98 protein-coding genes and 1 pseudogene (1 of these 99 only partly in view) are annotated in these 114,477 nt (G+C 72.5%); 66 read left to right on the forward strand and 33 right to left on the reverse strand.

What is annotated here, in order from left to right; translation table 11 throughout:
• Positions 1-493: DUF4232 domain-containing protein (locus tag ACH4EB_RS24430; RefSeq protein WP_398349725.1), on the reverse strand; the 493-nt coding region annotated here is incomplete at its 3' end.
• Between the two features lie 233 nt (positions 494-726).
• Here ACH4EB_RS24430 and ACH4EB_RS24435 point away from each other — a divergent pair.
• From ACH4EB_RS24435 to ACH4EB_RS24445, 3 genes are all read left to right on the forward strand, one after another.
• Positions 727-1,521: a class II aldolase/adducin family protein gene (locus ACH4EB_RS24435; RefSeq protein WP_398349726.1), complete on the forward strand. Its 795-nt coding sequence runs from the start codon at positions 727-729 to the stop codon at positions 1,519-1,521.
• 167 nt (positions 1,522-1,688) lie between these two features.
• Positions 1,689-3,044, forward strand: coding sequence for a hypothetical protein (locus ACH4EB_RS24440; RefSeq protein ID WP_398349727.1), 1,356 nt, complete (start codon positions 1,689-1,691; stop codon positions 3,042-3,044).
• A gap of 226 nt (positions 3,045-3,270) precedes the next feature.
• On the forward strand, positions 3,271-3,813 hold the full coding sequence (locus ACH4EB_RS24445; RefSeq protein WP_398349728.1) for a DoxX family protein: 543 nt from the start codon (positions 3,271-3,273) through the stop codon (positions 3,811-3,813).
• A 177-nt stretch (positions 3,814-3,990) separates the two neighbouring features.
• Here ACH4EB_RS24445 and ACH4EB_RS24450 read toward each other — a convergent pair whose 3' ends face one another.
• The 3 genes from ACH4EB_RS24450 to ACH4EB_RS24460 form a co-directional block, all read right to left on the reverse strand.
• Complete coding sequence (locus ACH4EB_RS24450; RefSeq protein WP_398349729.1) at positions 3,991-4,209, reverse strand: hypothetical protein; 219 nt, start codon at positions 4,207-4,209, stop codon at positions 3,991-3,993.
• Positions 4,206-5,600 (reverse strand): PspC domain-containing protein, encoded by a 1,395-nt coding sequence (locus ACH4EB_RS24455; protein WP_398349938.1) that lies wholly within the window; start codon positions 5,598-5,600, stop codon positions 4,206-4,208. Before ACH4EB_RS24455 ends, ACH4EB_RS24450 begins: the two co-directional genes overlap by 4 nt.
• A gap of 294 nt (positions 5,601-5,894) precedes the next feature.
• A complete protein-coding gene (locus tag ACH4EB_RS24460; RefSeq protein ID WP_398349730.1) occupies positions 5,895-6,746 on the reverse strand; it encodes a helix-turn-helix transcriptional regulator in 852 nt (283 codons plus the stop codon).
• A 190-nt stretch (positions 6,747-6,936) separates the two neighbouring features.
• Here ACH4EB_RS24460 and ACH4EB_RS24465 point away from each other — a divergent pair, with 190 nt between their 5' ends.
• The 9 genes from ACH4EB_RS24465 to ACH4EB_RS24505 all read left to right on the forward strand — a co-directional run bounded on the left by ACH4EB_RS24465 (position 6,937) and on the right by ACH4EB_RS24505 (position 18,334).
• On the forward strand, positions 6,937-8,088 hold the full coding sequence (locus tag ACH4EB_RS24465; protein WP_398349731.1) for a winged helix DNA-binding domain-containing protein: 1,152 nt from the start codon (positions 6,937-6,939) through the stop codon (positions 8,086-8,088).
• 154 nt (positions 8,089-8,242) lie between these two features.
• Positions 8,243-10,204: a protein kinase gene (locus ACH4EB_RS24470; RefSeq protein ID WP_398349733.1), complete on the forward strand. Its 1,962-nt coding sequence runs from the start codon at positions 8,243-8,245 to the stop codon at positions 10,202-10,204.
• A 411-nt stretch (positions 10,205-10,615) separates the two neighbouring features.
• A complete protein-coding gene (locus ACH4EB_RS24475) occupies positions 10,616-12,064 on the forward strand; it encodes an MFS transporter (protein ID WP_398349734.1) in 1,449 nt (482 codons plus the stop codon).
• A gap of 228 nt (positions 12,065-12,292) precedes the next feature.
• Complete coding sequence (locus ACH4EB_RS24480) at positions 12,293-12,898, forward strand: response regulator (protein ID WP_398349736.1); 606 nt, start codon at positions 12,293-12,295, stop codon at positions 12,896-12,898.
• A 401-nt stretch (positions 12,899-13,299) separates the two neighbouring features.
• Positions 13,300-13,524 (forward strand): 50S ribosomal protein L28, encoded by a 225-nt coding sequence (gene rpmB, locus ACH4EB_RS24485; protein ID WP_398349738.1) that lies wholly within the window; start codon positions 13,300-13,302, stop codon positions 13,522-13,524.
• Entirely contained in the window at positions 13,473-13,871 is a 399-nt protein-coding gene (locus tag ACH4EB_RS24490) for a hypothetical protein (protein WP_398349740.1), read from the forward strand. The genes rpmB and ACH4EB_RS24490 overlap by 52 nt, the downstream gene beginning before the upstream one ends.
• 420 nt (positions 13,872-14,291) lie before the next feature.
• Complete coding sequence (locus ACH4EB_RS24495; protein WP_398349741.1) at positions 14,292-15,740, forward strand: MFS transporter; 1,449 nt, start codon at positions 14,292-14,294, stop codon at positions 15,738-15,740.
• 292 nt (positions 15,741-16,032) lie between these two features.
• The gene (locus ACH4EB_RS24500; protein ID WP_398349742.1) at positions 16,033-17,355 is read left to right on the forward strand and encodes a PspC domain-containing protein; all 1,323 of its coding nucleotides are present in this window, start codon (positions 16,033-16,035) and stop codon (positions 17,353-17,355) included.
• 166 nt (positions 17,356-17,521) lie between these two features.
• Positions 17,522-18,334 (forward strand): LuxR C-terminal-related transcriptional regulator, encoded by an 813-nt coding sequence (locus ACH4EB_RS24505; RefSeq protein ID WP_398349940.1) that lies wholly within the window; start codon positions 17,522-17,524, stop codon positions 18,332-18,334.
• Positions 18,335-19,857: 1,523 nt separating this feature from the next.
• Here the strand turns inward: ACH4EB_RS24505 and ACH4EB_RS24510 are convergent.
• Together ACH4EB_RS24510 and ACH4EB_RS24515 are read right to left on the reverse strand one after the other, a co-directional pair.
• Positions 19,858-20,739: a hypothetical protein gene (locus ACH4EB_RS24510; protein WP_398349743.1), complete on the reverse strand. Its 882-nt coding sequence runs from the start codon at positions 20,737-20,739 to the stop codon at positions 19,858-19,860.
• Positions 20,740-21,137: 398 nt separating this feature from the next.
• Entirely contained in the window at positions 21,138-22,064 is a 927-nt protein-coding gene (locus ACH4EB_RS24515; RefSeq protein WP_398349744.1) for a serine hydrolase, read from the reverse strand.
• 201 nt (positions 22,065-22,265) lie between these two features.
• On the opposite strand from ACH4EB_RS24515, the gene ACH4EB_RS24520 reads away from it, so the two are divergent.
• Positions 22,266-22,436: a hypothetical protein gene (locus ACH4EB_RS24520; RefSeq protein ID WP_398349745.1), complete on the forward strand. Its 171-nt coding sequence runs from the start codon at positions 22,266-22,268 to the stop codon at positions 22,434-22,436.
• A 5-nt stretch (positions 22,437-22,441) separates the two neighbouring features.
• Here the strand turns inward: ACH4EB_RS24520 and ACH4EB_RS24525 are convergent, their stop codons facing one another.
• A complete protein-coding gene (locus ACH4EB_RS24525; RefSeq protein ID WP_398349746.1) occupies positions 22,442-23,011 on the reverse strand; it encodes a TetR family transcriptional regulator C-terminal domain-containing protein in 570 nt (189 codons plus the stop codon).
• A gap of 291 nt (positions 23,012-23,302) precedes the next feature.
• Complete coding sequence (locus ACH4EB_RS24530) at positions 23,303-24,538, reverse strand: serine hydrolase domain-containing protein (RefSeq protein WP_398349748.1); 1,236 nt, start codon at positions 24,536-24,538, stop codon at positions 23,303-23,305.
• 470 nt (positions 24,539-25,008) lie between these two features.
• Here ACH4EB_RS24530 and ACH4EB_RS24535 point away from each other — a divergent pair, with 470 nt between their 5' ends.
• Positions 25,009-26,133, forward strand: a complete 1,125-nt coding sequence (locus ACH4EB_RS24535; protein WP_398349942.1) for an alpha/beta hydrolase — start codon at positions 25,009-25,011, stop codon at positions 26,131-26,133.
• A 95-nt stretch (positions 26,134-26,228) separates the two neighbouring features.
• Here ACH4EB_RS24535 and ACH4EB_RS24540 read toward each other — a convergent pair whose 3' ends face one another.
• Entirely contained in the window at positions 26,229-26,999 is a 771-nt protein-coding gene (locus ACH4EB_RS24540) for a GNAT family N-acetyltransferase (RefSeq protein ID WP_398349749.1), read from the reverse strand.
• A 646-nt stretch (positions 27,000-27,645) separates the two neighbouring features.
• Here ACH4EB_RS24540 and ACH4EB_RS24545 point away from each other — a divergent pair.
• Positions 27,646-27,999 carry a hypothetical protein gene (locus tag ACH4EB_RS24545; protein WP_398349750.1) on the forward strand — a complete coding sequence of 118 codons (354 nt, stop codon included), beginning with the start codon at positions 27,646-27,648 and terminating at the stop codon, positions 27,997-27,999.
• Between the two features lie 122 nt (positions 28,000-28,121).
• On the opposite strand, the gene ACH4EB_RS24550 is transcribed toward ACH4EB_RS24545, so the two are convergent.
• Complete coding sequence (locus ACH4EB_RS24550; protein ID WP_398349752.1) at positions 28,122-29,306, reverse strand: NlpC/P60 family protein; 1,185 nt, start codon at positions 29,304-29,306, stop codon at positions 28,122-28,124.
• A gap of 664 nt (positions 29,307-29,970) precedes the next feature.
• Between ACH4EB_RS24550 and pcrA the strand changes: the two genes are divergently transcribed.
• Positions 29,971-32,448, forward strand: a complete 2,478-nt coding sequence (gene pcrA / locus ACH4EB_RS24555; RefSeq protein ID WP_398349754.1) for a DNA helicase PcrA — start codon at positions 29,971-29,973, stop codon at positions 32,446-32,448.
• Between the two features lie 251 nt (positions 32,449-32,699).
• Here pcrA and ACH4EB_RS24560 read toward each other — a convergent pair whose 3' ends face one another.
• Both ACH4EB_RS24560 and ACH4EB_RS24565 read right to left on the reverse strand, forming a co-directional pair.
• Positions 32,700-34,505 carry a peptidoglycan DD-metalloendopeptidase family protein gene (locus ACH4EB_RS24560; protein WP_398349756.1) on the reverse strand — a complete coding sequence of 602 codons (1,806 nt, stop codon included), beginning with the start codon at positions 34,503-34,505 and terminating at the stop codon, positions 32,700-32,702.
• 315 nt (positions 34,506-34,820) lie between these two features.
• The gene (locus ACH4EB_RS24565; RefSeq protein ID WP_398349758.1) at positions 34,821-35,870 is read right to left on the reverse strand and encodes an esterase/lipase family protein; all 1,050 of its coding nucleotides are present in this window, start codon (positions 35,868-35,870) and stop codon (positions 34,821-34,823) included.
• A gap of 427 nt (positions 35,871-36,297) precedes the next feature.
• On the opposite strand from ACH4EB_RS24565, the gene ACH4EB_RS24570 reads away from it, so the two are divergent.
• Positions 36,298-36,708, forward strand: a complete 411-nt coding sequence (locus tag ACH4EB_RS24570; RefSeq protein WP_398349759.1) for a cobalamin B12-binding domain-containing protein — start codon at positions 36,298-36,300, stop codon at positions 36,706-36,708.
• A gap of 146 nt (positions 36,709-36,854) precedes the next feature.
• On the opposite strand, the gene ACH4EB_RS24575 is transcribed toward ACH4EB_RS24570, so the two are convergent.
• A complete protein-coding gene (locus tag ACH4EB_RS24575) occupies positions 36,855-38,645 on the reverse strand; it encodes a DUF5691 domain-containing protein (RefSeq protein WP_398349760.1) in 1,791 nt (596 codons plus the stop codon).
• Between the two features lie 218 nt (positions 38,646-38,863).
• Positions 38,864-40,240 (reverse strand): SWIM zinc finger family protein, encoded by a 1,377-nt coding sequence (locus ACH4EB_RS24580; protein ID WP_398349761.1) that lies wholly within the window; start codon positions 40,238-40,240, stop codon positions 38,864-38,866.
• 261 nt (positions 40,241-40,501) lie between these two features.
• On the opposite strand from ACH4EB_RS24580, the gene ACH4EB_RS24585 reads away from it, so the two are divergent.
• The 7 genes from ACH4EB_RS24585 to sucD all read left to right on the forward strand — a co-directional run bounded on the left by ACH4EB_RS24585 (position 40,502) and on the right by sucD (position 51,180).
• Complete coding sequence (locus tag ACH4EB_RS24585; protein ID WP_398349762.1) at positions 40,502-41,635, forward strand: AAA family ATPase; 1,134 nt, start codon at positions 40,502-40,504, stop codon at positions 41,633-41,635.
• A complete protein-coding gene (locus ACH4EB_RS24590; protein ID WP_398349764.1) occupies positions 41,632-44,742 on the forward strand; it encodes a DUF5682 family protein in 3,111 nt (1,036 codons plus the stop codon). The genes ACH4EB_RS24585 and ACH4EB_RS24590 overlap by 4 nt, the downstream gene beginning before the upstream one ends.
• A complete protein-coding gene (locus ACH4EB_RS24595) occupies positions 44,739-45,899 on the forward strand; it encodes a VWA domain-containing protein (RefSeq protein WP_398349765.1) in 1,161 nt (386 codons plus the stop codon). Before ACH4EB_RS24590 ends, ACH4EB_RS24595 begins: the two co-directional genes overlap by 4 nt.
• A 247-nt stretch (positions 45,900-46,146) precedes the next feature.
• Positions 46,147-47,184, forward strand: coding sequence for a hypothetical protein (locus ACH4EB_RS24600; RefSeq protein ID WP_398349766.1), 1,038 nt, complete (start codon positions 46,147-46,149; stop codon positions 47,182-47,184).
• A gap of 129 nt (positions 47,185-47,313) precedes the next feature.
• Positions 47,314-48,363 carry a hypothetical protein gene (locus tag ACH4EB_RS24605; protein WP_398349767.1) on the forward strand — a complete coding sequence of 350 codons (1,050 nt, stop codon included), beginning with the start codon at positions 47,314-47,316 and terminating at the stop codon, positions 48,361-48,363.
• 727 nt (positions 48,364-49,090) lie between these two features.
• Positions 49,091-50,272 (forward strand): ADP-forming succinate--CoA ligase subunit beta, encoded by a 1,182-nt coding sequence (gene sucC / locus ACH4EB_RS24610; protein WP_398349768.1) that lies wholly within the window; start codon positions 49,091-49,093, stop codon positions 50,270-50,272.
• A gap of 23 nt (positions 50,273-50,295) precedes the next feature.
• The gene (sucD, locus tag ACH4EB_RS24615) at positions 50,296-51,180 is read left to right on the forward strand and encodes a succinate--CoA ligase subunit alpha (protein ID WP_360136458.1); all 885 of its coding nucleotides are present in this window, start codon (positions 50,296-50,298) and stop codon (positions 51,178-51,180) included.
• Between the two features lie 212 nt (positions 51,181-51,392).
• Here the strand turns inward: sucD and ACH4EB_RS24620 are convergent, their stop codons facing one another.
• A complete protein-coding gene (locus ACH4EB_RS24620; protein ID WP_398349769.1) occupies positions 51,393-52,382 on the reverse strand; it encodes a sigma factor-like helix-turn-helix DNA-binding protein in 990 nt (329 codons plus the stop codon).
• A 180-nt stretch (positions 52,383-52,562) separates the two neighbouring features.
• On the opposite strand from ACH4EB_RS24620, the gene ACH4EB_RS24625 reads away from it, so the two are divergent.
• Positions 52,563-54,860 (forward strand): DUF6350 family protein, encoded by a 2,298-nt coding sequence (locus ACH4EB_RS24625; RefSeq protein ID WP_398349771.1) that lies wholly within the window; start codon positions 52,563-52,565, stop codon positions 54,858-54,860.
• A gap of 37 nt (positions 54,861-54,897) precedes the next feature.
• Here ACH4EB_RS24625 and ACH4EB_RS24630 read toward each other — a convergent pair whose 3' ends face one another.
• Positions 54,898-55,929 carry a hypothetical protein gene (locus tag ACH4EB_RS24630; RefSeq protein WP_398349772.1) on the reverse strand — a complete coding sequence of 344 codons (1,032 nt, stop codon included), beginning with the start codon at positions 55,927-55,929 and terminating at the stop codon, positions 54,898-54,900.
• 264 nt (positions 55,930-56,193) lie between these two features.
• On the opposite strand from ACH4EB_RS24630, the gene purN reads away from it, so the two are divergent.
• Positions 56,194-56,847 (forward strand): phosphoribosylglycinamide formyltransferase, encoded by a 654-nt coding sequence (gene purN, locus ACH4EB_RS24635; protein ID WP_398349773.1) that lies wholly within the window; start codon positions 56,194-56,196, stop codon positions 56,845-56,847.
• Positions 56,844-58,403 (forward strand): bifunctional phosphoribosylaminoimidazolecarboxamide formyltransferase/IMP cyclohydrolase, encoded by a 1,560-nt coding sequence (purH, locus tag ACH4EB_RS24640; RefSeq protein ID WP_398349774.1) that lies wholly within the window; start codon positions 56,844-56,846, stop codon positions 58,401-58,403. Before purN ends, purH begins: the two co-directional genes overlap by 4 nt.
• Before the next feature lie 75 nt (positions 58,404-58,478).
• Here purH and ACH4EB_RS24645 read toward each other — a convergent pair whose 3' ends face one another.
• Positions 58,479-59,090: a hypothetical protein gene (locus tag ACH4EB_RS24645; RefSeq protein ID WP_398349775.1), complete on the reverse strand. Its 612-nt coding sequence runs from the start codon at positions 59,088-59,090 to the stop codon at positions 58,479-58,481.
• 154 nt (positions 59,091-59,244) lie between these two features.
• Positions 59,245-60,048, reverse strand: coding sequence for an RDD family protein (locus tag ACH4EB_RS24650; protein WP_398349776.1), 804 nt, complete (start codon positions 60,046-60,048; stop codon positions 59,245-59,247).
• 277 nt (positions 60,049-60,325) lie between these two features.
• On the opposite strand from ACH4EB_RS24650, the gene ACH4EB_RS24655 reads away from it, so the two are divergent.
• The 16 genes from ACH4EB_RS24655 (at position 60,326) to ACH4EB_RS24730 (ending at position 80,503) form a co-directional block, all read left to right on the forward strand.
• Positions 60,326-61,180, forward strand: a complete 855-nt coding sequence (locus ACH4EB_RS24655) for a bifunctional methylenetetrahydrofolate dehydrogenase/methenyltetrahydrofolate cyclohydrolase (protein ID WP_398349777.1) — start codon at positions 60,326-60,328, stop codon at positions 61,178-61,180.
• A gap of 47 nt (positions 61,181-61,227) precedes the next feature.
• Positions 61,228-61,656 (forward strand): DUF3017 domain-containing protein, encoded by a 429-nt coding sequence (locus tag ACH4EB_RS24660; protein WP_398349778.1) that lies wholly within the window; start codon positions 61,228-61,230, stop codon positions 61,654-61,656.
• A gap of 104 nt (positions 61,657-61,760) precedes the next feature.
• The gene (locus ACH4EB_RS24665) at positions 61,761-62,939 is read left to right on the forward strand and encodes an NADP-dependent isocitrate dehydrogenase (RefSeq protein WP_398349780.1); all 1,179 of its coding nucleotides are present in this window, start codon (positions 61,761-61,763) and stop codon (positions 62,937-62,939) included.
• A 335-nt stretch (positions 62,940-63,274) separates the two neighbouring features.
• Positions 63,275-64,690, forward strand: a complete 1,416-nt coding sequence (locus ACH4EB_RS24670; RefSeq protein ID WP_398349781.1) for a helix-turn-helix domain-containing protein — start codon at positions 63,275-63,277, stop codon at positions 64,688-64,690.
• Positions 64,691-65,226: 536 nt separating this feature from the next.
• A complete protein-coding gene (locus tag ACH4EB_RS24675; protein ID WP_398349782.1) occupies positions 65,227-66,216 on the forward strand; it encodes a malate dehydrogenase in 990 nt (329 codons plus the stop codon).
• Between the two features lie 219 nt (positions 66,217-66,435).
• Positions 66,436-68,367, forward strand: a complete 1,932-nt coding sequence (locus ACH4EB_RS24680; RefSeq protein ID WP_398349783.1) for a hypothetical protein — start codon at positions 66,436-66,438, stop codon at positions 68,365-68,367.
• A 90-nt stretch (positions 68,368-68,457) separates the two neighbouring features.
• On the forward strand, positions 68,458-68,835 hold the full coding sequence (locus tag ACH4EB_RS24685) for a hypothetical protein (RefSeq protein WP_398349784.1): 378 nt from the start codon (positions 68,458-68,460) through the stop codon (positions 68,833-68,835).
• 2 nt (positions 68,836-68,837) lie between these two features.
• Positions 68,838-69,776, forward strand: coding sequence for a hypothetical protein (locus ACH4EB_RS24690; protein WP_398349785.1), 939 nt, complete (start codon positions 68,838-68,840; stop codon positions 69,774-69,776).
• 448 nt (positions 69,777-70,224) lie between these two features.
• Positions 70,225-71,733: an aldehyde dehydrogenase family protein gene (locus ACH4EB_RS24695; RefSeq protein ID WP_398349786.1), complete on the forward strand. Its 1,509-nt coding sequence runs from the start codon at positions 70,225-70,227 to the stop codon at positions 71,731-71,733.
• 58 nt (positions 71,734-71,791) lie between these two features.
• Positions 71,792-73,336 (forward strand): GMC family oxidoreductase, encoded by a 1,545-nt coding sequence (locus ACH4EB_RS24700; RefSeq protein ID WP_398349787.1) that lies wholly within the window; start codon positions 71,792-71,794, stop codon positions 73,334-73,336.
• Positions 73,333-74,457, forward strand: coding sequence for a glycine betaine/L-proline ABC transporter ATP-binding protein (locus ACH4EB_RS24705; RefSeq protein WP_398349788.1), 1,125 nt, complete (start codon positions 73,333-73,335; stop codon positions 74,455-74,457). Before ACH4EB_RS24700 ends, ACH4EB_RS24705 begins: the two co-directional genes overlap by 4 nt.
• Positions 74,457-74,714 carry a hypothetical protein gene (locus ACH4EB_RS24710; RefSeq protein WP_398349789.1) on the forward strand — a complete coding sequence of 86 codons (258 nt, stop codon included), beginning with the start codon at positions 74,457-74,459 and terminating at the stop codon, positions 74,712-74,714. The genes ACH4EB_RS24705 and ACH4EB_RS24710 overlap by 1 nt, the downstream gene beginning before the upstream one ends.
• The gene (locus ACH4EB_RS24715) at positions 74,711-76,702 is read left to right on the forward strand and encodes an ABC transporter permease (protein WP_398349790.1); all 1,992 of its coding nucleotides are present in this window, start codon (positions 74,711-74,713) and stop codon (positions 76,700-76,702) included. The genes ACH4EB_RS24710 and ACH4EB_RS24715 overlap by 4 nt, the downstream gene beginning before the upstream one ends.
• Positions 76,703-76,704: 2 nt before the next feature.
• A complete protein-coding gene (locus ACH4EB_RS24720) occupies positions 76,705-77,691 on the forward strand; it encodes an ABC transporter substrate-binding protein (RefSeq protein ID WP_398349791.1) in 987 nt (328 codons plus the stop codon).
• 123 nt (positions 77,692-77,814) lie between these two features.
• On the forward strand, positions 77,815-79,476 hold the full coding sequence (locus tag ACH4EB_RS24725) for a sensor histidine kinase (protein WP_398349792.1): 1,662 nt from the start codon (positions 77,815-77,817) through the stop codon (positions 79,474-79,476).
• A gap of 334 nt (positions 79,477-79,810) precedes the next feature.
• The gene (locus ACH4EB_RS24730; protein WP_398349793.1) at positions 79,811-80,503 is read left to right on the forward strand and encodes a response regulator; all 693 of its coding nucleotides are present in this window, start codon (positions 79,811-79,813) and stop codon (positions 80,501-80,503) included.
• 58 nt (positions 80,504-80,561) lie between these two features.
• On the opposite strand, the gene ACH4EB_RS24735 is transcribed toward ACH4EB_RS24730, so the two are convergent.
• Positions 80,562-81,128, reverse strand: coding sequence for a GNAT family N-acetyltransferase (locus ACH4EB_RS24735; protein ID WP_398349794.1), 567 nt, complete (start codon positions 81,126-81,128; stop codon positions 80,562-80,564).
• A 120-nt stretch (positions 81,129-81,248) separates the two neighbouring features.
• Between ACH4EB_RS24735 and ACH4EB_RS24740 the strand changes: the two genes are divergently transcribed.
• Positions 81,249-82,415 (forward strand): trypsin-like serine peptidase, encoded by a 1,167-nt coding sequence (locus ACH4EB_RS24740; RefSeq protein WP_398349795.1) that lies wholly within the window; start codon positions 81,249-81,251, stop codon positions 82,413-82,415.
• A 59-nt stretch (positions 82,416-82,474) separates the two neighbouring features.
• On the opposite strand, the gene ACH4EB_RS24745 is transcribed toward ACH4EB_RS24740, so the two are convergent.
• A complete protein-coding gene (locus ACH4EB_RS24745) occupies positions 82,475-82,675 on the reverse strand; it encodes a DUF397 domain-containing protein (RefSeq protein WP_398349796.1) in 201 nt (66 codons plus the stop codon).
• Entirely contained in the window at positions 82,672-83,499 is an 828-nt protein-coding gene (locus ACH4EB_RS24750; RefSeq protein ID WP_398349798.1) for a helix-turn-helix domain-containing protein, read from the reverse strand. Before ACH4EB_RS24750 ends, ACH4EB_RS24745 begins: the two co-directional genes overlap by 4 nt.
• A gap of 147 nt (positions 83,500-83,646) precedes the next feature.
• On the opposite strand from ACH4EB_RS24750, the gene ACH4EB_RS24755 reads away from it, so the two are divergent.
• On the forward strand, positions 83,647-83,988 hold the full coding sequence (locus tag ACH4EB_RS24755; RefSeq protein WP_398349799.1) for a hypothetical protein: 342 nt from the start codon (positions 83,647-83,649) through the stop codon (positions 83,986-83,988).
• A gap of 357 nt (positions 83,989-84,345) precedes the next feature.
• Entirely contained in the window at positions 84,346-85,140 is a 795-nt protein-coding gene (locus ACH4EB_RS24760; protein ID WP_398349800.1) for an SDR family NAD(P)-dependent oxidoreductase, read from the forward strand.
• 66 nt (positions 85,141-85,206) lie between these two features.
• Here ACH4EB_RS24760 and ACH4EB_RS24765 read toward each other — a convergent pair whose 3' ends face one another.
• Entirely contained in the window at positions 85,207-86,112 is a 906-nt protein-coding gene (locus tag ACH4EB_RS24765) for a LysR family transcriptional regulator (RefSeq protein ID WP_398349801.1), read from the reverse strand.
• 140 nt (positions 86,113-86,252) lie between these two features.
• Here ACH4EB_RS24765 and ACH4EB_RS24770 point away from each other — a divergent pair, with 140 nt between their 5' ends.
• From ACH4EB_RS24770 to ACH4EB_RS24800, 7 genes are all read left to right on the forward strand, one after another.
• Complete coding sequence (locus ACH4EB_RS24770; RefSeq protein WP_398349802.1) at positions 86,253-87,125, forward strand: DMT family transporter; 873 nt, start codon at positions 86,253-86,255, stop codon at positions 87,123-87,125.
• A gap of 106 nt (positions 87,126-87,231) precedes the next feature.
• A complete protein-coding gene (locus ACH4EB_RS24775) occupies positions 87,232-87,519 on the forward strand; it encodes a hypothetical protein (protein ID WP_398349803.1) in 288 nt (95 codons plus the stop codon).
• Between the two features lie 23 nt (positions 87,520-87,542).
• Positions 87,543-88,055: a hypothetical protein gene (locus ACH4EB_RS24780; protein WP_398349804.1), complete on the forward strand. Its 513-nt coding sequence runs from the start codon at positions 87,543-87,545 to the stop codon at positions 88,053-88,055.
• A 17-nt stretch (positions 88,056-88,072) separates the two neighbouring features.
• Positions 88,073-88,399 (forward strand): hypothetical protein, encoded by a 327-nt coding sequence (locus tag ACH4EB_RS24785; RefSeq protein ID WP_398349806.1) that lies wholly within the window; start codon positions 88,073-88,075, stop codon positions 88,397-88,399.
• Positions 88,386-89,891: a pyridoxal phosphate-dependent decarboxylase family protein gene (locus tag ACH4EB_RS24790; RefSeq protein ID WP_398349808.1), complete on the forward strand. Its 1,506-nt coding sequence runs from the start codon at positions 88,386-88,388 to the stop codon at positions 89,889-89,891. Before ACH4EB_RS24785 ends, ACH4EB_RS24790 begins: the two co-directional genes overlap by 14 nt.
• A complete protein-coding gene (locus tag ACH4EB_RS24795) occupies positions 89,888-90,949 on the forward strand; it encodes a cupin domain-containing protein (RefSeq protein ID WP_398349810.1) in 1,062 nt (353 codons plus the stop codon). The genes ACH4EB_RS24790 and ACH4EB_RS24795 overlap by 4 nt, the downstream gene beginning before the upstream one ends.
• Positions 90,950-91,013: 64 nt before the next feature.
• Positions 91,014-91,727 (forward strand): type 1 glutamine amidotransferase domain-containing protein, encoded by a 714-nt coding sequence (locus tag ACH4EB_RS24800; protein ID WP_398349811.1) that lies wholly within the window; start codon positions 91,014-91,016, stop codon positions 91,725-91,727.
• A 481-nt stretch (positions 91,728-92,208) separates the two neighbouring features.
• Here the strand turns inward: ACH4EB_RS24800 and ACH4EB_RS24805 are convergent, their stop codons facing one another.
• A complete protein-coding gene (locus ACH4EB_RS24805; RefSeq protein ID WP_398349812.1) occupies positions 92,209-93,699 on the reverse strand; it encodes a PLP-dependent aminotransferase family protein in 1,491 nt (496 codons plus the stop codon).
• Positions 93,700-93,727: 28 nt separating this feature from the next.
• Between ACH4EB_RS24805 and ACH4EB_RS24810 the strand changes: the two genes are divergently transcribed.
• Both ACH4EB_RS24810 and ACH4EB_RS24815 read left to right on the forward strand, forming a co-directional pair.
• Positions 93,728-94,600 carry a methyltransferase domain-containing protein gene (locus tag ACH4EB_RS24810; protein ID WP_398349813.1) on the forward strand — a complete coding sequence of 291 codons (873 nt, stop codon included), beginning with the start codon at positions 93,728-93,730 and terminating at the stop codon, positions 94,598-94,600.
• 88 nt (positions 94,601-94,688) lie between these two features.
• Positions 94,689-95,024: pseudogene (locus ACH4EB_RS24815) on the forward strand (protein kinase); the annotation flags it as partial.
• Between the two features lie 13 nt (positions 95,025-95,037).
• On the opposite strand, the gene ACH4EB_RS24820 reads toward ACH4EB_RS24815, so the two are convergent.
• Both ACH4EB_RS24820 and ACH4EB_RS24825 read right to left on the reverse strand, forming a co-directional pair.
• Positions 95,038-95,805, reverse strand: coding sequence for a hypothetical protein (locus ACH4EB_RS24820; protein ID WP_398349814.1), 768 nt, complete (start codon positions 95,803-95,805; stop codon positions 95,038-95,040).
• A 97-nt stretch (positions 95,806-95,902) separates the two neighbouring features.
• Positions 95,903-96,544 (reverse strand): TetR/AcrR family transcriptional regulator, encoded by a 642-nt coding sequence (locus ACH4EB_RS24825; RefSeq protein WP_398349815.1) that lies wholly within the window; start codon positions 96,542-96,544, stop codon positions 95,903-95,905.
• 89 nt (positions 96,545-96,633) lie between these two features.
• Here ACH4EB_RS24825 and ACH4EB_RS24830 point away from each other — a divergent pair, with 89 nt between their 5' ends.
• Positions 96,634-97,380, forward strand: a complete 747-nt coding sequence (locus tag ACH4EB_RS24830) for a Clp protease N-terminal domain-containing protein (protein ID WP_398349817.1) — start codon at positions 96,634-96,636, stop codon at positions 97,378-97,380.
• 88 nt (positions 97,381-97,468) lie between these two features.
• Here ACH4EB_RS24830 and ACH4EB_RS24835 read toward each other — a convergent pair whose 3' ends face one another.
• The 3 genes from ACH4EB_RS24835 to ACH4EB_RS24845 are packed head-to-tail and all read right to left on the reverse strand — an operon-like array spanning position 97,469 to position 99,155.
• Positions 97,469-98,212 (reverse strand): isocitrate lyase/phosphoenolpyruvate mutase family protein, encoded by a 744-nt coding sequence (locus tag ACH4EB_RS24835; RefSeq protein WP_398349818.1) that lies wholly within the window; start codon positions 98,210-98,212, stop codon positions 97,469-97,471.
• On the reverse strand, positions 98,209-98,673 hold the full coding sequence (locus tag ACH4EB_RS24840; protein ID WP_398349819.1) for a carboxymuconolactone decarboxylase family protein: 465 nt from the start codon (positions 98,671-98,673) through the stop codon (positions 98,209-98,211). The genes ACH4EB_RS24835 and ACH4EB_RS24840 overlap by 4 nt, the downstream gene beginning before the upstream one ends.
• The gene (locus ACH4EB_RS24845) at positions 98,673-99,155 is read right to left on the reverse strand and encodes a carboxymuconolactone decarboxylase family protein (protein WP_398349820.1); all 483 of its coding nucleotides are present in this window, start codon (positions 99,153-99,155) and stop codon (positions 98,673-98,675) included. The genes ACH4EB_RS24840 and ACH4EB_RS24845 overlap by 1 nt, the downstream gene beginning before the upstream one ends.
• A 47-nt stretch (positions 99,156-99,202) precedes the next feature.
• Between ACH4EB_RS24845 and ACH4EB_RS24850 the strand changes: the two genes are divergently transcribed.
• Positions 99,203-100,651 carry a PLP-dependent aminotransferase family protein gene (locus ACH4EB_RS24850; protein ID WP_398349821.1) on the forward strand — a complete coding sequence of 483 codons (1,449 nt, stop codon included), beginning with the start codon at positions 99,203-99,205 and terminating at the stop codon, positions 100,649-100,651.
• On the opposite strand, the gene ACH4EB_RS24855 is transcribed toward ACH4EB_RS24850, so the two are convergent.
• Positions 100,625-101,614: a hypothetical protein gene (locus tag ACH4EB_RS24855; RefSeq protein WP_398349943.1), complete on the reverse strand. Its 990-nt coding sequence runs from the start codon at positions 101,612-101,614 to the stop codon at positions 100,625-100,627. The two genes, ACH4EB_RS24850 and ACH4EB_RS24855, sit on opposite strands and share 27 nt — an antisense overlap.
• Positions 101,615-101,739: 125 nt before the next feature.
• Here ACH4EB_RS24855 and ACH4EB_RS24860 point away from each other — a divergent pair, with 125 nt between their 5' ends.
• Together ACH4EB_RS24860 and ACH4EB_RS24865 are read left to right on the forward strand one after the other, a co-directional pair.
• On the forward strand, positions 101,740-102,132 hold the full coding sequence (locus tag ACH4EB_RS24860; RefSeq protein ID WP_398349823.1) for a hypothetical protein: 393 nt from the start codon (positions 101,740-101,742) through the stop codon (positions 102,130-102,132).
• 67 nt (positions 102,133-102,199) lie between these two features.
• The gene (locus ACH4EB_RS24865) at positions 102,200-103,384 is read left to right on the forward strand and encodes a glutathionylspermidine synthase family protein (RefSeq protein WP_398349825.1); all 1,185 of its coding nucleotides are present in this window, start codon (positions 102,200-102,202) and stop codon (positions 103,382-103,384) included.
• 78 nt (positions 103,385-103,462) lie between these two features.
• Here ACH4EB_RS24865 and rocD read toward each other — a convergent pair whose 3' ends face one another.
• Complete coding sequence (rocD, locus tag ACH4EB_RS24870; protein ID WP_398349827.1) at positions 103,463-104,680, reverse strand: ornithine--oxo-acid transaminase; 1,218 nt, start codon at positions 104,678-104,680, stop codon at positions 103,463-103,465.
• 249 nt (positions 104,681-104,929) lie between these two features.
• Between rocD and glyA the strand changes: the two genes are divergently transcribed.
• Positions 104,930-106,207, forward strand: a complete 1,278-nt coding sequence (gene glyA / locus ACH4EB_RS24875) for a serine hydroxymethyltransferase (protein ID WP_398349829.1) — start codon at positions 104,930-104,932, stop codon at positions 106,205-106,207.
• A 73-nt stretch (positions 106,208-106,280) separates the two neighbouring features.
• Here the strand turns inward: glyA and ACH4EB_RS24880 are convergent, their stop codons facing one another.
• Entirely contained in the window at positions 106,281-107,633 is a 1,353-nt protein-coding gene (locus ACH4EB_RS24880) for a cytochrome P450 (RefSeq protein WP_398349830.1), read from the reverse strand.
• Between the two features lie 236 nt (positions 107,634-107,869).
• Between ACH4EB_RS24880 and trpS the strand changes: the two genes are divergently transcribed.
• Positions 107,870-108,883, forward strand: a complete 1,014-nt coding sequence (gene trpS, locus ACH4EB_RS24885; RefSeq protein ID WP_398349831.1) for a tryptophan--tRNA ligase — start codon at positions 107,870-107,872, stop codon at positions 108,881-108,883.
• 151 nt (positions 108,884-109,034) lie between these two features.
• Positions 109,035-109,616, forward strand: a complete 582-nt coding sequence (locus ACH4EB_RS24890; RefSeq protein ID WP_398349832.1) for a 2'-5' RNA ligase family protein — start codon at positions 109,035-109,037, stop codon at positions 109,614-109,616.
• A gap of 43 nt (positions 109,617-109,659) precedes the next feature.
• Here the strand turns inward: ACH4EB_RS24890 and ACH4EB_RS24895 are convergent, their stop codons facing one another.
• On the reverse strand, positions 109,660-110,415 hold the full coding sequence (locus ACH4EB_RS24895) for a decaprenylphospho-beta-D-erythro-pentofuranosid-2-ulose 2-reductase (protein ID WP_398349833.1): 756 nt from the start codon (positions 110,413-110,415) through the stop codon (positions 109,660-109,662).
• 117 nt (positions 110,416-110,532) lie between these two features.
• Positions 110,533-111,903: an FAD-binding protein gene (locus ACH4EB_RS24900; protein WP_398349835.1), complete on the reverse strand. Its 1,371-nt coding sequence runs from the start codon at positions 111,901-111,903 to the stop codon at positions 110,533-110,535.
• 254 nt (positions 111,904-112,157) lie between these two features.
• Between ACH4EB_RS24900 and ACH4EB_RS24905 the strand changes: the two genes are divergently transcribed.
• The 4 genes in view from ACH4EB_RS24905 to ACH4EB_RS24920 are tightly spaced (at most 20 nt apart) and all read left to right on the forward strand, a layout consistent with a single transcriptional unit that may run on beyond the window.
• On the forward strand, positions 112,158-112,667 hold the full coding sequence (locus ACH4EB_RS24905; protein ID WP_398349944.1) for a phosphatase PAP2 family protein: 510 nt from the start codon (positions 112,158-112,160) through the stop codon (positions 112,665-112,667).
• Positions 112,664-113,641, forward strand: coding sequence for a decaprenyl-phosphate phosphoribosyltransferase (locus ACH4EB_RS24910; protein WP_398349837.1), 978 nt, complete (start codon positions 112,664-112,666; stop codon positions 113,639-113,641). The genes ACH4EB_RS24905 and ACH4EB_RS24910 overlap by 4 nt, the downstream gene beginning before the upstream one ends.
• A 20-nt stretch (positions 113,642-113,661) precedes the next feature.
• Positions 113,662-114,207, forward strand: coding sequence for a GtrA family protein (locus ACH4EB_RS24915; protein WP_398349838.1), 546 nt, complete (start codon positions 113,662-113,664; stop codon positions 114,205-114,207).
• Between the two features lie 9 nt (positions 114,208-114,216).
• On the forward strand, positions 114,217-114,477 hold the beginning of the coding sequence (locus tag ACH4EB_RS24920; RefSeq protein WP_398349839.1) for a YihY/virulence factor BrkB family protein. 720 nt of this gene lie beyond the right edge of the window; only the first 261 of its 981 coding nucleotides appear in the window; its start codon is at positions 114,217-114,219; its stop codon lies off the right edge, out of view.

A 114,477-nucleotide genomic window follows, 5' to 3' on the forward strand; every position in this document is an offset into this window, starting at 1 on the left:
CGTCCGGCTTGAGGTCCACACCGGCGAAGCCGCCGATCTTGCAGGTGCGGCTGCTCTTGTTGGTCAGCACGATGCTGGTGGTCGTCCCGCCGCTCGCGTCCGGGTCCGGGGCCGCGTCCTCGCCGGTCGCGAAGGCCGCCTTCAGGTCGGCGGTGTGGCACCGCTGGCTGCCCGTGTTCGCCTTGCTCCCACCACCGCCGTGCGCCTTGCCCGACTGCTTGCCCGCGGCCCCCGCCTTGGTGTCGGCCTTCGTGCCGGCCTCGGCGTCGGAGCCCGCCTGCGGCTCGGAGCCCTGTCGGCCGGCGGCGGAGCCCGCGCCGCCGGGCGAGTCCGCGGCGGCCGCCTCGGTGTCCAGGTGGGCCGCGGCCTTGGTGCCGGTGGCGTCCGAGCCGGAGCAGGCGGTCAGGGTGAGGCCGGCGGCCGCGGTCAGGGCCGCGGCGGCGATGCGCAGGGTGCGGCGGCGGGTGGTGCGGACGGTGGTGTTGGAGCTCATTTCGGGTCCCCCCAGGGCGGCCGGTGTCGTTGTCTTCTCGGTACGTCACTCACTCTGTCCGGGGCCCTTAGCGTGCGGCTGCCACTCCGCTAACGCCCGGCTAACGCCCGCGCGGCCGGGCCGGGATGCGGCGGAAGAGACGCCGCCCCCTGTTCACCTCGACTACCGACAGGTAGCTTCCGCTTGGAGCCGTACCGCGTCCCACGTGTCCCGCGCGCAAGGAGGAAGCCGTCATGCCCGAGTCCACGCCGCCCGCACCGGTGCCCGCCGACCAGCTCCACTTCGCCATGCCGCCGCGGCACGCGACCGTCGAGGAGGAGCGCCGCCACCGCAAGGAACGCCTCGCGGCGGCGCTCCGGCTCTTCGGGCGGTTCGGGTTCGAGGAGGGGGTGGCGGGCCACATCACCGCCCGCGACCCGGAGTTCACCGACCACTTCTGGGTGAATCCGTTCGGTATGTCGTTCAAGCACATCACGGTCGGCGACCTGATCCTGGTCAACCACGAGGGGAAGGTCGTCCAGGGGCGCCACCACGTCAACCAGGCGGCGTTCGCGATCCACGCGCAGATCCACCGGGCCCGCCCGGACGTCGTCGCCGCCGCGCACAGCCACTCGGTGTACGGCCGCGCCCTCTCCACCCTCGGTGAGCTGCTGGACCCGATCACCCAGGACGTGTGTGCCTTCTACGAGGACCACGCCTTGTTCGACGACTACACGGGTGTCGTGGTGGACGAGGAGGAGGGACGGCGGATCGCGGTCGCGCTCGGGCCGCACAAGGCCGTGATCCTGCGCAACCACGGCCTGTTGACGGTGGGTGACTCGGTGGACGCGGCGGCCTGGTGGTTCATCACGATGGAACGTTCCTGCCAGGTGCAGCTCACCGCGCGGGCAGCCGGCAAGCCCGTACCGATCGACCATGAGAGCGCCGTGCACACACGGGAGCAACTGGGCAACGACCTGGTGGCGTGGATCAACTACCAGCCGCTGTACCAGCAGATCACCCGCAGTGAGCCGGACCTGCTCGACTGAACCCGCACCGGCCGAGGAGCGGCCGCCGGGGCCCGGCGTCAACACGCCGGTCTCCCCGTCACCGCCCGTAAACCTGGCCGCCCGGCTTTTCGGCCTCCCCACGTACGGCACAATTCCCTCTCAGTACGGTGAAGTTGGCGACGACTGGTGGCTGGGGCGGAGCGGACGTGTCGGTGGAGACGGCGGGCGGGACGACGGGGGCGTCCGGAACGCCCGGAGGGGCTGAGGGGTACGAGGGGTTCCCGGCGCCCGCGGCGACCGGGGCGTCCGGGGCCGGAGCGGGTGCTTACGGCGGTGACTGCACCTGCGGGAAGTGCCCGCGCGGGGCGCGCGAGGGGCACCGCAGAGCGGTCGCCGCGTTCGTGGCCCTGCGCGAGGAGTACGCCGCCGGCCGCGGTGTGCCGGCCGCGCTCGCGCACTCGGCGGGTGCGGCGCGGCAGTGGGTTTCGGACGAGCTGGCGCTGTCGGCCCGAGCGGTCGCCGAGCGCGCCGCCGCCGAGGGCACGGCCTGGCTGGACGCGGTGTGGCGGCGCACGCTGCTGGTGCTGTGGTCCGGGATCACCGTGCTGGTGCTCGTACAGGCCCTCACCGCGATCGGTACGGGCTGGACGGCCCCGCGGACGGCGGGGCTGGTCGCGGCGGTGGTCCTGGCGCTCGCCCTGACGGGTGCGGGGTGGCGGCACCGGGCGCGCGGCGGCCTGCTGGCGCCGCTGATCGGCGAGGACAACCGGCTCTCGACCTCGCGCGCGGTGGCGGCGGGCTGGCTGCTGCTGGTGGCGTACGCCGTCCTCGTACAGGCCGTTCATCTGGCCGTGGTGACGGACGCGGACGCCCGCCGGGTGCTGGTGGACGGCCTCGAACTCCCGCGCGGTGCCGGGCTGCTGACCGTCCTGGCGGTGACCTGCGCGGTGGCGGTGCTGGTCCGCCGGATCGTCGCCGTACGCATCCAGGGGCGGCGCCTCCAGAAGGTGCGCGCGGAACGGCCGCGCGCCGCCGACCTGCTCACGGACGACGCCGGGCGCGGCAGTCTCACCGACACCCAGTTCCTGCTGCTGAATGTGGCCGCCGTGTCCTTCGCCGTGGTCCGGCTGGCCCGCGACCCGTCCCGACTTCCGGACATCCCATGGGCGTTCACGGTCATCGTGGTCGTCGGCACGGTCATGTACCTGGCGGGCAAGTACGCGGAAGGCGGCCGTCCGGTCGTCCTGTCGGTCGTCCGGGCCCGGGAGCCGGGCGACCTGGCCGCGCCCATCCGTACCGGCGACGACATCGAGATCCGCGGCACCGGCTTCGTGCCGCCCGGCGCCCAGGGCGCGGACCTCCTGGCGCGTACCGTCGTACGGATCGGAACGGTGCACGTCCATGTACCACTGGTGCCGGTCGCCGGCGGCTTCGGCAACCCGTCGGACGGCGTGCTGACCGTCCCCGTCCCGGCGGACGTCGAGCCGGGCCGGGTGGAGGTCAGGGTCGTCACGGCGGCGGGCGCGGAGACGAACGCCTACACGATCGACGTCCAGGACTGACGTACGGTCCTGGCGTGCGGGCTCGATGTACGGGCTCGGCGTACGGGCTCGACGTACGGGTTTCACGGGCCGGGCCGGGGCGCGCGGGGACCGGGCCGCGCGGCCGGCGGTGACCCGGTGGCGCCGGGCTGAACGCCGGGTGCACAGGCGGCCGTACCCCTTGTGGAACACCAGGCCGCGGGCACACCATCGTCCGCGTCCGGCGGCGACGGAGAGGCGGGACGCCATGTCTCACGCGGATCGTGCGGTCGGCAGCGGGCTGGGCGGGGCCGGAGCGGGCGGGGGAGGCGGGCCGCGCCGGACGATGGCGCGGTACGCGCTGCTGCCGCTGCGGATCTTCCTCGGCGTGACCTTCGTGTACGCGGGCCTGGACAAGCTGACCGACCCGGCCTTCTTCGCCTCCGGCGGCTCGGGTTCGGTCGGCGAACTGATGCGGCAGGTACGGGACACCTCGGCCGTGCCCGCACTCGTGGACCTGGCTCTCAAGAACCCGGCGGGCTTCGGTTACGCCCTCGCCGCGGGGGAGCTGGCCGTCGGCATCGGCACACTCGCCGGCCTGTTCACGCGGGTCGCGGCGCTCGGCGGCGCGCTGATCTCGCTGAGCCTGTGGCTCACCGTGAGCTGGTCGGCCGAGCCGTACTACTACGGCAACGACCTGGCGTACCTCATGGCGTGGCTGCCGTTGGTGCTGGCGGGCGCGCCGACGCTGTCCCTGGACGCGGCCTTGGCGGCGCGGCGCAGCAGGCAGGGGCGGCAGTTGTTCGGGTAGCGGTGGTGCGTCCCCGGCGAGGCAGCGCTTTTCGGCTGGCCCCCGGCGAGGCAGCGCCTCTTCGGTGGCCCGCGCCCGCAGGTGTTGGGGCCCCGGCTGCCTTGCAGATGCAGGCCCTGCCAGGCCCTGCCAGGCCCAGGCCCAGTTCAGGCCCGGGCCCAGGTTCAGGCCCAGCCCCTAGTCCTGGGTCGATGCCGCTGCCGACCGATGGCGTCGTGCCGCGCTCCAGATGGCCGCCGTGATGCCGGACAGGCACAGGCCCGCCGGTACGGCCAGCATCGGCAGCGCGCCCGGCAGGTCCCAGGCCCCGGCCGCCTCGCCCGCGTAGGCGCCGCCCACGCCCAGCGCGGTCAGGCCGGTGAGGAGCCGGGCGGGCTCGAAGGTGTGGCGCTTCATTGCTGCACTCCTCGGGACGGGGCGATGGCCGGGGGCGCGTCGGAGCCGGCCGGGGGCGCTTCAGCGGCCGCCGGGGGCGGCTCGGCGCCGGGCGGGGCCGGGCTCGCTCCCGTCCGCGGCGCCGCACGCTCCACCGCCACCTGCCCCGCGCCCACCTTCAGGTCGAGATCCAGCGTCCCGTGCGGCTTCTCGCCCTTCTTCAGGCCCCTGGCGGGCAGGGTGACGGTCTGGTCCTGGTCGGCCGCGAGGCGGAAGTCCTCCGGCGTCTCGCCCGGCAGCCGGACATCGCCGAGGCCGACGTCGATGCGCAGTCGCGCGGTGACGCCGTCGGGCACGGTCACGCTGAGCTGTCCGGCGCCGACCGTGGCCCGGGTCCGTACGGTCTGCCCGTTCTTGAACGGTACGTGGCTCAGGTCCAGCTCCCCGCGCCCCGCCCCGAGTTCGTAACTCGGCTGTACGGAGGCGGCGTCCATCGGGAGCCAGACGCGGTCGCGCCAGTCGGCGGTGATGTCGTCCGGCAGCACCGCGGCGCCCGCGAGCAGCAGGGATGTCAGGATCACCATGAAGACCGTGCCGCCGCCGGTCCGCCCGAACCACGCGCTGATGACGAGTCCGAGGCCGAGGACGACGAGCGCGGTGGACAGCCCGGCGACGAGGACGGTGTTCAGCGGGTGCGCGGGCGCGGTGGCGGCCCCCGCCCCCAGGGCCGCGAGGAGCGCCAGCAGGAACGTCCAGCCGCCGATCGGGCGCCCCGTCCGGCGGCGCCGGGCCGGTGCGGCGGTCCGTGGCGCCCCGGGCCCGGCCCACGCGGTCGCGCCGGAGGGCCGGCCCGCCGCCCCGGCCGTCCCGGGAGCGGCGTACGTCTGCCCGTGCCCGTACGGAGTGTCGCTCGGTCCCCAGAGATAGCCCACGCCGGCCGTCCCTTCCTTGGAGAGCGGGTCCCGCCACCAGGACGGGGTGTTCCGTGTGGGCGGCGCCGTCGTCTCGGGCGGCGCGTCCACGGCGGCCTGCGCGGTCGCCGGGCCGGTGGCCCCCGCGCCGTCCGCCCCCTCCGCGCGGCGCTGCCGCGACCAGTACGCCGAACCGCCCACCGCCAGCGCGAGCATGACGGTGAAGGTCAGCACGCCGCGGTTGGCGAGGGAGGTCAGGAAGTAGCCGCAGCCGACCAGTGCGAACAGCAGCGCGGTCAGGGCCGTGCCCTCGACCCGGCCGGAGAGCAGCTTGCGCCCCTCGTTCTCGTCGTCGCCGTCCTGCGGGATCAGCAGCCAGGCGAAGCCGTACGCGATGAGGCCGATGCCGCCGGAGACCGCCAGCACGGCCAGCACGACCCGGAAGATCACCGGGTCCAGGCCCCAGTGCCGGCCCAGGCCCCCGCACACACCGGCGATCACCTTGTGCCGCCGGCTGCGGCGCAGGGCGGCCTGCGGCGCCGGGCGGCCCGGCGCGTCGGCGGGCGGCGGGGTGCCGGGCCGCCCGGCTCCGGTGGGGCCCGTCGTCTCCTCGGCGGGCGCGGCATCGTTCATGCGCCCATGGTGGCAAGCGCGGCGGGCGGGTGGCATCCGTGGGAACCCTGGTTGGTCCCTGAGATCGTCGGGGCCCGGCGGCAGCCGAGGCCGGTCCTGGCCTCGGGCGGGGTGGAACGGGGCGGGGCGGGGGGATCAGGCGGTACGGGCTGAAGGGGTGGTTCAGGCCGGTTCGGGCGGAGGGGTCGTCGCGCCGGTCGTGCCGACCGTACTGGCGGTATCGGATGTAACGGACGTATTGGATGTGTCGCCCGCACCGGGCGTATCGTGCGCGTCGGTCGTGCCGGTCGCGGCCTCGGCGTAACGGCGGGCCGGCCGTCCACAGGCCTCCTTCAGCCGGTCCGGCCCGACGATCTCCATGTCGGCGTCGAATCTGCCGAGGGCGGCGGCCGGGGCAGGCCATGACCAGGACCCCAGGACGAGCCGGCAGCGGTCGGGGCCCAGCTCCTCGACGATGCCGTCACGGGTGTACCGGGCCACGGCGGCAGCGGGCAGGGCGAGGATCGCCTCGCCCCGGCAGGGCCGGCCGCCCGAGCCGTCGGAACCCTGGAATCTGTCGGCGACGAAGCCGGCGACGTCCCCTCCGGGTACGTCGCGCGGGGTGAAGCGGGGGCCCGGCCGTTCGACGGCGGTGACCTGGAAGGTGTCGATCCGGCGGCGCAACCGTGCGGGCGTGACCTGCCGGACGGTGTGCAGGGCGCGCGCGGCGGCTTCCTCGACGCCCGCGCCGGTGGCGGTGGCGATCCGGAGTGCGACCGCGAGGGCGACGGCCTGTTCGTCGTCGAACAGCAGCGGGGGCAGTTCCGACCCGGCGTCGAGCCGGTACCCGCCGTCGGGTCCCTTGGTCGACGCGATCGGGTAGCCGAGTTCGCGCAGGCGGTCGACATCACGGCGTACGGTGCGCGGGCTGACCTCCAGCCGTTCGGCGAGCAGCGCCCCCGGCCAGTCCCGGCGCGCCTGGAGCAGCGAGAGCAAGGACAGCAGTCGCGCCGATGTCTCCTGCGTGGCTCCCATCCTGCCTCGGGTGGAGGACACAACCTGTCCTCCACGTCCGCCACCGTGGTCCCCAGGGGCGCGACATCGCGCTGACGCGAGGCGAAGGCGCGACGTCGCGAAGCCGCGGACTCCCGGAGCCGCGACCCCCCGGCCGAACCCCCGACCCCTCGAAGCCGCGAGATCCATGAAGGCAAGGACGCAGACGCAGATGACCGTTCTCGACCGCCGGACGCTCAACCGGGCCACTCTCGCCCGGCAGTTGCTCCTCGAACGTGCGGACATGCCGGCCCTCGACGCGGTGGCGCACCTGTGCGGCCTCCAGGCGCAGGAGCCGCAGGAACCGTTCGTCGGACTCTGGTCCCGGCTGCGCGCGTTCGCCCCGGCGGAGCTGTCGGACCTGTTGACCGGGCGGCACGTCGTACGCACCCACCTCATGCGCCGCACCGTTCACCTCGTCACCGCCGACGACGCCCTGGCCTGGCGCGGCCGCCATGACGCGATGCTGCGGCAGCGGGTCCTCGGGACCTACCGCCGCGAACTCGAAGGGGTGGATCTCGGTGAACTCGCGGCGGCGGGCCGCGCGGTGCTGGCCGACGGCGCGCCCCGCTCGATGTCCGAACTCGCCCGGGCGGTCGCCGGCCGCTGGCCCGACGCGGGGCCGCGGCCGCTGGGGGAGATGCTGGTCGCCGCGCTCATCCCGATGGTGCAGCTTCCCCCGCGCGGGCTGTGGCGTACGAAGGCAGGCGTACGGAACGTACCGCTCGCCTCCTGGCTGGGCCGCGACATCGCCCCGACGGAGCCGAACGGCCCCACCCCCGACACCCCCGATACCGCCGGCCCCTCTGGTAACCCCACCGCCCCAGACCCCGTGGGCGAAACCCTCGTACGCCGCTACCTGGCCGCCTTCGGCCCCGCCGCCTCCGCGGACCTGCGCGCCTGGTGCGGCCTCGCCGGGCTGCCGCGCGCGGTCGCCGCCGTACGCGAGGAACTGGTCACCTTCCGCGACGAGCGCGGCCGGGAACTCCTGGACCTCCCCGGCGCGCCGCGCCCCGACCCCGGCACGCCCGCCCCGGTGCGGTTCCTGTCCGCGTTCGACAACGCGATCCTCGGCTACCACGATCGCGGCCGGGTCATCGACGACGCCCACCGTGGCCTGTCCGTCGCCGGTGAGCGCGCCGTCCTGGTGGACGGCCGGGTCGCCGCGACCTGGACCAGCGAGGACGGCACCGTGCGGGTCACCCCGCTGCGCCGCTTCTCCCGGGCCGAGCGCACCGCCGTGACCGCGGAAGGGGAGGACCTCGCCGCGTTCCTCTCCGACGGCGGAACCCGTCGCGCGGTGATCGACGCGTCATCTGTGTGAGCACCGTCGCCGTCTGCATACGGTCGTCCGTCTGAGCACGAAGGTTGCCCTGATGGGTGCCCGATCATCGCGCCCCGCCCCTCTGCCGGCGGCCGGCGGACGACTATCGTTGCGTCGGACACGTGTACGGGGGGAACCGAAGGGGCGCGGCGCGGTGACGGAGGCGGCGGTGGACGACGGGCGGCTGGTCGCCGGGCGGTACCGCCTGGTGGAGGAGATAGGCCGGGGCGGTATGGGAACCGTCTGGCGGGCCCACGACGAACTGCTCGGCCGACAGGTCGCGGTCAAGCGGCTGCACGTCTCCCCGGAACTGGACGCCGACGAGCTGGCCCGCCGCAACGAGCGGACCCGCCGCGAGGCCCAGGCCGCCGCCCGTATCAACCACCCCAACGTGGTCAGCGTCCACGATGTTGTCGAGGACGACGGCCTGCCCTGCATCGTCATGGAGTACGTGCCGTCGGTGACGCTCGGCGACGTCATCAAGGAAGCCACGCTTTCGAACAGCTCGGTGCCGCCGGGCGAGGCGGCCCGGATCGGCCGCGGCATGATCAGCGCGCTGCGGGCAGCGCACTCCGCCGGTGTCCTGCACCGTGACGTGAAGCCCGGCAACGTACTCCTCGGCGAGGACGGCCGGATCGTCCTCACGGACTTCGGCATCGCGGTCGCCACCGGGACGTCCACCCTCACCAAGACCGGCGAGCTGGTCGGCTCCATCGACTACCTCGCCCCCGAACGGGTCCGCGGCGGCAAGCCCGGCCCGGCCGCCGACCTGTGGGCGCTGGGCGCCACGCTCTACCAGGCGATGGAGGGCCGTCCTCCGTTCCGCAAGCTGACGGCGGTCGAGACGGCGTACTCGATCGCCGTGGACCCGCTGGACCCGCCGCGCAACGCCGGTCCGCTGACCGCGCTGATCGAGGCCCTGCTGGCGAAGGAGCCCGCGGACCGCCCCTCGGCCGAGGCCGTGGAACAGGCCCTGCGCACACCGGCCGCGTACACGGACACCGCATGGCTGGGCGCATCAGGCCACCCGGGTGCCCCTGGTACCCCTGGCGCCCCTGATACCCCGAGCTACCCAGGCGCACCGGGCGCACCGAGCACCCCGGTCGAGCGGGGGACCGCCGGAGACGGCAGTGCCGCGCCCACGGGCGGCATGACCGCACCGGCCCACGAGCCCCGTACGGTTACGGGCCCCTCGGCCGCGACCCCGCACCCGACCGCACCCCCGCCCCAATTCCCGGCCCCGGCCTCACCCTCCGGCGCGTACCACCTGGCCCCACCGGCCACCGACAGCGCAGCCACCCCCGGCAGCAGACCCGCCTCCGGCAACCTGCCCACTGCCAACAGCACGGCCACCACCGGCAGCATGTCCACCACCGGTGGCGCCGCCGCCGCGGTTCCCGACGACGGCCCCACCTCCCCGGTCCACCGCACGACGGCCGACCCGGCCGCCGCCTCCGGCAAGAAGCGCGGCCGCACGCTCGTGCTGAGCGCCGTCGCCGTGGTCGCCGTACTGGCCCTGGCGGGCGGCACCCTGTACGCCCTCGGCTTCGGGCAGAACGGGGACGCGCAGGCGTCCGACGGCGGCACACCGCAGATCGAGGCGCCGTCGCCCTCCGCCTCGAAGCCCAGCGCGAAGCCCACCCCGCGGCCGGTCCCCGACGGGTACCGCCGGGTCAAGGACCCGGCGGCCGAGGTCACCTTCCCGCTGCCGGACGGCTGGACCCGCCAGAAGCAGGCGAACGGCAACGGCTCCACCTACCTCAACCCGAACCAGTTGGTCGGCCTGCGCATCGAGGTCCTCGACTTCGCGAGCGTGGACCCGCTCCGGCACTGGAAGGACAACGAGCGCAACGCCATCAACGAGGGCAAGTTCCCCGGCTACCAGCAACTGCGGATGCAGGGCACGGTCTTCCGCGACCGGCCGGCCGCGCTGTGGGAGTGGAAGTGGTCGGGGAGCAGACGGGACTTCCACGCCATCGACCTGGGCTTCGGCCGCCCCGGCGAGAAGGAGTACGCCGTGTACCTCTCCGCGCCGTCCGCCGAGTGGGACCGCTACAAGCAGGTCTTCGACGATGTCCTGGCCGGCCTGGAACTGCCCGAGGACCAGAAGCAGTAGGGGAGCAGCGGAAAAAGGAACCCACCGAGGACGAGGTGGGTGAACTGCTCCACGAAAAGATGGTGGGCGGCCGCCGAGCGGGAACATCCATTCTGACCTGGATATTCGGTTGCCGAGAATATTCGGTTGCCGAGCTGCCCCGGGCTTTCCTAACCTGTTGCAACTCTGTCGTGCCCGTTGGGGGCCGACGACGTGTTGTGAGGTGATGGCATATCTCCCAGGCCCTGTAGCCGCTCGTTCTGAGGCTTTTCCGGTGGTCCGCCGTGGCGGGCTGCTGACGTATGCCTCGGCGGCGGTGTACCCGATGGCCTGGGTGTTTCGTCACTTTTCGCTCCTGTCGCGCAGTAGGCGCACGGGCATGCCCAGGCCTGCCCTTTTCCCTCCTCTACGCGGACAGGACTCTTCGTTCCCGTGTCTACCGACACTTCTCCCTCCGTCCGGCCACGCCCCGCCGCCGGGCCCGGCCGGGCCCGCACCCTCACCTTGGCCGTGGTGCTGGCCGCCGAGCTGATGAACGCGCTCGACGGCTCGATCGTCTACACCGCGCTCCCGTCGATCCAGGCCGACACCGGCGCCTCCAGCGCCGCGGTCCAGTGGATCCACGCCGCCTACGCGCTGACCTTCGCCCTCGGACTGATCACCGGCGGGCGCCTGGGCGACCTCTACGGCCGCAAGCGGCTCTTCCTGCTGGGCACCGGCGCCTTCACCGCGGCCTCTGTGGTCTGCGGCCTCGCCGGCAGCCCGGCCCTGCTGATCGCGGCCCGCATCGTCCAGGGTGGCGCCGCGGCGGCGATGGTTCCGCAGGTCCTGGCGACCTTGCACGTCACCTTCGACGAAGGCTCCAGGGCCAGGGCTTTCGGCCTGTACGGCACGGTCATGTCGCTCGGCAGCGTCCTCGGGCCGGTCCTGGGAGGCGTCATCACCGGCGCCGATCTCTTCGGCCTCGGCTGGCGTCCGATCTTTCTGATCAACCTGCCCATCGGCCTGGCGGCCGTGCTCCTCGGCCTGCGTTGCATCCCCGAGTCCCGGGAGCGCGACGCCCGGCGCCTCGACCCCCTGGGCATGGCCCTGTCCAGCCTGGGCCTGCTGCTGATCGCCTATCCGCTGACGGTCGGCGCGGAACACCACTGGCCCGCCTGGAGCCTGTTCATGCCGGCAGCGGGCCTGGTGGTCCTGGCCGTCTTCGTGCTCCAGCAGAGGTCCAGGAGCGCGCGGGGCGCCGCCCCGCTGGTCGTGCCGGCCCTGTTCAGGGTCAGGGCCTTCTGCGGTGGTCTGGCCGCACAGCTCGTCTTCGGATTGCTGTCGGGGGTGTTCTTCCTGGGGTGGACCTTGTTCCTGCAGGACGGCCTCGCCCAGTCTCCCGGTCAGGCGGCGCTGGGCTTCGTGCTGGCCTCCCTGGGGGAAATGGCCGGTGCCTGGCTGGCGATGAGCCTCGCCGCCCGTCAGGGACGGCGCGCTCCGCAGGCCGGGGCGTTGCTGGCCGCTGCCACGCTCGGCGGCTACGCGTGGCTGATCGCGGACCAGAGCACCGGTCTGCCCTTGGCGTTGACCGTGGCTCCGATGCCGGCGGTCGGGCTCGGTCTCGGCCTGATCGGGGCGGCCCTGGCCGACATGACACTGGGGCAGGTCGACCACGGCTCGGCCGGCTCCGCGTCCGGGGTGTTCAACACCGCGACTCAGCTCGGGATCGCTCTGGGTACGGCACTGACGTCCGTGGTGTTCTTCGCCCGCTCTCCGGCCGGCAGCCGGGGAACCACCGTCACCACGGCGTTCACCGGAACCATCTGGTACGTCATCGGCGCCCTGCTGGTGATGTGGGCGCTCATGCTCCTGCTGCCCAGGCGCCGGCGAACAGGCTGAATCCGCTCCTGGGCCCGGCCCGGCCGTCCGGGCCCAGGACCTGCCGCGCGGCCGCACGGCCATCGGCGCGAGAGCCGCCCGCGCTCCAGCGCGCTATGAGCCGGTACCCCGCCCAAGCTCCCTTACGGACCTGGGAACCACGCCGAAGGCAGCGGGCAGGGCCCGGAGTTGACCGGTCCGGCCACCGCGCTTTCCGCTGTCAAGGTCCTTACCGAGGAACCACACCCCATGATTCGAGTGCTGATCGCCGATGGTCTGCGACTGACCCGCGAGGCGCTGTCCGCCGTCCTTGCGTCCGAACCCGGTGTGCTGGTGGTCGCGCAGGTGGCGCGGGGCGACGACGTCGTACCGAGCGCTCTGCGGACCGGCCCGAACGTGGCGCTGCTGGACGCCAAGCTGCCCGGACTGGACGGGATTTCGGCCGCGGCACAGCTCAAAGCCGCTCTGCCCGCCTGCCGCGTCATCATCGTGACTGCCCCTGACCGCACCGGTGTCCTGCGGACCGCCCTCATGACAGGGGTGGAGGGGTTCGTGAGCAAAGGCGCGTCCGTCAGAGAACTGGCCGACACCGTTCGGACCGCAGCCCGCGGCGAGCGGGTCCTGGACCCGCAAATCGTCGCCGACGCCCTGCGCGCCCCCGACAATCCGCTCAGCGAACGGGACATCACCATCCTCCGTCTGGCCGCGCAAGGACATACGCCGCAGGAAATCGCCGGGACGTTGCATCTCTCACCGGGAACGGTCCGCAACAATCTCGCCGCCATCAAACGCAAGACCGGGGCGCGTAACCGTATCGAGGCGATACGTACCGCCGTCGCGCATGGCTGGATCTGACGGAGGGCTCCGGCGGCCGGACGGAATGCCACGCGACCGAGGCGTGCAATCTGCACGAAGAACAGTGCACTTTGCCTTTCCTTAGGGCCCTAAGTGATGCTCTCGATACGCCCCATGTCCTCATAGTCGCAGGTCAGCGCGCTCCTGGCCGCAAAAACGGAACGCGAATCCGCGGAACTCGTTCCGGATGGCTCTGGAAGAATGTGAACTAGGCACGGGCCGCTGGACGGCCCGGCGCCCCAGCATGACCTTCTCTTGGTCAGTGCTGGAATGCCAGGAAGGCCAGCCCTTGACTCTGCGGCCGGCAATGCTTTGATGAGCGACCGTCAGGCCGGTTCCGAAGCGCGTGGTCAGTCAAGGGAGCAAAGGGCGACGGTATCCGTCGCAGACCGGGAGACACGATGTCCAGTCGATGTGATGTGTGCGGCAAGCAGCCCAGCTTCGGGAAGCGCGTCGCGCGTGCGGGGCTCCGCGCCCAAGTCCGCCACGTCAAGGGGCGGACGAGCCGCCGCTTCAACCCGAACATCCAACCGGTCAGGGCGGTCAAGGGCGGCACGCCCGTACGTATGAAGGTGTGCACGTCGTGCATCAAAAAGGGCAAGGTGGAGCGCCGGGTCTCGGCGTAAGCCTTTCGGGCCGTCACATCGACCACCGCAAGGACAGGATTCGCCTTCTTGACGCCGTTGCCGGCATGTGGCGTCGGCGCCTCGAACGGGATGAGTTTCCCTGTCATGATTGCGGGCTGCTGACCGCGCCCCTGGACGGGCCGGACGAGTGGTACACCGTGCTCGACAGCGTATGGGAGCGCGCCGGCGCCGACGAGGAAAGCGTCCTTTGCGTCGGCTGCCTCGAAGTGCGCCTCGATCGCCGGCTGCGGCCTACGGATTTCGTTACCGCGGCTCTCAATGACCCGGACTATGGGCGGCACAGTAAACGACTGCTCAGTCGTTTGCGGCCGCCAGGTCAGGGCTGATGCGATCCGGCGCCCTGCCTTCCCTTGCGCACTGCGTAAGCGGGCGGTAACGGCACTTCCATGATCGCGTCGACAGAGCGCCGGGCAGTGAAAAGCCGGGACGGAATGGTCACAAAAAATGGGTTTGCCCAGGATGAGGCGTCCCCTACTCTGGAAGGGATGGCGAAGCGCGCTCGCGCTTCATCTGTTCCGCGTTTCGAGGTGATGACGTATCTCCCAGGCCATGTAACCGCTCGCTGTGAGGCGCTGTTGCCGGATGTCCGCCGTTGGCGGCCGGCCCGGCGACGCCTCCACGGCGGTGTACCCGATGGCCTGGGTTTCGTCATGCCCTTTTCCGCACCTGTCGCGCTTGCAGGCGACACGGGCATGCCCAGGCCTGCCCGTGTCCCACCTTCAACACGAACAGGAATCTTCGTTTCCGTGTCCACCGACACCTCCACCCCCGTCCGGCCGCGCCCTGGCGCCGGGCCGGGCCGTACTGCCATGATCACGCTGATCGTGGTGCTGGTCGCCGAGCTGATGAACGCGCTCGACGGCTCGATCGTCTACACCGCGCTCCCGTCGATCCAGGCCGACACCGGCGCCTCCAGCGCCGCCGTGCAGTGGATCCCCGCCGCCTACACCCTCGCCTTCGCGCTGGCCCTGATCACCGGCGGGCGCCTGGGCGACCTCTACGGCCGCAAGCGGATCTTCCTCGCCGGGACCGCGGTGTTCACCCTGGCCTCGCTGTTGTGCGGCATCGCCACCGGCCCGGCCGTACTGATCGCCGCGCGGGCCCTCCAGGGTGCCGCGGCGGCGGCCATGGTGCCGCAGGTGCTGGCGACCATCCACGTCACCTTCGACGGGGAATCCCGCGCGAAGGCGTTCGGCCTGTACGGCATGATCATGTCGCTCGGCGGTGTACTCGGCCCCGTCCTGGGAGCCGTCCTGACCGCCGCCGACATCGCCGGGCTGGGCTGGCGGCCGATCTTCCTGATCAACCTGCCCATCGGCCTGGCCACGGCGCTGCTCGGCCTCCGGTTCATCGGTGAGTCCCGTGAGCGGCAGGCCAGGCGCCTGGACCCGCTGGGCATGGTGCTCTCCAGCGCCGGTGTGCTGCTGATCGCCTACCCGCTCACCGTGGGCGGCGAGCGGCACTGGCCGGCCTGGAGCTTCGCCATGCTGGTCGCGGGCGCCGTCGTGCTGGCCGTTTTCGTCGCACAGCAGCGGGCCAGGACCGCCAAGGGCGGCTCCGCGCTGGTGGCGCTCTCCCTGTTCCAGGGCAAGGCGTTCACCGGCGGGCTCGCCGCCCAGTTGGTCTTCGGCCTGGTCTCCGGCGTGTTCCTGCTGACGTGGACCCTGTTCATGCAGGACGGGCTCGGCCTGTCGCCGGGCCGGTTCGCCCCGGCCTCCGTCGCCATCTCGGTCGGCGGTATGGCCGGTGCCATGCTCGCTTCGAAGTGGGCCGCGCGCCATATGCGGCGGGTGCCCCAGGCGGGTGTCCTCCTGGTCGCCGTCACCCTGGCCTGCTACCAGTTGCTGGTGAGCGGACAGGGAACCGGTATGCCGTTCGCGGCCGCCGTCGCTCCGATGGTCCTGCTCGGATTCGGGTTCGGCATGATCGGCGCCGGCCTGGCGGGGCTCACCCTCAGCCAGGTCGACCACGAGGACGCGGGTTCCGCGGCGGGACTGTTCAACACCGCGATGCAGCTCGGCACCGCCTTGGGCATCGCGCTGGCCTCCGTGGTGTTCTTCGACCACGCCCCCGCAGGCAGCCACGGCACCACCGTGACCAGCGCCTTCGCGGGCAGCGTCTGGTACGTCATCGCGGCCCTCGCGGTGATGTGGGCTCTGATGTTCCGACTGCCCAAGCCGGCCCGGCACACCTGACCCACCACCGGCGGCCCTGCCCCCACACCGGCGGCCCCGCCCCCACCACCGGGGGCGGGGCCGCCGCCATCTTCAGCCCGGGCAGCCCGGACAGCCCCGGCACCCTCTCACCACCCCGACCTCCATTCCCCCCACCGGGCCGCATCGGGACTCGGCCTGTAGTCACCGAGCGCACCCGCGGAGTCGCATCGCACCGGACCCTCCACCCCCATCGGAAGTTACGCACCAGCTAGGGGGATCCTCAGGGTCCACCCTGATGCCTCACCCCTGCTCACGTGTGACGATCGGTGTCATGACCACCGCGCCGACCCGGCCCGAGGCGAGCTACGCCCCGGCGCCCGACCCCGACGACCCGCCCCCGCGCAGGCTCTACCGCAGCGCCGACGGCCGGATGCTCGGCGGCGTCGCGCGGGGGCTGGCCGGGCACCTGGGCCTGCCGGTCTCCTGGGTACGGGTCGTATTCGTCGCGCTGTTCATGGCCGAGGGCATGGGCGCGCTGCTGTACGCGGCCTTCTGGTTCGTCGTGCCACTGGGCGTCGGCGGCGTGGACGCGGCCCGGGCGAGTGCGTCCGGCACCGCCCCCGGCCGCCTGGCGTGGGGCCGCAAGGGCCGCGCGGCGGGTGGCCGCAAGGCCGACAAGGGTCAGTTCTTCGCGCTGCTCACGCTGCTCGGCGGCGCGGCCGTCGTCGCGTCCCGGTTCGAGCTGGGCCGGGCCAACGCCTACGTGTGGCCGGTCCTGCTGATAGGCGCGGGCGTCGCGCTGGTCTGGCGCCAGGCGGACAACGCGCGGCGCGCGCAGTGGCTGGAGATGGGCCGCCGCAAGGCCCTGCTGCCGGTCGTGCGGGGCGCGGCCGGTGTGGTCCTGGTCGGCGTCGGCGTGACCGGCATCGTGGTGCTCCAGGGTTCGGTGCGCCACCTCGGCTCGGTGCTCCAGGCCGCCCTCGCGGTCCTGGTCGGCATCGCGCTGCTCGCGGGCCCGTATCTCGTACGCATGACGCAGGACCTGTCCGAGGAGCGCCTGATGCGCATCCGCGCGCAGGAACGCGCCGAAGTCGCCGCCCACGTCCATGACTCCGTCCTGCACACCCTCACCCTGATCCAGCGCAACGCGGAGGACCCCCGCGAGGTGGCCCGCCTCGCCCGCGCCCAGGAGCGCGAACTGCGCGCCTGGCTCTACAAGCCGGAGGGCCGCGGCAAGGACGAGGAGCAGGAGCCGGACACCCTCGCCGAGGCCATACGCAAGTCAGCGGCCGAGGTCGAGGACCACCACGGCGTGCCGATCGAGGTCGTGGTCGTCGGTGACTGCCCGCTGGACGAGCGGCTGGGCGCGCAGATGCAGGCCGCGCGCGAGGCGATGGTCAACGCGGCCAAGTACGGTGGCGAGGGCGGCGCCGTGCAGGTGTATGCCGAGGTGGAGGGCCGTACGGTCTTCGTCTCCGTACGGGACCGGGGCCCCGGCTTCGACCTGGACGCGGTCCCCGACGACCGCATGGGCGTACGGGAATCCATCATCGGCCGGATGCAGCGCAACGGCGGCACGGCCCGGCTGCGCTCCGCGCCGGACGGCGGGACCGTGGTCGAGCTGGAGGCGGAGCGCCTGCCGGATGACGGATGATGAGATGGCGGCGCGCGCCGCCGACGGGCTGACACCAACGCCCGCCCCGGCGCCGAGGCCCGCACCGACACCAAGGCGAACGCCCCATGCGAACGCCAACGACAACGCCAATGACAACGCCAATGACAACGCCAATGACAACGCCAATGAGGGACGGACGGACGAGATGAGCAGCGACGCCGCACAGGGTGGCCGGACCAGCGGCCCGTCCGCCGGCCCGACCGGTGGCCAGGCCGGCGCCCCGACCGGTGGCCGGACCACTGGTGCGACCAATGACCAGGCCGCCGGCCAGGGCAGCGACGGGCCCGCCGGCCCGGCCCGCACGGTACGGGTCGTCCTCGTCGACGACCACCGCATGTTCCGTACGGGCGTTCAGGCCGAGATCGGCCGCACCGACGAGACCGGTGTGGAGGTCGTCGGCGAGGCCGCCGACGTCGACCAGGCCGTCACGGTCATCACCGCCACCCGCCCCGAGGTCGTCCTGCTGGACGTGCACCTGCCGGGCGGCGGCGGTGTCGAGGTGCTGCGCCGCTCCGCCACGATGATGGCCGACCCCGAACGCCCCGTGCGTTTCCTGGCGCTGTCCGTGTCGGATGCCGCCGAGGACGTCATCGGGGTCATCCGCGGCGGCGCCCGTGGCTACGTCACCAAGACGATCACCGGTACGGACCTGGTCGACGCGGTCTTCCGCGTCTCCGACGGCGACGCGGTCTTCTCCCCGCGCCTGGCCGGCTTCGTACTGGACGCCTTCGCCTCCACGGATGCCCCGCCGGTCGACGAGGACCTGGACCGCCTCACCCAGCGCGAGCGCGAGGTGCTGCGCCTGATCGCCCGTGGCTACGCCTACAAGGAGATCGCCAAGCAGCTCTTCATCTCCGTCAAGACGGTCGAGTCGCACGTCTCGGCGGTGCTGCGCAAGCTCCAGCTCTCCAACCGGCACGAGCTGACCCGGTGGGCCACGGCCCGGCGGTTGGTCTGACACCCACGGCGAGGAAGGCCGGGGCGCACTAGCCGGTCAGACCTGTCCGCCCGTTCAAAAAGCCCCGGCCGGCCCCCAACTCGCCCTCTCCCATTGCGCCTGGGCGGCCTTCGTCCCCATAGTCTCCGGGGCTTGAGCTTCGGGCCCCGGGGGGCGGGCGTCGAGCCCCTTATTCGAGGAACGGGTGGGTCGGCACAACCCACCCGCCCTCCCAACCCCCGCACACACCTGCGCGGATGACGTTCCGCGACCGGCTTGCAACCGGTCGTCGCCACCCTCTGGGTTCGCCGCAGCAAGCAGTGCTTGCCCAACAAACAACCCCGGCCGGTGCTACCAACACCGAACCGGGGCCTGACCTCCAAGATCGAAAAGAGCGATCTCGTGGCTGACACCAAACTTACTACGGCGCCCTGCGCGCCCGCCGCCTCCCCCCGGCCTCGCCCCCATCCCCGCGCCGCCGCCGGCTACGGCACACGCTCCGCCCCGGACCAGGCGCGCCCACGGCCAGGGGACTTCTCCGCCCTCCCCGAACGCGAAGCGTTCCTCGCCGCGTTCATCGACCGGCTTCCGGACGGCGCCGCCATGGACGTCAAGACTCTCGCCGCCGCCCAGCCCCGCTACGGCCAGCAAGCCGTCCGCTCCGCCCCCACCCAGCTCTCCACGGCAGGCCACCTGCGCCGAGTCCAGGAGACCGTCGGCAACGGCCGCTCCCAGTGGGTCTACCGCACGTACTTCACCCGCACCGCCCGCAGCGACACCTGGTGGCATCACTTCCTGGCAGGCGACACACCCCCACAACTTCAACCAGACGAGCGACCCCACTCCCTCCCGCCGGGCCCGCCCCTCTCGCCCGCCTCCCCCTCCCGGCCGCCAAGACCCCGCCCGCTCCCGGGCCGCCCCCACCTCCGGCCGCCCCCGGGACGCCGCCCCCACTGCCCGCCGCCCCGCCACGAGTCGCCGTACCCCCGGCCCGCCCGGAAGCCCGTACCGGCCCCCACCCGGCGCCCCCGGCAACCTCCCCCGCGTACGCGGCCCTCGCCGCCCTCGGCGCCGCCGACCCCCGCATGATCCTCTCCGCCGCCGAATGTGCCGCCCTCGAAGATTCCGCCGCCGAATGGCTGGCCCGACGCGTGCCGAGCGACCACCTCATCACCGCCCTCACCGCCGGCCTGCCACCCGAAGTCCACTCCCCGGGCGCCCTCGCCCGCACCCGCCTCACCGACAAACTCCCCCCGGCCCCGCCCCGACAGCCCCAAGCCGCCCCCGTCACCCGCATCCTGGAGTGCACCGAGTGCGGCGTACCGGGCCGCCCCGAAGCCCTCCCCGGCGACCTCTGCCGCCTCTGCCGAGGCGACACTCCGCCTCCGGGCCCCACCACCCCCCGTTCCCGAACCAAAGCCGACCGCACCCACCACTACGCCAGCCTCTGCCGAAAGCAGAGCAAGAAAGCAAGGCCGGCGACCAGTTGACCCTGTCGACCCTGCCGACCCTGACGACTCGGGATCAGCCTGTCTCGACAGTGGTCACACTTCCGCCGACGGCTGCTGAATCTCCCGCACCTGAGTGGCCCGCTCGTCCACGTCACCGCTGACAGCATCCACGTGAACCGGCTCGAACCGCATACGCGGATCATCGGCGACAAAGCCGACCACCCACTGCGTACGCCAGTGCCCGTCCCGCCGGGCGGCCGGCAGCTCGGTCTCGGCCGGGCGTACATGCGCCGCACCCTTGGACCGCTCGATGTGAGCGAGAGCCGTCCTCCCGGCGGTCTCCTTGTCGATCTCGCTCGGCGGCAGGGAGGCCGGGTCCGGGGTCGTGTTGATCAGCATCCGCGAGACGCGGCCCGCCACGTTGATCTGCACGTCCATCCGCATCGGCATCAGCACACCCGCCGGGCTGCGACGATGCCAGCCGACGACCCGGCCCCGCTCCGTCTTCTCACCCGTCGGCGTCACCCGGACATCGGCACCCCGCAGTTGGGCGGGACAGTGCTGCTGCACGTAGCCATCGGCGATGGTCTTGGCATCCCGACCGTTGCGCGGCCTTTCCGTGACCCCGGGGGCCGGGAAACTGTTCTCGGTGGTGACAGCCGAACTCTCGAAGGTGACATCGGGCTGGGACGTGTCCGGCCAGGACACCTGAGCGGAGCCCCGGTCCATGCTGATGAGCAGTTGGTCCGGCACGTCTTGCGTACCGGTCTGCCGCTGGACGTTCGCAATCGCATAGCGATCTCCGAAGACCTGCCGGATGACCTTGGTCGCGGCGGACTGTTCCTCGCTGCCGGTCATCTGCAAGCTGGTGGCGTCGACGGCAGTGGGAGTGGCCCAGGCGGACCACACCACCGCGGCGCACCTCAGACCGACGGCCTCACCGGTGGCGGTGTGGCGCGCGTAGGCCCCCGGCATGATCTTCCGGTGGCCGGTGAGGTGCAGGACGGCCCAGGCGGCCAGGGCAGCCCCGACGACTCCCGGGCCCGGCGCTCGGCAGGTACAGCGTCAGGGCGAGTTCGGCTGTGACCGAAGCGGCGAACGCCGCGCAGGACCAAGGTGACCGAGCGGCGCGCCGCCCGAGCACATACCCTGCGGCCGCTGCGATGAGGACGGCGATCAGCCCGCTGATGATGAAGCCAGCCTGATCCTGAAAGATTGCCGCGAGCACGGGCGGAGCACCAGTCCTGGGAAGGATTACCGGCGACCCGCCCGGAGCGGGCCGCCGGAAAACGGTCAGTTGGCACAGCGGGCGAGGGAAGCCTGGTGTGTCCGCTGGCCGGCCACGCCGCCCCGCCGACGTCAGGACGCCCCGGTTACCTGCCGGAGTTCTCGGGGACCAATGAACCGTCAGAGGCGGCAGGCAGACGTGCTTGGCTGTACAGGGCCCGGCCGTCGCCAGGGTCGGTGTTGCTGCCGGTGCTGGTCCCGGCTCCGGCTTCGCCTTCGGCCCCGGCCCCGGCCCCGGCCCCGGCCCCGGCCTCGCCTCCGGCCCCGGCCCCGGCCCCGGTGAGATTCGTGTGCACCTCGCGGGCGATGCCCTCGATCACGGCCACGCTGGCATCCATGCTGGGGTGGTCGGCGCTCAGGACCACGAGCCCGTAGTCGTATCCCCGACCGGTGAACGCGCCGACGCTGTGGACTCGCCACCCGCCCCCGGTGCGTTGCAGCCACCCGTTCTTGACGTGGACCGTCGCCCCGCGCGGCGCTCCGGCGGGCACGCCCCAGCGCTGGTCGGGAACGACTCGGTTCATCAAGTCGAGTGCGTACGCGCGGGAGTTGTCGTCGAGGACGGAGTTCGCGGCGGTGAGCAGGGCCATCAGCGTGAGCTGGTCGGAGGCGTTGATCTGGGTCAGCCCCCAGTAGCCGTCCGGGTCGGGAACGGTGTGCTTCATGCCTGCGAGGCTCAGGAACGCCTGGATACGGGGGAGCCCCAACCGCCTCCACAGGGCGGTCGTCGCGTCATTGTCCGAGACGGTGATCATCTTTGTCGCGAACGCGCTTTCGGTCGGGGTGAGTTCGCGGTGCTCGTCCTGGGCCTGGCGGAGGAGCGCGCCCAGAACGATGGTCTTGACCACACTCGCCGAGTCGTACTGCCGGTCCGCGTCGTAGGCGCACTTCGTGTCGGTCGTGCGGTCATAGAGGGCGACCGATGTGTGGCCCTTGGCGCCGGAGGGTTTCACCGCCGCCGTGATGTCCTTGGTCAGTCGGTCGGCGAGGCCGGCCTTTGCGGACGTGCACACCACGTGCGGGCCCGTCCGGCCATCCTCCGTTCCGGGGGCCGCACTTGCCGGGACGGCAGCGGCGAGGACGGAAGAGAGAGCTGCGGCGCCCACGGTGAACGCCGAAGCTCTGGAATGACGTCCGGGTATCGCGAAGATTTTCGGAAGCATGGTGCGCATCCTGTCCGACGCCCCACCCCCTCGCTTCGGGCAGGGTGCCGCATGGGCAAGATCGAACACCGCTCGCGAACGCCCTTACATCAGGCATTCGGCAAGCGCGGCCTGTCCGGGGCCGACCGCGTGTCTGCCTGGGCCGACGGCATCGACCTGCGTATCCGCCGGCCCTTCGAACGCGGCCACCGCGGCGAAAGGCCCGGGCTCGGCGTTGCGTAGCCACGTCAACTGATCTCCAGGTCTTGGCAGTGATCCGACCCGTTAGCCGAAGGGCCACTGAGCAAGATCAGGCGCAGGGAGGCAGCACAAGGGTGCTGAGGTCGGTGCGGCGAGCCCGGTTCAACGGGCGTCGACAGTTCGCCCAGGTGCGTGAGCAGTACATCGTTACAGGCCCGCGGGCTCAGGATCTCGGGGTGCAGGACGGCGCTGAGGCCGAGTCCGTCGAGGAGCGCGGCCAACCGTTCGGTCTCGATGTGGAGGTCGATGCCGGGGCCCAGGGCGACTGATGCGTCGAGCCGGTCGAGCACGCGCCGCACCAGGCGTCTCGTGCCTTCGGCGACCCGGCGCGACAGGTCGCCGAAGGCCGGGCTGGTGCGGGCGGCCACGTCGAAGTCCAAGAAGACGGTGACCTCGGCACGGCGGCGTTCGTCGAGGGGGCGGAGCTCGGCCAGGAGTCCGGCTGCGAGGCGGAGCTGTTCCGGGCGGGGGTGACTGCCCAGGTCTCCGATCCGCTCAAGGTGTTCGAGCAGTCGGCTCTCGACCCGGTCGAGCATCGACTGCATGGCAAAGCGCATCAGGGCATCCTGGCGCTCGGGATGACAGTGATCTGGCGGAAGGCCGGTCGCAGTAAGGGGCGACTCGACTGAGCCGATGACGCTCAAGCGATCCACGGATCCACGGATCCACGGATCCACGGATCCACGGATCCACGGATCCACGGATCCACGGATCCACGGATCCACGGATCCACGGACCCACGACTATGGGCAATGACGCGTCGTGTGACGGCCTCGTAGAAGTTGGTCAGTGGTCGTGAGGCCGGAGTACGGCCTGCCTCCCGGCTCGGGAATCGTCCACCTGACGCCTCAGGAGGTGGCTGTCCTCCAGGACGTGGAGCGGGTGGGCGGGGTGCCGCACAGGGCTTGGCTCAGGTGTGCGTACTGGGCGTAGTCGATCGGGCCCTGCTTCGGGGTGGTGCCGTCCGCCTCGATTCCGTAGTAGCGCACCAGGTTCGTACCGAGGGAGAGCTGGCGTCGGCCGTCCGGGCTGGAGAGGGACGTGGTCCCGGAGCCCGCGACCAGGCCGTCGTGGCCCCAGAACCGGCCACACGTCGAATCCAGCGAGAGCAGGCCCAGGCCGTAACGCACCTGTGGGGTTCCGGTCGGTACCGTGGTCTGCATCTCGCGCAGCTCGGCCTGGCCGATCAGCTTGCCGGTCAGCAGGGCCCGGAAGAACCGGTTGAGGTCGTCCATCGTCGAGACCAGCGAACCGGCCGTACCGGCCCAGGACATGTCGTAGACACTGAAGTCACGCGGCGGGTCGAACTCCCCGTACAAGCCCTCGTACATCTTGGAGTGCGGTCCGTGCAGTCGGGCCGAGCGCGGGAAGTAGGTGTGCCGCAGCCCGGCCTTGCGTATGACGTGGTCGGTGATGTACTTCTCCGGCGCTCGGCCGGTGACCTCGCGGAGCAGCAACCCGGCGATCACGTAATTGGTGTTGGCGTAGTGGTGGCCCTCGCCGGGCTTGCCCGTGGGGGGCATGTTCAGGCCCAGCCTCGCCAACTCGCGTGGCTCCCACCGGTGGAAGCGCAGCGTCTCGATGTCCTCCGGTTTCCGCCAGATCGCCGAGGCGTAGTCGGCGATGCCGCTGGTGTGGTTGAGCAGCATCCGTACGGTGATCGTGCGGCCGCGCTCACCGGCGACCAGGTCGGGCAGATAGCGGCCGATCGGCGCGTCGAGATCGATGCGGCCCTTGCCGGCCTGCTGGAGCACGGCGGTGGCGGTGAAAGTCTTGGTGATGCTGCCTGTGCGGTGCTGGAGCCACGGGGTCGTGGCGCGGCCGGTCCGCACGTCGGCGACGCCGGAGGCGCCCTGCCAGGACGCGGCACCGTTCCGTACGGCGGAGTAGGCGCCGTACATGCCTGCGTCGTGCAGTTCTTCCAGCGTCCGGTCCAGCGCGGCGCGGTCCAGGCCGGTGTGCGGGGCCGGGGCCGGGGCCGTCGCTGCGGGTGGGGCGGACGGGGTGACCGCCTCGGCCGCCGAGGCCGGCAGGGCCGGTGCCGCCAGGGCCAGGGCGATGGCCGTGGCGGCACCCAGTCTCACCAGTCTTAATCGGCGGCGGCGTCGGCTTGGCGGGGTCGTGAGGTGCTTCGGAGGAGTCAGTGGCACGGTGCGTCTCCGTCGGGTCGTGACCGGCGGGCTCCTGCGGGCCGGTGCCGGTCGTCGGTGCGGGCGATCTCTTCGCTCGACTGCGATTCTGCTGATCGCTGCGCTCCCGGGCATCAGCCTGAGGTACGACTTCGATCACACGTTCGAGTGACGTTTGTCAGGGTTGCCCGGCGCACCCGCCGGCCATCGGCCACACCGCCGGTCGACGGCTGTGACCCGGACCACGATGTCCGTACGCGACGAAGGGTCCGGCCGAAGAAGACGAAGGTCACGGTCGAAGAAGGTGCCCAGGGCCGCAACCGAGACATGTCGGATGACCATCTAATCTTGCGGAGAGGCTCGCTGCCGACGGCAGGGCCAGAACCATGCCCACGCCGCACGAAGCCCTGGAAGCGAGATCCCCGATGAGCCTGACGGGCACGCCCTTCTTCCTCACTGCGATCGCGCTGCTGGTCATCGCGGTCGTGCTGCCGTTCGCGCTGTGGAGCCGTATCCGCGGCCCTCGGATCGTGCGCGCGCTGGCACGCCTGGGCATGCTGCTGTTCGCGCAGGCCACCGCGATCACCCTCGTGTTCGTGGCCGTCAACAACGCCAACAGCCTCTACGACAACTGGGACGACCTGCTCGGCACCTCCGACCACGTCGAAGCCGCCAAGGACCTCGGGCCGGACGGCCTGGGCGGGCTGAAGCTGAAGGACGAGCCCAAGCAACGGGTGAATTTCGGGCCGCCGAAGGACTCCGTGGTCGGGCCCGGCGTCCAGGAGGGCGAGTTCAAGGGGCGGATCTCGGGTGTGAGCGGCGAGGTGTACGTGTGGCTGCCGCCGCAGTACGACGACCCGGCGTACCGGAACAAGAAGTTCCCCGTCGTGCAGATGCTGCCCGGGTTCCCCGGCTCCGCCAAGTCCTGGATGGGTACGCTGAAGGCGCCCGAGCAGCTCAAGCCGCTGATGGAGCGGGGCAAGATCAAGCCCTTCATCCTCGTCGCGCCGCGCACCACCCTCCTGGGCAGCGCGGACACCGGCTGCGTCAACATCCCGGGGAAGGCGAACGCCGACAGTTGGCTGAGCGTCGACGTACGTCAGATGGTGATCGACAACTTCCGGGCCGAGGACAAGGCGGAATCCTGGGCGCTGGCGGGCTACTCGGCGGGCGCGCACTGCGCCGCCAAGCTGGCCCTGGCCCACCCGGACCGCTACCGCGCCGCCGTCAGCCTCTCCGGCTTCAACGACCCGAAGCTGGAGCCCGCCTCGCTCGCCGGCAAGGACCCCAAGCTCCGTGTCGAGAGCAACCCGGTCAACATCCTCAAGTCCGCCAACAAGGCGGGCAAGCCGCCGCGTACCGCGCTCTTCGTCTCCGGCGCGTCCGGTGACGGCTACGAGGCCGGGCTCGCCCTCAAGCAGCTCGCCATGAAGCCGACCACGGTCAAGGTGAAGCTGATACCGCCGGGCGCGGGCGGCCACGGCACGGCCGTGTGGAAGAACCAGATCCCGGAGGTCTTCCGGTGGCTGAGCGGCGTGGTCACGTCCTGAGGGGCGGGGAGGCCGGGGCGGGTCCGGGGTGCGTGGCCACGTCCTGAGGGGTGGGGCGTCGGGCTGCGTCCGGGCTGCGGAATCAAACTGCGGGATCACGTCCCGACGGTCGGGGGCGCCTGGCCGCGTCCGGGCGGCGTGGAGCCGGGCGCGGGAACCGGCGGCGTGGAGTCGGGACCGGGCGGCGTGGAGCCGGGGCCGGGGACCGGTGGTGTGGGGTGGGGCCCGGGGGCCGGTGGCGCGGGGATGCGGGCGGCCGTGACGGGGGCGTGTGACTGCCAGCCCAGGGAGCGGTAGAGATTCTGCCCCGCTGGGCTGGCCACCAGGATGCCCTGGGTGGCGCCCAGTTCGACTGCGTGCGCGGAGAGCGCGTTCATGACGAGGGTGCCCAGACCGCGTCTGCGGTGCTCGACGCTGGTGTTGATCATGTCGTAGATCACTGCGGGTGGCGTGGCGGTGTCGGTGACCGCGGCCCGGCCCCGGGCGGCGAGGCCGCCGGTCGCGGCGTCCTGGACGCGGCAGTCGATGATGCCGGTGCCGTCCCTGTCCACCGTCTCCACCGTGTAGCCGGCCGGGGCCCGGAGGCAGCGGGCCGGGCGCTCGGCCAGTGCGGTCGACATCAGGAACTGCGGCTCGGCGAACTCCCAGCCGGACGGCAGTACGGGGGCGATCACCGCACGCGGGGCGCAGACCTTGATCCACAGGTTGGGGACGGTGATCGAGGCGACGAGACCGCGCAGGACGTTCAGGTCGGCGGTGGGGAAGACATAGCGGCCCGGCTGGTCCGGGAGGCCGATCTCGATGTGGAAGCCGCCGTGTGCGGGGACGGGGGCGGTGGTGCCGCGGCAGCGCGCCCAGCCGTGCACCCAGGTGCGGACGAGGCCCGGGGGAAGGGACTGGAGGGGCGTGAGGGACGGGGGAGGGGAAAGGGGGGATGGGGAAGAACGGGGAGGAGGAGAGGGGAGGGAAGGAGTCGAACCGGCCGTCTCTATAGGGGGGTTGTCTATAGGGAGGTTCATGCGGCCGATCTTAGGCCGGGACTCTGCGCGGGGGCTCGTACCGGACGGACCGGGTGAGCTGAGCGGGCCGGGCGGACCACCTGTACAGGGCCTCGTACCGGACGGCCCGGATGTGACCGTGTGCGGGGCCTCCTACCGGACGGGCGGCCGACCGAGCCGCCCCTCGCCCACAGGCGCCTCCTGGTTGGGTCAGGCGGCGGCCCGTAACAGGGGGAGCGGGCCGCCGCCCTTCCTCTCGGCGGGGACGGCCGACGACCGCCGGGGCGGAATCCGGCGGCGGTGGGGAGTCGGCCGCCTGAGAAAGGACGCTAAACCTCGGCGGTGCGGAAAGGCGGCCGGTTGCCCGGTATTGCTCGGTTCCGGCCCGGTGGCGGCCGCGGGCGCCCGTGTCCGTACGCCTCGGAGACGCGCTGAGCACGGGTTTTGACCGGAGCGCCGGGATAGGCAGACCTGAGTGAGAAGCGATGATATGCGAGGGCTACGATCCCCCACTATGGACGTAGTAACCAAGGTCTTCGTGGGCCTGCACATCATCGGCATCGCCTCGCTGCTCGGTGGCTTCCTGACCCAGATGAAGCCGATGAGCGCGGGCACCGCCCGCTTCACGCCGGCCATGCTGCACGGTGCGCTGACGATGCTGGTGACCGGCGTCGCCCTGGTCGGCCTCAACCAGGCCCAGGACCATTCGCTCGACAACGTCAAGCTCGGCGTCAAGCTCGCCGTACTGGTGGTGATCCTGGGCCTGGTCTACGTGAAGCGCGACGAGGAGAAGGTGGACAAGCCCCTCTTCCTGGCCGTCGGACTGCTGACGGTGGTCAACATCTTCATCGCCCTGCTGTGGACGTGAGCGGCGGAGCCTGTTGAGCGGCGGAACCTGACGCGTGGCGGACCTGACGCGCGGCAGAACCCGACGAAGGCCGCGGGGCCCGTGCCCCGCGGCCCTCGTCTCATGTCGGCGACGGCCTGCGCCTACGCGGGCCGCACGCTCCCGTAGATCGGCATGTAGTAGATCGACTCGACCCGCACGCTCGCGCCGGGCTTCGGCGCGTGGATCATCTTGCCGCCGCCGATGTACATGCCGACATGGCTGATGTCGTTGTAGAAGAACACCAGGTCACCCGGCTTCAGATCATCGGTCGCCACCCGGTCGCCGGTCTTCACCTGATCCCATGTGGTGCGCGGCAGCGAGACACCCGCCGCCTTCCAGGCCGCCTGCGTCAGGCCGGAGCAGTCGTACGAGTTCGGGCCGGTCGCGCCCCAGACGTACGGTTTGCCCATCTGCGCGCGGGCGAACGCGAGCGCCTTGGCGGCCTTGGTCGCGTACGAACCGTCGTCGGCCGTCCCGCCACCGGAGCTGCCGCCGGAGCCACCGTCCGGTGACCCCGAACCGGTGCCCTGTCCCGGAGTGTCGTGCTGCTTGCGGTCCTCCCGCTCCTTGCGCTCCTTCTCGGCCTGCTTGCGCGCCAGCTCCTCGGCCTTGCGCTGGGCTTCGGCCTCCTTCTTGCGCTCCAGTTCCGCCAGCCGCGCCTTCTCCTGGGCGGTCAGCCGCGACAGCAGTTGCCGGGCCTCGGTCAGCTTGTCCTGGACGTCCTTCTTGGACTCCTTCAGGGACGCCTGCGTCTCGGTGAGCCGCTCCAGGCTCCGCGTCGCCTCGGCGCGCTGCCGTACGGCCTTGGCCTGCTGCTCCTGGTAGTCCGTGACGACCTGCTGCTGCCGGCCGGAGAGTCGGTCCATGAGGTGGCTGCGGTCGACGAACTGCTGCGGGTCCTGGGCCAGGAGGAGCTGCGCGGTCGGGCTGATGCCACCGCCCCGGTACTGCGCCGAGGCATAGGTGCCCAGCTCACGCCGGGCGTCGTTCATCTTCTGGGTGCGCCGGGCGGTGTCGTCCAGGAGGCGGTCGACGGTGCTGCGTCGCTCGTCGGCCTGCTCCTTGGCGGCGTTGTACTGCTGTGTCGCCGCCTCGGCCTGGCGGTAGAGGTCGTCGACCTTCTGCTTGACCTCTTCGATGCTCTGCCGGGGCTGGCGCGGCGCGGCCTCGGCGGTCTGGGAGAGCAGGGTGACGGAGGCGAGGGCGGCGGTGGTGAGCCCGGCGGCCGTACGGCGGCTTCCGGGGGAGGCGAGTATGCGGGTGCGCGGCTTGCGATGCGACGTCAAGGCCGGCGACTCCTTCCGTGGACCGCCTACGGGGTGAGCGGTGGGGCCCTCCCGGGCCGCTCGGGCACTGGGGTGGGCCTCGCCCAGGCTGTTCAGGCACTGGGCGAGGGTTCGGGTGCGTAACGGAAGGCTTGCCCTACGGCCCGTACGGTCGCGGGAGAGGCCCTGGAGGCGGTGCCCCGAGGTGCCTCTCGCCGTGTGCCGTACCGGCCGATTCACCCCGGTGGTACGTGTGGGTCCCCGGCTCCGGCTGCCTGGTGGCAGGGCCGGACTCGGCGGGGGCGGCCCGTGCGGACGCTGTCGACCGCGGGGACGCGGGCTGCCCGAGCGAGCACGGTAGCCAACCCGTGTGGCCCCTGTGAAGGCTGATGTTCGATTTGCCCGAAACCTTTTCGTTATCTGACCGCGTCCTCGGCGTGTCCGGGGTGTGGTGTGGCCCACTTCTGTCCGTACGGGGTCGATTCGGGAGACGTACGGGATGTACGGGATGTACGGGGGCGTACGGGTGCGGAAGCCCACCGTGCTTGCTGGGCGTGCGGGCACGGAACCCGTCCCCGCATGCCGGGCGCACGGGCCCGGAAGCCCGCCGCGCGTGCTAGGTCACACGATCGGTTTTCCCGGTACGGGGCGGGCTGTCAGTGCGGCGGCCTAGACTCGGTGGGCGATGAGCAGCCTCTTTGACGACAGCTTCCTGGCGGACCTCGAACCCACCGGCGAGGGGCCCCCGCCCCCTCCCGAGGACGCGGACGGCCCGCCTCAGGAGGAGATCCCGGCCGACCTGTTCGGCGGGCGCTTCGACGTGCCCGGCGGCATCCCGCACGCCGTGGGCCCGGGCCGCGATCCGTACTACCGCGACGGCGCCCCCCGCCCCGCGGTGGATCCGGCCGCCCTCCTGGAGGGGCTCAACGACCAGCAGAAGGCCGCCGTGGCGCACACCGGCGGCCCGCTGCTCATCGTCGCCGGCGCCGGCTCCGGCAAGACCCGCGTCCTGACGCACCGCATCGCGCATCTGCTCGGCGCGCGCCGTGTGCACCCGGGCGAGATCCTCGCGATCACCTTCACCAACAAGGCCGCGGGCGAGATGAAGGAGCGCGTCGAGGAGCTGGTCGGCCCGCGGGCCAACGCGATGTGGGTCTCCACCTTCCACAGCGCGTGCGTGCGCATCCTGCGCCGCGAGTCCAAGAAGCTGGGCTTCACGTCGTCCTTCTCGATCTACGACGCGGCCGACTCCAAGCGTCTGATGGCCCTGGTCTGCCGGGACCTGGACCTCGACCCCAAGCGGTTCCCGCCCAAGTCCTTCAGCGCCAAGGTCTCCAACCTCAAGAACGAGCTCATCGACGAGGAGACCTTCGCCCAGCAGGCCGCCGACGGTTTCGAGAAGTCGGTCGCCGAGGCGTACACGATGTACCAGGCCCGGCTGCGCGAGGCCAACGCCCTGGACTTCGACGACATCATCATGACCACGGTCAAACTCCTCCAGGCGTTCCCGGATGTCGCCGACCACTACCGCCGCCGCTTCCGGCACGTCCTCGTGGACGAGTACCAGGACACCAACCACGCCCAGTACACCCTGGTGCGGGAGCTGGTGGGACCGGCCGAGACGGCCGGTGAGCTGTGCGTGGTCGGTGACGCCGACCAGTCGATCTACGCGTTCCGCGGCGCCACGATCCGTAACATCCTCCAGTTCGAGGAGGACTATCCGGACGCCACGACGATCATGCTGGAGCAGAACTACCGCTCCTCCCAGACCATCCTCAGCGCCGCCAACGCCGTCATCGAGCGCAACGAGAACCGCCGCCCCAAGAACCTGTGGACGGACGCCGGCGAAGGCCCCCGCATCACCGGCTACGTCGCCGACACCGAGCACGACGAGGCGCAGTTCGTCGCCGACGAGATCGACCGGCTGACGGACGCGGGCGACGCCAAGGCGGGCGATGTCGCGGTCTTCTACCGCACCAACGCCCAGTCCCGTGTCTTCGAAGAGATCTTCATCCGGGTCGGCCTGCCCTACAAGGTCGTCGGCGGCGTGCGGTTCTACGAGCGCAAGGAGGTCCGCGACGTCCTCGCGTACCTGCGCGTCCTGGCCAACCCCGAGGACACCGTCCCGCTGCGCCGCATCCTGAACGTGCCCAAGCGCGGCATCGGCGACCGCGCCGAGGCCATGATCGACGCACTCTCCGCCCGCGAGAAGATCACCTTCCCGCAGGCGCTGCGCCGGGTCGACGAGGCGTACGGCATGGCCGCCCGCTCCGCCAACGCCGTCAAGCGCTTCAACACGCTCATGGAGGAGCTGCGGACCATCGTCGAGTCCGGCGCGGGCCCCGCCACCGTCCTGGAAGCGGTGCTGGAGCGCACGGGCTACCTCGCCGAGCTACAGGCCTCCACCGACCCGCAGGACGAGACCCGCATCGAGAACCTCCAGGAACTGGCCGCCGTCGCCCTCGAATTCGAGCAGGACCGCGGCGAGGAGAATCCGGGCACCCTCAGCGACTTCCTGGAGCAGGTCGCGCTGGTCGCCGACTCCGACCAGATCCCCGACGAGGAAGAGGACGGTTCCGGCGTCATCACGCTCATGACGCTGCACACCGCCAAGGGCCTGGAGTTCCCCACCGTCTTCCTGACCGGCATGGAGGACGGCGTCTTCCCGCACCTGCGCGCGCTCGGCCAGACCAAGGAGCTGGAGGAGGAGCGGCGCCTGGCGTACGTCGGCATCACCCGCGCCCGCGAACGGCTCTACGTCACCCGCTCGACCATGCGCAGCGCCTGGGGCCAGCCGTCGTACAACCCGCCGTCCCGCTTCCTGGAGGAAATTCCGGAGCAGTACGTCGACTGGCGGCGCACCGGCCCCGCGACGCCCTCCGCGTCGATGGGCGCGATGTCGGGCACGGGCGGCGGGGGCTTCGGCTCCGGCCTGTCCTCGTCGCGTGCGAAGGCGGGGCCGAGCGGCTTCGCGACCCGGCGTGCCAAGGACCGCGAGGTGGTCTCGCTGGCGGTCGGCGACCGCGTCACGCACGACAGCTTCGGGCTGGGCTCGGTCGTCGCGGTCAAGGGCAGTGGCGACAACGCGGAGGCGACGATCGACTTCGGCGGCGAGAAGCCGAAGCGGCTGCTGCTGAGGTACGCGCCGGTCGAGAAGCTCTGACGGGGCTGGTTCGACGCCTCGTGGGGGCCGTTCGGCGCCTGCGGGGCCGTGCGGTGGCCGCGGGGCCGTGCGGTGCCTGCCGACCTGTGCGGTGCCTGTGGGGCCGCCCGGTGTTGTGGGACGTCCGGTGCCTGTGGGGCCGTGTCGTGGGGCCGCTTGGTGCCCGTGGGGCCGTCCGGTGTCCGTGGGGCGCCGGACGGTCTGCTGGTTGTGGGTCGTCGGCTGGTCGTCGGCCGCTTGCTGCCGGCCGGTCAGGTCGGGTTGAGGCCGTGGCTGCGCAGCCACGGCAGCGGGTCGATGGCCGAGCCGCCGGCGGGCCGTACCTCGAAGTGCAGGTGTGGCCCGGTGGAGTTGCCGGAGCTGCCCGAGTAGGCGATCTGGTCGCCGGCCTTGACCTTCCCCGACCGGATCTTGGTGCTGCTGAGGTGGCAGTACCAGGTCTCGGTGCCGTCGGGAGCGGTCACGATCGCCATGTTTCCGTAGGCCGGGTTCCGCTGGGTACGGACGGTGCCGTCCGTGGCGGCCATGACGGGCGTGCCGTAGCCGACCGGGAAGTCGATGCCGGTGTGCACGGACATCCAGTTGACGCCCGCCTGCCCGTACAGGGCGCTCAGCCCGTGCTGCGCGACCGGCAGCGCGAACTTCGGTCGCAGGGCCTCCTTGCGCGCCGCCTCCTCGATCTTGCGCTTCTTCTCCGCGATCTGCCGGGCCTTGAGGTCGATGCGTTCCTGCGTACGGCTCGCCCGGTCGGCGAAGTCGTCGGCGCCCGCGCTCAGGCTGGCGAGCTGGGTGTCGAGCTTGTTGTTGGCCATGGCCGGCTGCACGATCCCGGGGTCCCCGGCGGCCTGCGTCGTCGTACCGTCCTTGGCGCCGTTCTCGGCACCGCTGGTGACGGAGGCGGCGGCCACCGCGCACACGCCCATCGCTGCGACCGACGGCACCGCGACGGTCAGCAGCGCGGAGCGCTTCGCGGTACGGCGGCGGCCGCGGCCGGACGAACCGCCGCCCTGGGCGGCCCGGCGTGAGCGGGAGGCGCGTGCGCCGGGCGCGGAACCGGTGGCGGCGCTGCCGCCGGGAGTGATGTCGGCGGTGTCCGCGGGAGCGCCGTCGTGACCGTCGAAGTCGGCGGCGCCGTCATGGCCGTCAGAGCCGTCGTGTCCTCCGTGTGCCCCATGCTCCCCGTGCCCGTCGTGGCCGGGGAAGCCGACGCCGTCGAAGTCGGGGCCGATGGCCGGGGTGGTCTGGGTGAGGGCCTCGGCGATGGCGGTGGCGCCGAACGGGTCGGCGTGCCGATCCTCGGGGTCGTGCGCGAGCTGGGCGTCGTGCGCGGCGAATCGGTTGTCCGCCGTATCCGGACCCGAAAACGCCTCGTACCCGCCGTAAGCGGACTCGTATTGATCGTTTGTGGTCGGGTACGGGGCGGAATCGTAAGGCTGCCCGGTTCCCGGTGACGGCGCGTACGAGTCGCTCCCGTACTGCCCCAGGCCCGGGATGCCCGGACCGGCCCAAGTCATGGTTTCCCACTGGGAGCTGGCGTCGGCGCCGTAGGGGTGACCCGCCTCCGGAGGACCGGCCTGCGCGGGGATGCCGGTGATCAGGCCCTGCCCGACGGCTCCCCAGACCGCGGTGGTCTCGTAGGCGTCCGGAGCGGCCGGGGCGTCGGCTTCGTAGCCGCCGGTGTCGTACGCGGTGTGGGGGTACGGGTCATAGGCCGCGTCCGGCTGGGCGCCGGTGCCGTGGGCGCCGGAGTCGAACGGCCCGGTGTCATAGGCGCCCCCGGGGTGGGTACCCGGGTCGTAGCCGCCGTCCTGAGCACCGGCGTACGCGGCGTACGCGTCGGTGCCGTACGCGGTGGTGTCGTACGGCGTGGTGTCGTGCGCGCCGGTGGCCTGGTGGCCGGGGAGCGCGCCGAAGTACGGGTCGCCACCGCCGTATGCGGCATGGCCGACCTGGGTGTCCTGATGTCCGTAGGACCCGTAGGCCGGGTAGTGCGCATACGAGGCGTCGGGAGAGGGGACAGCCGGAGCGGGGGACTCCGGTGAGTGACGGTCGTTCACCACCACTTCTCTTTCGCCTCGGCAGCAGGAGAATTAGCGGCGACTGTACCCGGCAGTACGTGACGGCGACAATCTTCGGCAGGTTTCGGGCTTCTCGACAACGGGCATTTGGCCGCCTTTCGGCGGACAGTATGCGCGTTCTTGGCGCCGCGTTCGAAGCGCGTTCGAGGCGGTACGGGGGTACGGAAGTGCGCGCCCGAAGATCGAATGGGCAGGCACGACCTTGGAAAGTGCCCGCGGTGGAGATCGGCCGAGGGGAGGCGGGCGGGGGCAGGGCCCCGAGGTGGAAGCGGGGTGGGGGCGGCCCGGTGGAGGTCAGGCCACCGACGTGGCGGCCGCGCTGCCCTCCGTCTCCTCCTCGGCGCCGAGCGCCTCCCGTATTCCGGCCGCGACCGCGCCGTTGACCGGCAGCGCGAGATGCCCGACACCGGATACCCGAACGCTGCGGGTGATCAAATCCCGGTGATCGATACGCGCGGTCTCGACCGGGACCATCAGTTGGTCCAAGTCGCTCCAGAAGCAGACGAAATGCGTCCGGCAATTCGGTGCGGGCCGCGCCAACTCCGCGATCACGTCGGAATGCGGGCGCATCTGCCGTACGAGCGGGTGGGCCGACATCAACGGCGCGACCCGGGTACCGCCGTGCGGGGTGCCGAGGGTGACCAGGGTGCGCACGCGGAGATCGCCGCCCAGGCGCTGGGCGTAGTAACGGGCGATCAGACCGCCGAGGCTGTGCCCCACCAGGTCGACCCTGGTGTGGCCGGTGCGCTCGCAGATCTGCTCGATGTGGCGGCCCAGCAGCTCGGCCGCCTTGCGCAGGTCGCAGGTGAGCGGGGAGTAGTTGAGCGCCTCCACGTGGCGCCAGCCGTGCCGCAGCAGCGAGCGGCGCAGCAGCACGAAGACGGAGCGGTTGTCGATGAAGCCGTGCAGCAGGAGCACCGGCGGGCGGGCGCGGCCCTGTGTGGGCAGCAGCGTGGGCCGGGCGGAGTGGGTGGGGGTGGTGACGGTGGGCGTGCTGCCTGCGCCGGGGGCGGTTCCGGTGCCCGTACGGCCGCCACCTGGGCCGGCGCCCGTGGTGGGGCCGCCCTCGGTGTCCGTACCGGTGGCGGTTCCGGTGGGGAGGCGGTCATCGGTGAGGCCTCTGTCGGAGAGGCGGTCGTCGGTGAGGCCGCCGATGGTGTCCGGGCCGGTGCCTGCTCCGGGTTCCGGGCCGGCGGGCGTGCCGTGAAGGGCTCTGTGCTGTTCCTGCTGGATGCCCGTCGGATACAGCAGTAGGTGCCCGACGAGGATGGCCAGCTCGACCACCGTCGCACGCAGCAGCGCGGTGGGGCGGGCCAGACAACAGAGAAAGGGCAGGGCCTTCATGGCCGACCTCCCGAATGGCACGCGGGAGACGACTCTGTCCCCCGTGTGCCCTCATGGGCAGCCGTTTCCGGCAACGTACAAGTACGTGAACGAGCTGCTGCACGGACGTACGGATACGAAAGCGGATGCGTTCAACGGCCGGACCTCCGTGCCGCGCGGCTGACGGCGCGGAGGCTCGGCGACCTCACTGCGGCTCCCCGTGCGTCCGTCCCGCCGCATGGAGCGACGCGGAACGCAACGCGTAGCGAACGTGTCCCAACGTGTGATTTCCCCCTCCCTCAGTGTTACGAAACGGCCGGGTACGGGATGCTGGCGATAACGTTCGTTCACGCATGGGGCGGCCGGCGCGGCCGCCATTCGGATGTCGGCCCGGCGGCCCTGCCCCGTGCAGGTGCCGTGTCGTGCCGTGCAGGGCTGGGAGGCAGTGATGGGTGTGCAGGGTCCGATCCGCGTGGTGGTGGCCAAGCCGGGGCTGGACGGCCACGACCGAGGGGCCAAGGTCATCGCGCGGGCGCTGCGCGACGCCGGCATGGAGGTCATCTACACAGGGCTGCACCAGACCCCGGAGCAGGTCGTGGGCACCGCGATCCAGGAAGACGCCGACGCGATCGGCCTGTCCATCCTGTCCGGTGCACACAACACCTTGTTCGCCAAGGTCATAGAACTGCTCAAGGAGCGGGACGCGGCGGACATCAAGGTGTTCGGCGGCGGCATCATCCCGGAGGCGGACATCGCGCCTCTCAAGGAGCTGGGTGTCGCGGAGATCTTCACTCCCGGGGCGACGACCACGTCGATCGTGGAGTGGGTCCGCGCCAACGTCCGGCAGTTGGCGGCCTGAGGCCATACGGGCCATACGGGCCATACGGGCCATACGGGGCAGAGGCGGCGGAAGGGGCCTGGGACCGGCGGCGGGGCCGGATGCGGCCTCGGTCCGGCTGGTGGGGCCGGTCCGGTTTGCGGGGCCGGCTCCGCCCGGGGTCCTGGTCATGGCGCCAGCTCCGCTCGCATCGTGGCGCGCAGCCGTAGCGTGCTCACCAGGCGCTGGAACGCCTCGGACCAGTACCCGACCGCGCCGGGCGAGCCGTCCACCGGCTCGTCCGTCGTCGCCGTGAGCATGGCGAGCCGGTCGGCCGCGTCCGGATCCAGGCACCGCTCGGCCAGGCCCATCACGCCGCTGAAGCTCCACGGGTAACTGCCCGCCTCCCGGGCGATGTCCAGTGCGTCGACCACCGCACGCCCCAGCGGCTCGGACCACGGCACCGCACACACCCCGAGCATCCGGAACGCGTCGGACAGACCGTGGACCGCTATGAATTCCGCGACCCACTGTGCACGTTCGTCCCCGGGCAACACCGTCAGAAGCCGCGCCGGGTCGCGCGACGAACCGGCGGGGGCGCCTGCGGGGGCGGGCGGGGAGGCGGATGTGGGTGTGGATGTGGCGGTGGATGTGGGCGCGGGGGTGATTGGGGTGGCCGGGCCGGTGGCGTCATGCGCGCCGGCGCCTTGCGCGGCGGCTCCCGGGGAGCCGAGCAGGGCCCGTGTCCAGGCCACGTCGCGCTGGCGTACGGCGGCGCGGCACCAGGCGTCGTGCAGCTCGGTACGCCAGCCGTCGGCCACCGGCAGGGCGACGATCTCGGCCGGCTCCCGGCCGCCCAGCCACCCGCTCCAGCACGTCAACGGGGCGGCCTCCAGAAGCTGGCTCAGCCACCACGCGCACTCGCCACGGCCGGTCGGCGGCCTGGGCACCACGCCGTCGCGCTGCATCGCCGCGTCACACTCGCGCGGGGCCTCGACGGCGAGCCCCCAGGCGCCCGTACCGGAGGCGTCCGTACCGGAGGCGTCTGTACCGGAGGCGTCTGTACCGCTCTCCGTGCGGACGAGGGTGACGCAGGCGCGCGCCCGGGCCGCCATCCGCGCGGCCAGCGCGGTGCCGGGCAGGGACGACAGCAACTCGGCGGCCGTACTGCGGACATTGCGGCTGCGGTCGGACAGCGCCTGCTCCAGGAACACCTCGTCGGCCATCGACAGCCCCTCCCGCAGCGAGTCGAGGAACATCAGCCGGTCCTCGGCGCGCTCGCTCGGCCAAGTGGCGGCCAGCAGCGCCAGCCCGGCCGCCGGGTCGCGGCGGCGCAGCGCCGCCAGCAAGGAGACCCGCTCCGCGAACAAACCCTCCTCCCACAAGGCGCGTACGGCCTCCGGCTCGTCGGGTCCGGGCAGCGCGGCCGTGCTCCCGACGCCGCGCAGCGCGAACTTCCACTCGTCGTTGAGCCGCGCCAGCCACAGTGCCCGCGGGCCGGCGAAACCGAGTGCGGCCGCGCGCAGGTCCGTCCGCGCGCGGGCCGCGTCGAGCAGCGCGGGCAGCAGCGCCTCGGGAGCGCGGTAGCCGTGCTGGGCGGCGGCAGCCAGCCATTGCGGCAGCAGCTCGGTCAGGTCGGGGACAGTGCCACGTCGGTGGCCGCCGCCGGTCCCGGCCCGGTCGGCGAGCAGCAGCGCGAGCCGGCGCCGCGCGGCCGGCGGCAGCGGCGGGCGCGGGTCGGCCGGGGCCGGTCCGGGCCGTTCGCGGGCGGGTGCCGGGCGCAGTGCGGCCCGGCGCCGGACCGTGCGCACGGCGGCCGCGTCCAGAAGTGCGGCCGCGGCGCTTCGGCCCTCGCGGGCGGCTACCGGCGGTGTACGGCGTTCCGTACCCAGGAGTGCCGAACTCACCAGCTCCTCCCAGGAGGGCTCGGGCGCGGCAGCGGGGCCGCGGTGGCTTCCGGTGCTGCGTGCTTCGGTCATGGTCTTCCCCCGGATGGTGAATCGGTCATCGGCCTTGGTGCTTGGGCTTGAGGCATGGGCGATTGGGCGATTGGCCGGGCGGCCGGGTTGGCGGACGGTGGTGAGCCTGGCCGGGGCCGGAACTCCGGGCCGGGTGCAGAGGTGGGGCCGGGCCGGAACAACGGCCGGGTCCGGGTCCGGGACCAGGGCGCGACAGTGGCCAGGGCCGGGCGCCGGGTTCACAGAGCGACCGGGTCCGGATCCCACACGGTCAGGGGCATGAAACCGCGGTGCCCGCATTCGCCGAAGACCGTGACCGGTTCGCCGCCGGATATCGCGGTCAGGCGCCACAGCCCCGACCGCTCCGCGCAGCGCGGATCCACGGGAAGCGCCGATTCCCCGTCCGCGTCGGCAAGTTGCCACGGCGCGCCGCCCTGACCCGGTATGGGTACGACATCGGTCAGGACCACGGGCCAGGTGTCCAGCCAGGGGTCGTCGCGCAGCGCGTCACCGTACGCGGCCAGCGCGGCGTCGGTGCCGCCGCCCGGCGGTGGGCTCGTGGCCGGGACCGGATCGGCGTGCCGCGCGCCCAGGACAACGCGCAGCGGACGCGCGCCCGGGTAGTAGGCGAGGTCGGCATCCAGGAGCAGCCCTCTCGGCAGGGAGACGTCCAGGGCCCGGTCAGGCCCGCTGAAGGAGAGGTGGAGCGCCATCCGCCCGGTCCGCTCCCCGCGCAGCCATACCCGGTGGCTGGTCAGCACCCCCTCTTCGGCGTCCCGTTGGGCGAGAACCAGCCAGCGGTCGCGCACGGTGGTGGTGTCCGGGCCGGTGAGTACGTCCGCAGCGTCGGTGGTCAGCCCGACCCGGGTGCGCACCGTCGAGGCCAGTGCGGGCGGCAGGCGGTCGATGCGCAGGAACGCCTGGCCGAGAAGGTGGATCAGGGCGCATTCCGCGAGCAGCCGGGACGGCCAGTCCGGCCCGGAGGCCACGGTCGAGCCCAACTCCCGTACGCGCGCGGCCAGCCCGGGAGCCTGGGCATCGACCATGCGGGCCGCGGTCTCCTCCCAGGTGCCGGATCCCGCGCGGTCGGCGGAGGCCAGGCCGGAGCGCAGCAGATCCTCCAGGCGCTGTTCCAGCTCGGCGGCGCCGTCGGCGATCCGCCGGGCGCGCAGCGCCGCCCGGCGCCGTGCGGCCTCCGGTCCGCATGACGGGGACGAACCTGGTGGCCCCGAGGGGGCCTTGGCGCCCCCCGATGTCTTCTTCTCGCGCTGCCGACGAGCGGTGAGCCACTCCTCCACCCAGGCGGGAGGCGCGCCGTCGGTAACGGCAGCTTCCTCGCTCGCCCACATGAGCAGCAGACCCAGTGCGTGCTTGCACGGGAACTTGCGGCTCGGGCAACTGCACTTGAAGTCCGGCCCGGCCGTGTCGACGACGGTGCGGTACGGCGTGCTGCCGCCGGCGCCGCCCTTGCACAGGCCCCACACCGCGCCGTCGCGTGTGCCGGTCTCCGGCCACGAGCCCGGCGTCGCGAGTCTGCTGCCCGCCTCGCGTGACGGTGCGTCGGACGCGAGCGCGAGCACGTGATCCGACGTCCAGCGTTCCCCCTGCGGATTCATGTTCCACACGCTACGAGCCCCCACTGACAATCGCCCTGACCGGCACGAATCCCCATGTCATGACCTCGCATTCACTCGCGTGGCCGCGGCCTGCGCGGCCGTCTCGAAACCTTCGAGGCGCGAGGCCGCCCCGCCCAATCGCTGAAGTAGCAGGTCAGAGCCGGTTTTCCGGTGATTGTCAGTGGTGTGGTGCAGGGTTGTTCACGCAAGCGGTCGGTGGAGGCGGGGTGCCGGCCGCAGACCTTGCGACGAGGGGGAACCATGCCCGAGAAGAACACCGAAGGGGGCGCCGGAGGCACCGGCGCCGACGGCTCCGCGCAGGCTCTGCGGCCGCATGCGGAGGACACGTTCGCGGATGAGCTGAAGGCGCTGGCGGCGGCCGACGACCGGCCGCGCCCCGAGCGCTGGCAGCTCTCGCCGTGGGCGGTGGCGACGTATCTGCTCGGCGGCAGCCTGCCGGACGGCACGGTCATCACACCGAAGTACGTGGGCCCGCGGCGGCTCATCGAGGTCGCGGTGACGACCCTCGCGACCGACCGGGCGCTGCTGCTGCTCGGCGTGCCCGGCACCGCCAAGACATGGGTGTCCGAGCATCTCGCGGCGGCCGTCAGCGGCGACTCGACCCTGCTCGTGCAGGGCACGGCCGGCACCCCGGAAGAAGCCATCCGCTACGGCTGGAACTACGCACAGCTCATCGCCCACGGCCCGAGCCGGGACGCGCTGGTCCCGAGCCCGGTCATGCGGGCCATGGCCCAGGGCATGACCGCGCGCGTGGAGGAGCTGACCCGCATTCCGGCCGACGTGCAGGACACGCTCATCACGGTCCTGTCGGAGAAGACGCTGCCGATCCCGGAGCTGGGCCAGGAGGTCCAGGCCGTGCGCGGCTTCAACCTGATCGCCACGGCCAACGACCGTGACCGCGGGGTGAACGAACTCTCCAGCGCCCTGCGCCGCCGCTTCAACACGGTCGTCCTGCCGTTGCCCGCGACGCCCGAGGAGGAGGTCGACATCGTCTCCCGGCGCGTCGGCCAGATCGGCCGCTCGCTGGACCTGCCGCCCGCCCCCGAGGGGACGGACGAGATCCGTCGCGTCGTCACGGTCTTCCGGGAGCTGCGCGACGGCGTCACCGCCGACGGACGCACCAAGATCAAGTCCCCGTCGGGCACGCTCTCCACGGCCGAGGCCATCTCCGTGGTGACCAGCGGCCTGGCCCTGGCCGCGCACTTCGGTGACGGCGTGCTGCGCTCGGGCGACATGGCCTCGGGCATCCTCGGCGCCGTGATACGCGATCCGGCGGCCGACCGGGTCGTGTGGCAGGAGTATCTGGAAACCGTGGTGCGCGAGCGCGACGGCTGGAAGGACTTCTACCGCGCCTGCCGCGAGGCCGGCGCGTGAACACCCGGGCGGACCGGCCGCTGCTGCTGGGGGTGCGGCACCACGGACCGGGCTCGGCGCGGGCGGTCCGGGCGGTCCTGGAGCGCCACGAGCCCCGCGCCCTGCTGATCGAAGGGCCGCCGGAGGCTGATGCGTTGGTGGCCCTGGCCGCCGACGAGGCGATGCGGCCGCCGGTCGCGCTGCTGGCCCACGTACCGGCCGAACCTGGGCGGGCGGCGTTCTGGCCGCTGGCGGAGTTCTCTCCCGAGTGGGTGGCGATCCGGTGGGCGCTGGCCCATGACGTACCGGTGCGCTTCATCGACCTGCCCGCGGCGCACTCCCTGGCCTTCGGCGCGGACGGCGAGGACCCGGCGGCTCCTTGCCGACCGGCGCTCCCCGACGGCGCGACGGAAACCGATGGCGACGGCGCGACGGATGCCGAGGACGGTGGCGCTGACTCCGACGATGGTGCTGACGGTGGCCACGCCGGCGGCTCCCGGGACGCGGACCGGGCGGCGGAGGCACGGATCGATCCGGTGGCGGTGCTCGCCGAAACCGCCGGATACGACGACCCGGAGCGCTGGTGGGAGGACGTGATCGAGCACCGCGCCCACAGAAGGGGGAACGGGGTGGGGAGCGGCCGCGGGCATGGGGCCGGGGCGGATACGAGGAGCGGGGTCGGTGCCGGGGCCGGGACTAGGAGCGGGCACGGAAACGGGGGAGGGGGCGGATACGAGGACGGGGACGGGCCCCAGGACGGGCCTGGGAATGGGGGCGGGCACGGAAACGGGAGTGGGCACGGGGGCGGGGACGGAGGCGAGGGGGCGGCGGGCAGCGATCCGCTCGCGCCGTTCGAGGCGCTGGCCGAGGCGATGGAGGCGCTGCGGGAGGCGTACGGCACCGGCGGGCACGACCGCGACCTCGTGCGCGAGGCCCATATGCGGCTCCGGCTGCGGGAGGCACGCCGGGAGTTCGGGGACGGCATCGCCGTGGTGTGCGGCGCGTGGCACGTACCGGCGCTGACCCGGCGCACGACCGTGACCGCCGACCGTCAACTGCTCAAGGGGCTGGCGAGGGTGAAGCCCGAGGTGACGTGGGTCCCATGGACCCACCGCAGACTTTCCCGGCGCAGCGGCTACGGCGCGGGCATCTCCTCACCCGGCTGGTACGGCCACCTCTTCAGCGCGCCCGACCGCCCCGTCGAACGGTGGATGACCAAGGCCGCCGGACTGCTGCGTGAGGAGGACTACGCCGTCTCCTCCGCCCACGTCATCGAAGCCGTACGGCTCGCCGAAGCGCTGGCCGCTCTGCGCGGCCGCCCGCTGGCAGGGCTCGCCGAGGCCGGTGACGCGGTGCGCGCGGTCTTCGGCGACGGGTCCGATGTGCCGTCCGCGCTGATCCACGACCGCCTGGTGGTGGGGGACGTACTGGGCGAGGTGCCGGACAGCGCACCGGCGGTACCGCTTCAGCGGGACATCACCCGTAGCCAGCGGTCGCTGCGCCTCAAACCGGAGGCGTCGGACCGGGAGCTGGACCTCGACCTGCGCAAGGAGACGGACACCGGACGGAGCCGGCTGCTGCACCGGCTACGGCTGCTCGGCGTGCCGTGGGGCGAGCCCGTACGGACCCGTGCGAGCACCGGTACGTTCCGGGAGAGCTGGCGGCTCCGGTGGGAACCCGAACTGTCCGTGCGGGCCGCCGAAGCCGGCATCTGGGGCACGACGGTGGAAGCGGCCGCGACCGCCAAGGCGGAGTCCGCCGCCCTGGGCACCACCGCCCTCGCGGACGTCACGGCATTGGCCGAACGCTGCCTGCTCGCCGCCCTCCCGGACGCACTGCCCGTGGTCATGCGGGTGCTCACGGACCGGGCCGCACTGGACGCGGACGTGGGACACCTCGCCCAGGCGCTGCCCGCGCTGGTCCGCTCGGTCCGGTACGGCGACGTACGCGGCACGGACGCCGTCGCACTCGGCGAGGTCGCCACCGGGCTGGCCGAGCGGATCTTCGTCGGCCTGCCCCCGGCTTGTACGGGCCTGGACGCGGACGGCGCCGCCGACATGCGCCGCCACCTGGACGCGACCCACCACGCGGTGGGCCTCCTGGACGAGGGCTCGACGAGCGGTCCGAAGGCCCCGGCAGGGACTGCGTCCGGAAACGTGGTCGAGGCGGAGGCCGTCGGCGGACGTGCAGTCGGCCTTGGGGCCGGGGCTGAGGCCGTACTCGCGACCGGGGCCGCGCCCGGATCCGGGACAGAGGCCGGTTCGGGGGACCGGGGCGGTGGTGGGCTTCGGGAGCGCTGGGCGGTGGTGCTGTGGAAGTTGGCCGAACGGGAGTCGGTGCCTGGCCTGCTGCGAGGGCGCGCGGTCCGGTTGCTGCTCGACGACGGGCGGCTGGGCACCGGGGACGCGGAACGGCTGATGGGGCTGGCTCTGTCACCCGGGACCCCGCCGGCCGGGGCGGCGGGCTGGATCGAGGGGTTCGCCGGCGGTGACGCCGGAGGGCTGCTGCTGGTGCATGACGAACGGCTGCTCGCCCTGGTGGACGACTGGCTGTCACACGTACCGGCGGACGCCTTCACGGTCGTCCTGCCGCTGCTCCGCCGGACGTTCGCGGAGTTCGACGCCGGAGCGCGGCGCATGCTGGGCGAGTTGATACGCCGCGGCCCGGCCAGGCCCAACGGGCCGTACCCCGGTCAGGATGCGGGGCGAGCCGACCAGGAAGCGGCCGTACCGGGCTTCGGCCCCGGCCTGGACCGCGACCGGGCAGCAGCCGTTCTGCCAACCCTGCGCTTCCTGCTGGGCCTCACGGAGGGGATGCCCCTGGTCGGCACCGGCGACGGTCCCGGTGACGGAGACGGCACCGGGGCCGTGTACCGCGTGGGCGATAGGGCCAACGCCGACGTCAGGAACAACACCGATGTCAGGAACAACGCCGACCACCTGGGCAGTGCCGACTACCGGGACAGTGCTGACCGCTGGGACGGCGCCGACCGCCGGGACAGTGCCGACGCCTTGGACAACGCCGACCGCCGGGGCGGCGTAGGCAACGGGGATGGCACGGGGAGTGTGGGTGGCGTGGATCAGCGTGGTTCGGGAGATGGGGAGCGAGTGTCGGGGGTGCGGGAATGAGTGCGGCGCAGGAGCGGCTGCGGCGGTGGCGGCTGGTGCTGGGCGGGGACGCCGACGGGACCGGATGCGAGTTGCGGGGGCGGGACGCCGCCATGGACGGAGCGCTCAGCGCGCTGTACGGGGCCCGTCGGCCGGACGGGACGGGCGGCGGGAGTGCACGCAGGGCGGGCCTGGGTGTCTCGGCGCCGAACGTGGCCCGGTGGCTGGGGGACATCCGTACGTACTTCCCCACCTCCGTCGTCCAAGTCATGCAGCGCGACGCGATCGAACGGCTCGGCCTGTCCACGCTGCTGCTGGAGCCGGAGATGCTGGAGGCCGTCGAGGCCGACGTGCACCTGGTGGGGACGCTGCTCTCGCTCAACAAGGTCATGCCGGAGACGACCAAGGAGACCGCGCGGGCCGTGGTGCGCAAGGTCGTCGAGCAGTTGGAGAAACGGCTGGCGACCCGCACCCGCGCCACGCTGGACGGGGCCCTGGACCGGTCGGCGCGCATCAGCCGTCCCCGGCACCGGGACATCGACTGGGACCGTACGATCCGCGCGAACCTCAAGAATTACCTGCCGGAACACCGCACGGTCGTCCCCGAGCGGCTGATCGGTTATGGGCGGGCCGCGCGGTCGGTGAAGAAGGACGTCGTGCTGTGCATCGACCAGTCCGGATCGATGGCGGCCTCCGTCGTCCACGCCTCCGTGTTCGGCGCGGTACTGGCGTCCATGCGGGCCATCGCGACCCGGCTGGTCGTCTTCGACACCGCGGTGGTCGACCTGACGGACGAACTCGACGATCCGGTGGACGTGCTCTTCGGCACCCAGTTGGGCGGCGGTACGGACATCAACCGCGCGCTCGCGTACTGCCAGTCGCAGATCACCCGGCCCGCCGACACCGTCGTCGTACTGATCAGCGACCTCTACGAAGGCGGCATACGCGACGAGATGCTCAAACGTGTCGCGGCGATGAAGGCGTCCGGGGTGCAGTTCGTGGCGCTGCTCGCGCTGTCGGACGAGGGGGCGCCCGTGTACGACCGGGAGCACGCGGCGGCGCTCGCGGCCCTCGGCGCACCGGCGTTCGCCTGTACGCCGGACCTGTTCCCGGAGGTGATGGCGGCCGCGATCGAGAAGCGGCCGCTGCCGATACCGGACATGCCGGAGCAACGGTAACGAGAGCCTCAGGGGGCTTGCGTGGCCCCGGGCCTGTCGTGCAAGGATCAGGACACCGCTCGATCACCGCGAAGCGCGTGACGCCGGTTCCCCCAGGCCGTGTACGGCCCCGGAGCCGTGCCTCCGCGCCCGAGTCACCGTTGCCGGTCGACCGCGTGTTCGTGTTCGTTCGTCCGCTCGTCCGTTGATCCGTTGGTCCGCTCCCGTCGGGGCCCGTGCCCCTTCACCCGTCGCGAAGGATTCGCCCGTGTCCGCTGTGTCGGCCCCGTTCGCCGCTGTGCGCCTTCCGCGCGCCGTGGCGGTGCGCCGTGCGCTGCTGGCGGGGCTGTTCCTGGCGGGATTCGTGGCGCTGGGGTTCGCGTTCGGTGGCGGTGCGCATGCGGCCGGCGGCTCGGTGGACGGCCCGGCGGGCGTGGCCCCACGGCTCGGATCGGCGGCTCCGAAATTCTCTGAGGTATCAGGTGTTTCGGAGGCGACAGAGGCGACAGAGGCGACAGAGGTGTCGCGGGCCGCGGATGAGTCGGCCACCGCTCCGGCCGGCGCTCCGGCCACGGTCTCGGCGACCGGTGTCGGTCGGGAACTGAAGCGTGGCGGCAGGTCGGCCATGGGCACGGTGGCCGGTACGCCGGTCGGCAAGGCCGTGCGGCCCGTTGCCGAGCGGACCGCGCCGGCCGCGGAACGGGCCGCCGAGCCGGTCACCGCGCCCGTGCGGGACGTGGTGCGCGAGGTGCGCCAGGTGGCCGACGCGGGCCCGTTCCCCGTAGAGCTGCCGGGCCGGTTCCCCGGTGTCGACGGCGACGGCGACGATGGCGGGGACAGCGGACGTGGTGACGGGCGTGGCGAGCAGCCGGGCCACGGGTCCGGGCCGCAGCGCGGCGCCGCTTCGCAGCACGCCGGAGGGGAAGGCGACCGGCAGCCCGCCGTGAGCGCCAACGCCGGTGCGTGTACGACTGGTTCGTCGCTTACGGGTGAGGTGCGCGACGCGTCGTCGCAGGCCGTACAGCGCGCCGGTTCGGCGTCGGAGCGGCAGCCGGGCCAGGGCCAGGGTCAGGGTCAGGGTCAGGACCACGGCGGTTTCCCCGGCCTGCCCGGGCAGTTCCCGCAGGGGCCCGCGTCGTCGGCCTCGCACACCGCCGGTGACGGTCACGGCCCCCGTGGCGGGGACCAGTTCGCCGCCGTACCGGTGCATCCCGCGCACTTCGGGCTGGTGTCCGGAGGCGTCCTCGCGGCGGCCGAGCCGCCGACGCGGCAGCGTGCCGCCGACATCCTCGAATTCCCGGGCTAGGGCAGGCCTTCAGACGCCCGGCGTCTGAACTCCCCGTCCGCAGACGACGCGTCTGCACAGGACCTGCCGCGCGGGGGCGGGACAGGTCTGCCCGTCGAACCCCCTGAATTCGAAGGACTTTTCACCATCATGCGTACGCACATCCGTCGTTCCATCGTCGTAGCCGCCGCCGCTTCCGGTCTGTGGGCCCTCGGCTCCGTCGCCGCCAACGCGGCCGACCTGCCCGGCACCGCCGACCTGCCCGCCGGCGCGGTCACGGACACCGTCACCGACACGGTGCGGAACAAGCTGCCGGTCGGCGACGTGGCCGGTACCGCCAAGAAGACCGTGGACGGCGTGGCCGGTCGGGTCACCGGGGTCACCGGCGGGGACGTCCACACCCAGGACCTGCCCGCCACACCGAAGCTGCCCACCACGCCCGCCACGCCCGCCACGCCCGCCACGCCCGCCACGCCCGCAACGGGCGACCTGGACAAGGCCACCGGTCTCGGCACGGCCACCGGTCTCGGCAAGACCACCGGCCTCGGCAAGGCTGCGCGCCTGGGCAAGGCCACTGACCTGAGCAAGGTCACTGACCTCGGCAAGGCTGCCGACCTCGGCAAGGTCACCGACCTGAGCAGGATCACCGACCTCGGCAAGACCACCAACCCCCTCCCCGCCAACCTCAGCGCCCTCCCCACCACCACCCTCCCCACCCCTCTCCCCACCAATGAGGTGCCCGGTGTGGGGGGCCGCCCCGAGCAGGTGACCGGTGCTGTGCAGGGTGCCCTGGGCACCGCACGCCCGGTTGTCGACAACACCACCGCCGACGTCCTGCCGCCTGTCGCCCAGCGTGTGGTCGGCAAGGTCGTGCCGGTCGCCCAGGGGGCCGTCGGCGGTGTCGGTCAGCTCGCCGGTGACGTGACGGGCCAGGCGACGCCGTTCGTGCAGGGGGTCGCGGGTGGCGCGCGGATCTTCGCGCAGGGCGTGGCGACGGACGCCACCCCGTTCGCGCGAGGCCTGGTCGGCACCGTCCAGAACGACGCGGCGGGCATCGCCGGCGGCGCCACCGCAGGCGTACGGGGCGTGCTCCCGGGCCGGGCCGTGCCCGCGGTGCCCGCCGACCTGACCGACGCTGCCAACATCCCGGCGCTGCCGGCCCTCCCGGGCGCCACGACCCTGCCGGTCCAGAACATCTGACCGGCAGCACTGCCGGTGCTGTCGGTACGGCCGGTACCGGCTGAGTAGGTGGCCAGGGCGTACGCACAGGGTGGTGTGCCGTACGCCCGTACCACCGGTCTGCCCCACCGCTTTCCGCTACAACCAGGGCGCGGGCACTGATCGAGCAACGCTGCCGGGTGGCCCCCTTTGGGGAGGGAGCCACCCGGCCGCGTGCTACGCCTGCGTGCTGCGCCTGCGCACTGACACCTGCGCGCCGACACCTGCGGGTCGAAACCCGTCCGCTGCACCTACGCACTGCACGACGGCCCGGCCGACCGACCCGCCCTCCCCGCCAGCCCGTCGCCCCCCTGGCCAGCCCGTGCCCCCCCGCCAGCCCGTGGCCCCGCCACCCACCACCCCCGCAGCCTCACCACCCCGTCACCCCCTCACCCCGTCACCCCCTCACCCCGTCACCCCCTCACCCCCTCACCCCGTCACCCCCTCATCCCCCTCGCGGACACCCGCCGGTACCCCTGTGCGATCCGTGACCGTTGTCTCTGTGACTGTTATCACCGCCGCAGTGTGATCTGCGATTTAGGGAGCCCGGTCCTGCGGGGATAACCTGCGAGACGGACATGCCGCGTACCGGTCACCGTGTACGCCTCCCTCAGTGACAGCGCAGTCACGTTGCCCTTCGCGGCACGCCCATGCAGACAACGAACCGCGATCACTACGGCGATTCTGAGTAGACAAGGGACGGACGCGCGTGGACCTGTTCGAGTACCAGGCGAGGGACCTCTTCGCCAAGCACGGTGTACCGGTGCTGGCCGGTGAAGTCATCGACACGCCTGAGGCGGCACGCGCGGCGACCGAGCGCCTCGGCGGCAAGTCCGTCGTCAAGGCGCAGGTGAAGGTCGGCGGCCGCGGCAAGGCCGGCGGCGTGAAGCTGGCCGCGACCCCGGACGAGGCCGTCGCCCGCGCGACGGACATCCTCGGCATGGACATCAAGGGCCACACGGTCCACAAGGTGATGATCGCCGAGCTGTCCCCGGAGATCGAGGCGGAGTACTACGTCTCGTACCTCCTCGACCGCACCAACCGCACCTTCCTGGCCATGGCCTCGGTGCAGGGCGGCATGGACATCGAGGAGGTCGCGGAGAAGACCCCCGAGGCCCTCGCGAAGGTCCCGGTCAACGCCGTCGAAGGCGTGGACATCGAGAAGGCCCGCGAGATCGTGGCCCAGGCGAAGTTCCCGGCCGAGGTGGCCGAGGGTGTCGCCGAGGCCATGGTGACCCTGTGGGAGACCTTCGTCGCCGAGGACGCGCTCCTCGTCGAGGTCAACCCGCTGGTGAAGACCAAGGACGGCCGCATCCTGGCCCTGGACGGCAAGGTCTCGCTCGACGAGAACGCCGACTTCCGCCAGCCGGAGCACGAGGCCCTGGAGGACAAGGCCGCGGCGAACCCGCTGGAGGCCGCCGCCAAGGCCAAGGGCCTGAACTACGTCAAGCTCGACGGTCAGGTCGGCATCATCGGCAACGGCGCGGGTCTCGTCATGAGCACCCTGGACGTCGTCGCGTACGCCGGTGAGAAGCACGACAACGTCAAGCCCGCCAACTTCCTCGACATCGGCGGCGGCGCCTCCGCCGAGGTCATGGCGAACGGCCTGGAGATCATCCTCGGCGACCCGGACGTCAAGTCCGTCTTCGTCAACGTCTTCGGCGGCATCACCGCCTGCGACGAGGTCGCCAACGGCATCGTCCAGGCCCTGGAGCTGCTCAAGTCCAAGGGTGAGGACGTCACCAAGCCGCTGGTCGTCCGCCTGGACGGCAACAACGCGGAGCTGGGTCGCAAGATCCTGAGCGACGCCAACCACCCGCTGGTCCAGCGCGTGGACACCATGGACGGCGCGGCCGACAAGGCCGCCGAGCTCGCCGCGGCTGCGAAGTAAGGGATAGAGGGAACCAGACCACCATGGCTATCTTCCTCACCAAGGACAGCAAGGTCATCGTCCAGGGCATGACCGGTGCCACGGGCATGAAGCACACCAAGCTCATGCTGGGCGACGGCACCAACATCGTCGGCGGCGTGAACCCGCGCAAGGCGGGCACCGAGGTCGACTTCGACGGGACCTCCGTACCCGTCTTCGGCTCCGTCGCCGAGGCGATGGAGAAGACCGGCGCCGACGTGTCCGTCATCTTCGTGCCGCCGAAGTTCGCCAAGGCCGCCGTCGTCGAGGCGATCGACGCCGAGATCGGCCTGGCCGTCGTGATCACCGAGGGCATCGCGGTGCACGACTCCGCCGCCTTCTGGGCGTACGCGTCGAGCAAGGGCAACAAGACCCGCATCATCGGCCCGAACTGCCCCGGTCTGATCACCCCCGGCCAGTCCAACGCCGGCATCATCCCGGGCGACATCACCAAGCCCGGCCGCATCGGTCTGGTGTCGAAGTCCGGCACGCTGACCTACCAGATGATGTACGAGCTGCGCGACATCGGCTTCACCTCGGCCGTCGGCATCGGTGGCGACCCGGTCATCGGCACCACCCACATCGACGCTCTGGAGGCCTTCGAGGCCGACCCGGAGACCGAGCTGATCGTCATGATCGGTGAGATCGGCGGCGACGCCGAGGAGCGTGCGGCCGACTTCATCAAGGCCAACGTCACCAAGCCGGTCGTCGGCTACGTCGCGGGCTTCACCGCGCCCGAGGGCAAGACCATGGGCCACGCCGGCGCCATCGTCTCCGGCTCCTCCGGCACCGCCCAGGCGAAGAAGGAGGCCCTGGAGGCCGCCGGCGTCAAGGTCGGCAAGACCCCGTCGGAGACCGCGCGCCTGGCGCGCGAGATCCTGGTCGGCTGACCTCGGTACGCGTCAGGCGCGGGCCCGTACCCTCTCGGGGGTGCGGGCCCGCGCCTTTTGTGCGGCACCGGGGCGTGCCCTTTCCGGCTACCGGTGCTCCGGGGCGTGCCCTTTCCGCCTACCGGTACCCCGGGGCGCGCCCTTCCCGGCTACCGGGCCTCCGGGGGCGACGGGCCCGAAACTCCCGCGCCTCCGCTGTGACCTGCCCGGAACTACCGCGCCTCCGGGGCGATGAGCCCGGAACGGATCACCTTGCGGCGGGCCGGGCCGGGGGCCGCGGGCTGCCGGACGTGGGCGTGGGCGTGCCGCACCTTCTCCGTACGGGTCCCCTCGGCCTTCGCGCCGGGCGTGGGCGAGGCGGACACGGCCGGGCGCCCGGCCTCGGGCCGCCCGGGCAGCGTGCCCGGATCGTTGACGAGGGTGAAGGCCGTCGCCGCCGCGATGACAGCGGTGAGCCCGAACGCGCCCTGGGTCATCCGGCCGGCCAGCCGCTCGCTGCCGCCGCGTACGGCCCGGGCGGTGGGCGGCGCCACCGGCTGCGCGGCGACCAGCCCGGCCAGCCGCTCGCGCAGGATCTCCCGCTGACGTACCGGCGTCCCGTCGGCCAACCCGAGATCCGGTACCCGGGCGGCGAGCGCCCGGCGCGCGTGCAGCAGCCGTCCGGCCGTCGCGGGCGTGCTGGCCTCCACCTCGGCCGCTGTCTCGCTCAGGTCCAGGCCGAGACCGTCGTGCAGGAGGAGTGCCCGCCGGTACGCGGCAGGCAGGCTGAGTACGGCGTCCCGCAGCGCGCGTTGCGGGGGAGTGGCGGGTGGCGCGGCGGGGACCTTGGGCGACGGCCGCTGCCCGGCCCGTAGCCCGGGGCGCAGCCGGTGCCAGGGCGACAGCGCGTACTCGTGCACCATGGCCCGCACCCGGCCCGCCGGGTCGGGATCGACCGCCACCTCGGGCCAGCGCTGCCAGGCCGTCTGGAACGACCGTTCGACGGCTTCCTGGGCGAGGTGGGGGTCGCCGGTCAGCACGATCGCCTGGCGGGTCAGGTCCGGGGCGTGCACCGTGTAGAGGGCGTCGAAGGCGGCTGCGGGGGTGACCTGTTCGGGTTGCTGTCCTGACGGCCCGTCAACCTCGGCGGTGCGCAGAGGCTCTGACGGGACGTCGGCTGGCGCCGGCGCGCCGGCGGGCTCCTTCTCGGTGCATCCAGTCATGCCGGCCTCTCCGTACGGGCGCGAGCACGGGAGGCGGGGGCGCTGGGGTGCGCGCCCGAGGGGGCGGTGGCGTACGGACGGCTCGGCGACATGAAAAGGTACATAAACATATATTGAGCGACACGTCCGGTAATTGCCCGCTCCATGGCGGAAACGTGTGTTGTTGGCAGCATGGCGGGTGTGAGCCAATTGACCGACCGCGGCCCGACGTTGTCGTCGCGCGGCCGGGCCTCCACCCAGCGGTCCTCCGCGCTCGGCACCGCCTTCCTCGGCGGAGTGCTCGCGGCGGGGCTCGGGCTCGGGGCCTTCGCCGTCGCGGTGCTGCTGCTCTGGGTGGCCTCCCCGTACCCGGACAGCGACCCGTCCCGTGCCCTGCACCTCGCCGCCGACCTGTGGTTCCTCGCCCACGGCAGCGACCTGGTCCGGGCCGTGGCCGCCTCCGGCGGCGCGTCGCCCGTCGCCGTGACGCCGTTGCTCCTGATGGCCCTGCCCCTCTGGCTGCTGTACCGGTCCGCCCGGCACATCCTCGAATCCCCTGGCTGCGGCGACACCGCCCGGCGTACGGAGGGCCGGGCGGGCCACAAGACAGACCACCGGGCAGACCACCGGGCGAACGTCCAGACGGACGACCAGGCGGGCACCCAGCCGCCCGCCCAATCCGCCCCCTGGGAACACAGTCACCCGGATGCCGAACCGACCCCCCACCCGGCCCTCCGCCCGGAGCCCCACCCGACCCTCTCCCCGGAGCTCCACCCGGACCCCCGCCCAACTCCCCACCCGGCTCTCCACTCCACCCCTCACCCACTCACCCCCGACAATTTCCCCCCGAAACCCACTCACCCCCCGAAACCCGCCAGCCCCAGCCTTCTCCACTTCGAGGACATCGACCCGGAGCCCACACCCCGCCTCCTCCTCGGCTGGCTGCTGACGGGGTATCTGCTGGTCGCGGGCGCCGCCCTGCTGTACGCCTCGTCCGGCCCGCTGCACGTCGAGCCGCTCAGCGCCCTGCTGTACGTACCGGTGGTCGCCGTCGTGACGCTGGCCGTGGCGGCCTGGCGGACGCTCGGCCCCGCCGTCTTCGTCCCGCTGCCCGGACCGGTCCGGCGCGCCCACGACCGGCTGCCGGCCGGGCTGCGGGCCTCACTGGAGGGCCGTCGGCTGGCCACCGCGGTCAGCGCGGGTTTCGCGGCCCTCCTGATGCTGCTGCTCTGCGGCGCGCTGCTGGCGCTCCTCGCGCTCGGCTGGCACGCGCCCGCGGTCCGGTCCGACTTCCTCGCCCTCACCCACGACTGGGTGGGCCGGTGCACCGTGCTGCTGCTGAGCCTCGTCCTGCTGCCGAACACCGTCGTCTGGGGGGTGGCGTACGGGCTCGGCCCCGGTTTCACGCTCGGCGCGGGCAGTACGGTCGGCCCGCTCGCGGCCGCCGGATATCCGGAACTGCCGCACTTCCCGCTGTTCGGCATGGTCCCGGAGGCGGGGGCCACCGGGCCGCTGCACTGGCTGACGGCCGTGGTGCCGCTCGCCGTCGGGGCGGCGCTGGCCCGGTACGCCGCGCTGTCCGCCAAGGCGTACGCGGCCGCAGCACGCGCGGGTGCCCCGGCCGGGCCGGACGCCACGCCCGCCACGCGGCCGGCGGGCGTCGAGTGGACCGGCTGGCGCGAGACGGCCGTGGCCGCCGGGCTCGCGGCGTTCGGCTGTGCGGGGGTGACGGCGCTGCTCGCCGGGCTGGCGGGCGGCGCGCTGGGCAGCTCGGCACTGGCCCGCTTCGGGCCGAACTGGTGGCAGACGGGGCTGGCGACGCTGGGCTGGACGGTGCTCCTCGGGGTTCCGGGGGCTCTCGTCGCGCGCGCCTGGTGGCTGCGCGGAGTGCCGCGCCCGCCGAAGCCCGAACGCGAGCCGCGCGAGAAGCTCCGTAAGCGGATGTGGGGCGGTGCGAAACGGCTCACCCTGGCGATTCTCCGCGCCGCCGGACAAGGGGCGGGGGCCGCGTGCCGCTTCTGCTGGACGGCGCTGCGGCGTACGGCCACCACCCGTACCCGCCGCGAACCCCGTCGGCGGCCCCGGCGCCCCCGCCTCCGCCCTCGCCGCAGTCCCCGGCACCGCCGTACGGCCGGCAGCGCCGAACCGTACGACTACGCCTACGACCGCGACTACGGAACCGGCCCCGGCCTCGGACACCCCCTAGACCACGGGCACCCTTACGACGACAGCCGCCCCCACGCTCCCGGACACCCCCAAGAGCATGCCCCCGAACACCCCCACAGCCTCAGCTCCGGCTCCGGCTTCGACCACAGTTCTGCCCCCGGCCTGCACACCCCGCCCTCCACCTCCTGGCACGACGCCAGTACCCGCCGGGCCCGCTGGTCCGCGCTCCGGGCCTCCTCCGGCGGTCTGATGACCGACTTCGAACCCACCGCGCCGCCCCGCGCGCAAACCCCCGGAAACGCCTCAGCCGCCGGCCCCGAGGGCGGCGGCTGAGCGGGACGGCGTCCGGCCGAAGTGGTGACTCGGGCTCTCAGTCCTGCTGGGCGCTGAGCAGCGGGCGGAGCTGCTCCGGGAGCAGCTTCTCGCAGGAATGCTGGGCGGACCGGGTCAGGGCGTCGTTCACACACGTGAAGTAGTCGCGGTAGACGAACTGGAGCGTGAAGGTGGCCGCCACCATGGCCAGCGCCAGCGAGGCGGTGACCAGGCCGGCCACCGCGGCGGTCGTCTGCGGGCGGGTGGAGACGGTCACCGGTGCGTGGCCCGTGGCGGCGGCGCCGGAGTCCGTACGGGGCGCGGCCTGGCCCGAGACGTCGGCGGCCGTGGCGCGCGCGCCGCCGGACCGTGCGCCGTTGCCCGTACGCGCCGGCTTGGCGCGCAGGGAGCTGATGCCCCAGTACAGCGCGAGGGCCGCCAGCAGCAGCGAGATCTCCGGCAGGTTGAACAGGACGAAGAAGAAGCCCCACATGCCGGCGAGGAGGGCGTAGCGCGCGCGGCGCTGGGCCGGGTCGGTCGGGTCCCAGCGCAGCCCGCCGGAGCCTCCGGGGCCGCCCTGACCGCCCGGCCCCTGCTGGCTGTTGCGGCCGCCCTGTCGCGTACCGAAGCCGCCGCCCTGGCGGCCCGGCTGCCGACTGCTCCACTGGTTTCCCCAGGAGGGCGGCTGCCGGTCGCCGGAGCCGTCCTGGTCGCCGCCCTGGTCCTGCCCGTGGTGGCGGGGCTGCCACGGCTGGTCGGGGGTGTCGGCGGGCGGCGGCGCGAACGGATTGTCGCGGTCCCGCCCGTCCTGCCCGTCCCCGCCCTGGCCCGAGGGCCGGGAGTGGGAGTGGGCCCGCTCCCTGGCCGGACCACCGGAGCCCGCGCCCTCGGCGGGCCCCGAGTCCTCGGACGAACCCGAGGAGCCCGACGGCCCCGAGGAGCCCGACGCCCCCGGAGCCCCCGCGGAATCGGAGGACGGCTTGTGCTCGCGCAGCAGCACCGCCCCGGGCGCGGTGGCGGGCTGGAGGCACCTCCCGGCGGTGGCCGGGAGAGCGAGGAGGAGGGCCGCGCGGCGGCGTCGGTCCGGCATCTGGAGTGTGTCTTCCCCTTGTCTCGTCCGTACGTCCGACGGGTGGGCCGGGCGGGCGGATACCACGAACAGCGTGCGTTCTCACGCCCGACGCTACCTCTCGCGTGCGCCCCCGTCCCGTGGGGGCCGCGCGGTGTGCCGGTATCGTTGCTGACGGTCGGCGCCTTCGTAGGGTTCCCCGGTTTTCGGTTACCCATGGTTTTGTACGACCGCACAACACCGCACACCGCCGTACAGCAGCACCGCGCGAGAAAGAGCCCCGCCGTGGCCTCCGCTTCTTCTTCACCCGCCGTTCCCGCCGCTTCCCCGGCCCGCATCGTCGTGCTCGTCTCCGGTTCCGGTACGAACCTGCAGGCGTTGCTCGACGCCGTCGCCGCCGAGGGGGCCCGTACGTACGGGGCCGAGGTGGTCGCGGTCGGCGCCGACCGCGACGGCATCGCCGGCCTGGAGCGCGCCGAGCGGGCCGGGCTGCCGGTCTTCGTGTGCCGGGTCAAGGACCACGCCGACCGGGCCGCCTGGGACCGCGCGCTGGCCGAGGCCGTCGCCGCGTACGAGCCGGACCTCATCGTCTCGGCCGGCTTCATGAAGATCCTGGGCAAGGAGTTCCTCGCCCGTCACGGCGGCCGGATCATCAACACGCATCCGGCCCTGCTGCCGAGTTTTCCCGGTGCCCACGGTGTCCGCGAGGCCCTCGCGTACGGCGCCAAGGTCACCGGGTGCACCGTCCACTTCGTCGACGACGGCGTCGACACCGGTCCGGTCATCGCCCAGGGGGTGGTCGAGATCCGGGACGAGGACGACGAATCCGCGCTGCACGAGCGCATCAAGGAAGTCGAGCGCAAGCTGCTCGTCGAGGTCGTGGGGCTGCTGGCCCGGCACGGCTACCGCATTGAGGGACGAAAGGTACTGATCCCGTGACCGCCGAAGCAACGAAGCGGCCCGTACGCCGGGCGCTGGTCAGCGTCTACGACAAGACGGGCCTCGAAGAACTGGCCCAGGGGCTGCACGCGGCGGGCGTCCAGCTCGTCTCGACCGGCTCGACGGCCGCGAAGATCGCGGCGGCCGGCGTGCCGGTGACCAGGGTCGAGGAGCTGACCGGCTTCCCCGAGTGCCTGGACGGCCGGGTCAAGACGCTGCACCCGAAGGTGCACGCGGGCATCCTCGCCGACCTGCGGCTGGAGGACCACCGGCGGCAGCTCGACGAGCTGGGCGTGGAGCCGTTCGACCTGGTGGTCGTCAACCTCTACCCGTTCGGCGAGACCGTTGCCTCGGGCGCGGAGCCGGACGCGTGCGTGGAGCAGATCGACATCGGCGGGCCGTCGATGGTGCGCGCCGCCGCCAAGAACCACCCCTCGGTCGCCGTCGTCGTCAACCCGGAGCGCTACCCGGACGTCCTGAAGGCGGTCGCGGACGGCGGCTTCGGCCTTGCGGAGCGCAGGCGGCTGGCGGCCGAGGCGTTCCGGCACACCGCCGAGTACGACGTGGCCGTGGCGTCCTGGTTCGCGGGTGACTACGCGGGTGACGGCGGCGAGTTCCCCGGCTTCCTCGGCGTGACGTACGCGCGCAAGAACGTGCTGCGCTACGGCGAGAACCCGCACCAGGCGGCCGCGCTCTACACAGGCGGCTGCGGCGGCCTGGCCGAGGCGGAGCAACTGCACGGCAAGGAGATGTCGTACAACAACTACACGGACACCGACGCCGCGCGCCGGGCCGCGTACGACCACACCGAGCCCTGCGTGGCGATCATCAAGCACGCCAACCCGTGCGGCATCGCGATCGGCGACGACGTCGCCGAGGCGCACCGCAAGGCGCACGCCTGTGACGCGCTGTCCGCCTTCGGCGGCGTCATCGCCGTCAACCGCCCGGTGTCCGTGGCGATGGCCGAGCAGGTCGCGGAGATCTTCACCGAGGTCATCGTGGCCCCGGACTACGAGGACGGCGCGGTCGAGGTGCTGTCCCGCAAGAAGAACATCCGGGTGCTGCGCTGCCCGGAGGGCCCGCAGCCGCCGGCCGAGTTCAAGCCGATCGACGGCGGCGGCCTGGCCCAGGTCAAGGACGTCCTCCAGGCCGAGGGCGACGACCCGGCCAATTGGACGCTGGCGGCGGGCGAGCCGCTGGGCGACGGCGAGCTGGCGGAACTGGCCTTCGCCTGGCGGGCGTCGCGGGCCGTGAAGTCCAACGCGATCCTGCTCGCCAAGGACGGGGCCACGGTCGGCGTCGGCATGGGCCAGGTCAACCGCGTGGACTCGGCGAAGCTGGCCGTGCAGCGGGCCGGTGAGGAGCGGGCGCGCGGTTCCTACGCCGCCTCCGACGCGTTCTTCCCGTTCCCGGACGGCCTGGAGGTGCTGCTGGAGGCGGGCGTCAAGGCCGTCGCGCAGCCCGGCGGTTCGGTCCGTGACGAGCAGGTGATCGAGGCGGCGAAGGCGGCGGGCGTGACGATGTACCTGACCGGTACCCGGCACTTCTTCCACTGAGCCGCACCCGGCCGGAAGGCCCGCCTCCCGCGTACGGCGGGGGCGGGCCTTTTCGCGTGCCCGGCTACCGGGACCTCAGTACCGGGGGCGCATGAACCACGCCTGGCTCTCCTGCTTCGCCGCGAAGACGATGACGAGGATCGACAGGACGAAGCTCGGGATGCCGTAGACGCTGATGGCGAACGGAATGCTGCACAGCACCGACACGGAGCCGAAGATGATGCTGCCGACGCGGATGCCGTTGCCGCCCTTGGAGTACTGGAGCGCCAGCACCAGCGCGACCGCCGCGTAGGCCGCCTGGAGGATCATGACGAAGACTATGGCGCCCTTGCCGATGGCGAACATCCCGTCGGCGTCCCCGCCGAGACCGCTGTAGTTCGCCGAGGCGCTGCTGATCTGGTTCAGACCGATGGTCGCGATGATGATGCCGATGACGCCCGTCGCGGCCAGGATGAAGAGCATGATCCGGGCGGCCTTGGTGCTGCCGGGCATCTGGTGGGGCGCGGGTATGCCGGGCATACCGCCCGGGCCCATGGGGCCCGCCGGGAACGGCGCGTACGGCTGCGGCTGCATCGGCTGGGGCTGCATCGGCTGGGGCTGCATGGGCTGCTGCTGCGGGTAGCCGTACTGGGGCGCGGGAGGGCCCTGCGGTGGCCCGTAGGGGTTGGGCTGGTTCGGGTAGCTCACGTGCGGTGTCCTTCGAGCGGAGTGACCTGGTGTCAGCCGGTGCTGCGCGGTTCCGGCGGTACCGGGCGATGTAAGAGATCAGTAAGAGCCTACGGGGCGGCGAAGGCCCCCTCGCGTGAATATCGCGAGGGGGCCTCCGGCCGGGCGGTGGCGCCTACTGGGTGCGGACGACCACCGAGCTGACGATCTTGTCAGCGAACGTCTGGGACTTCTCGTCCCACAGCGGCCACCAGTAGCCGAGGCCGCACAGCGGGCCGTCCACCACGTGGCAGATCTTGCGGCCGAGGGCCATGCCGAAGCCGAGCGGCTGCCCCGTCTCGCGCACGACGCGGATGTTCAGGGCCTTCTTGCCCGGGGTCTGGCCGGTGGAGCCTTCCTTGGCGATCAGGAAGAGCTGGCCGGCAAGGCCGAGCAGCGCGCCGAGCAGCATCAGGATGACCGCGAAGGCCGGGGTGCCCACCGAGTCGTTGGCGTTGTTGTAGGCGTCCTGGATGCACTGGTAGTTGGATCCGCAGTAGGACGTGTCCGGGAGCGAGACGGTGGTGTTGGCCATGGCCACGAACCACCCGACGACGTACAGGATCGTCGGGAGCAGTCCGACGATCAGGCCGTCGAGCAGCGCCGCACCGACCCGCGCCCCCCAGCTCGCGTAGGCCGGCGGCCCGCCCATTCCCGGCATTCCGGGCTGCTGGCCGTACGGGGAGCCCTGCTGCGGGTAGCCGTACGCCTGCTGCTGGGGCATCTGGGGCGGCTGGCCGTACGGTGCCTGCTGCTGCGGCGGTGCCTGCTGCGGGTAGCCGTAGCCCGGCTGGGGCTGTGCCTGCTGCGGGTAGCCGTACCCCGGCTGGCCCTGCGGCGCCTGGGGCGGCTGGCCGTACGGCGCCTGCGGCTGCTGACCGTACGGACCGGGCTGCCCCTGCGGCTGGCCGTAAGGATTGTTCGGATCGCCAAAGCTCATTGGCTGGTTTCCTCCGTTGGTGTTCAGTGGGGGACGGCAGGGCGTGCTCGGAGGAAAACTTGGGATCAGTGGCCCGCCCCCCGATGATGCCTGCGGCACTGAGCGACAATCTTTCTAGTTGCGCAATATTCTTGTCCAGTCAAGAGGCTCAGGCGTTGTGCAAGTGCAATGATCTATTCCGCAATTCCCTTTCGGTCATCTCCGGTCATCGCACTCGTCGGCGGTCATAGCGCGCCCTGATTGGAACGGGACCGGCTGCATCCGGGAGGATGGGGGCATGAGCGCCCAGATTCTCGATGGCAAGGCCACCGCCGCCGCGATCAAGTCCGAACTCGCCGTCCGCGTGGAGGCACTGAAGGCCCGGGGCGTCACCCCCGGACTCGGCACCCTCCTGGTCGGCGACGACCCGGGGAGCCGCTGGTACGTCAACGGCAAGCACCGCGACTGCGCCCAGGTCGGTATCGCCTCCATCCAGAAGGAACTGCCGGACACCGCCACGCAGGAGGAGATCGAGGCCGTCGTACGGGAGCTGAACGAGGACCCGGCCTGCACCGGCTACATCGTCCAACTGCCGCTCCCCAAGGGCATCGACACCCACCGCGTCCTGGAGCTGATGGACCCGGCCAAGGACGCCGACGGCCTGCACCCGACGAGCCTGGGCCGGCTGGTGCTGGGCATCGACGGGCCGCTGCCCTGCACCCCGTACGGCATCATCCAGCTTCTGCGCCACCACGGCGTGGTGATCAACGGGGCGCACGTGGTCGTGGTCGGCCGCGGCATCACCGTCGGCCGTTCGATCCCGCTGCTGCTGACCCGCAAGTCGGAGAACGCCACCGTCACCCAGTGCCACACCGGTACCCGTGATCTGGCCGCGCAGCTCAAGCAGGCCGACATCGTCGTGGCGGCCGCCGGGGTGCCGCACATCATCAAGCCCGAGGACGTCAAGCCGGGCGCGGCCGTGCTGGACGTCGGCGTCAGCCGCGACGAGCACGGCAAGATCGTCGGCGATGTGCACCCCGGCGTCGCCGAGGTGGCCGGCTGGATCTCCCCGAACCCGGGCGGCGTCGGCCCCATGACCCGCGCCCAGCTCCTGGTCAACGTCGTCGAGGCGGCCGAGCGCGCCGCGCGCTGAGCCCGCGCCCGCAGCACCGGAACGGACACGGAAAGGGACTGCCACCCATGAGTGCCGAAGCGCACGCGGAAGGCGCCTCCGAGCCGCAGCGGCCCTCGCGCCGCTTCCCGCGGATCACCACCGACACCGCGCGTCCGGAGGGCGGCGGCCGGACCGCCCCCGGCAGCGCCGCGCCGCCCGCCCGGCAGTGGCCGCTGTTGGCCGTCATGGGTGGCGTGGCCCTCGGGCTGTTCATCGTCGCCCTGGACGGCTTCCGTATCGGGACGCTCCTGATCGGACTGTCCCTGCTGGCCGGAGCGGTGCTGCGCCGGGTGCTGCCCAAGGTGGGCATGCTGGCCGTACGGTCCCGCTTCACGGACATGGCGACGTACGGCGGGCTGGGCGTGGCCATCGTCCTGCTGGCCCTGATGGCGCAGCCCAAGCCGTGGCTGAAGATCCCGTTCCTGGACGACCTGGTGCACTTCACGGTCTGGTGAGCCGGGGCGGTACGCGGCTCACCCACGCCATTCGCGTGACGTCCGCCCGCGCGCCGCCCTCAGGGGCGGCCGGGGCGTACCCCCGCCGAGTAGCTTGGCGCCCCATGGCCAAGATCAAGGTTGCCCAGCCGGTCGTCGAGCTGGACGGCGACGAGATGACCCGCATCATCTGGTCCTCCATCAGGGACAAGCTGGTCCTGCCCCACCTCGACATCGAGCTGGACCGCTACGACCTGGGCATCGAGAACCGCGACGCCACCGGCGACCAGGTCACCGTCGACGCCGCCCACGCGATCAAGCGGCACGGCGTCGGTGTCAAGTGCGCCACCATCACCCCGGACGAGGCGCGGGTCGAGGAGTTCGGCCTCAAGGCGATGTACCGCTCGCCCAACGGCACCATCCGCGACATCCTCGGCGGCGTGATCTTCCGCGAGCCGATCATCATGGCGAAGGTGCCCCGGCTCGTACCGGGCTGGACGAAGCCGATCGTGGTCGGCCGGCACGCCTTCGGCGACCAGTACCGCGCCACCGACCTCAAGATCCCGGGTCCCGGCACCCTCACCCTGGCCTACACACCCCGGGACGGCGGCGACCCGGTCGAGCTGGAGGTCCACGACTTCACCGGCCCCGGCGTCGCGCTCGCCTCCTTCCGCTACGGCCTGGCCCGCTCGTACCCGGTGTACCTGTCCACCAAGAACACGATCCTCAAGAAGTACGACGGCCGGTTCAAGGAACTCTTCCAGGAGGTCTTCGACGCCGAGTTCAAGGCCGACTTCGACGCCCGCGGCCTGACCTACGAACACCGGCTGATCGACGACATGGCCGCCGCGGCGCTCACGTGGCCGGGCGGCTACGTCTGGGCCTGCAAGAACTACGACGGCGACGTCCAGTCCGACGCCGTGGCCCAGGGGTTCGGCTCGCGCGGCCTGATGACCTCGGTCCTGATGTCCGCCGACGGCCGGACCATCGCGGCCGAGGCCGCCCACGGCACGGTGACCCGGCACTACCGCCGCCACCAGCAGGGCAAGCCCACCTCGACCAACCCGGTGGCCTCCGTCCACGCCTGGACCCGCGGGCTGGCGCACCGCGGCGAGCTGGACGGCACCCCCGACGTCACCCGGTTCGCCCGGACGCTGGAGCGGGTCTGCGCCGAGACCGTCGAGGGCGGCCGGATGACCAAGGACCTGGCGCAGCTCGTCTCGAAGAACCAGCCGTACCTGACCACGGAGGAGTTTCTCGACGCGCTCGACATCGGACTCCAGAAGAAGATGGCCGGCGCCTGAACGCCCGGTCAACGTCCCGAAGATGTCCGCGAATCGGCGCCGTGCGGCGGACACCGGCCGTCAACGCGGCTTTCACGTCGCCCCTTTGCCGCCGCTACGGCCCAGCTCCGGGCGCGTACGGCCCGGAGGAGCGGAAGTGTACGGGCGTACGGGACCGTGTGTCCGTCACCCGAACGCTCCCGTGCGCCCTGGAGAAGGGAACTGGCATCCTGACTCTGAGCATCCCTTTGGGTAATCACCGGGGCGGGCTGCGGGGGTCGCGCCCCGGCGAAGGAGTGGACACCAGAGCACGGGACCGGCGCAACCAGGCGCATATGGGGGGTTAGGGGGAGGCAATGCCTCGCTGGAGGGCGCTACCGGAAGAACTCGACCCGCAGGTCAAGGAGTTCGCCAGTCAGCTACGCAGGCTCGTGGAACGCAGCGGTCTGAGCCTGGCCGCCGTCGCGGACCGGACCGGCTACAGCAAGACCTCGTGGGAGCGCTACCTCAACGGACGGCTGTTGCCGCCGCAGCGTGCCGTGGTCGCGCTGGCCGAGGCGACCGGTACCCACACCGGACACCTCACCACGATGTGGGAGCTGGCCGAACGCGCCTGGAGCCGCTCGGAGATGCGGCACGACGTCACCATGGAGGCGATCCGGGTGGCGCAGGCGCGGGCCGCCCTCGGGGAGTTCGGCCCGCCGCCCGGCAAGGCGAAGCCCGGGACCAGGGAGAAGCTCAGGGAAAAGGCCAGGGGGAAGGGCAAGGACAGGAACAACGGCGAGGACAAGAGCGGGGGCCGCGAGGAGCGCGGCGAGCGGCCGGGCGGAAGTGCGCCCGGGAAGGAACCGGCAGCGGACCGGGACGCGGCACAGGCCGGGGACCAGGGGCACGGCGCCGCCGCTCCGGCACCGCGGCGCGGTGACGAACTGCCGTCCGCCGCCGACTTCCCCGGCCTCGCCGCGTCGTCCCCGGCCCCGGCGCCACCACCGCCCGCCGCACCGGACACGACGCCGCCGCGGCCCGCCGCCGACAGCCCGGGCAGTGACGCCGGCCGGCCGGGCAAGGTGGTCTGGCCCCGCCTGGCCGGCTCCCCGGACGCCGCCCCGGCGACCCCGCCGCCACGCCACCAGGCACCTCCGTACGACCTGCCGCGGCAGGACCCCGGCGGCCGTCCGGCGGGCCCCGACGCGGTGCGCCCACCGGGGCGGCCCGCACCGCCGGCGGGCCCGGGCGACGCCGACCGGCAGCTCCGCCGCCGTCGCGTCACGATGTTCCTGGCGGGCGTCGTCGGCGCGCTGCTGGTGATCGCCGCCGCGGTGCTGCTGTTCGACATCGGCGGCGCGGAGGACCAGCGGGCGGCGCCCACGCCGTCGGTGTCCCCGAGCAAGAAGCCGGTGCTGCCGACGGGGGTGAAGTGTGCCGGGGCCGACTGCGCGGGCAAGGACCCCGAGGCGATGGGGTGCGGCGGCCGGAACGCCACCAGCCCGTCCCGGGGGTTCGCCGGCAGCTCGCTGATAGAGGTGCGCTACAGCAAGGTGTGCGGTGCCGCCTGGGCGCGGATCACCGGGGCCGCGCCGGGCGACGAGGCGTCGATCAGTTCGGCGGGCCGGACCGAGAAGGCCGCCGCGGGGCGGGACGGCGACGCGTACACCGCGATGGTGCCGGTGTCCGGTGACCCGGCGAAGGTCACCGCGTGCGGGACGACCGCGGTGGGCACGAAGGGCTGCGCGAAGCCGGTACCGGCCGGGGCGGGGCGGAACGCCGGGTGAGGTGACCCGGGACCGGGTCCGGGGCCAGTGACCAGGAGCCAAGGCCGGCGGGCGCGGTCGGATGGCCGGGAGCCGGTGGGGCCCGGGGCCGGTGGGGCCCGAGGCCGGTGGGGCCCGGACGGTGGCTCGCCGCCGTAGCCGGGCGGCCGGGTGTGCCGCGACCGTCCGGCGCAACCCGGACGTACGCCGCATACCGGCCGTTGCGAGAAGTCCGTACGGCGGGGGATTGCGCACGCGGATCCGGGGCAGGGGCATGAATGACCCCCACGGGTACGGCACCACCCGGCGGCCGTCCGCGCTCCCCCCTCCTTGAGCGGACGGCCGCCCGCCACACGCCCGCGGGGCCCTCCGTAGCGCCACGGGCGGGCCGGTGAGGCGTTCCACACCGGCCCGGGGGCCGTGCGGCGCGGCGGTCCGATAGCCTGACGGCCGGGTCTCTCGACACCAAGAGATCTCGGTAAATGGGCAGGGGTTCCCGCCGCCACCTACGCGGTAAGGGGGCTCGCCCCCCAGAAAACAGCGCGCAGGAGATCGCCATGACCCGCACTCCCGTCAATGTCACCGTCACCGGCGCGGCCGGCCAGATCGGTTACGCACTCCTCTTCCGCATCGCCTCCGGTCATCTGCTCGGCGCGGACGTGCCGGTCAAGCTGCGCCTCCTGGAGATCCCCCAGGGGCTGAAGGCCGCCGAGGGCACCGCCATGGAGCTCGACGACTGCGCCTTCCCGCTGCTGCGCGGCATCGACATCTCCGACGACCCGAACGTGGCCTTCGCGGGCGCGAACGTGGCCCTCCTGGTCGGCGCCCGCCCCCGCACCAAGGGCATGGAGCGCGGCGACCTGCTGGAGGCCAACGGCGGCATCTTCAAGCCGCAGGGCAAGGCCATCAACGACCACGCCGCGGACGACATCAAGGTCCTGGTCGTCGGCAACCCCGCCAACACCAACGCCCTGATCGCCCAGGCCGCCGCCCCGGACGTGCCGGCCGAGCGCTTCACCGCGATGACCCGCCTGGACCACAACCGCGCCATCTCGCAGCTCGCGCAGAAGACCGGCAAGCAGGTCTCGGACGTCAAGAAGCTGACGATCTGGGGCAACCACTCCGCGACCCAGTACCCGGACATCTTCCACGCCGAGGTCGCCGGCAAGAACGCCGCCGAGGCCGTCAACGACCAGGCGTGGCTGGCCGACACCTTCATCCCGACCGTCGCCAAGCGCGGCGCCGCGATCATCGAGGCCCGGGGCGCCTCCTCGGCCGCCTCAGCCGCCAACGCCGCCATCGACCACGTGCACACCTGGGTCAACGGCACCGCGGACGGCGACTGGACCTCCATGGGCATCCCCTCGGACGGCTCCTACGGCGTCCCGGAGGGCCTGATCTCCTCCTTCCCGGTCACCACCAAGGACGGCACGTACGAGATCGTCCAGGGCCTGGAGATCAACGACTTCTCGCGCGAGCGCATCGACGCGTCCGTCCAGGAGCTGGTGGAGGAGCGCGACGCCGTCCGCGGTCTCGGCCTCCTCTGACCCCTGGGGGACCCGCGCGGGGCGGCCGCCCCGCGCGGGTCCTTGCACGACGGAGCCCGTACGGACCTCCTGTCCGTACGGGCTCCGTCGTTCTGTCACACCATGGTGGGATCTTCCCGGCGGGCGCCTGACAGGGCGTGAGGCCCTCCTTTATGCTGCGGCCTTCACGCCGCGCAACCCACCTGTCACACGGGTCGGTTGGTGCCTTGGGGGGAACAGGTGACTCATACGTCCGTGCCGCAGCAGCCCGGCCCGTCCGACGGCCCGCGCTCCGCGGCGCCGCGGCCGCCGGCCGGGAACCCGCCCGGCGCCAGTGAGGCCACCCGGCTGCTGTGCGCCGGCACCTACCTCGACCCCGGCTACCGCGACGCGGTGATCGACGAGCTGTACGTCCACGAAGAGCGCTTCGCGGCCCCGTCGCCGGGCTTCGACGCGGCCCGGGTGCTGGCCCACGCGCTGCGCGCCCGGCGCATCGAACTGGCCTGGGCCGGTGCCGTCCTGCTGCTGTGGATCGTCTCCGTCCCGCTCTCCTCCGGGCTGACCCTGCTGTACCTGCTGCCGGTCCTGCTGCTCTCGCTGGCCTCCTTCGTACGGGGCCGGGCCGCGCGCCCGCCCTGGTACCGGCGGGCCGGCGGCTGGCTGCTGCGCTGGTACGGGCGGTTCAGCGTGGTGCTCGTGGCCGTGGCGCTGCTGGCCATGGTCTTCGGCGGTGACGGCTCCCCGGACACCGCCGGGTCGCCGTACGGCGTCTCCGACAGCTCCTCCGGGCTGTCCGGCACCCCGCTGTCGCTGTTCCTGCCGACGGACCTCTTCGGGCAGAACATGATCGCGGCGCGGCCGCTGCACGCCTGGCTCGCCCTCGCGCTCCCCTTCGTGCTGGCCTGGGCCGTCGGCGCGCAGCACGGGCAGGTGGCCAAGGTGCTCACCACCGAGCTGTCCCGGGCCCGGTTCCCGGACGCGGCGGCCGACCCGGCCGAGCGGGCCGAGGGCGGCCGCTTCCAGCGGCTGCGGCACCGCATCCGTACCGAGCAGCACGGGCCGCTGGTCATGTACCGCGCCGCCGACCCGTTCTGCGGCGCGGGCACGCCGTACGAGCCCTGGTCACTGTCGGTGGAACTGCGGCCCCGCAAGGACGCGGCACCGGCCGTCACCGAGAACGCCACGCCGCCCCCGGCCGAGGACTCCGCGTCGCCCTTGGCCAAGGACTCCGGGCGGCCCCCGGCCGAGGGCACCGCCGCCGGCGGCCCGGTCCCCCTGGACAACGACGCCATCCTCCAACGCGTCATCCCTCTGGTCGCGGCGCTCCGCACCCCCTCCGCGCACGGCTCGCCGCGGGCCGCCGCCGCGGTGCGCGACCGGCTGCGCGAGCTGGAGGTCGACGAGTGCGTCTTCCTGCCGGCGGCCGGGCTGCCGTCCCGCTCCGCCGCACCGTACGGCCCCGAGGGCTTCGCAGCACACCGGGCCCGCGCGGTCGAGGAAGGCGGCGAGACCCGGCGGCACTTCCTGCGGGTGCGGGTCGGGGGCTGGGGCGAGGGCATCGTCACCACGGTCTTCGTGCGGGTCCACACGCAGGGCGGGATGCTCATGCTGGAGGTCGCGCCGCACGTGCTGTGGCCGGTGCGCGCGCTGTACCGGGAAGCCGACCGGATCGCCCACCGCTACCGGCACAACAACCCGTTCGGCAAGGCGGTGTGGGCGCTCGCGCAGACGCCGCGCTCCGCCGGGCGCGCGGTGACGTCCCTGTGGCGCGGTTTCGTGTCCGCCTGGAGCCTGCTCACGGGCGGGCACGGCGGCGCGCTGCCCGACGGCCCGGCGGTGTCGGTCCGCGAACTGGGCTCCGACGGGGACGCCTCGCTCTTCCAGGAGATGGACGTCACCCGCTACCTGAAGAGCATCCAGGACCGGGTGGCGAGCGGGGTGCGGAGCGCGCTGTACGAAGCGGGCTGGCAGACCGACGAGTTCGAGCAGCGGGTCGTCAACGTCACCAACGGCGGGGTGTTCATCGAGTCGGCGCAGGGCGCCATCGGCATCGGCGACCACAACACGATCACCAGCAACGGCGGCTTGGGCGGAGCGGCCGGCGGTGCCGCGGGAGGAGCGGCGTCCGGCGCGGCCGGCAAGGCCGCCAAACCCGCCGACGCGGGCCGGTGAACGGCCGGTACGCCCCCGCCCGGAGCCGGGGCACAATCGTGACCACGGCCGGCGCGTACGGCACCACAGCAGACCAACGGGGAGGCAGACATGGCAACGGCTGACGAACGCGACCGCGGCATCCACATCGGCGAGGTGCACGGCGCCTTCGCCATCGGCGACCACAACACGGTCACCCACAACGAGAACACCTCCGGCCGCCCCGGCACCGACCCCGCGCACGAGGAACTGCTCGCCGCCGTACGGCAGTTCCGCGAGGACCTGGCCAGGGTCGTCGCCACACCGCCGGTCACCCTGCTGGCCGCCGAACTGGTCGATGCTCAGGAAGAGATCGAGACCACCGGCCGCACCGCACCCGGTCGGCTGGAGCGGCTGCGCACCGCGCTGGCGGACGCCGGCACGGTCACCAGCGTGCTGGCGTCGGGCGCCGCCGTCGGGCAGGCCGTGGCCGCGCTGCTGGGAGGCTGAGCATGAGCGAGCAGGGGGGCGGCGCGGGCGCGCGCTGGAACGACGAGGAGCAGCGCTGGGACTCCGGCGGCCCGGCCCCCGCGCCGTACACGGGCCCGCCGCCGCCCAAGCCGGGTTCCGCACCCGGCCCCGCGCCGTCGCCGGGTGCGGACTTCTTCACCGACGCCACGTCCGACGCGGCGCACCGTCCGGCCGGTCCGCCGCCCTACCCGCCGGCCCATGACCCGGCGGCGCCCGGCACCGCGCCGTCCGCCGCCCGCCCGCGCTCCTGGCCGACGCCGCTCGTCGTCGGCGCGGCGGTCGCCGTGGTCGCCGTGGGGTTCGGCGGCGGGTGGCTGCTGTGGGGCGGGGACGACGCCCAGGTGCGCCCCGACGCCGGGCCGGCGGTCTCGGCACCGGGCCCGCACCGGGCGACCGCCCCGGACGACGTGCCGACCGGCTCCGCCACCGGCCCATCACCCGGCGGCCCGTCCGGCTCCTCCCCGGGCGCCGTCCCGTCCGGCTACCGCCTGGCCCGGGACAGCGCCGGCTTCTCCCTCGCCGTACCGGAGAACTGGCAGCGCACCGAGCGCAAGGACGGCATCTTCTACACCGCCCCCGACGAGCGCTACCTCCTCCAGGTCTTCGAGATCACCGAACCCGACATCAGCCCGTACGAGGCCCTGGAGGCCACCTCCCAGAGCCTCGCGGACAAGCCGGGGTACGTGGAGCTGAGCCTGGGCCCCACCACGGACGTCGGCGTCGGCTCGGGCACCACCGAACTCGTCTACGCCTACGACAGCGAGAAGCTGGGCGCCCGCGCCCGCGTCACCGACCGCGCCTTCACCGTCCCCGACGGCCGCCAGTTCGCCGTCCTGGTCCTCGGCCCCGAAGCCGACTGGCCCGCCCAGAGCCGCGTCCAGCGCACCGCCCTGCAATTCTTCGACCCCGGCCGGCACTGACCGGCGGCTCCGCGCTGACCGGCGGCTCGGTCCTGCCCGGGGCTTCCGTCCTGCGCGGGGCTTCCGTCCGGACCAGCGGCGCCGTCCGGGCCGGCGCCTTCCGCCCTGCCGCCGGCTACGGGCCCCGGGCGGCCCGGCCCGGCCTGTGAGGCGCCCGGCCTGCGAGACGGCCCCCGGTGCCCCCGAGGCGCGCCCCAGACCCGTAAGAAGGCCGTACGGAAGCCCGTACGGAGGGCCGGGAGGGCCCGTGCGGAGGCCCAGGATGGGGCCACAAGGGCAGACCGGTGACCCGGATCGGGCCCGGCAAACCTGCTTTTCGGGGGCCGGAAGAGTGAGTCGGGTCACTTTCCTCGGATGTTTCGGCATAGGTAAAGGGGTTCCGGGGAGGGGTCCTCGTTGCTGGTGTGAACCAGTGGCAACAGACCGGAAGTCGAAAGGCAGAACAGACGTGTCGGCACGCGAGACGATTCACGTAGACGGGGTGTGGCGCTCCGCCGTATCCGGCGCCACCCGGGAGATTCTGGACCCCGCCGATGCGAAGACGCTCGAAGTCGTCGCCGAGGGGGGCGCCGAGGACGCCGACGCGGCGGTCGAGGCCGCTCGCCGCGCCTTCGACGGTGGGGCGGGCCAGTGGCCGCGCACCCTGGTCGCGGAGCGGGCCGCGCTGCTGCGGCGGGTCGCCGACCTGCTCCAGCGGGACCGTGAGGAGATCGCCCTCATGGAGAGCCGGGACACCGGCAAGACCCTCGAAGAGGGCCGGGTGGACGTGGACGACGTCACCAACGCCTTCCGTTACTTCGCCGATCTGGTGATGAACGAGAGCGGCGGCCGGGTCGTGGACGCGGGCAGCCCGGACGTGCACAGCGTCGTCGTGCACGAGCCGGTCGGCGTCTGCGCGATGATCACTCCTTGGAACTACCCGTTGCTCCAGGCGAGCTGGAAGGTCGCCCCGGCGCTCGCCGCGGGCAACACCTTCGTCATCAAGCCCAGCGAGGTCACCCCGCTGTCGACGGTGCACCTGGTCAAGCTGCTCGTGGAGGCCGGTCTGCCGGCGGGTGTCGCGAACATCGTCACCGGTGCGGGCGTGCCGGTCGGCCAGCGGCTGGCCGAGCACCCGGACGTGGACCTGTTCTCCTTCACCGGCGGCCTGGCCAGCGGTACGAAGGCCGGTTCAGCGGCGGTCGCGGGCGCCAAGAAGATCGCGCTGGAGCTGGGCGGCAAGAACCCGAACGTGGTCTTCGCCGACTCCTGCGCCACCGAGGAGGGCTTCGACACCGCCGTCGACCAGGCGCTGAACGCCGCGTTCATCCACAGCGGCCAGGTCTGCTCGGCCGGCGCCCGCCTGATCATCGAGGAGTCGGTGCGGGACCGTTTCGTCGCCGAACTGGCCCGCCGCGCCGAGAAGATCAAGCTGGGCCGCGGCACCGAGGACGGCGTCGAGTGCGGCCCGCTCGTCTCGCAGCAGCAGTTGGAGAAGGTCGAGGCGTACGTGGCCTCCGCCCTTCAGGAGGGCGCCCAGCTCCGCTGCGGCGGCCGCCGTCCGGAGCCGAGCGAGGTCCGCCCGGCCACCGGTTACTTCTACAGCCCGACCGTCCTGGACGGCTGCCACCGCGAGATGAAGGTGGTCCGTGAGGAGACCTTCGGGCCGATCCTGACCGTGGAGACGTTCACGACCGAGGACGAGGCCGTCGCGCTGGCCAACGACACCGAGTACGGTCTGGCCGGCGGCGTCTGGTCGTCCGACACCGCCCGCGCGCGGCGGGTCGCCGCCCGGCTGCGGCACGGCACCATCTGGATCAACGACTACCACCCGTACCTCCCGCAGGCCGAGTGGGGCGGCTTCGGAAAGTCCGGCGTCGGCCGGGAACTGGGCCCCGCGGGTCTGGACGAGTACCGCGAGAGCAAGCACGTTTACGAGAACCTCCGGCCGGAACCGGTCCGCTGGTTCGCGGGCTGAGCCCCCGTCTGTTCACCGCACCACGCACGCACGAACTTTGCAGAAGGAGCACCACCTCATGCCCGTGTACGACTACGTGATCGTCGGCGGTGGCACCGCCGGTTCGGTGATCGCCTCCCGGCTGACCGAGGACCCGGACGTCAGCGTCGCCGTCATCGAAGGCGGCCCGTCGGACATCGACCGCGAGGACGTGCTGACGCTGCGCAAGTGGCTCGGCCTGCTCGGCGGCGAGCTGGACTACGAGTACACCACCACCGAACAGCCCCGCGGCAACTCGCACATCCTGCACAGCCGCGCCAAGGTGCTGGGCGGCTGCTCGTCGCACAACACCCTGATCTCCTTCAAGCCGCTGCCGTCCGACTGGGACGAGTGGGAGGCGGCGGGCGCCACCGGCTGGGGCGCCGAGGACATGGACCCCTACTTCGGCAAGCTGCGCAACAACATCGTGCGGGTGGCCAAGAAGGACCAGAACCAGATTGCCACCGACTGGATCGAGGCCACCAAGAGCGCCCTCGGCGTGCCCGAGGTCGTCGGCTTCAACGACCAGCCGTTCGAGGAGGGCGTCGGGTTCTTCGACCTGTCGTACCACCCGGAGAACAACAAGCGCTCGTCCGCCTCCGTCGCCTACCTCCACCCCCACATGGAGGCCGGTGACCGCCCCAACCTCACGCTGATGCTGGAGACCTGGGCGACGAAGCTGGAGCTGGACGGCACCACCGCCAAGGGCGTCCACGTCCGCGCCAAGGACGGCGCGGAGGTCTACGTCGAGGCCGCGCGCGAGGTGCTGGTGTGCGCCGGCGCGGTGGACACCCCGCGGCTGCTGATGCACTCGGGCATCGGGCCGAAGAAGGACCTCGAAGCGCTGGGCATCGACTGCAAGGTGGACCTGCCGGGCGTCGGCGAGAACCTGATCGACCACCCGGAGTCGGTGATCGTGTGGGAGACGAACGGGCCGATCCCGGGGAACTCCGCGATGGACTCCGACGCGGGCCTGTTCGTGAAGCGGGACCCGGACCACAAGGGCCCGGACCTGATGTTCCACTTCTACCAGATCCCGTTCACCGACAACCCGGAGCGACTGGGCTACGAACGCCCGGAGCACGGCGTGTCGATGACGCCGAACATCCCCAAGTCGCGGGCGCGCGGACGGCTGTACCTCACGTCCGCCGACCCCGAGGTCAAGCCCGCGCTCGACTTCAAGTACTTCGAGGACGAGGGCGACTACGACGGCAGGACCCTCGTGGACGGCATCAAGCTGGCCCGTAAGGTCGCCGAGGCCGAGCCGTTCAAGAAGTGGCTCAAGCGGGAGGTCTTCCCCGGCCCCGAGGTGACCGGGGACGAGGAGATCAGCGAGCTGGTCCGCAAGGCCGCGCACACCGTCTACCACCCCGCGGGCACCTGCAAGATGGGCGCCGAGGACGACCGGCTCGCGGTCGTCGACCCCGAGCTGAAGATCCGCGGGCTGTCCGGCATCCGGATCGCCGACGCGTCGGTCTTCCCGACGATGCCCGCCGTGAACCCGATGATCGGCGTACTGATGGTGGGGGAGAAGGCCGCCGAACTGCTCGTCGATTCCCCGACCCGGGGAGGTGATGCCCGATGACCGCCACCGCCCCCGAAGCCGGCATACCCCAGCCCCGCGAAGCCGCCGACAACCTGACGGCCGAGGACTCCCGGGACCCCCGGGACGTCGTGTTCTCCGTCCGCAACCTGTGGAAGGTCTTCGGCCCCAAGGCCGAGCGCGTTCCGGAGGACGGCGAGCTGACCGGTCTGTCCGCGCAGGAACTGCGCGAGCGGACCGGCTGCACGGCCGCCGTCCGCGACGTCAGCTTCGACGTCCACAAGGGTGAGGTCTTCGTCGTCATGGGCCTGTCGGGCTCCGGCAAGTCCACCCTGGTGCGCTGTCTGACCCGGCTCATCGAGCCGACCAGCGGCGGCCTGGACATGGACGGCGAGGACGTGCGCGCCATGGACCGGACCCAGTTGCGCGAACTGCGCCGCCGCCGCGCCGCCATGGTCTTCCAGCACTTCGGCCTGCTGCCGCACCGCTCGGTCATCGACAACGTCGCGTACGGCCTGGAGATCCAGGGCATGCCGCGTGCCGAACGCCGCGAGCGGGCCGCCGAGATGGTGGAGAAGGTCGGTCTCGCGGGGCTGGAGAACCGCCGCCCCGGACAGCTCTCCGGCGGCCAGCAGCAGCGCGTGGGGCTGGCCCGCGCGCTCGCCGTGGACCCTGAGGTCCTGCTGTTCGACGAGCCGTTCAGCGCGCTCGACCCGCTGATCCGGCGGGACATGCAGGAAGAGGTCGTGCGCCTGCACGAGGAGGAGGGCCGCACCATGGTCTTCATCACCCACGACCTCGCCGAGGCGCTGCGCATCGGCGACCGGATCGCCCTGATGCGCGACGGGAAAATCGTTCAACTGGGCACGCCGGAGGAGATCGTGGGCTCCCCGGCCGACGAGTACGTCCGCGACTTCGTCCAGGACGTACCGCGCGAACAGGTGCTGACCGTACGCCGCGCCATGCGCCCGGCCGAGGACGGCGAGTCGGAGACGGGGGCCGCGCTCGCGCCGGACACCCTGGTCGCCGACGCCATCGAGGCCGTCGCCCGCTCCGGCGGCGCGGCCCGTGTGATGGACGGCAAGCGCTGCCTGGGCATCGTGGACAGCACCTGCCTGCTGAACGTGGTCGCCCGGATCGACGCCGGCGAGGTGGCTGCCTGATGTCCGCGCAGACCGCCGCCGCCGACGCCGCCGCCCTGACGGCGGCCGGCTGGCCCCCGACCCGGCGGCCCGTGCGGGTCGCCCCCGCCCGGGTACGGACCCTCGATCCGCCGACCCGGACCCGTACCCGGCACGTCCCTGCCGCCCGCTCCCTGGCGGACCGGCTCCGCGCCGCCGTACGGCGCCGCTGGCACGAGGCCCAGCGCGCCGCGGCGATGCAGGCGCCGGCCGGCACGGTGAAGCGGGGGCGCGCATGACGGCCGCCACCCCCACCGCGAGCACCACCGCCGCGCCCGGACAGCAGGGCGCCCTCCAGGCCGCTCTCCGGCATCGCGGCCTGCGCAAGATCCTCGTACTCACCGTCGCCGCGGCGGTCCTCGTCCCGCTCGCCCACGCCAAGTGGTCCAGCGGCACCTGGCCGGGCGAGCTGACCGTCGACCTCACCGGCCCGCTCGGCCGGACCAGCGACTGGATCATCGACAACCGCGACAGCCACCCGCTGTTCGTGTACTTCCTCGGCCACCTCAGCAACGCCGTCGTGATCTCCGTACGCGCCGTCTACCAGCTCCTGCTGCTGCTCGGCTGGACGGGCGTCACCGCGGGCGTCACCCTCGTCGCCTGGCGCGTCGCGGGCGTCCGTATCGCCGCTACCGCGCTGATCTCCTTCGCCGTCAGCGGCGTCCTGGACATGTGGCTGCCCACCATGCAGACCCTCGCCCTGATGATCGTGGCGGTGCTCGCCTCGGTCGTCGTGGGCGCGCTGCTGGGACTGGCGGGCGGCCTCTCCGAGCGGCTGTTCAAGATCCTGCGGCCGGTGCTGGACACCATGCAGGTGCTGCCGGCCTTCGCGTACCTGCTGCCCGTCGTGCTGATCTTCGGCATCGGCGTGCCGGCCGCGCTGCTGGCCACCGTCGTCTACGCGGCCCCGCCGATGGCCCGGCTGACCGCGCTCGGCCTGCGCGGCGCCGACCCCGGCGTCCTGGAGGCCGTCGCCTCGCTCGGCGCGACCGGCCGGCAGCGGCTGCTGACCGCCCGCCTGCCGCTGGCCCGCAAGGAACTGCTGCTCGGCCTCAACCAGACGATCATGATGGCGCTGTCCATGGCCGTCATCGCCTCCATGATCGGCGCGGCCGGTCTCGGTGACCGCGTCTACCAGGCGCTCGCCTCGGTGGACGTCGGCGCCGCGCTCGCCGCCGCCGTCCCGATCGTGCTGCTGGCCATCGTCATGGACCGTACGACCGCCGCCGCCGGTGAACGGATGGGCGCCGACCCGGCCGCCCGCGGCCCGAAGCTGCTGCGCGGCTGGTACGCCTGGGCCGGGGTCGCCGTCCTGACCGTGCTCGCCACCGTCGTGGGCCGGCTGGCCGGCTCGGCGGTCTGGCCCGCCGGCTGGACCGTGGCCATCGCCCGCCCGGTCAACGACTTCAAGGAGTGGATGGTCGACCACCTCTACTCCGGGGTCCCGGTCGTCGGCGGCACCGCCGACTGGGCCGCGCACTTCACCTCCTGGGTCCTGGACCCGCTGCGCGACGGCCTGACGGCGCTGCCCTGGTGGGGCGTGCTGCTCATCGTCGCCGCGCTGGCCTGGCTGATCGGCACCTGGCGCACCGCGCTGACCGCGACGCTGGCGATGGCCGCCATCGGCGTCCTGGGCGTGTGGAAGCCGTCCATGAACACCCTCTCCCAGGTCCTCGCCGCCCTCGCGGTGACCCTGGTGCTGGGCTTCGGCGTCGGCATCCTCGCCGCGGGCAGCAAGCGCCTGGAGGCGATCCTGCGCCCGGTGCTGGACGTCATGCAGACCATGCCGCAGTTCGTGTACCTGATCCCGGTGGTCGCGCTGTTCGCCGTGGGCCGCGCCCCGGCCGCTGCCGCCGCCGTCGTGTACGCGCTGCCCGCGGTCATCCGCATCACCACCCAGGGCCTGCGGCAGGTCGACCCGGCCGCGATGGAGTCCGCCCGCTCGCTCGGCGCCACCCGCTGGCAGACCCTGCGGCAGGTACAGCTCCCGCTGGCCCGGCCCGCGCTGCTGCTGGCCGTCAACCAGGGCGTCGTCCTGGTCCTCGCCGTCGTCATCATCGGCGGCCTGGTGGGCGGTGGCGCGCTCGGCTACGACGTGGTCACCGGCCTCGCCAAGGGCGACCTGGCGCTCGGTCTGGTCGCGGGCGTCGCCATCGTCTGCCTCGGCCTGATGCTCGACCGGGTCACCCAGCCGACACAGCGCCGTACGGCGGGGAAGGGGGCCTGACGATGTCGCGTACCCGTACCCGAGTCGCCGGTGCCGCGCTGCTGGCGGGGGCGACGCTGCTCGCCCTCTCCGGCTGCGGCAGGGCCGACATGACCAAGCAGGGCTCGCCCTTCCAGGCGCCGGGCGGCGCCAAGTCCGTGACGCTGTCCGTGCAGACCTGGGTCGGCGCGCAGGCCAATGTCGCGGTGGCCAAGTACCTGCTCGAACACGAGCTGGACTACCACGTCGACACGGTCCAGGTGGACGAGATCCCCGCCTGGGACGCGCTCAGCCAGGGCCGGGTGGACGCGATCCTGGAGGACTGGGGCCACCCGGACCAGGAGAAGCGTTACGTCAAGGACAAGAAGACGATCACAGCGGGCGGCGGCAACGGTGTCACCGGCCACATCGGGTGGTGGGTGCCCAAGTACTGGGCCGACAAGCACCCGGACGTGACCGACTGGAAGAACCTCAACAAGTACGCCGACCAGCTCCGCACCTCCGAGAGCGGCAGCAAGGGCCAGCTCATGGACGGCTCGCCGTCCTACGTCACCAACGACAAGGCGCTGGTGAAGAACCTCAAGCTGGACTACGAGGTCGTCTTCGCGGGTTCCGAGGCGGCGCAGATCACCCAGATCCAGCAGTTCGCCAAGCAGAAGAAGCCGTTCCTGACGTACTGGTACGAGCCGCAGTGGCTGTTCAACCAGGTGCCGATGGTGGAGGTCGAACTCCCGAAGTACACCGACGCCTGTGCGGAGAAGGGCGCCGAGGACCCCGCGTCCGTCGACTGCGCCTATCCGACGACGCCGCTGCAGAAGTTCTTCAACACGGAATTCGCCGAGGGCGGATCGGACGCCGCGGCGTTCCTGAAGAATTTCCGGTGGACGAAGGAGAGCCAGAACGAGGTCTCCGAGCTGATCGCCGCCAAGGGCATGTCCGCCGACGAGGCGGGCAAGGCCTGGGTCGAGAAGCACCCGGAGATCTGGAAGAAGTGGCTGCCCAAGAAGTAGCGCGGAAGCAGCCACCGGGCATCGCCGCGGCCGGGCGGGTCTGTCTTCGGACAGACCCGCCCGGCTCGTGCTTCCTCCTCAAGGTGCACGGGTTCCGCCACCGGCCCCCGGATAATCGCCTGTATGCCCTTCATGTCGCCGCCGGCCCGGCCGCACGAGGCCGCCGCACCGCGCCGGCGCACAAAGCGGCGTCGGCTCGCCATCCTCCTGGAGAGCGTCGTGGCGTTCGGTTACCTGGGCGTCCTGGGGCCGTACACCTTCGGCTACTTCCAGCTCCTGCCGGCCGAGCTGAAGGTGGCCCTGTGCGCCGCGGCGGCCGTGCTGCTGCCCTTCCGCCGCCGCTTCCCCGTCACCTGCCTGCTGGTCCTCGCGGCGTTCGCGGGCGCCCTGCCGGTCTGCGGCATGCTCACCGCCCTCGTCGCCTACGACGCGATCCGCCGCGTCGACGACCCCCGCCGCCGTACCGTCGTCCTCCTCACGGCCACCCTGGTCCCCGTCCTCACCGCCGTCGTCGGCACGGTCTGCACCGGGGACGGGAGCTGGCGCTACGGCTTCGCCCAGGGGGTCGTCGTCGGCGGCATCGGCGTCCTCATCCCCGGCCTGGTGGGCAGCTCGCGCGGCCAGCAGGACCGGCTCCTGGTCGCGCTGCGGGAACGTGCCGCCGCGGCGGAGGAGGCCCGCCGGCTGATCGACAGCGCCTCCCGCGTCGAGGAGCGCTCCCGTATCGCCGCCGAGATGCACGACCTGGTGGGCCACCGCCTCAGCCTGATCTCGCTGCACAGCGGCGGTCTGGAGATGGCGCTGGCCGCCAAGGCGCCCGAGCTGAAGGACGAGGCGGCGCAGGTCCGCGCGGCCACCCGGGACGCCATGAACGAACTGCGCGCCGTTCTCGGCGTCCTCGGCCCGCTGGGCCGCGACACCGGCACCGAGGCCCTCACCGACGCCACCGGCACCCGCGCGGACATCGACGCGCTGGCCGAGGAGTCCCGTGCCGCGGGCGTCACCGTCGCCGTCGACTGGCAGGGCGCCGACCTGGACGGGCTGGAGCCGCGGGTACGGCGCGCCGTGCACCGCGTCGTCCGCGAGGCGCTGACCAACGTCCACCGGTACGCGACCGGCGCGGCCGTCGACCTGACCGTGGAGCACTCGGCCGACCGGGTACGGGTCACCGTCCGCAACGACGCGCCCCCGACGCCCCCGGAGGCCACCACCGGTCTCGGCACCGGCCGCGGGCTGACCGGCCTGCGCGAGCGGGTCGGCCTGCTCGGCGGCGCCCTGCGGACCGGCCCGACCGGGGCCGGCGGCTTCCTCGTCGAGGCGTCGGTCCCCGCGCACCCCGCCTCGCCCGCGGCGTCCGCCGCCCGGCCGGACACGATCCCCGCGCTGGACGCCGAGGACCACCGGCGGTCCGGCGCACTGCCCGGCGTCCTGCGCCACCTGCCCGGCATCGCGACCGGCATCCTCGGGCTGGTCGGGGTGGGGACGATGCTGGCATTCGGCCTGAGCCTGGTGCATTCCTCCCGGCAGGTCCCGCAGCCGCCGTCCCCGGACAGCATCCACGTCGGCATGGGCCGGAAGACGGTGGAGCAGGCGGTCTACTTCGACAACGGCCTCGCCCGCGCCGCCGCCCGGGGCCACGAGCCGCCCCGGCCGAGCGGCACCGACTGCATCTTCCCGTACTCCGGTGACGACCCCGTCGAGGGACGCGTGGAGATCACCCGGTACTGCTTCCGCGGCGACGTACTGACCGACATCGACACATTCTTCGTACGGGTCGCCCCCTGATCCGACGCCGTGCGGCCACCGTTCGGCCGGGCCGACGGCCGGGAGCGGATGTCGGCCGCCGGCCGTCGAGGGGCGCGGCATGGCGGTGGACGTCGGCCGTCGAGGGCGGGCGCTGCGTGGCGGCGGACGCCCGGTACGCGTGCGTGGCTCGGTACGTGGCCTGAGCCGGTACGGGCAGCCGCCAGGAGGCGCACCGGCGCGAGCGGCGCGCCAGGCCCCGGGGAACCCGGCGCCACGGCCGCTGGAACGGGCCCTGCCGTGGCGGACGGACGACGGCAACGGCCTGCTGCGGCCGTACGCCGGGCCGGCGCCGCCGCCCCGTTAGCCTGGGCGCATGAGCGATCTCCACGGCGCGCGTGCCGCACAGCCCGTACGAGTCCTCCTCGCCGACGACGAGGAGATGATCCGGCACGGCGTGCGCCTCATCCTGCGGCACGCCGAGGACATCGACGTGGTGGCGGAGGCGGCCAACGGCGCCGAGGCGGTCGAGCTGGCCGCCCGTACCCCGGTCGACGTGGCCCTCGTCGACATCCGGATGCCGGTCCTCGACGGACTGGCCGCGATCGAGCGGCTCGTCGCGCTCGACCCCAAGCCGCAGGTCGTCATGCTCACCACCTTCGGCGACGAGGAGAACGTCACCCGCGCCCTCCAGGCCGGTGCCAGCGGCTTCCTGCTCAAGGACGAGGGGCCGCAGGAGCTGATCAGTGCCGTACGGGCCGCGGCGGCCGGGGACGCGGTGCTCTCGCCCGGAGTGACCGGCCATGTCGTCAAGCGGATGCTCCAGGGGGGCGGCCGGATCGGCACCGGGAACGCCGCCGACGACCAGCGGCTCACCGCGCTGACCGACCGCGAGCGGGAGGTGCTGGCGATGCTCGGCGAGGGCCTGTCGAACATGGACATCGGCCGTCGCCTGGAGATCGGCCTGGGCACGGTCAAGACGCACGTCGGACGCATCCTCGACAAGACCGGCACCCAGAGCCGGGTGCAGGCGGCGCTGCTGGCCCATCAGGCGGGGCTGGCGGGCTGAACCGGGCCGGCGGGCTGAACTTGGCCAGGCGGGTGCCGAGGGGCCCGCCGGGCCGCCTTCAGGCCCGCCAGTCGTCCCGTTCCAGGGCGTACTCCACATCGCCCTGCTCCGCGCCCTCGACGGGGTCGGGCCACTCCTCGAAGAAGGTCCGTACGTAGCGCAGCCCCGCCTTCTCCATGACCCGCCGCGACGCGGTGTTGACCGCCATGGTGGTGCCCATGACGCGCTCCGCCCCGCACACCGTGAACGCCGCGCGGACCAGGGCGCGGGACCCTTCGGTGGCGTAGCCCCGCCCCCACGCCGACGGGAACAGCCGGTACCCCAGCTCGACTTCGCCGCGGCGCCCCCGGCCTGCCGGAACGAGTTCGAACCAGCCGAGGAAGTCCCCGGTGGCCGCGTCCTCGGCGGCCCGGTAGCCGAGCAGGTTCCGGTGGCCGTGCCGGGCCAGCATCACCGGCAGGGTCCGTCCGAGGACCTCGGCGGGCGGTACGGGCCGTCCGTCGCCGAGGAAACGCATGACGTCCGGGTCGCCGTGCAGCGCGACGAGGCGGGGCGCGTCGTCCTCGGTGAGCCACCGCAGCCGCATCCGCGGCGTCCGCAGGTCATGTTCCGGAAAAATCTCCATGGTGCGCGCAGCCCCTCGTCACAGCCCCCGTGCGGAGCACAGGCATAGTAGAGGCGCCCCCGGCCGGGGGCATGCCGACCGCACGACACCTCACCGGACGTACCAGGGGGAAACCGCTCCATGCCTGCCATACGCCGTACCGTCGCGGCCGCCGCCGCGGCGGTCGCACTCCTCGCCACCGTGACCGCCTGTGGCCCGGCCGACGACAAGGCCGCCGCAGCGCCGGGCAGTTCGGCGGCCGCGGAGCACAAGGACGGCGGGGCGGGTGCGGACGCGGGCGGCCCCGACCTGCCGAGTGGGCTGCCCACCGGCCTCGACGACGTCAAGAAGTGGCAGAAGGGCGGCTGGAAGGACTGGGACCAGTGGGCCCGCAAGGCGTCCGAGTTCGCCAATCCCGTTATCAAGGACCTGTGGAACCCGTCCCGGATGGCCGAGGCCAGGAACACGCCGGACGTCACCACCCGGAGCGCCGGCGACCTCGGCGGCAGCGACCCGGAACCGCGCCCGGTCCAGGCCCGGCAGGTCGCGCGCCCCTATCACCAGCACATGGCGCCCATAGGGAAGATCATGTTCGACAGTCCGCAGGGCCCGATGGTCTGCTCCGGCACCGTCGTCGAGGACCCGGCACACCCCGGCAAGTCCAACCTGGTGTGGACCGCGGGCCACTGCGTGCACACCGGCCGCAGCGGCGGCTGGATGCGCAACATCGTCTTCGTGCCGTCCTACAACGACCAGGGCCTGCCCATGAGCCAGGTCGGCCGGGCCCCGGCGCAGGAGGTCGCGCCGTACGGGGTGTGGTGGGCGAACTGGATCACCACCTCCGGTGAGTGGATCGACATGGGCAGCACCAAGTCCGGCAACGCCGGTTCCGCGTACGACTTCGCCGTCCTGCACGTCAAGCCGGAACGCGGCGGCGGCAAGTCGCTCCAGGAGACCGTCGGCGCCGCCCTGCCCGTCTGGTTCGGCGCGCCCTCCGCCGACCGCGTCAGCGGCCTCCAGGCGTTCGGTTACCCGGCCGCGCCCCCTTACGACGGCGCCCGGATGATGAACTGCCCGGCCCGCCCCGGCCGCCTCACGATGGCCCAGGGCACCCCCGCCATGTACCGCATCGGCTGCACGATGACCGGCGGCACCTCCGGCGGTGGCTGGTTCACCAACTACGGCGGCCGCACCTACCTGGTCTCCAACAGCTCCATAGGCTCCCTGAACCACACCTGGCTCGCCGGCCCCCACCTGGGCGCGGAAGCGAAGCGCGTCTTCGACGGGATCAGCCGCAAGTTCGCGTGAACGAACGCCCCGCCGCTCCCACGAGGAAGCGACGGGGCCGGGACCGGGGCCGGCCGAGGTCAGACGGCGGCCTGCCGGGCGAACTGGATCAGCCCGGCCCAGGCGCCCACACTGAGCGTCAGGTGCGGCCCACCCGGGTTCTTGGAGTCACGGACGGGGACCACGCCGCGCGAGGCGACGAGGTTGGTGGCGGCCTCTATGCACTGGCCGCCGTTGCTGCTGTACGAGGACTTGAACCAGCGGGGGGAATCGGTGGTCACGGGCTGCCCTTTCGTAACTGTTCGATGAGGGCCACAGAAGACGCCTGAGAGAGCGCTTCGGCCTGCAACTGATGGTAGGCCGTCAACAGGGGCTGTACGAACCTGATGTCTCGCTCCAGCCGCCCCTGTTGAGAGGACTCGGCATACGCGATATGGGTTCTGTTCGCAAGCGCCACAAGGGTTACGGGCAGGTCGAAAGATCGCCGTTCACCGAGGTCGAACGGAGCCAGTTGAAGAACTGTGGAGGGTAGTTCGGCGAACGCGGTAAGCCGGTCCAGTTGCGCCGCCATGACGCTGGCGCCTCCCACTGTCCGTCTGATGCAGCTCTCGTCCAGCACTGCGTAGATCAGTGGCGCGGGAGACCGTTCCAGAGACGCCTGCCGCTTGGCCAACAAGGCCAGCCGTTCTTCCGCCTGCTGCTCTGTGATTGCTCCCCGCCGCACAGCGCCCGTTGCGATCGCTGCCGCGTACTCCGGGGTCTGGAGCAAGCCAGGGATGATTCCCAGCTCGAAGAGCCTGATTTCCACCGCCTGCACCTCAAGGGCAACGTACTCGGGAAACCCTTCGAGTATCGAGGGGTTGCGCATGGCCTGCCCCTGGCGTTCGAGCCGGTCGCCGGTCCCCAGCACCTTGTCCGCCCTCGCCGCGAAGCGGGAAGTTGGAGGGCGGCGACCATTTTCGACGGCGGAAATGTGTGTCCCGGAGTACCCCAAGCGCTCGGCCAGTTCCTCCTGTGTCCACCCGTGCTCATCCCGCAATGTGCGCAGACGGACGCCGAACCGCGCCTTCGGCGAGCGGTCAGGGTCCAACTCGTTACGGTTCAACGGCCACCACCCAACTGTCCGTTCACAGGACGCAAGTTGAACGATTTCCGACTCTAGACCACGCTGAACCTGCCCGTAGTGCAGCCGTCACCGAGAGGAGTGAATTCCCTTGTCTCATAAGCGCACCGCCAGGAACGGTGATAACGAATGACCAGCCCCAGCCGTGATCACCTCACCCGGCTCATGCACGCGCGCGGGCATGACGGCGTGCTCTACCTGCGCACCGGTGATGGCAGTGACGCTGCCCCGGCCCCGCTCCGGGAATCCGAACGCCTGACCGTCCAGATCACCGGTACCAAAGAGGTCACCGCGGAGTGCGTCACGCCCGTCGACGGCAATCCGTGCGGCGCCAAGTCCAGTACGTGGATGAGCATCGTGCCCCCGCAGGACTGGGCGCGCGGACATTCCGTGGAGACCGGCCACACGGTGTTCACGCGCCACGAGATTGCCAGATTTCAGGTCCTCCGACCCCCTGGGGAGAACGTTTGAGCCGGCGGGGCCTCGGTGCCGCTCTGACGACGGCCCCTGGGCTCCGTGAACGGGATGGCCGCCGATCAGCCGGCTGTGCCCACCCTCATGACCGGGTACGGCAAGGGCTGTCCCGTAATCCACGAGGCCGAGGGTCATGCTGTGTCGGCGTCAGTGCCAATGGCACCGGCCGAGCGGAGCGAACGCCTGTCGGCTGCTGCCTGCCGGCTCATACGGCAGGGGCGTTCGGCCGGCAGCCCGGTGGCTTCCACGGCTTCGGAGCCGGCTTCGGTCAGCCACCGGTCGCTCCCCCGCTCCACCGGCGAAAAAACAACGAGATCCCCCCACACCTGACGGAGTCCTATTAGCCTGCCGGATATGGACCTTGATCTTGTTGGACGACGTGCAGTGGTCACCGCGAGCAGTAGGGGCATCGGTGCGGCAATCGCCCGCCGGTTGGCGAAGGAGGGCTGTGCCGTCTTGGTGCACGGCCGTGACCGGGAGCATGCCGAGGACTTGGCCCAGGAGTTGCGCGGCCGGGGCGGAGCAGCGGACGTCGTACTGGGGGACTTGACGGAGGAGACGTCTGCTGCCGCGGTGGCGGATGCCGCGCGGGAGTGGCGGGCGGATGTGGTGGTCAACAACGCCGGCCCGTTCGTCGAAAACGACTGGGAGACGGCTGAGCCTTCGGCGTGGTGGGACGCGGTCAACGGCAACGTCCTTCCCGGTGTGCGGATGATCCGCGCCCTGCTGCCCCACATGCGCGAAAGCGGCTGGGGACGTGTCATCAATGTAGGCAGCCGGGCTGCGACGACGCCGTTGCCCAACATGGTGGAGTATTCGGCGGCCAAGGCGGCGGTGGTGAACATGACCACCTCGTTGGCCCGGCACCTGGCCGGCACGGGGGTCACGGCAAATGCTGTGAGCCCGGGTGTGATCGCGACGGATGGCATGCGCGAAATGTTTCAGCAGGAGGCTGCGCAGCAGGGCCGGTCCACCGAGTGGGAGGACCTGGAGCCGGAGGTGGCCAAGGAGTACGCACCCAATCCGGTGGGCCGCCTGGGTACGGGCGCGGACATCGCGGCCGCCGTGGCGTTTCTCGCGAGTCCGTTGGCTGGGTACATCAACGGGATCGACCTGCGGGTGGACGGCGGCATCGCCCTCGTGCCGTGACCGGGCCCGGGCGGGTGCGCCTGTGAGGACTGGGGCCCGGTCACGGGAGGTCAGGTCTGCGGCCCGTCACCGGGTCTCGGTGTGGGCGGTACGGGCCATCTCGGCGACGAAGGCGTGGACGGCCGGGGTGGTGTTGGTCTGCGCGGTGGCCACCGCAATGGTGCGTGTCACCGCCGGTCGGCACGGGATGAGACGGACCCGGCTGTCTCCGGCGGGGGCGGCCATCCGCGGTACCAGTGCGGTGGTGAGTCCGGCGGCGACCAGTTCGAGCTGGGTGGTGTAGTCGGCCACGCAGTAGCGGACCTCTGCGTCGGAGACGGTGTATCGGCGCAGCAGTTGTTCGAGGGCTTGGTGGGCGTCGCTGCCCGGCGGACAACTGGCCCAGGTCAGATCGTGCAGGCTGTCCAGGGGCACCTCCTGGAGGTGGGCCAGCGGGTGACGCGGGTGTACGGCCAGCAGCGCCTGCTCGTGCACCAGGGTGTGGGTGTGGGTGCCGGGCGGGATATGGGTCGGTGCGTGGGTCCAGCTTTCCATGACCACGGCGTCGAGATTTCCCGTGTGCAGTTCGGGCAGCATGTGCGCCGCCTCGCCGTCGCGCACTTCCGGTGCCAGCCGCGGGTGACGGCCGGTCAGGGCCACCAGGCTGCGTGGGATCAAGGAGCGTAGGGCGGAGGCGACGGCCCCGATGCGCAGTGGGCCGGCGATCAGACCGCTGACGGCGGCGAGGTCCATGGTGGCGTGGGCGGCCACGGCGGACATTTTCTGCGCGGAGGAGGCCAGCACTCGCCCGGCGTGGGTGAGGCGGATGCCGCGCCCGGACGGTTCGACGAGCTTGCAGCCGGCTTCCCGTTCGAGGCGGCGGAGATGCTGCGAGATCGCAGGACCGGTCACATGCAGCTTCTCGGCAGCGGCGCGTATCGATCCGTGCTCGGCCACGGCCGCGAACACTCGTAATCTCTCCCAAGACAACACGTGAGCGAGACTATGCAATGCAGCGAACAAACAGTAAATAGTGCTGTGGGATCTTGGGTGGCAGGGTGCTGGTTGTGGATGTTGCGCCCGAAACCCGTCCTTCGTCTGCCGCCTTTCGAGACAGGCCGGAGCCCCGAACGGTGGCCGGTCTGTTCATCATCGGTGGTGCCGCCTGCCTGTCGGCCTCCGCGGTCTTCGTCAAGCTCGCCCACGTCAACGCCGGCACGGCGGCCTTCTTGCGCTGCGCGATCGCTCTGGTCCCTCTCGTCCCGTTGCTGGTGCACGAGACCCGGCGCCAGGGAGCGCTGCCGCGACCCTTGCGCCGGTACGCGGTCATCGCGGGGATCTTCCTGGGGGCCGACTATGTGATGTGGACCATCAGCATCCTGGACATCGGCGCGGCCATCTCCACCGTGCTCATCAACGTGCAAGTCATCGTCTTCCCCCTGCTGGCCCGCCTGTTCGACGGCACGAAGATCCCGCGCCGCTTCCTGTGGGCCTGCCCGCTGATGCTCGCCGGCATCGCCTTGGCCGGCGGCGTACTCAACTCCAGCCAGCAGGCCAGTCATCCCGTGCGGGGCGCGCTCTTGGGCGTCGGCGCCGGAGTCGCCTACGCCGTGTATCTGTACCTCAGCAGGCTGTCCGGTCAGCGCTCGAACCGGCACCTGGTCAGCCCCGTGTGCCTGTCCACCGCCTCGGCGGCCGTCACCTCCGGCCTGATCAGCGTGCTCACCACCGGTCTGCCGCTGTCCATCCCGGCCGCCTCGTGGGGGTGGATCGCTGCCCTCGCGCTCCTCGGCCAGGTGGCGGCATGGCTGCTGATCAGCAAGGGCGGCCCGCATCTGTCGGCGAACACCACAGCCGCTCTGCTGCTGCTCCAGCCTGTCATGGCGATCGGTTTCGCCCTGCTCATCCTTCACGAGACCCCCACCTACGCGCAGTTGTGCGGCTGCGCTCTGGTCATCGGCGCGGTGTGGGCCAGCAACCGCGCCCCCCGTACCACCACGACCTGAGCTGCGGCGGCAGGTGGTACGCAACACAACGCCAAGCCCCTCTGTGCCCTAGCGCTGCCGCACGACCGGCGCGGCTTTGGCTCCCCCCTCTGCAGAAGGGAATCGCATGGATCAGCCCTCGGCCGACGACTACGGCCTCATCGCCCCTGTCAGCATCCCGCGGGACGGACAGGCACCCGGTGGCGTCAGCGGCCCGGACGAGTACGACTCGTTCTTCCGTATCCGGCACGACGAGGTCTCCACCACCACGTGGGTGGCGCAGACCCTGTCCGTGACCCGCAAGGTCACCGACGACCTGAGCAGCACCAACCTCGACGAAGCCGACCGTGCCGACCTCCTCGACGGCATCACGCTGCTGTTGCAGCACGCCGTGAGCCTGACGACCGATCAGTGACCACGCACCACCAGGAGCGACCCATGGCACTCACCCCGGAGCAGGAAACCGCGGTGCGCCGCTGGAAGCTGGGACACCACGTCTTCCATCTGCACCTGACCGTGATGAACACCCATCTCGTCGCCTTGCACACGGCCGTGGACGAGGAGGACTGGCCCACCTGCCGGCGGCTGCTGGACGTGCTGACCCGGCTGTACCGGGCGTCGACGGCGTCCATGCGCTATGCCTCGGACTTCCCGCGGGCTGCGTACTCGGACCTGCTGCGGCCAGCGATGGAGCCGCCCTGGGTCAGCCCCGGGTTCTCCGGCAAGTTCAACACCGATCACGAGCGCATGCTCCGCCTGCTCAAGGACGTCCGCAGCCCGCTGAAGAAGGCCGTCCGCACCGGCTCGGCTCCCGCAGAGGTGCAAGAGGCCGCCCAGCGCCTGTGGCAGGAGCAGTCACGCAACCGCGCCAACCACAAGCTCATCTGCGAAAAGTTCGTTCCCGGCGGCAAGTCCCTGCTCCAGGAGTACTTCGCCGCATCCGAGAAGTGAGTGACGAGGAGACTGGCATGTCCTTCACCATCGTTGAGACCTGGTACCTGACCGACGAGGCCGCGCGGCAGGCGACCCGGACCATGCAGATCATCGACGACGCGATCGGGGAGAACGCTCACGGCCACCCGGGGTGGAACGGGCACGCCACCTTCCTGCAGGACGAGAAGGAGCCCAACGTCGTCACTTGGGTCTACCCGTGGCGCAGCGCGGAGGACCATGCCGACCTGCTGAAGACCGAAGAGCCGATCGTCCAGCCGCTCATAGCGCAGTACTGCACCCGGCCGCGCACGATCCGCTACGCCGCCGAGCTCCCCGTGGAGGTCGAGCATGACCACCACTGATCGCACCGGCTTGGTCCAGGAGGCAGCCGGCGCGGCGCCCCCGGCCGATGCGGTGGGTGACTGGTCTCCGCAGGAGCTGGAGGACAACGGCCGTCTGCTGCTGTCCCAACTGCGCGACCACTTCGAGGCACTGCGTTCGCTGCCGGTCACCACCGGCCGCTCGGCGCAGGAGATACACGCCCTGTTCGACCAGCCGCTGCCCACCGAACCGGAAGCCTTCGCCGACATCCTCACGCAGACCTGGCGTGACCTGCGGCCCAACCTGACGCTGTGGAACCACCCCCGCTTCCACGCCTACTTCTCCAACAGCTCCAGCGGACCCGCCATCCTCGCCGAGATGGCCACCGCAGCACTGAACGTCAACGTGATGCTGTGGGACGCCGCACCCGCGGCCGCGGCGGTGGAGACCACCGTTCTGGGCTGGCTCGCGGACATGCTCGCCTACCCGGCCGACGGCGACGCCGTCCTCGTGGACGGCGCGTCGCTCGCGACGCTGTACGCGCTGGCCGCGGCCCGCGAACACCTTGACGGCCTCGACATCCGCCGCAGCGGCCTGGCCGGGGCACCGGTCCTGCGCATCTACACCTCCGATCAGTCGCACAGCAGCGTCGACAAGGCGGCCATCACCCTCGGCCTGGGCCTGGACAACGTCGTACGCATCGCAAGCGCGGCCGACGGCACCCTCGCCCCCGCGGCCCTGGACGCCCACATCCGCAGCGACCTGCGTGCCGGCCACCGGCCCCTGGCCGTGGTCGCCAATGTCGGCAGCACCTCTACCGGCGCCATCGACCCGATCGCTGCGATCGCCGAGGTGTGCTCCCGGCATGGAGTGTGGCTGCACGTGGACGCCGCCTATGGCGGATTCTGGCGCCTTGCCGACCGGGTACGCCCGCACCTGCCGGACCTGTCGCCCGCCGATTCGCTGGTGGCCAACCCGCACAAGGTGCTGCTGTGCCCCATGGAAGCCAGCGCCCTGCTGTGCCGCCATCCCGACGCACTGACCAACACCTTCCGGCTGGTGCCGGAATATCTCACGACCCGCCATGAAGACGGCAGCGTCGACTTCATGAACTACTCGCTGCAGCTCGGCCGCCAGTTCCGGGCCCTGAAACTGTGGTGGATCATCAAGTCCTTCGGGAGCCAGGGCATCGCCCAACGGCTCTCGGCCGCCGCCGACCTGGCGGACCAACTGCGCAAGACGGCTGCGAATGCCCCGGGCTGGCAGGTCACCAACCCCGACACTCCCTTCCCCCTGGTGTGCCTGCGCTACGCCCCGGACGGTCTGGGCCCCCAAGAGACCGACGAACTCAACCGCCGTATCCACCACCGCGTCAACGCCGGCCGGCGCTCCTTTGTCTCCCACACCGTCACCCCGGCCGGTTACGTCATCCGTGTCTCGATCGGCAACATCCACACGGGTGCGGAGGACATTGACGGGCTGTGGCACGAGCTGACCACCGCAGCAGCCGCGGAGGAGGGAAGCAAACGATGACCACGACGACCGTGCAGACCGCCGAACCCGATACCTTCGCGGAGCGCCTCTCGGCGTTCTACGCCATCGGACGGTGGGAGGCCGTCAACGACGCTCTCCCCTGGACCCCGGCCCCCCGGTCGCGGCCCTGCATGTGGCGCTACGCCAACCTGCGCCCCTTCGTCCTGGAGGCTGCCAACTTCGTCAAAGGGGACGATGCCGCCCTGCGGGTGCTCACCCACCTCAATCCTGGACACCGGGAGTACGAGGCCGCCTGCGGGCACCTCTACTCAGGTCTTCAGGCCCTCAAGTCCGGCGAAGCCATGACCTGTCACCGGCACGCCGCATCTGCCATCCGCTTCGTCCACGAGGGCCACGGCGGGTGGACGGCCGTCAACGGCGACCGGATAACGGTCAGCCCCGGTGATGTCATCGTCACCCCCAGCCGCCTGTGGCACGAGCATGGCAACGACGCCGACGACGGCTTGGTCATCTGGCAGGACTGCACCAACGACCCGCTCGTCAACACCCTGGGCGCCAACTTCTTCGAACTGCACCCTGACAAGACCCACTTGCCATCAACACCGGCCAATGACACCTTCGCCACCTGGGGCGGCCTCCTGCTGCCCGACACACGGCGCAGCCGGCAGACGTCCCCTCTCCACACCTATCCATGGGACAAGTGCCAAGAAGCGCTGGACGCGGCGGCCCGCGCGGGACACCACAGCCCCTATGACGGCGTCATCCTGGAGTACACCAATCCCGCCACCGGAGGCCCGGTCACCCCGACCACCGGATGCAAACTCCAGCTTCTTCGGGGCGGTGAGACCACCCGCACCCACCGACACACCGGCTCGGTCATCTACATCGCCGCCCGCGGCCAGGGCACGACCACCATCGACGGCACCGACTTCGAATGGTCGGCCGGCGACACGTTCTGCGTGCCCTCGTGGGCCTGGCACGCGCACACCAACCGGCACCCCGACGATGACGCGGTGCTCTTCTCCACCAACGAATTCCCGCTCCTGCAGGCCCTCGGCCTGTACACCGAAGAAGCCGCGCCGGAGCACACCACCTGACACCATCCGGGCCGGGGCGAGGACGCCGACGGGCCCCGCCCCGGCCCCGACACGAAAGGGCCCCATGCCACACATTCTGATCATGCTGTCGGGCGCCACCCGGATGCCCCTGACCGACGGACGTTCCAGGGACATCGGGTTCTGGCCCGAAGAGGTCATCGAGCCCCTGGGCCTCTTCGCCCGCGGCGGCGCGCAATTCACCTTCGCCACACCCGACGCGCGTCCCGCCGCCCCCGAGCCCTCCGGCCTTACCCCGGAGGGCACCGGCCTGTCCCCCGAACGGTGCCACACCCTGCGCCAAGAGGTCACCGCCCTCGAAGGCCGGCTGAACACACCGGCGGCGCTGCGTGACCTGTCCTCCGAGCCCTTCGACGCCGTCTTCATCCCCGGCGGCTACGCACCGATGGTCGACCTGTGGGCCGACCCCCACGGCGGACGGCTGCTCACCGACTTCCACCACCGTGACAAGCCCATCGCCGCGGTCTGCCACGGGCCCGCCGCCCTACTCGCCTGTATGGCCTCCAGCGGACAGTGGCCCTTCGCCGGATACCGGATGACCGCGTTCACCGACGACGAGGAACACGGTGTCGGCCTGCTGAGTACGCTGCCGTGGACTGCGCAGCAGGCCCTGACCAAACGCGGCGCCCATTTCCTTGCCGCCTCCCAGCCCTGGCAGACGCACGTCGTCGAAGACCGCAACCTCTTCACAGGGCAGAACCCGGCCTCCGCCGGCCCCCTTGCCCAGCGTCTGCTCGACCGTCTCACCCCATCCCGATAGCGCACGCCCCTCCCACCGCCGCTGTCGCGCACGTTGCGCAACAGCGGCCAGGACTCCGCCCGCGGCGCGACATCCGGCACGGGAGGCGCAAAGGGCGCAGGGCGGGGGGTCGGCCCTCCGGCCGACCGCCCGCCGCATCACCATCACCCTGTCGGGCCCCGGCGGCACACCGCGGCACCGCAAAACGTTCCGCGCCCCCACACTCCCGACACCCCAACCGCCGCTACGCCACCAGGAGTGACTGCTCGAATACCGTGCGTAGCGAATGCCATTCGGGCAGTGCACGAGTCTTCCAGCGTCCCGACCGCCGTCGACATCGCCATCGCGCCCGTCCTGAGCGGTCCGCCCCGGCGCCCCCGGCCCGGCTCGCCGAACCCGAGGTCGCGGCCGTCCACGTCCACGTCCGCGCCCACCGCCCGGCGGCCGCCACCGTCACGCTCCCCGGCCAGAGTCCAGGAGCGTACGACCCGTGATCATCCCGTCAGGACATCCGTCTGAGTACTTCGCCGAGTGTCGCCACTCCTTCGCTGATGTCGGTTGGCGTGCTCGCGGCGTAGCCCAGGACCAGTCCCGGTTGACGGGGACGCTGGCAGTGCCAGGACAGGGGGTGCACTTTCACGTCGCGCGCGAGTGCCGCGGCTGCGACGTCGGTGTCAGCGAACCCGGCCTCGAAGGTGATGGTCAGGTGCAGGCCCGCTGCGGCACCGTGCACGATCGCGCCTGGCAGGTGAGCAGCGACGGCTCTGACCATGGCGTCCCGGCGGCGGCGGTGGTGCCTGCGAAGATGGCGCAACTGACGTTCCAGCGCGCCGGATTCCATGAACTGGGCAAGAACGAGTTGTGGCAGGGCGGCGTTACCGAGGTCGGCGAACCGCTTGGCGTCCAGGAGCGCGTCGCGGTACTGCGGCGGGGCGAGAACCCACCCGATGCGCAGGGCCGGGGCGAGGAGCTTCGACACGCTCCCGGCATAGAAGACGTTATTCGCGAGCACGGACCGCAGGGCCGGCACAGGTGCCCGGTCGTAGCGGTGCTCGGCGTCGTAGTCATCCTCGATGATCAGTCCGCCGCTTTCACTTGCCCAGCGCGTCAGTTCGCTGCGACGGCTGCCGCGAAGGACGACACCGGTGGGGAACTGGTGTGCGGGTGTCAGGAAAATGGCCGCTGCGCCCGTGGCGCGCAGTTCATCGACACACACCCCTTCTGAGTCGACCGCGACGGGCGGGGTGTCCAAACGGCAGTTGTGTAAGTGCTGACGGGCTCCCAGGGAGCCGGGGTCCTCCATCGCCACCGCGGAGATGCCGTCACTGTGCAGCGCCTGCCCCACGAGGGTGAGCGTCTGGGCGGTACCGGCGACGATGAGGACTTCGCCGGGGTCCGCCCGGATACCGCGATTACGGGCGATCCAGTTCGCGACGGCCACGCGGAGCGCCGGCGTACCGCGTGGATCTCCGTACCCCAGGTCGGATGCCGCAAGGCGAGCCAGGACGCGGCGTTCTTCGCGCAGCCACGCCGCTCGTGGGAACGCGGCGAGATCAGGAAGCCCCGGGGAGAAGTCGATCCGGGCCCGAGTCGTGCGCATCGCGTCGAAGACGCCTGCATCGGGCGTGGCGGTGAACACTGCGCGAGGTGACGGCGGCCTGGCGGGCGTAGGAGGCTTGGCTGCTGTCGTCGTCGCGGGTGCGCCGACGACGATCGTTCCGTTGCGCCCTCGCCCGGCGAGATATCCGTCCTCGACCAGGCGTTGGTAGGCCTCGGTGACCACGCCACGCGATGTGCCCAGTTCGCCGGCCAGGACCCGCGTGGCCGGCAGCCTGCTTCCCACCGGCAGTCGCCCGTCCGCCAGCGCGAGCCGGATCTGCTGGGCCAGCCACTCGGACTTCCCGCCGCTCGGCGCCTCGCCGATGGCCAGATGAAGGAAGTCGGCCCCGGACACTATGGACCGGTGAGGAGTGCCCTCATTGGATCTGTTCACCGGTCCATAGTGGCAGCAGGGTGGGCCCATGAACACCACCACAGCACCCTCCACCCCGGCCCCGGCAGCCGGCTACGTACACGGATACTCACAGCGTGAAGGCCGTCGGCTGGGCGACCAGGCGGACACACTGGCGCAGCTACTGCACGCCGGAACCACCTACCCCGCCGGCAGTCGAGTGCTGGAGCTCGGCTGCGGGGTAGGTGCCCAGACGGTCCATCTGCTCCGTTCCAGCCCCGGAGCGCACATCGTCGCGGTCGACCAGTCCGAGGAGTCGCTCGCGCAGGCCCGCACCCACGTCGCCGGCATCGCGCCCGAGGCACAGGTGGAGTGGCACCGCGCAGACGTGTTCGACCTTCCCTTCGCTGACGGGGAGTTCGACCACGCTTTCGTGTGCTTCGTCCTGGAACACCTGACGGATCCCCGGCGAGCGCTGGCCGGACTACGGCGCGTGCTGCGGCCCGGGGGCACCATCACCCTGATCGAGGGGGACCACGGATCGGTGGTCTTCCACCCTGACAGCGCGTATGCCCAGGCAGTGATCGACTGCCAGGTCCGCCTCCAGGCGGCAGCCGGAGGCAATGCGCTGCTCGGCAGGCAACTACGGCCGTTGCTGGCCGGCGCCGGATACGACAGCGTTGAAGTCCGTCCACGCACGGTCTATGCCGACCAGTCCCGGCCGGGGTGGGTCGACGGCTTCATCCGCAACACCTTCATCGCGATGGTCGAATCCGTTCGGGACGACGCGCTGGCCGCCGCCCTGATCACTCCGGCTGACTGGGACCAGGGGATCGCAGACCTGCACCGGACCGCCCACGACGGAACCTTCCACTACACGTTCTTCAAAGCCATCGCTGTGAACCGGTCCGCAGGTCCCGCAAGGTCCCCTCGGCTCTCGTAAACGGGCACCAACGCCACTGTCGTGATGCCGACCTCATGGGGCCGGCTCCCGCGCGGCTCCGGCACTTCCTGGGCACTGAACCGGGCTTCCCTGCCCGGGCTGTCTTGTCCATTACGAGAGCCCCGAGATCTCCCGCAGCATCCTCAAGACGGGCACGGCTGTCCCACCCACGGCGTCGGACGTGTACGGGTCCGGTGCGTCGCCGTTCATCAGCGCAACCGGGTGGAGACATGTCGAGTAACCGGACGATGCCCCGCGCCCGGTGCAACGAAAGGCCGTCGCCACCGTTGCGCATCGCCCGGTGACCGTCCCGGGGGTGTTCGGCAAGTTGATCGAAGCCCTGCTGAGTCCCGTGCCGGAAGACCGGCCGACCCTTGCCGAGGTGTGTTCCGTACTCGCGCGCGCCATCGATGCGGCAGGCTGAAGGCGGCACGCCGTCAAGCGCCGGTGCCGCGCCCGTCCCGGCCGTTCTGATCCTGCCGGACCCGGCGCCAATGCTGTTTCCTGTTCTTGTCCTCCCGGACGATGATGCCCAGTTCGGCCAGTTCGGCCCTGAGCTGTTCGGTGTCTTCCTTCTCGTTCTTCTTCAGGGCGTGGGCCCGGGCCTTGAGGAGGGCGTGGGCGCCGGCGGACAGGTCGGGCTGGGCGGTGACCCACCGCCGGAAGTCGGTGGCGTACGGGTCACCGTCCGGCCGCCACGGGTATCCGTGCTGCTCGAAGGCCGCCGCGAAGCGGTCCGTGTCGAAGTCGCCGCGTAGTCGGGCCAGTTCGCGGGAGTCGTGGCCGAGCAGCACCAGGTGCTTGCCGTCCTGGAAGACGGCGGCGGTCTCCGCGCGCGGCACCGTGCGGGTGACCCTGTCGACGGTCAGGACGGCCTGCTCGGGGCCGATCTCGGCGGTCACGTACTCAAGCTCGGCGAAGAACGCGATGACCAGGCCCAGGAGGAGGCCGACGGCCACGGCGGCGACCGACAGCAGCGGTTCGGGCGCGGACGCGACCAGTTTGAACGGCCCTTGCAGCGGGGCCCACGGCAGCGACGCCACCCAACCGGCCGCCCTGCTGAGCAGCCACAGCGCGATCGCCCCCAGGACGGGGAAGCCGGCCCACAACAGGGCGCGCTCGCCGGTGGTGGGGCCGACGGCGGTCGCGTCGGTGGCCGGCGGCGTCTTGGAGAGTGGAGCCTTGGGGAGTGGAGTTTTGGCCAAAGGGGCCTTGGGTGCCGAGGATTTGGGTGCGGAAGCCTTGGGTGCCGGGTTGCCGGAGGACATCGGCCGGTTCTCCCTCTGGTGGGTGCGGGCGGGGTCAGATGCCGGGCGGGGGCGGTGCGCCGGGGGGCGGGGGGAGTGCGCCGGGGGCCCCGCCGCCGGTCAGCCAGGCGATGATCCGCCGCAGCTCGGCCGCGTGGGCCGCGGGGTCGAAGTCCGGTTCGCCGGCGGCCAGGTAGGCGGCGTCCAGCAGGCCCTGGATCCAGGCGGCCACCCGGCCGGGCGGGAACGGCAGCGGTCGCCCCTCGTCGGCGAGCCGTGCCGCCAGGGTGTCCAGGGCGGCCCGTATCTGGGCGGTGTCGGCCCTCACCAGTTGGGCGAACTCCTCGTCCCGGTTGACCTGGAAGACGACCGCGGCCGCGAGCCCCGGCACGAGCGGGTCGCCGAGGTCGGCGAGCAGGTGGTCCACGAGGAGGCGGATGCCGTCGTCCGGCCGGTCCTGGGCGGTCGCGCGGGCGCATGCCTCGGCGTTGCGCGGCAGGTCGTCGCTGAACAGCGCGTGGAAGATGTCGCGCTTGGTGGCGAAGTAGTGGAAGAGCGTGCCCGATCCGATCCCGGCGGCCCGGCAGATGCGCGCGGTGGAGGTGCCGTCGACGCCGTACGCGGCGAACTCTCCGGCCGCGGCGCCGAGGATGTGGGCCCGCTTGCGGGCGTGCTCTTCGGGATTGACGGTACGCATCCCCGCAATAGTAGAGCGGGCACTCCAATAAAGCCAGAGATCGTCAACCAGGGGTTGACGCAACCTCGTCGTCAACTTACGGTTGACGCATGACGGAACCCATCCGCAGCACCCCGGCGATCCGCCTCGACGACCTGATCGAGGCCATCAAGAAGGTCCACACCGACGCGCTGGACCAGCTCACCGACGCGGTACTCGCCGCCGACCACCTCGGCGAGGTCGCCGACCACCTGATCGGCCACTTCGTGGACCAGGCCCGGCGCTCGGGCGCCTCCTGGACGGAGATCGGCAAGAGCATGGGCGTCACCAAGCAGGCGGCGCAGAAGCGGTTCGTGCCCAAGACGCCCGGTGAGGCGTCGGACCTCGACCCCAGCCAGGGGTTCAGCCGGTACACCGACCGAGCCCGCAACGTGGTGGTGGCGTCGCAGAACGAGGCCCGCGCGGCCGGCAACGTCGAGATCGGCACCCTGCATCTGCTGCTCGGGCTGCTGGCCGACCCGGACGGCCTCGCGGCGCGGGCGATCGTGGCGCAGGGCGTCACCCTGGACTCCGTACGGCAGCGCGCGGCCGAGGCGCTGCCGGACGCGGCGCCCGGGGAGCAGCCCGCCCTGATCCCGTTCGACGCGCAGGCGAAGAAGGCGCTGGAACTCACCTTCCGCGAGGCCCTGCGCCTGGGCCACAACTACGTCGGCACCGAGCACATCCTGCTCGCGCTGCTGGAACTGGAGGACGGCACGGGCGTGCTGCACGGCCTCGGCCTCACCAAGGCGGCTTCCGAGGCCGACATCACCGCGACCCTGGCCGCGATCGTCGCGGAACGGGAGGCGCAGAAGTGACCGCGCGGGGGGCGGTGGCGTACGCCGTCACCACCCCCGCCCGGCTCCGGCCCGTACGCCGGGTCAGCCGGTACGGGCCCACGGCACGTCAGCCGGTACGGAGCGCCTGAGCCGTGGCCCGTACCGAGTCCATCGCCTGCCGGTGCAGTCCGCCGCCGAAGGTGACCCGGGACGCGCCCGCCGCACCCAGTTCGCGTGGGGACGGGCCGCCCGGTACGGCGAGGGCGTTGACGGGCAGCCCGATACGGTCCGCCAGTTCCCGCAGGACCTCCGGCGGTGCGAGGATCGGGTAGACGCAGTCCGCGCCGGCGGCGGCGTACCGCAGGCCGCGCCGTACCGCCTCCGCCACCTGCGCCGCCCGGTCCGTGCCACCGCCCGCGCCGCGCAGGAACACGTCGGTCCGGGCGTTGACCACCAGGTCGTCACCCGCCACGGCCCGGATCTCCGCCAGCCGGTCCGCCTGCCGCTCCACGTCGGTGAGCGCCCCGGTGCCGCTGTCGCCGTCCTCGATGTTGCAGCCCACCGCACCCGTCGCGGCGATACGTTCCACCAGCTCCCGCGCGGGCAGCCCGTACCCGGCCTCCAGGTCCGCCGTCACCGGCACGTCCACGGCCCGTACGATCCGGGCCACCGCCGCGAACATCTCGTCCGGCGGTGTGCTCCCGTCCGCGTGGCCCAGCGACGCCGCGACCCCCGCGCTCGGCGTCGCCAGGGCCGGGAAGCCGGCATCCGCGAAGATCCGCGCGCTCTCCGCGTCCCACGGGCCGGGCAGGACGAGCGGGTCGTCCGCGGCCCGGCCGTGGTGGAGGGCGCGCAGCGCCGCAGCCGTCACGACAGGCTGCCGATGGGCTGGCGGACCGCGACGTTGATGCGGTTCCACATGTTGATCGTGGTGATCAGGGCGATCAGGTGGGCCAGTTCGGCCTCGTCGAAGTGGGCGGCGGCGCGCTCGTACACCGCGTCCGGTACGAAGCCGTCGGTCAGGACGGTGACGGCCTCGGTGAGGGCGAGGGCGGCCTGCTCCCTGGCGGTGTAGTGCCCGGTGGCCTCCTCCCAGGCGTCGAGGAGGTGAATGCGCTCCTCGGACACTCCGGCCCGCTGCGCGTCCTTGACGTGCATGTCGATGCAGAAGGCGCAGTGGTTGATCTGCGAGGCGCGGATCAGCACCAGTTCGGCCAGGGCGAGGTCGCCCAGGCCCTTCTTCGCGGCGATGTGCGCGGCCAGCAGGGGCTGGTAGATCCCCGGGGCGAGCTGGTGGAAGTCGAGCCGGGCGGAGCCGTCGGCGGCCGTCATCACGCCTGCCCCGGGGTCATACGGGTGGTCACGCCGAAGCGGTTCCACGCGTTGATCGTGGTGATCAGGGCGATGAGCTGGGCCAGTTCCGCCTCGTCGAAGTGGGCCGCGGCGCGCTCGTACACCGCGTCCGGTACGAAACCGTCGGTCAGGACGGTGACGGCCTCGGTCAGGGCGAGGGCGGCCTGCTCCTTCCCGGTGTAGTGGGCGCCGGCCTCCTCCCAGGCGTTGAGGAGGTACACCCGCTCCTCGGTCTCGCCCTCCTTGCGGGCTTCCTTGACGTGCATGTCGATGCAGAAGGCGCAGTGGTTGATCTGCGAGGCGCGGATCTTCACCAGGTGGACCAGCGCCGGGTCCAGGCCCTTCTTGGCGGCCGCGTCGAGCGCGACCATCGCCCGGTAGACCTCGGGCGCGTTGCGGGCGATGGCGATGCGTGGCCGGTGGTGCTGGTGCTGCTGCTGTGGGCTTTCGTTCGTCGTCATGGCTGCGACGCTACGCCGCCATTGGCGCACGGGTATGGTCCATTCGTATGGACGATTCCTGGGCCACTTTCGGCCGCGACCTGCATCTGGACCTCGCCGGTCCCGGGGGACTGCGCGCCTCCCTGATGCGGGCCCTGCGCGAAGCCGTCGGTACGGGCCGCCTGGCGCCCGGCACCCGCCTGCCGTCCTCCCGCTCGCTCGCCGTGGACCTCGGCATCGCCCGGAACACCGTCGCCGACGCGTACGCCGAGCTGGTCGCCGAGGGCTGGCTCAGTGCCCGGCAGGGCTCCGGCACCCGCGTGGCCCGCCGCACCGGACCGTCCCGCACCGCAGCTCCCCGCTCCGCACCGGCCGCCCGGCGCGCCGCCCCGGCCCGGGTGCCCGACCGCCCGCGCTACGACCTGCGGCCCGGCACCCCGGACGTCTCCGGCTTCCCCCGCACCGCCTGGCTCGCGGCCGCCCGCCGCGCGCTCACCACCGCCCCCAACGACGCGTTCGGCTACGGCCCGCCGCTCGGCCGCCCGGAACTGCGCACCGTGCTCGCCGACTACCTGGCCCGCGCCCGCGGCGTACGGACCGACCCCGAGAACGTCGTCGTCTGCACCGGATTCATGCAGGGCCTCGGCCTGCTCGCCCGCGCCCTGCGGGCCTCGGGCGTCCGGGAGATCGGCACCGAGGCGTACGGCCTGTACTTCCACCGCGACGTGCTGGCCCGCGCCGGCCTGCGGGTCAGCCCGCTCCCGGTCGACGGGCACGGAGCGGACACCGGGCGGCTGGCGGACCTGCCCGGCGTACGGGCGGCGCTCCTCACCCCGGCGCACCAGTTCCCCACCGGCGTGCCGCTGCACCCCGACCGCCGCGCCGCCGTCGTCGACTGGGCGCGCTCCAGTGGCGGCCTGGTGCTGGAGGACGACTACGACGGCGAGTTCCGGTACGACCGGCAGCCGGTGGGCGCCCTGCAAGGACTGGACCCCGAACGTGTCGCCTACCTCGGCACCGCCAGCAAGAGCCTCGCCCCCGCGCTGCGGCTGGCCTGGATGGTGCTCCCGGACCACCTCGTCGACCCCGTGCTCGCCCTCAAGAAGACGGGGGAGTGGCAGACCGCCGCGCTGGAACAGCTCACCCTCGCCGAGTTCCTGGCCTCCGGCGCGTACGACCGGCACGTCCGCGGCATGCGGCTGCGCTACCGGCGCCGCCGCGACCAGCTCGTCGACGCGCTGGCCGAACAGGCGCCGCACATCCGGGTCAGCGGCATCGCGGCGGGCCTGCACGTCGTCCTCGAACTGCCGCCCGGCACCGAGCAGTCCGTCGTCCAGGCCGCCCGCTGGCAGGGCCTCGCCCTGGAAGGGCTGGCCCGCTTCGCGCACCCCACGCCCTCGGAGGCGGGCGGCGCGGCGCCGCGTGACGCCCTGGTCGTGACGTACGGCAGGCCGCCCGACCACGCCTTCTCCGGGGCCCTGGAAGCGCTGCTACGGGTCCTGCCGCCCGCGCTGTAGCCCGCTGGGGGCCGGGCGTCCGGCCGGGTCGGCCGTCTCTCGGGTGCTGGTGGCGGGCTCCCCAGCCTTGTTGGCGGGTGCCGCCGCATCTGACGCTTCCGCCGTCACCGGCGCCTCCACCACCCCCTGCACCCCCACCCCCACCCCCTCCGCCGCCTCGCCGAAGCGGGCCAGCGCGAGGGCGCCCAGCACCGCCAGTGCGAACCCGGCGAAGCCGAGGGGCGCCAGTCCGGCGCGCGTCCGGTCGCCGAGCCAGACCACGCCGACCAGCGCCGGTCCGAGCGTCTCGCCGATCACCATGCCCGCCGTGGCCGCCGTCACCGAGCCGCGCTGGAGGGCGGAGGTCAGCAGCAGGAAGGCCGCGCCACCGCCGACGAGCAGGGCGTACGTGGCGGGGTTGGACACGAGTGACGCCGGTGACAGGCCGGGGATCAGGCGGACGGCGACCTCCACGACGCCGAAGCCGAACCCGGCGCCGAGCCCCAGCGCCGCGGCCCGCGCCCGGTCGGGCAGCCGCCCGGCGAGCGCGCCCCACGCCAGGATCGCCAGCGCGACGGCCAGCACCCCGAAGCGCAGCGCGGTGGATCCCGTGTCCGTCCCCTCCGCGCCCGAGGCCAGCCCGAGCAGGGCCAGCCCGCCGCAGACCACCAGTACGGCCGTCCACTCCGCCCGGCTGAGCCGTACCCGCAGCAGCGGCACGGCGACGACCGCGGTCACGGCGAGGCTGGCGGCGAGGGCCGCGCCCACCGCGTAGATCGGCAGCGAGCGCAGCGCCACCAGTTCGAGGAGGAAGCCGCAGCCGTCCAGGGCGAGGCCGACCAGATAGCGCCACTGGCGCAGGACGCGCAGCAGCAGCCTGGGGTCCACACCGGAGCCGGTCCCGGACGCGGTGGCGCGGGCCGCCACCGCCTGGAGGACCGACGCCGTGCCGAAGCAGACCGCCGAACCGAGCGCACAGATCATCCCAAGCAGCACACATCGACTGTAGGCGCGGTGCCCGCCACGGGCCCGTTACGGCCTGCCGGGCCGTGGCCTTTAGTCTGAACCGGCCGAAAACAGTTGCCACAGATGTACGGGGGACGGCAGGGATGGCAGAGCACACGAAGGCGCGGCGGAGGCTGCGGTCGAGCACGGTGATCCTGGGCGGCATGGGGGCGCTGGCGGCAGCGCTCACCTCCTGCGGCTCGGAACCGGACAAGCGCTGCGTCGACCGCAACAGCTACGACGCGGTCAAGGGCTACCGGGTCATCGACTCCAAGTCCTGCGGATCCAACAGCGGGTCCAGCGGCTCCAGCGGTACGGGCGGCACCGGATCGTCGTACGGCAAGAACAAGGGCACCGCCGGGCGCGCGCAGAAGACCGACGGCCAGTGGTACTACGGCTCCGACGTCAACGGCCGCTACGCCGACTCCGGGACGTTCAGCAAGAGCACGGCCGTCAACCGCGGCGGTTTCGGCTGCTCCGGCTCCAGCGGCGGGTGACGGCGGTGCGAGAGCTGACGGCACCGCAGCGGGCGGGGGCCCGGCCGTGGACCGGGAGGACCTCCTCGTGAAGCGGCACACCGCACGGCCACGCCCCGGCTGGCAGCAGACCGTCGAGGCGCAGGGCCTGATCTATCCGCTGACCCGCTACCCGGACGACTCGCTGCGCCCGTACTGGGACGAGAGCGCGTACTACTCCTTCTCGCTGCCCGAAATCGAGGCGCTGGAGGCGGTCGTCGAGGAACTGCACGCCATGTGCCTGGCCGCCGCCGCACACATCGTCGAACACCGGCGCTTCGCCGACCTCGGCATCGACGACCCCCGGCTGGCGGACCTGGTCGCCGAGTCCTGGCGCCGGCGCGCCGAACTGCCCACCCTCTACGGGCGGTTCGACCTGCGCCACGACGGCACCGGGCCCGCCAAGATGCTGGAGTACAACGCGGACACGCCGACCTCGCTGGTCGAGGCGGCGGGCCCGCAGTGGTTCTGGATGGAGGAACGGTTCCCCGGCGCCGACCAGTGGAACTCGCTGCACGAACGGCTGGTCGAGGCGTGGCGCAAGCAGGCGAAACTGCTGCCGCCCGGCGCGCCGGTGCACTTCGCGCACTCGGCCGGTGACGAACTGGGCGAGGACCTGATGACCGTCGCCTACCTGGAGGAGACGGCGCGCCAGGCCGGGCTGGAGACGGTGGCGATCCCGGTCGAGGAGATCGGCTGGGACCACCTCTCCGGCCGCTTCGTCGACCAGCGGCTGCGCTTCATCCGGGCCTGCTTCAAGCTCTACCCGTGGGAGTGGCTGGCCACCGACGCCTTCGGACCGCATGTGCTCGACACCCTCGACAACGGCGGCGGCACCGGCAGCACCCTGTGGATCGAGCCCGCCTGGAAGATGCTGCTGTCCAACAAGGCGCTGCTGGCGATCCTGTGGGAGCTGTACCCGGGGCACCCGAACCTGCTGCCCGCCCACCTCGACGGGCCGCGCGAACTGGCGGCCGGACCCGGGTACGTGGCCAAGCCGCTGCTCGGCCGCGAGGGCGCCGGCGTCACCGTCCACGAGCCGGGCACGGCCCCCGTCGTACGCGACGAGCCGTGCTGCTACCAGGAGTTGGCCCCGCTGCCCGACTTCGACGGCAACCGGGTGGTACTCGGGGCGTGGGTCGTCGAGGACGAGGCGGCGGGGCTCGGCATCCGGGAGTCGGCGGGGCTGGTCACGGACGAGTACGCCCGCTTCGTGCCCCATGTGATCCTCTAGGCGCGCCGCGCGGCCGGTACGGGCGCGGTGCGCCCGCGTGGCGGGTGGCCCGGTACGGGCGCGCGGCGCGCCCCGCGCTCACCCGCCCAGCACCGCCCGCAACTGGTCCAGCGCCCAGTCCAGGTCCTCCTTGCCGACCACCAGCGGGGGCGCCAGCCGGATCGTGCTGCCGTGGGTGTCCTTGACCAGCACACCGCGCTCCAGCAGCCGCTCCGAGATCTCCCGGCCGGTCCCCAGGGCCGGGCTGATGTCGATCCCGGCCCACAGCCCGCGCCCGCGCACCGCGTCCACCGCGCCGCCGCCCACCAGCAGCCCCAGTTCGTGGTGGAGGTGCTCGCCCAGCTCGGTGGCGCGCTGCTGGTACTCGCCGGTCCGCAGCATCGCCAGCACCTCCAGCGCCACCGCGCAGGCGAGGGGGTTCCCGCCGAACGTCGAACCGTGCTCGCCCGGCCGGAACAGGCCCAGCACCTCACGGGAGGAGACCACCGCCGACACCGGCACGATGCCGCCGCCCAGCGCCTTGCCGAGCACGTACACGTCCGGCACCACGTCCTCGTGCTGACAGGCGAAGTCCCGGCCGGTGCGGCCCAGGCCGGACTGGATCTCGTCCGCGATGAACAGCACCCCGCGCTCGCGGGTCAGCCGCCGGACCCCCGGCAGATACCCGGCAGGCGGCATCAGCACGCCCGCCTCACCCTGGATCGGCTCGATCAGCACCGCCACGGTGTCCTCGTCCACCGCGTCCTCCAGCGCCGCCAGATCGCCGTACGGGACGATCTCGAAGCCCGGGGTGTACGGGCCGTAGTCGGCGCGCGCCTCCGGGTCGGTGGAGAAGGAGACGATGGTGGTCGTCCGCCCGTGGAAGTTGTTGTCCGCCACGATGATCTTCGCCCGGCCGTCCGGGACGCCCTTGACCTGATACCCCCACTTGCGGGCGGTCTTGACCGCCGTCTCGACGGCCTCCGCGCCGGTGTTCATCGGCAGCACCATCTCCTTGCCGCAGAACTCGGCGAGCTGCGCGCAGAAGTCGGCGAACCGGTCGTGGTGGAAGGCGCGCGAGGTCAGCGTCACCCGGTCGAGCTGCGCCTTGGCCGCCTCGATCAGGCGGCGGTTGCGGTGGCCGAAGTTGAGCGCCGAGTACCCGGCGAGCATGTCCAGGTAGCGCTTGCCCGCCACGTCCGTCACCCAGGCCCCCTCGGCGGAGGCCACGACGACGGGAAGCGGGTGGTAGTTGTGCGCGCTGTGGGCTTCGGCGACGGCGATGCTGCGTTCCGTGGACGTCGTGGGGGTCACCATTGACTCCGTTCGGTATGCGGGCGATCCCGGGCGAGAAAATCCCGTTGAGCGGACGGTATGCGAAGAAAGGTCACGCCGCACACCCCCCGTTAGACTGGCCTCGCGCACCGCGACTGGCGCACGGGGAAGCGACCCCGGGGGAGCGGCGCGCGGCCGTCGCAAGGCGGCCCACCACGAGGTGTCGCCTGCCTGGGCACCCGGGGAGCACGAACGGAACGAAGCCTGTCACCGATCGCCCCGGAGGACCCCATGAGCCGTCCCCTGCCCCATCCCGCGCTCCGCGCCGCCGACCCCGAACTGGCCGCCCTGGTCGGTGCCGAGGAGCGCCTCCAGGCCGAGACGCTGCGCCTGATCCCCTCCGAGAACTACGTCTCCGGCGCAGTCCTCGAAGCCACCGGCACCGTCCTGCAGAACAAGTACAGCGAGGGATACGCCGGCCGTCGCTACTACGAAGGCCAGCAGAACATCGACCGCGTCGAGCGGCTGGCGGCCGACCGCGCCAAGGCGGTCTTCGGCGTCGAGCACGCCAACGTCCAGCCGTACTCCGGCTCGCCCGCCAACCTCGCCGTCTACCTCGCCTTCGCCGAGCCCGGCGACACGGTGATGGGCATGGCGCTGCCGATGGGCGGCCACCTCACGCACGGCTGGGGCGTGTCGGCCACCGGCCGGTGGTTCCGCGGCGTCCAGTACGGCGTACGGGCCGACACCGCCCGTATCGACTTCGACGAGGTGCGCGACCTGGCCCGCAAGGAGCGCCCGAAGCTGATCTTCTGCGGCGGTACGGCCGTGCCGCGCACCATCGACTTCGCCGCCTTCGCCGAGATCGCCCGCGAGGTCGACGCCGTCCTGGTCGCCGACATCGCGCACATCGCCGGGCTGGTCGCGGGCGGCGCGCACCCCTCACCGGTGCCGCACGCCGACGTCATCTCCACCACCACCCACAAGACGCTGCGCGGCCCGCGCGGTGCCATGCTGATGTCCCGCGAGCGGTACGCGAAGCCCCTCGACAAGGCCGTCTTCCCCGGCCTCCAGGGCGGCCCGCACAACCACACCACCGCCGCCGTCGCGGTCGCCCTCCACGAGGCCGCGCAGCCGTCCTTCCGCGCCTACGCGCACGCCGTCGTCGCCAACGCCAAGGCCCTCGCCGAACAGCTCCTGGCCCGCGGCTTCGACCTGGTCTCCGGCGGTACGGACAACCACCTGATCCTGATGGACCTCACCCCCAAGGAGGTGCCCGGCAAGGTCGCCGCCAAGGCCCTGGACCGGGCCGGGATCGTCGTCAACCACAACACCGTCCCGTTCGACACCCGCAAGCCGTTCGACCCGTCCGGCATCCGCATCGGCACCCCGTCGCTGACCTCGCGCGGCCTGGGCACCGAGCACATGCCGCAGGTGGCCGACTGGATCACCCGGGGTGTCACGGCCGCGGGCACGGGCGACGAGGACGCGCTCGCGACGATCCGCGCCGAGGTGGCCGAGCTGATGAGCGCCTACCCGGCGCCGGGGCTGGTCGCCGCCCCGTCCTGACCGGCCGGCCGGGGCGGGCCGGCGCAGGCCAGGCGGTCGCTGGTCAGGCGGCTGCCGGTCAGGCGGCTGCCGGTCAGGCCAGGAGATCCACCGGTCCGCCCCGGTCCGCCGGTCCGAGGTCCCGGCCCAGCCGTACCGGAAGTTCCGTGACGCTGTTGCCCACGAACGTGGGCAGTGGCCGCAGGTCCGCCTCCGGTACGGCCAGGGCCAGGTCGGGGAAGCGGGCGAACAGCGCCCGCAGCGCGACACCGGCCTCCAGACGGGCCAACGGCGCCCCCGGGCAGACGTGCGGACCGTGCCCGAAGGACAGATGCCGGACGGCGGGCCGCCGCGTCACGTCGAAGCGGTCCGCGTCCGGTCCGTACGCCTCCGGGTCGCGCCCGGCCGCCGCGTACGAGGCGAGCACCGGCGCTCCCCGGGGAAGCACCGTGCCGCCGACGTCCAGGTCCCGTACCGGATAGCGGAACGGGAAGTTGGCCACCGGGCTGTCGTGGCGCAGCGTCTCCTCGACCACGTCCGCCCAGTCCGCCCGCCCCGCGCGGACCAGGCCGAGCCGGCCGCGGTCCGCGCACAGCGCCCGTACCGCGTTGGTGATCAGGTTGAGGGTGGTCTCGTGCCCGGCGACGATCATCAGCAACAGGGTGCCGACCAGCTCCCGTTCGCTGAGCCGGCCGGCCGCCTCCGCGCGCGCCGCGATCAGCGCGCTGGTCAGGTCGTCGCCCGGATCGGCACGGCGGGCCGCCACCACGTCCCCGAGGACCGCGAGCAGCTCCCGGTTGGCCGCCAGTGCCGCCTCCGGGCCGATGACGGTGCTCACGACCAGGCCGGACAGCTCGTGCAGCCGGTCCCGGAACCCCTCGTCCACGCCGAGCAGTTCGCAGATCACCCGCATGGGCAGCGGATAGGCGAAGGCGCGTCGGAGGTCGACCGTGCCGCCGCCCGCCGCGGCCCGGGCGGGCAGCGCGTCGAGCAGCCCGGCGGTCAGCCGCTCCACCCGCGGCCGCAGCGCCGCCACCCGCCGGGGCGTGAGCGCCTTGGCGACCGGCTCCCGCAGCCGCCGGTGGTCCGCGCCGTCGGCCGTGGTCATCCCGTCCACGGTGGCGAAGGTGGCGAGCGGCCAGCCGGGCGGGATGCGGCCCTCGCGCAGCGCGGCGAAGTGGCAGGCGTTCTTGGCCACTTCCGGGTGGGTGAGGAAGTCGCGCAGGGCGTGGTGGCGGGTGACCGCGTAGCCGAGGAGCCCACCGGGCAGCAGCACCGGCGTGGCGGCCCCGCGGGCCCGCAGTCGTCCGGCGACCTCGTGCTGACCGGCTCCGGCCGGGTCGAGGGGGTACGGGGCCGGTCCGGGGCCCGGCGCGGGGGGCGGGTCGGCGGGGCGTGCGGCGTCCGAAGGTGCCGTACCGGACGGAGAGGCGTCGGCTTCGGTCATGCGTCCACCGTTCCAGCCCCGGCCCGCCGGTACCAGGGCGCGTACGGGCCCGGCACCGCCCCGTCCCCGTACGCGGCCGCCCGGCACCGCCCGCCGCCGTTCCGGGCGTACGTACCCGGCTGCCCCTTTCGCCCCGGCTCGCGGCCCCCGCGTACGCCCGGCCCGTCACCCCCCGTGCCCCCACCGCTGCCCGGCCGCGCGCCGGTCCCGTCCGCGGACCTGAGACAATGAGTGCCATGGCCTTCGATCGTCCGCGTGTGCTCTCCGGCATCCAGCCCACCGCCGGCTCCTTCCACCTCGGCAACTACCTCGGCGCCGTCCGCCAGTGGGTCGCGCTGCAGGAGTCCCACGACGCCTTCTACATGGTGGTGGACCTGCACGCGATCACCGTGCCGCAGGACCCGGTGGTACTGCGCGCGAACACCCGGCTGGCCGCCGCCCAGCTCCTGGCCGCCGGCCTCGACCCGGAGCGCTGCACCCTCTTCATCCAGAGCCACGTCCCCGAGCACACCCAGCTCGCCTGGATCATGAACTGCCTGACCGGCTTCGGCGAGGCCGGCCGGATGACGCAGTTCAAGGACAAGTCCGCCAAGCAGGGGGCCGACCGCACCAGCGTCGGCCTGTTCACGTACCCGATCCTGCAGATCGCCGACATCCTGCTCTACCAGGCCAACCAGGTCCCGGTGGGCGAGGACCAGCGCCAGCACATCGAGCTGACCCGCGACCTCGCCGAGCGTTTCAACGGCCGCTACGGCGACACCTTCACCGTCCCGGCGCCGTACATCCTCAAGGAGACCGGCAAGGTCTACGACCTCCAGGACCCGTCGGTCAAGATGAGCAAGTCGGCCTCGTCGGTCAAGGGCATCATCAACCTCCTGGACGAGCCCAAGGTCTCCGCCAAGAAGATCAAGAGCGCGGTCACGGATACCGACACGGTGATCCGCTACGACGCCGGGGCGAAGCCGGGCGTCTCCAACCTGCTGACGATCCACTCCACGCTCACCGGCGAGTCCATCGCCGACCTGGAGAAGAAGTACGAGGGCAAGATGTACGGCGCCCTCAAGACCGACCTCGCGGAGATCATGGTCGACTTCGTCACACCCTTCCGGGACCGTACGCAGGAATACCTCGACGACCCCGAGACGCTGGACTCGATCCTGGCCAAGGGCGCCGAGAAGGCCCGCGCGGTCGCCGCCGAGACGCTGGCCTCGGCGTACGAACGGATCGGGTTCCTGCCCGCCAAGCACTGACCGGCCGGGCCGGGGCCCGCCGCGCCCCGGCCCGCCGCCGTACAGGGCCGTCGGACCCGGGTACGGCGGGACCAAGGACGGTCGCCGCGGGGACGGCCCACCCGGCACACTGGCACCCGGGGCCGACGACAGCTTCAGGAGGGAGAACGCAGTGGGGACCGTAACGCTCGGCGTTTCGATCGCGGTCCCGGAGCCGTACGGCAGCTTCCTCCAGGAGCAGCGCGCAAGCTTCGGCGACCCTCACGCACACGGCATCCCCACGCACATCACCCTCCTGCCGCCCACGGAGGTCCGCGCGGAGGACCTGCCCGCCATCGAGGAGCACCTCGCCGAGGTCGCCGCGGGCTTCGGGCCCTTCCGGCTCCGTCTGGACGGCACGGACAGCTTCCGGCCGTTGTCCCCGGTGGTTTTCGTCAAGCTGGCCGAGGGCGAGGCGGAGTGCACCGTGCTCCAGGAGCGGGTACGCGCCGCGTCCGGGCCCTGCGCCCGCGAACTGCAGTTCCCCTACCACCCGCATGTGACCGTCGCGCACGGCATCTCCGAGGCGGCCATGGACCGGGCCTTCGTGGCGCTGAAGGACTTCGAGGCCGCCTGGACGACCGGCGGGTTCGCGCTGTACGAGCAGGGGGAGGACGGCGTGTGGCGCCTGGAGCGCGAGTACCCGTTCGGCGCCCCCGCCTCCGGTGTGCCGCGCCAGGCCGACCTGTCGCGGCCGCCGACGCCGACCCGCTGAGCGGCGGTCCGGCCCGCCGGGTCCGGCCTTGCGCCCTGGGTCCTCACACCGGCAGCCGCCGGAAAATCGCCCGTGGCATATGCCGTAGGACGGCCATGACCGGCCGCAGCGCCCCCGGCACCCACACCACCTCGCTCCGCCGCCGCAGGCCCGTCTCGATCGCCGCGGCGACCGCTTCCGGCGTCGTGGCCAGCGGCGCGGGCTCCAGGCCCGCCGTCATCCGGGTCCGTACGAAACCGGGCCGCACCACCATCACGTGCACGCCCGTCCCGTACAGCGCGTCGCCCAGGCCCTGCATGAACGCGTCCAGCCCCGCCTTGCTGGAGCCGTAGACGAAATTCGAGCGCCGCGCCCGCTCAGCCGCCACCGAGGACAGCACCACCAGCGAGCCGTGCCCCTGGACACGCAGCGCCCGGGCACAGACCAGGCCCGCGGAGACGGCGCCGGTGTAGTTGGTCTGCGCGACCCGCACCGCGGCGGCCGGCTCCGCCTCCGCGCGCTCCTGATCGCCCAGGACACCAAAAGCCAGCAGCACCATGTCGATGTCGCCCTCGGCGAAGACCTTGCCGAGAGCCTCCTCGTGGGCGCCGGTGTCCAGCGCGTCGAACGGGACCGTACGGACCTCCGCGCCCAGCGCGCGCAACCGTCCGGCCGTCTCCTCCAGCGCGGGGGACGGGCGGCCCGCCAGCCAGACCGTACGGGCCCGGCGGGCGACCAGACGGCGGGCGGTGGCCAGGGCGATCCCGGACGTGCCGCCGAGGATCAGGAGGGACTGGGGTGAGCCGAAGGCGTCCTTCATGGGAAGTCCTTGGGGAGGAGGGGGAGGAGGGGGAGGACGGATGACCGGCGGCGCCGGGCCGGGCCGGGGGGCGTCGGGCGGGGGCGGGTCCCGAGGGTGCCGGGGGCGCCGGGCCGGTCACAGGGCCAGGCGCCGCGACAGGTCCGAGGTGAAGACCCCGCACGGATCGATACGCGCGCGCAGCTCGCGGAACTCCCGCGCGCGGGGATACATGACATCGACCAGCTCGGGCCGCAGCCGGGCGTCCTTGGCCAGGTACACCCGGCCGCCCGCCGCCGCCACCGCCTCGTCCAGCTCGTCGAGGAAGGCGCCGAGCCCGGGCAGCCCGGCCGGGATGTCCAGGGCCAGCGTCCAGCCCTCGGCGGGAAACGACAGCCACCCCGGACCGCCCGCCCCGAACCGTTTCAGCACGGCCAGGAACGATGGACAGCCCCGCGCCGCGATCCGCTCCACGACACGTCGCAGCGTCTCCTCGGCCCCCAGCCCGACCACGAACTGGTACTGCACGAAGCCCCCGCGCCCGTAGACCCGGTTCCAGTGCGGCACCCCGTCCAGCGGATGGAAGAACGCGGAGATCTTCTGTAGCTCACCGGTCCGGCGCCGGGGCGCCTTGCGGTACCAGAGCGCGTTGAACAGGCCGACGGACCGGCGTCCGAGCAGCCCGTCCGGCAGGCCACGGGGAGCGGGCGGCAGCCGCCCCGGCCGGAAGACCAGCGGCGCGCGCCGGGCGCGCGGCGGCAGGGCGGCCGGCGGGGCGTGGTCACCACGGGTCAGCACCGCGCGGCCGGTCGCCGCGCCGCGCGCGAGGAGGTCGACCCAGGCGACGGAGTAGCGGTAGCGGTGGTCGGTGGCGGACAGCCGCGCCAGCAGGTCGTCCAGGTCCGCCGCGCGTTCGGTGTCCACCGTCATCAACGACGTCCCTACGGGCACCAGGCCGACCGTCGCGGCCAGCACCACCCCGGTCAGCCCCATGCCGCCGGTGGTCGCGTCGAACAGGTCGGTGCCCGGCCGCACCGTCCGCACCGCGCCGTCCGCGGTGAGGAGATCGAAGGACCGGACGTGCCGGGTGAAGGAGCCGGCGACGTGGTGGTTCTTGCCGTGGATGTCCGCGCCGACCGCGCCGCCGACCGTCACGTACCGGGTGCCCGGCGTGACCGGCACGAACCAGCCCAGCGGCAGCAGCACCTCCATCAGCCGGTGCAGGCTGACCCCCGCGTCGCACTCCACGACGCCCGCCTCCGCGTCGATGCGGCGGATGCGGTCCAGCCCGGTCATGTCCCAGACCACGCCGCCCGCGTTCTGCGCCGCGTCCCCGTACGCGCGCCCGAGCCCGCGGGCGATGCCGCCGCGCGGCCCGCACCCCCGCACCGCCGCCGCGGCCTCGTCGTACGAGCCCGGGCGGACCAGCCGTGCGGTGGTGGGGGCGGTGCGGCCCCAGCCGGTGACGGACACGGTGCGAAAGCCGGCCGGGCCGGCGGACGACGCCATGTCAGCGACCGTAATGCGGCTCTTGCGCGGTTCGCAGCTTTCCGCACCGCCCCGCACGGCTCCCCGCACGAAAAGAGTGATTAATCGGGTGGATGGGCTAATCGGGACGACACGGCGCGCGGCGCCCCGGAGAGTCGGAGACGGAGCCCCCAAGGGCTTGAGGGATAGGCGCCGGGCGGGCCGCACGAAGCGGGCGGCCCGCCCGGCGGGCCGGCACGAACCGGATCGAGGTGACCCCGCTGTCCCCCGAAGAGATGGATCACCGCCTGCTCGTGGCGCTGCGCACCCGTGGCACCGACCCGCGGGTGGCCGCCGTGACCCGCGCCCTCTCGCACGGCGGCGAGCACGGAGCGCTCTGGCTCGCCGCCGGGCTGGCGGGCGCCGTGGCCGACCGGCCCCGGCGCCCCGCCTGGCTCCGCGGCACGGCTCTGAGCTGCGGTGCCCACCTGGCGAGCGTCGCCCTCAAGCACGCCGTGCGCCGCCCACGCCCCCTGCTGCCCGGCCACGCCCCTCTCGTACGGGCCCCCGGCCCGCACTCCTTCCCCAGCGCCCACGCCGCCTCCGCCACCGCCGCCGCCGTGGCGCTGGGCGCGCTGCGGCCGGTGGGCGCGTTCCTGTCCGTCCTGGCCGCGGCGGTGTGTCTGTCCCGGCTGGTGGCAGGCGTGCACTACCCGTCGGATGTGGCCGCGGGCGCCGTACTGGGCGCGCTCACCGCGTGCGCGGGAGGCGGGCGGGCGCACGGCGCGAGCGGAGGGCGGCCGTGACCGAACGCACCGCCGTCCTGGAAGAGCCGCCACCCGGCACCGGAGTGGCCACCGCCCCGCCGCCCGGCCTGCGGACCCGCGCGCTCGGCCTGCCCCTGGGCCTGCTGCGCACCGCCCGCCCGCGCCAGTGGGTCAAGAACGTCCTGGTGGCCGCCGCCCCGGCCGCCGCCGGCGACCTCTTCCTGCGCCACACTCTCCTCCAACTCCCCGTGCTCTTCCTCCTCTTCACCACCGCCGCGGCCGCCGTCTACCTCGTCAACGACGCACGGGACGCCGCGGCCGACCGCGCCCACCCCGACAAGCGCCGCCGCCCGGTCGCCGCGGGCGAGGTGCCCGTACCCGTCGCCTACGCGGCCGGCGGCCTGCTCGCCGTCCTCACCCCCGTCACCGCCGCCGTGCTGTGCAACCCCGCCACCGCCGCGCTGCTCGCCGCGTACCTCCTCATGCAGCTCGCCTACTGCGTCAGCCTGAAGAACGTCCTGGTCGTCGACCTCGTCGTGGTCACCGCCGGCTTCCTGCTGCGGGCCATGATCGGCGGACCCGCGCTCGGCATCCCGCTGTCCCGCTGGTTCCTGATCACCGCGGGCTTCGGCGCGCTGTTCATGGTCGCCGCCAAGCGCTACTCCGAAGCACTCCAGATGGCGGAGCGGGCCCGGGAGGACAAGGGCGAGACCCGGGCCCTGCTGCGCGAGTACAGCGACGGCTACCTGCGCTTCGTGTGGCAGCTCGCGGCGGGCGGCGCCGTCCTCGCGTACTGCCTGTGGGCCCTGGAGAGCGGCGGTACGTCCGCGAGCGTCCTGCCGTGGCGCCAGCTCTCCATGATCCCGTTCATCCTCGCCGTCCTGCGCTACGCGGTCTTCGCCGACCGGGGCACGGCCGGCGCCCCGGAGGACGTCGTCCTGCGGGACCGCCCGCTGGCCGTCATCGGCGTGGCCTGGACCGGGCTGTACGCGATGGCCGTCGCGGACGTGTGAACCGGGCGAGCGCCGCCACCATGGCCCCGGGTCCCTCCCGCCGCGCCGGCACCGAACGGCTGCCGGGCGGCCGGCTGCGCGCCCTCGCCCCCGAACTGCTCGGCTTCGCCGTCGCCGGCAGCTTCGCGTACGCCGCCGACCTGGCCCTGTTCGTCTGGCTGCGCGGGCCGGCCGGCCTGGACCCGTTCACCGCCAAGTCGCTGTCCTTCCTGGCGGGCTGCACCGTCGCGTACGCCGGGAATGCGGTCGGTACGTACCGCACCCGTACCCGCCCCGCACCGCCCCCGTACGCCGGGCGCCCCGCCCGCGTCCCCGCCCCCGTACGCGTCCGCCGCTACGCCGCCTTCCTCGCCGTGAACCTCGCCGGCGCCCTCGTCCAGCTCGCCTGCCTCGGCGTCTCACACCACGTCCTCGGCCTGACCTCCGCGACGGCCGACACCGTCTCGGGCGCGGGCGTCGGCATGGCGCTGGCGACATGCCTGCGGTTCTGGGGTACGCGGACGCTAGTGTTCCGCCACGCGGGCCACATACCCGTGCAGACGGTGTCGAAGGCTGACGAAGGGTAGGCGGGGCCCATGGAATGGTTGAGCAAGCTCCCGGTCCTCGGCCCGGCCGTGTCCTGGCTGATGACCACGCACCTGTGGCGGGCGTACGAACGCATGCAACGCGTCCACTGGACCCGGCTGGCCGCCGCGATCACCTTCACCAGCTTCGTGGCGATCTTCCCGCTCCTGACGGTGGCCGCCGCGCTCGGTGCCGCCCTGCTCGACGAGCGGCAGTTGCACGACGTGCAGTCGAAGATCGCCGAGCAGATCCCCGGCATCTCCGGCCAGCTC

Source organism: Streptomyces sp. NPDC018045 (assembly GCF_044327445.1).
In the GTDB taxonomy this organism is placed as follows: Bacteria; Actinomycetota; Actinomycetes; order Streptomycetales; family Streptomycetaceae; genus Streptomyces.

Excerpts from the sequence above, each read along its gene's own strand:
- ACH4EB_RS24435 (WP_398349726.1), top strand. The coding sequence starts at position 727 with ATGCCCGAGTCCACGCCGCCCGCACCGGTGCCCGCCGACCAGCTCCAC.
- ACH4EB_RS24445 (WP_398349728.1), top strand. The coding sequence starts at position 3,271 with ATGTCTCACGCGGATCGTGCGGTCGGCAGCGGGCTGGGCGGGGCCGGA.
- ACH4EB_RS24450 (WP_398349729.1), bottom strand. The coding sequence starts at position 4,209 with ATGAAGCGCCACACCTTCGAGCCCGCCCGGCTCCTCACCGGCCTGACC.
- ACH4EB_RS24460 (WP_398349730.1), bottom strand. The coding sequence starts at position 6,746 with ATGGGAGCCACGCAGGAGACATCGGCGCGACTGCTGTCCTTGCTCTCG.
- ACH4EB_RS24465 (WP_398349731.1), top strand. The coding sequence starts at position 6,937 with ATGACCGTTCTCGACCGCCGGACGCTCAACCGGGCCACTCTCGCCCGG.
- ACH4EB_RS24480 (WP_398349736.1), top strand. The coding sequence starts at position 12,293 with ATGATTCGAGTGCTGATCGCCGATGGTCTGCGACTGACCCGCGAGGCG.
- rpmB (WP_398349738.1), top strand. The coding sequence starts at position 13,300 with ATGTCCAGTCGATGTGATGTGTGCGGCAAGCAGCCCAGCTTCGGGAAG.
- ACH4EB_RS24500 (WP_398349742.1), top strand. The coding sequence starts at position 16,033 with ATGACCACCGCGCCGACCCGGCCCGAGGCGAGCTACGCCCCGGCGCCC.
- ACH4EB_RS24505 (WP_398349940.1), top strand. The coding sequence starts at position 17,522 with ATGAGCAGCGACGCCGCACAGGGTGGCCGGACCAGCGGCCCGTCCGCC.
- ACH4EB_RS24510 (WP_398349743.1), bottom strand. The coding sequence starts at position 20,739 with ATGCCGGGGGCCTACGCGCGCCACACCGCCACCGGTGAGGCCGTCGGT.
- ACH4EB_RS24520 (WP_398349745.1), top strand. The coding sequence starts at position 22,266 with ATGGGCAAGATCGAACACCGCTCGCGAACGCCCTTACATCAGGCATTC.
- ACH4EB_RS24525 (WP_398349746.1), bottom strand. The coding sequence starts at position 23,011 with ATGCGCTTTGCCATGCAGTCGATGCTCGACCGGGTCGAGAGCCGACTG.
- ACH4EB_RS24535 (WP_398349942.1), top strand. The coding sequence starts at position 25,009 with ATGAGCCTGACGGGCACGCCCTTCTTCCTCACTGCGATCGCGCTGCTG.
- ACH4EB_RS24545 (WP_398349750.1), top strand. The coding sequence starts at position 27,646 with ATGGACGTAGTAACCAAGGTCTTCGTGGGCCTGCACATCATCGGCATC.
- pcrA (WP_398349754.1), top strand. The coding sequence starts at position 29,971 with ATGAGCAGCCTCTTTGACGACAGCTTCCTGGCGGACCTCGAACCCACC.
- ACH4EB_RS24565 (WP_398349758.1), bottom strand. The coding sequence starts at position 35,870 with ATGAAGGCCCTGCCCTTTCTCTGTTGTCTGGCCCGCCCCACCGCGCTG.
- ACH4EB_RS24570 (WP_398349759.1), top strand. The coding sequence starts at position 36,298 with ATGGGTGTGCAGGGTCCGATCCGCGTGGTGGTGGCCAAGCCGGGGCTG.
- ACH4EB_RS24575 (WP_398349760.1), bottom strand. The coding sequence starts at position 38,645 with ATGACCGAAGCACGCAGCACCGGAAGCCACCGCGGCCCCGCTGCCGCG.
- ACH4EB_RS24580 (WP_398349761.1), bottom strand. The coding sequence starts at position 40,240 with ATGAATCCGCAGGGGGAACGCTGGACGTCGGATCACGTGCTCGCGCTC.
- ACH4EB_RS24585 (WP_398349762.1), top strand. The coding sequence starts at position 40,502 with ATGCCCGAGAAGAACACCGAAGGGGGCGCCGGAGGCACCGGCGCCGAC.
- ACH4EB_RS24595 (WP_398349765.1), top strand. The coding sequence starts at position 44,739 with ATGAGTGCGGCGCAGGAGCGGCTGCGGCGGTGGCGGCTGGTGCTGGGC.
- ACH4EB_RS24605 (WP_398349767.1), top strand. The coding sequence starts at position 47,314 with ATGCGTACGCACATCCGTCGTTCCATCGTCGTAGCCGCCGCCGCTTCC.
- sucD (WP_360136458.1), top strand. The coding sequence starts at position 50,296 with ATGGCTATCTTCCTCACCAAGGACAGCAAGGTCATCGTCCAGGGCATG.
- ACH4EB_RS24620 (WP_398349769.1), bottom strand. The coding sequence starts at position 52,382 with ATGACTGGATGCACCGAGAAGGAGCCCGCCGGCGCGCCGGCGCCAGCC.
- ACH4EB_RS24630 (WP_398349772.1), bottom strand. The coding sequence starts at position 55,929 with ATGCCGGACCGACGCCGCCGCGCGGCCCTCCTCCTCGCTCTCCCGGCC.
- ACH4EB_RS24650 (WP_398349776.1), bottom strand. The coding sequence starts at position 60,048 with ATGAGCTTTGGCGATCCGAACAATCCTTACGGCCAGCCGCAGGGGCAG.
- ACH4EB_RS24655 (WP_398349777.1), top strand. The coding sequence starts at position 60,326 with ATGAGCGCCCAGATTCTCGATGGCAAGGCCACCGCCGCCGCGATCAAG.
- ACH4EB_RS24660 (WP_398349778.1), top strand. The coding sequence starts at position 61,228 with ATGAGTGCCGAAGCGCACGCGGAAGGCGCCTCCGAGCCGCAGCGGCCC.
- ACH4EB_RS24665 (WP_398349780.1), top strand. The coding sequence starts at position 61,761 with ATGGCCAAGATCAAGGTTGCCCAGCCGGTCGTCGAGCTGGACGGCGAC.
- ACH4EB_RS24670 (WP_398349781.1), top strand. The coding sequence starts at position 63,275 with ATGCCTCGCTGGAGGGCGCTACCGGAAGAACTCGACCCGCAGGTCAAG.
- ACH4EB_RS24675 (WP_398349782.1), top strand. The coding sequence starts at position 65,227 with ATGACCCGCACTCCCGTCAATGTCACCGTCACCGGCGCGGCCGGCCAG.
- ACH4EB_RS24685 (WP_398349784.1), top strand. The coding sequence starts at position 68,458 with ATGGCAACGGCTGACGAACGCGACCGCGGCATCCACATCGGCGAGGTG.
- ACH4EB_RS24690 (WP_398349785.1), top strand. The coding sequence starts at position 68,838 with ATGAGCGAGCAGGGGGGCGGCGCGGGCGCGCGCTGGAACGACGAGGAG.
- ACH4EB_RS24700 (WP_398349787.1), top strand. The coding sequence starts at position 71,792 with ATGCCCGTGTACGACTACGTGATCGTCGGCGGTGGCACCGCCGGTTCG.
- ACH4EB_RS24705 (WP_398349788.1), top strand. The coding sequence starts at position 73,333 with ATGACCGCCACCGCCCCCGAAGCCGGCATACCCCAGCCCCGCGAAGCC.
- ACH4EB_RS24710 (WP_398349789.1), top strand. The coding sequence starts at position 74,457 with ATGTCCGCGCAGACCGCCGCCGCCGACGCCGCCGCCCTGACGGCGGCC.
- ACH4EB_RS24715 (WP_398349790.1), top strand. The coding sequence starts at position 74,711 with ATGACGGCCGCCACCCCCACCGCGAGCACCACCGCCGCGCCCGGACAG.
- ACH4EB_RS24720 (WP_398349791.1), top strand. The coding sequence starts at position 76,705 with ATGTCGCGTACCCGTACCCGAGTCGCCGGTGCCGCGCTGCTGGCGGGG.
- ACH4EB_RS24725 (WP_398349792.1), top strand. The coding sequence starts at position 77,815 with ATGCCCTTCATGTCGCCGCCGGCCCGGCCGCACGAGGCCGCCGCACCG.
- ACH4EB_RS24730 (WP_398349793.1), top strand. The coding sequence starts at position 79,811 with ATGAGCGATCTCCACGGCGCGCGTGCCGCACAGCCCGTACGAGTCCTC.
- ACH4EB_RS24735 (WP_398349794.1), bottom strand. The coding sequence starts at position 81,128 with ATGGAGATTTTTCCGGAACATGACCTGCGGACGCCGCGGATGCGGCTG.
- ACH4EB_RS24740 (WP_398349795.1), top strand. The coding sequence starts at position 81,249 with ATGCCTGCCATACGCCGTACCGTCGCGGCCGCCGCCGCGGCGGTCGCA.
- ACH4EB_RS24755 (WP_398349799.1), top strand. The coding sequence starts at position 83,647 with ATGACCAGCCCCAGCCGTGATCACCTCACCCGGCTCATGCACGCGCGC.
- ACH4EB_RS24760 (WP_398349800.1), top strand. The coding sequence starts at position 84,346 with ATGGACCTTGATCTTGTTGGACGACGTGCAGTGGTCACCGCGAGCAGT.
- ACH4EB_RS24775 (WP_398349803.1), top strand. The coding sequence starts at position 87,232 with ATGGATCAGCCCTCGGCCGACGACTACGGCCTCATCGCCCCTGTCAGC.
- ACH4EB_RS24780 (WP_398349804.1), top strand. The coding sequence starts at position 87,543 with ATGGCACTCACCCCGGAGCAGGAAACCGCGGTGCGCCGCTGGAAGCTG.
- ACH4EB_RS24785 (WP_398349806.1), top strand. The coding sequence starts at position 88,073 with ATGTCCTTCACCATCGTTGAGACCTGGTACCTGACCGACGAGGCCGCG.
- ACH4EB_RS24790 (WP_398349808.1), top strand. The coding sequence starts at position 88,386 with ATGACCACCACTGATCGCACCGGCTTGGTCCAGGAGGCAGCCGGCGCG.
- ACH4EB_RS24795 (WP_398349810.1), top strand. The coding sequence starts at position 89,888 with ATGACCACGACGACCGTGCAGACCGCCGAACCCGATACCTTCGCGGAG.
- ACH4EB_RS24800 (WP_398349811.1), top strand. The coding sequence starts at position 91,014 with ATGCCACACATTCTGATCATGCTGTCGGGCGCCACCCGGATGCCCCTG.
- ACH4EB_RS24810 (WP_398349813.1), top strand. The coding sequence starts at position 93,728 with ATGAACACCACCACAGCACCCTCCACCCCGGCCCCGGCAGCCGGCTAC.
- ACH4EB_RS24825 (WP_398349815.1), bottom strand. The coding sequence starts at position 96,544 with ATGCGTACCGTCAATCCCGAAGAGCACGCCCGCAAGCGGGCCCACATC.
- ACH4EB_RS24830 (WP_398349817.1), top strand. The coding sequence starts at position 96,634 with ATGACGGAACCCATCCGCAGCACCCCGGCGATCCGCCTCGACGACCTG.
- ACH4EB_RS24840 (WP_398349819.1), bottom strand. The coding sequence starts at position 98,673 with ATGACGGCCGCCGACGGCTCCGCCCGGCTCGACTTCCACCAGCTCGCC.
- ACH4EB_RS24845 (WP_398349820.1), bottom strand. The coding sequence starts at position 99,155 with ATGACGACGAACGAAAGCCCACAGCAGCAGCACCAGCACCACCGGCCA.
- ACH4EB_RS24850 (WP_398349821.1), top strand. The coding sequence starts at position 99,203 with ATGGACGATTCCTGGGCCACTTTCGGCCGCGACCTGCATCTGGACCTC.
- ACH4EB_RS24855 (WP_398349943.1), bottom strand. The coding sequence starts at position 101,614 with ATGATCTGTGCGCTCGGTTCGGCGGTCTGCTTCGGCACGGCGTCGGTC.
- ACH4EB_RS24860 (WP_398349823.1), top strand. The coding sequence starts at position 101,740 with ATGGCAGAGCACACGAAGGCGCGGCGGAGGCTGCGGTCGAGCACGGTG.
- rocD (WP_398349827.1), bottom strand. The coding sequence starts at position 104,680 with ATGGTGACCCCCACGACGTCCACGGAACGCAGCATCGCCGTCGCCGAA.
- glyA (WP_398349829.1), top strand. The coding sequence starts at position 104,930 with ATGAGCCGTCCCCTGCCCCATCCCGCGCTCCGCGCCGCCGACCCCGAA.
- ACH4EB_RS24880 (WP_398349830.1), bottom strand. The coding sequence starts at position 107,633 with ATGACCGAAGCCGACGCCTCTCCGTCCGGTACGGCACCTTCGGACGCC.
- trpS (WP_398349831.1), top strand. The coding sequence starts at position 107,870 with ATGGCCTTCGATCGTCCGCGTGTGCTCTCCGGCATCCAGCCCACCGCC.
- ACH4EB_RS24895 (WP_398349833.1), bottom strand. The coding sequence starts at position 110,415 with ATGAAGGACGCCTTCGGCTCACCCCAGTCCCTCCTGATCCTCGGCGGC.
- ACH4EB_RS24900 (WP_398349835.1), bottom strand. The coding sequence starts at position 111,903 with ATGGCGTCGTCCGCCGGCCCGGCCGGCTTTCGCACCGTGTCCGTCACC.
- ACH4EB_RS24905 (WP_398349944.1), top strand. The coding sequence starts at position 112,158 with ATGGATCACCGCCTGCTCGTGGCGCTGCGCACCCGTGGCACCGACCCG.
- ACH4EB_RS24915 (WP_398349838.1), top strand. The coding sequence starts at position 113,662 with ATGGCCCCGGGTCCCTCCCGCCGCGCCGGCACCGAACGGCTGCCGGGC.